Raw genomic sequence first — 113,710 nt, forward strand, 5'->3', positions numbered from 1 at the left:
GAAAACCCACCACCCCAACAACCCATGTGGAGCCGCGTCTCCGCCCCTTCTGTGTTCTTTTGGGGGGTGGTGGTTCCGGGCTTTTCCGCCCCCCGCACCCGTCACGGCGAGGCGAAGCTCGCGTGCGGCGGCTGGTTGTACGCGGTGTTCTGCCACGCCACCGCGAGCCGGTACTGCCGGTCCTGCATCAGCGACACCCGGCGGATGGTCGTCGTCTCGGTCGTCGAGTAGATCCGCAGCGCCGTGTTGTCCGACGTGCGCCAGACGACCTCCTCGCGCCAGTCGCCGAAGATGTCCGCGGACAGCGCCGGGGTGGACTTGGTGCCGTTGTTGGACGCCACGCCCGAGCCGGTGAGCAGCCGCGTGTCGCCGTCGGGGCCGTACTTGTCGATGGTGGTGCCGTTGAGCAGCTCGCGCTGGGCGTCGCCGTCCCACCAGATCACGAAGTTCGCCGAGCCCGGTTTGCGCGCGGCCACCTGCGCGCCCGTGGTGGCGCTGCGCAGTCCGCCGACCGCGCTCGACCAGACCTCGGCACCCGCGTTGCCGGCCCAGATGTCGGCGGCGACGCCACGGCCGTTGTCACAACCGCACGAGGGCGCGCTCCAGATGATCTGACCGGTGCGCGCGTCCCCCATCCAGTCCGCGGGATCGGTGCCCGACTCCGACGGCTTGAACACCTCGAGACCCTGCCGGGAGGGGATGAAATCGCCGACGTGCAGCGCGTCGCCGTGCCGGGTGCCGTTCTGCCACAGGCCGCGGCCGTTGTCGTCGATCGCCATCGAGCCGTAGATGATCTCGTCGCGGCCGTCGGCGTCCACGTCGGCGACGGACAGCTGGTGGTTCCCCTTGCCCTCCCAGGCCGAGCGGTTCGACTGGGAGGCCGAGTCGAACGTCCAGCGCTGCGTGAGCTGCCCGTTGCGGAAGTCCCATGCCACGACGACGCTGCGGGTGTAGTAGCCGCGCGCCATCACGATGCTCGGCCGTGAGCCGTCGAGGTACGCGGTGCCGGCCAGGAAGCGGTCGACCCGGTTGCCGTAGCTGTCGCCCCACGACGACACGGTTCCGCGTGGTGGCAGGTAGTTCTCCGTGTCGAGCACCGCGCCGTCCGTGCCGCGGAAGACGGACAGGAACTCCGGCCCGGACAGGACGTACCCGTCGCTGTTGCGGTAGTCGGCGTTCGCGTTGCCGATCACCTGACCCGTGCCCGACCGCGTGCCGTCGGCGGTCTTCACGGCGACCTCCGCACGGCCGTCACCGTCGTAGTCGAAGACCTGGAACTGCGTGTAATGCGCGCCCGCACGGATGTTGCGGCCCAAGTCGATGCGCCACAACCTGGTGCCGTTGAGCTTGTACGCGTCGAGATAGACGTTGCCGGTGCGGCCCGCCTGCGAGTTGTCCTTGGCGTCGGCGGGATCCCACTTGAGCACGATCTCCTGCTCGCCGTCGCCGTCCAGGTCGCCGACCGAGGTGTCGTTGGCGACGTAGCCCGACGCCGGGATCTGGATGGGCACGTCCCTGCTGGTCGCGAGCGTGCCGACCGCGGGCGTGGCCGCCTGCGCGCCCGGACCGGCCGGTCGCACCGAGTAGGACGCCGTCGGCGGCGCGCCCGCGTCCAGGTAGCTCGTCGCCGTGGTCACCGGGGCGCTGTTCACCCGCACGCCGTCGCGGTAGACGTCGAACCCCGCCGTCGCCGGGTCGGAGGCGAGCAGCCGCCACGACACGAAGTTGCCGGTGCCATGAACCGAACGAATGCTGACGAGCCCCCGGTCCACCACCGCGGACTCCGCGAGCGCCGGAACACCCGACGCGGTCAGGACCACCGCGAGCAGCGCTGACAGTCGCTTCATCTCACCCTCCCGATACGCACCGGGCGAAACAGGAATTGAAACGTTTCACCACTCGGGAACATTAGCGTCGAACAAGTCGAACAAAAGCCCATTGATTTCTTCGATGCGAATCGACAATCGAAAGAATCACTCGCTAAGGTTGCTGGTCGGCACACGCGCGGGAGGCCCGGGTTGATCACGATCAAGGACGTCGCCAGGCACGCCGGCGTGTCCGTGAGCACGGTCTCCTACGTGCTGAGCGGCAAGAGACCGATCTCGCACGCCACCTCGCACCGGGTGCGCCGCAGCATCCGCGAGCTCGGCTTCCACCCCAACGCCGGCGCGCGGGCGCTGGCGAGCAGCCGCACCAACGTCCTGGCGCTCGTCGTTCCACTGAGGACGGACCTCAACCTGCCGGTGATCATGCAGTTCGTGTCCTCGATCGTCACGACGGCGAGGGCGCACGACTACGACGTCCTGTTGCTCACCAAGGAGTCCGGCGCCGGCGAGGTGAACCGGGTGATCGCCTCGTCGCGCGCCGACGCGGTCATCGTGATGGACGTCGAGGCGCGCGACCCGCGCATCCCCGCGTTGCGCGAGCTGGACGTCCCGGTCGTGCTCATCGGCGTGCCCGCGGAGGCCGACGGGCTCGACTGCGTGGACCTCGACTTCACGGCGAGCGGCGCGCGGATCGTCACCCACCTCGCCGATCTCGGCCACCGGTCGATCGGTCTCATCGGCTCGCCACCGGCCGTCTACGACCGCGGCACCGGGTACGCCACGCGATTCCTCGGCGGGTTCAGCGAATGCGCGCGCCACCGCGAGGTCAAGATCCACGTGCATCCGTGCGCCCCCACCCACCCGGCGCTCAGCGAGTGCCTCTACGACCTGCTGCGCCCGGACCGCGCCGTCACGGGACTGGTGGTGCACAACGAGGCCGTGCTCGGCGACGTGGTGCTGGAGCTGCGCCGCCGCGGCCGCCGGGTGCCCGAGGACGTGTCGGTGATCGCGCTGTGCCCGGACGCCGTGGCCGCCGCCCAGCCGGTGCCGCTCACGTCGATCTCCGTTCCCGCCGAGGAGGTCGGCGCGATCGCGGTGGAGACGCTGATGCGCGGCCTGGCGGGCGACCAACCCCGCGAGGTCCGCCTGCTCGCCCCTCAGCTCACCGACCGCGGGAGCACCGCGGCCGTCCGCAAGCCCTGACCCGGTCAGGTGGCGGGCAGCCAGACCCGCATGGTCGACGGGCCCCGGCGGGCCCAGCGGTGGTACGGCACGAGGTCCAGCGGCTCGGTCGGTCCCAGCGCCGGCACCTGTTCGCCGTAGGGCCACGAAAGGTGTTGCGGCGCGTCGAAACGGGCGTGCACGACGGCGCCGCTGCCGGTCGGTTCCGGCTCGTGTCCGGTGTGGACTCTCACGGTGTCGAGGTCGTGCTCTCCCCGCGACTCGGCGCACAGCACGAGCGGTCCGCGTTCGACCGCGACGCAGCCGCGCACGGCGTCGATGCGCGGGTCCGGCCGGGTGAACCGGGGCCGCATCGGCAGCTCCAGCCGGATCTCCTGGCCCCGCGCCCAGTTCTCGGTGAGCACGAGGTCACCGGGCGGGACCTCGCGGCGTTCGCCGTCGAGCACCAGGGTCGCGCCGGTGGCCCAGTCCGGGACGCGCAGGCTGATCGACCACGGTCCCTCGGTCCTGGCCACCCGCACGGTCACGTCCCCGCCGTCCGGGTACGAGGTGCGGACCTGCAGCGCGACCTCGCGGCCGTCGTCGAGCCGGGTCTCGACGTCGCAGTCGGCGTACTGGTGCACGCGCAGCCCCGTGTCGTCCGCGGTGAGCAGGTACGACGAGAGGCTCGCGATGAGCCGGGCGAGGTTCGGCAGGCAGCACGACACCTCGAACCACGGCGCCCGGACGCCACCGCCCGCGTCGAGCTGCTCGCTCCGCCCCGGCGGCCGTCCCGGTGTGCGCTGGTGCAACGTGTTGGCGTAGAAGAAGCTCCGGCCGTCGTCGGCGATCGCCGCCGCGATCACGTTGTGCAGCACGCGGTCCACGACCCCGGCGTACGTCCCGTCGCCGGTGGCCAGCAGCAACCGCTGCGCGAGCATGACCGTGGCGACGCCGGCACAAGTCTCCGAGTACGCGCGGTCCGGTGGCAGCGCGAAGTCCTCGCCGAACGCCTCGTCGAGGTGCCGTGACCCGACGCCGCCGGTGAGGTACGCGCGGCGGGCCCAGGCGCGGTCGAACTGCGCCCGCACCGCCGACAGCAGGTGGTCGTCGCCGGTCTCGACGGCCACGTCCACCGCGCCGCACGCCAGGTAGAGCGACCGCACGGCGTGGCCGCGCAGCACCGTCGCCTCGCGCACCGGGACGTCGTCGTTGAAGTACGACCAGCCGAACTCGTGGGCGGGGAGGCTGCGGTGCCCGCGCCGGTTCAGGAACAGCGCCGCCTGGTCGAGGTAGCGCTGCTCCCCCGTCACCCTGGCCAGCTCGACCAGCGCGGTCTCGATCTCCGGATGCCCGCAGAACCCGGTGCTGTCCGGCCCGAACGCGGCGCACACGTGGTCGGCGGCCCTGCGCGCGACGTCGAGCAGCGGCCGCCTGCCGGCACTCCTCGTGCGGGCGACCCCTGCCTGCAGCAGATGTCCTGTGCAGTAGAGCTCGTGGCCGCCGGCGAGGTCGCTGTAGCGCGGCCGCTGCCCCGGCCCGCCGAACGCCGTGTTGAGGTAGCCGTCCTCGGCCTGGGCCGCCCTGAACGAGGCCGTGAGCCCCTCGATCCGGTCGTCCAGCTCCCACGCGGCGGTCCTGCCGTGCTCCCACGCCATCGCCTCGACGATCTTGTAGACCTCGGAGTCGGAGAACTCCCGTCCCCGCCGCTCAGGCGACCCGGAACCGTTCCAGAAGTTGCCCGTCCACCCCAGGTCGCCCAGCCAGCCCAGCGCGTGCCCGAGCGTCGCCCCGCCGTTCACCTGCTGGCGCCGCGCCCAGAAGCCACCGGTGACGCGGACCTCGTCCATCCCGAGTGGACGGAGGGCGCCGCGGGACGGGACGACCGGCCCCAGGGTGTTGCGCGAAATCGCCACACCACGCACTCTGGAGGCCGAAAACGATTTCGACAATGCGCCATTCGCCGGAGAAATCGTCGAATGCGCAGTCGAATCCCGTTCGAAAGGATTTCGATGGGCAGGCGGCGGTCGGACGCGGTGACGCTCGGCGACGTGGCGCGGCTGGCGGGCGTCTCCATAGCCACGGCGTCCAAGGCCATCAACGACCGGGGCGAGGTGGCGACGGGCACCCGCGCCCGCGTCCTGAGAGCGGCGGCGGAGCTGTCGTTCCAGCCCAACGTGCTCGCGCAGGGCCTGGTCGCCGGCCGCACCCGCGCAATCGGCCTGCTCACCGACGAGCTGGACGGCCGGTTCGCCATCCCGATCCTGCTCGGCGCCGAGAACGCCCTGTCCGACCAGGAGATGTCGGTGCTGCTCTGCGACACCCGCGGCGACGCCATCCGCCGCAACCACTACATCCGCACGCTGCTCGCCCGCCAGGTGGACGGCTTCATCGTGGTGGGCGACGACAACGACGTCCGCGCCTCGCTGACCGCCGACCTCCCGGTGCCCGCCGTGTACGTGTACTGCCGCTCCACCAACCCGGCGGACCTGAGCCTGGTCTCCGACGACGAGGGCGGCGCCAGACTGGCCGTGGAGCACCTGGTCGCGTTGCGCCGCAAGCACATCGCCCACATCACCGGCCCGCAGTCCTACCGGGCCGCCCGCGACCGCGCCACCGCCGTCGCCGCCGTCCTCGCCACGCACGGCCTGGCACCGGCCGGCCAGGTGCTGCACGGCGAGTGGTCGCAGCGCTGGGGCCGGCACGCGGCCCGCCTGCTGGTCGCCACCGCGCCGGAGACCGACGCGATCTTCTGCGGCAACGACCAGATCGCGAGCGGCGTGGTGCAGGCGCTGACCGCGCTGGGCCGCCGCGTGCCCGACGACATCGCCGTCGTGGGCTACGACAACTGGGAGATCTTCGCCGCCGACTGCGCGCCGCCGCTGACGACGGTCGACCTCAACCTGGAGCAGCTCGGCACGAACGCGGTGGCGCACCTGTTCGCGGCGCTGGACGGGGCGTCGTCGTCGGGGGTGGTGCGCCAGCCGTGCCGGTTGGTGGTGCGGGAGTCGACGGCCTGAGGGGCGTGGCCCGGAGTCAGTGCACCGACTTCCCGTCCCCCGGCTCGTGCGTGTCGAGCCGGCCGCACATGCCGAACCGCTGCGGCTTGTCCGGGTCCAGGACGAGCACGTCCGCCGACGCCAGGTGCCCGAGGTCGCCCGCACGCAACCGGTCCAGGTGCTCGCCGGTCAGCTCGGCCGCGGCCAGTGCCCCCGACCGCCACCGCTTCTCCCAGTCGTCCAACGACTCCCGCTTCAACGCCAGCGCGGCGGCGTAGAACTCGTCCAGCGCCGCACCACCGCCCTCCCGCAGCTCCAGGAACCCGGCCAGCGCGAGGTCGCGGCGGATCCTGATCGTCTCCTCACCGCCCGGTGCCGCCGCCTCCGCGTACCGCACGGGGTCGGCGAGCACGTCGGGCGGGAAGGTGAACACCGCGTCCCCCGCCTCCGGCAGGCCGCTGTTCTGCATCACGACGATGATCCGCAGGTCGCCGTCGTTCACCAGCCGGTGGATCGTGCCGGGCGTGAACCACACGACCGAACCCTCGCCCAGCGGCGTCGACGCGAACCCGCGCCGGGTCAGGGTCTGCACGCTCCCGGTGCCGCCGACCACGTAGTAGCACTCGGAACAGGTCAGGTGCGCGTGCGGCGAGCCACCGCACAGCCCGTCCACCGTCGGCCAGTCGTACACCCGCAGGCCGGAGATGCCGATCCCGCCGGGGAAGGACGTCACCACGGGTGTTCCTCCACATAGGACTCCAGTCGGTCGCGCTCCCACGCCCCGCACCCGATGACCACCCGGTACCGCAGGCTCAGCGCGTCCCCCGGTTCCAGCGACACCGTGTCGTGGAACGCGAACGACGGGTTGACCGCGGCGAACGGGCCGCTGCGGACGAACCAGTGGGTGTCCTTGTTGGACGGGTGGTCCAGGAACAGCAACGTGGACGAGCGGTCCACCTCGTCGTGGTGGCCGACGAACGCGAGCCACGGCCCGGTCTCGCCCATCATGGCCTCGCCTCCTCGCCCGTCGGCCGCGATGACCTCACCGCCGGTGAACGACCGCGGCCCGCGCCAGAAGAACCCGGTGTACCCGGCCAGCTCGCGACCGTTGGTCGTCGGACTGCCGAACACCAGCGGCGACGGGCGCACGTTCGTCAGCACCGTCGAGAACTCCAGTGTCCACGAGTCCGCCAGCACGTCGCGGACGGTGAACGATCGCGCCTCCCGCACCCAGTTCTCGCCGGCCTCGGTGAACCACGACAGCTGCTCGGCGAAGCCGTCCGAGGACAGGTCGACCGAGTCGTGGCGCATGCTCCCGACGTTCGGCAGCACCACGTACCCCTGGTCGCGGACGTACGTGACGCCGCCCCAGAAGTTCTCGCCCGACACGTCCGTCGCGGTCATCTGCAGACCCTTGTGCCACCGGTGGTCGTGCGGCCGGAACGCCGTCACCACGTCGCCGGCCAGCGTCCGCACGGGGTGCAGGTACGGCTTCGGGCCCTCGAACGCGGGGGTGTCCGGCCGGTGCACGTACTCGAAGATCTCGACGTCGCCCACCGCCATCGCGAGCACCGAGTCGTCCTGCCGCGAGATCACCGGGCGGTCGCCCACGGAGCACCACTCCCTTCCATCGACGCGTAGAACGGGCTGTCCGGGCCGATCTGCCCCGCTTTCACGACCGTGCCGGTGAACGCGGAGGCGTAGAGCGCGGCGATGAACTCCATCGTGGTTCTGGTGTCCTGGAGGGTCACCGGTGGTTTCTCGCCGCTGTCCAGCGCGTCGAGGTACGCCTTGACCTGGCACCGGTGGCCGCTGACGATCCCGGACGACTGCTCCTGCCGCCACCGCACGACGACGTCCTCGTGACCGGGCGCGGGCGTCACGGCCCAGTGCGCGTCTGTGTAGCCGTAGAGGTGCTCGACCTCGACCGTGGCGCGCTCGAAGTCGAACCTCAGCTCCGAGGTCTCCCGCGGCGACAGCAGGGAGTTCACCACCGACGCGACCGTGCCGTCGGCGAACGTCACCAGCGCCATCGAGACGTCCTCGGTCTGCACGTCCCGCGCCTGCCTGGCCGCGACCGCGCGGATCTCCTGCCACGGCCCGAGCACCGACAGCAGCAGGTCGAACTGGTGGATGCCGTGCCCCATCGTCGGGCCGCCGCCCTCGCTGGCCCACGTGCCGCGCCACGGCACCTCGAAGTACGCGTCACCGCGGTACCAGAGCGTGTCGCACTTCGCCACGAGCGACCGGCCGAGCACGCCCTCCGCCACCAGCCGCCGCAGCCGGACCGCCGCGGCGCCGAAGCGGTGCTGGAACACCGTCGCCACGGACGCCGACGACGCCCGTTCGGCCGCGACCATCACGTCGATCTCGCTCAACGACAACGCCGGTGGCTTCTCCACCAGCACGTTCACCCCGGCCGCCAGGCATTCCACCGCCAACGGCACGTGGTGGCGCGGCGGTGTGCACACGTGCACCACGTCCAGTTCCTCCGCGGCGAGCATCTCGGTGAGACCGGCGTACATCCGCGGCACGCCCTGCTCCCCGGCGAACGCGACCGCGCGACCGGCGTCCACGTCCGCCACCGCGACGAGCTCGACGCGGTCACCCGCCGCCCGCAGCGCCTCGGCGTGGGCGGAGGCGATCGCACCCGTGCCGGCGATGGCTGCCCGCCTCACCTCGCCGCCCTCATTCCGCTGCCCTCACTTGGCCGCGTCCACTTCGGACTGGACTTCCTTGATGAACGACGCCGCGGCCTGGTCCGGCGTGGTCCGGCCGAACAGCACGTCCTCGGTGTGCCGCTTGAGGATCGTGTCGAGCGTGCTGGCGCCGTTCGGGGTGATCCGCGGCGGGTCGCTCACCGGCACGGTGTCGAGGTACTCCTTGGCGGCCTTGTCGGTCTCCTTGAGCTGGCCCGCGATCGCCTCGCGGATCTTCTGGTTCGCGGGCACGCCGCGTTCGGTCAGCAGGATCTTCGCCGCCTCCTCGTCGTTGGCGAGGAAGCTCACGAACGCCGCGGCCTCGGCCGGATACTTCGACCGGGCGGACACCGACCAGAACATCGAGGGCTTGTAGTAGGCGCCGGGCGCCTTGCCCTGCGTCTCGCCGGGCAGCCGCAGCAGCTTCAGCCTGGCGCCGCTGGCCGCGGTCAGCGCGGTGAGCTGGGTGTTCCACCACAGGCCGAACGCCGCCGTGTTCGTCGCCGTGGCCGACTGGTTCAGCCCCGCGGAGGCCTTCTCGATCGTCGCGGACGGCGACATCGCGGCCCCGGACTTCGACAGGTCGAGGATGTACTGCCAGTAGTCGCGGGCGATCTCCTGCGGCAGCACGACCTCGGCGTTCGCATCGAAGATCGACTTGCCCTGCTGGCGCGCCCGGATGCTCAGGCCCGCGGCGTCGTTGATGCCCGGTGACTGCACGCCGAACACCTGCCCGCCGCCGGCCTTCGAGACCTGGTCGCCGATGGCCTTCAGGTCGTCCCACGACCACTTGGTGTCGTCGGGCACGGGGATGTCGTACTTCGCGAGCAGGTCGAGGTTGACCATGATCGAGTACATGCCGAGGCCGACCGGCAGCCCGTACTGCTTGCCGTCGATCGCACCGGTGGCGAGCGCCTTCTGGTCGAAGTTCGCGGTGTCGAGGTGCTTCTTGGCCTCGTTCAGGTCGAGCAGCGCGCCGCGTTCGGCGTAGGAGGCGATATACAGCTCGTCCATCTGGATGAGGTCCGGCGCGTCGTTGGCCGCCATCGTGGTGGCGAGGCTGTCCCAGTAGCCGTTCCACTCCTTGAACTCACCCTTGATGGTGATGTTCGGGTGCTTCTGCTGGAACAGGTCGATGACCTTCTGCGTCCGCTTGTGGCGGTCGTCCGCGCCCCACCAGGTGAACCGCAGCGTCACCTTCTCCGTCGTCAGGTCGCCACCGGCGTCCGAGGAGGAGCCGCACGCGGCGAGGAGCGAGGCCGACAACGACAGCAGGACCGCCCACGCGGCCCCGCGGCGAACACCTCTGAGCATGAGCTTTCCTTTCGGCTACTTGCCCCCGGTCGTGGCGATCCCCTTCACGAGGTACCGCTGACCGACGAGGAACGCGAGGAAGATCGGGACGAGCGACACGACGCTCATCGCGAACTGCGAGCCCCACGACGTGGCCACCGTCGAGTCGACGAACGACCGCAGGGCGACGGGCACCGTGTACATGTCCGGGTCCGTCAGGTAGATCAGCTGACCGAAGAAGTCGTTCCAGGTCCAGATGAACGTGAAGATCGTCGTGGTGGCGAGCGCCGGCTTCATCAGCGGCAGCACGATCCGCAGGAAGATCCGCGGGTGGCCGCAGCCGTCGATGCGGGCCGCCTCGTCGAGCTCACGGGGCAGGCCGCGGACGAACTGGACCATGAGGAACACGAAGAACGCGTCGGTGGCGAGGATCTTCGGCACGATCAGCGGCAGGAACGTGTTGACCCAGCCGATGTTCGAGAACAGCACGTACTGCGGCACGATGATCACGTGGATCGGCAGCATGATCGTGCCGAGCATGATCCCGAACCACCAGCGCTTGCCGGTGAACTGCAGGCGGGCGAACGCGTAGGCCGCCATCGAGCACGAGACGAGGTTGCCGGCGATGCAGCCCAGCACCAGGATCGCCGAGTTGAGCAGGTAGGTCCCGAACGACGGCGTGAGCGCGTTCCAGCCCTCGGTGTAGTTCTCCGTCCGGAACGAGTCGAGGATCAGGCCGGGGCTGCGGAAGATCTCGTCACCCGGCCGCAGCGAGCTCACGACCATCCACAGCACCGGGTACAGCATCACGAACCCGATGAGGACCAGCCCGGCGTGCTTCGCGAGTACGCGGAGGCGGCGCAGCTCAGTCGTCATAGAACACCCAGTACTTCGCCGCCCAGAAGTTGACCGCGGTGAAGGCCGCGATGATCAGCAGCAGGAACCAGGCCAGCGCCGACGCGTAGCCCATGTCGAACCGGCTGAACCCCTGCTGGTAGAGGTAGAGCGTGTAGAACATCGTCGAGTCGGACGGCCCGCCGGTGCCGCCGGAGACGACGAACGCCTGGGTGAACGACTGGAACGCGTGGATGATCTGCAGCACCAGGTTGAAGAACAGGATCGGCGACAGCAGCGGCATCGTGATGTGCCGGAACCGCGACCACCAGCTCGCCCCGTCGATCGAGGCCGCCTCGTAGTAGACCACCGGGATCTGCCGCAGGCCGGCCAGGAAGATGATCATCGGTGAGCCGAACGTCCAGACGTTCAGCACGATCAGCGTCGACAGCGCGGTGTCCGGGTCGGAGATCCAGCCCCTGCCCTCGACGCCGAAGAACCCCAGCACCCGGTTCACCAGCCCGTCCGAGCCGAAGACCTGGGTCCACAGCACCGCGATCGCGACGCTCGACCCGAGCAGTGACGGCAGGTAGAACGCCGAGCGGTAGAACGCGAGCCCGCGCAGCCCCTTGTCGAGCAGCAACGCGACGCCCAGTGCGCACGCCAGCTGGAGCGGCACCGACACGAGGACGTAGGTGAAGGTGACGCGCAGGGCGTTGTGCAGCCGTTCGTCGCTCAGGATGCGGGCGAAGTTGTCGAGCCCGATGAACCGCGGCGGCTGGATCAGGTTGTACTTGGTGAAGCCCAGCCCGAACGACGCGAGCACCGGACCGACCGTGATGAAGGCCAGTCCGGCGAACCAGGGAGCGAGGAACCAGAAGGCCGCCCTGTTGTCGCGCCTGCGCACCTGAGCGCCGCCGCGTCGCAGCTGGCGCAGTTCGTCGAGCGCGCTCATGAACTCCTGACCCCGTCGGCTGGAAAACGCTTTCCGGAGTCTGCATCCACGCTTCGCGCAGCGTCAAGCACACCGTCGAACGGCGTCGAACGCGCACTGTCGAACAGGCGGGTAACGTTTCGACTACTGTCCGGTGTGGACAGTACTCCTCCCCGGACCGTCGCCAGGACGGAACGATTCAGTCGAGCTGCCGGTAGGCGAACCCGGAGAAGTCGGCCCACCCGTCGCCCTGCGCGCCCGTCGCGTGGAGTCCGATGTGGACGCCCGTGAAGCCGCCCGCCACCGGCGTGCTGAGCACCCTGCCGTCGAACGGCTCCCCCAGCGGCCGCCAGACCGCCGAGCCCGTCGCGACCAGCGCCTGGTGGCTCTGCCCGCGCGCCTCGAACCCCAGCCGCACGACCGGGCCGCCGACGTCGGTCCGCGCGAGCACCTCGTCCCGGCCGCCCGCACGCAGCACCAGCGCGACCTCTCCCCCGGCCCCGAGCAGCAACCGGACGTGGTGGTCCTCGTTCTGCCGCAGCACCAGCCCGGCGGTGTCCTCCGGTCCGCCCGGCCGGAGCTCGAGCGAGCACGACACGTGGAAGTCTCGGTGCTGCTGGCGGCGCAGCACGATGCTCGGGCTGACCCGGTCGGTGATCGACTCCGGCCGCGCGAGCAACCGCAGGTGGCCGGGCCGGTCGGTGAGCGAGAAGAACTTCTCCTCCGGCGTCCGCAGGAAGAACCACTCCGCGCCGAGCTCCGGCGACGAGAACGGCTCGGGATCGGCGGGCCACGGGTGCGCGGGCAGGTCGGGGACGGGGTAGGTCTCCTCGACGCGGCCGGTACCGGGGCTGAACACCGGGCCGTCGGCCTCCCACGCGACCGGCACGAGGAAGGTCTCGCGCCCCAGGTTGTAGTAGTAGCCGCCGTACGGGCGGACGGCGAGCAGCACCGTGTACCACTGCCCGTGCTGGGTCCGCACGAGGTCCGCGTGCCCGACGGCGGCGATCGGATGCGCACGGCCGAGGTGGCGGTGGGTCAGGACGGGGTTCAGCTTGGAGGGGACGTACGGGCCCGCGACGTCGTCGGAGGACGCCACGACGACGGAGTGTTCGAAGTCCGTGCCGCCCTCCGCGCACACCAGCGCGTAGCGTCCGTCCACTTTGTACAGGTGCGGCGCCTCGAGCCACACCGAGCCGCGCACCACACCGGTGAACACGACCTGCTCCTCGCCGACCAGCGCCAGCTTCGCCGGGTCGAACTCACGCAGGTAGATCTCGTTGCGGAGACCGTTCTCGACCTCCCTGGCCGCGGTGAACCACGCGCGGCCGTCGTCGTCGAAGAACAACGACGGGTCGAACCCGTCGGCCTCGGGCAGCCACTGCGGCTCCGACCAGTCGCCGGCCGGATCCGTGGCCGTGACGACGAAGTTGCCGGTCTCGCGGGTGCCGTCGACGAGCGTGCAGACCACGTAGAACACGCCGTCGTGGTACCGGATCGTCGGTGCGTAGAGACCGCCGGAGGCCCGCACGCCCTGCAACGGCAGCTGCGACGGCCGGTCGAGGACGTGCCCCACCTGCCGCCAGTGCACCAGGTCGCGGCTGTGGTGCACCGGAAGTCCCGGGAAGTACTCGAACGTCGAGGTGACCAGGTAGTAGTCGTCACCGGCCCTGCACACCGAGGGATCGGGGTGCGAGCCGGCCAGGATCGGGTTCTCGAAGTGTGCCAAGGGATGCTCTTCCCACGCGTCTCCCGGGCACGGTCGGGGTGCGCAGCCGGGACCGGTGCCGCCTGCCCACGGCTGGTCCCGGCTGCGCGGGTGCTGCGGCGGTCCGCCGGATCGTCGCAGAGGTCGTCGTCCCGGAGTTTCCGTTGTCTCTGTCCGAGGTCAGAGGTTTCCTTGGCCGCCAGGTCGTGTCAATCGTTGTCGATAACGTTCCACACTACTCTTGGGCCAGCCAATTGAGACGCCGCCCTCATCTTTCGGCACCGCTTCGACGTGCGGCGGAGCAGGTTCGACGAATTCGACGGCTGCGGTGTCGAACACGATTTTTCCGCGCTGATCCACCTGCCCCACAAGGCAAATCCCGTACTCCGCAGAGTCCCGCGGAGATTTTGTTCGGTCCGGGACAAATGGCGCGGTGGTCGCTCCCGGGAACACGCTCCTACCGGGCGTGCTGGAACACCGGCGGCTCGTCCGCGGCCAGGTCGTCCGGCAGCCTCAGCCCCTGGTTGCGCGGCACGAGCTCCGACTGCAGCACGATCGCCGCCGCACCGATCGCGGGCGCCGACGCCGCCGACGGCGACAACCGCACCGAGATCGGGTGAGCGCCGCGGGCGGTGAACGCCCGGTCCAGCTCCTCGCGCAGCACCGGCAGGTACGTCGAGCCCGCGATCGCGAAGCTCGGGCCGGTCAGCACCAGCACCTCGAGGTCGAGCGCGTTCGCCAGGGTCCTGGCGGCGGCCGCCACATAGCGCGCGGACCGTTCCAGCAGGGCCGCGGCGCGGGTGTTGCCCTGGCGCGCCGCCCTGCTGATCGCCGCGAAGTCGGTGGCGACGGGGGTGGCGGGCCGGGTGCGGCCGCCGGCCAGGCCTGCCGCGCGGGCCAGCGACCGGTCCGCGCGCGCTTGCGCGACTACGGCCGCCGGACCGGCCAGCACCTCCAGGCATCCGCGACCGCCGCACGGGCAGAGCGGGCCGTCGACGTCGAGGCAGGCGTGGCCGATGCCGCCCGCCTGCCCGCTCGGGCCGCGGTGGGTCGTGCCGCCGAGCACGATGCCGGCGCCGATGCCGGATCCCATGTACAGCGCGGCGAACGTCGAGGTCGCGCCGACGCCGCCGGACCAGTGCTCGCCGATCGCCGCGGCCGTCGCGTCGTTGTCGAGCACCACCGGCAGGCCCGTGGCGCGTCCGAGGTCCCGGCCGAGCTCCGACGGGTGGGCCGACACCAGGCCCAGCCCGAGGATCCGGCCGCGGTCGACGCCGACGCTGTCGATCAGGGCGTCCACCTCGCGAGCCATCCTGGCGACGACGGCGGCGGGTTCCTCCAGCGCGGCACCGGCTCGGGAGATGCGGGCGACGACCGCGCCGCCCAGGTTCGTGAGCACGTAGGTGATGCGCGCGTCGTCGAGGTGCACCCCGACGGCGTAGCGGGCGGAGTGGTCGAGCTGCAGCATCACCCGGCGCTTGCCCCCGGTCGACTCGGCGTGCCCGGTCTCGGCGACCAGCCCCTCGTCGATCAGGCCGCGCACGACGGTGGAGATCGTCCCGCCGGTCAGCCCGGTGGCGTTGACCAGGCCGACCCTGCTGATCATGCCCGCGGCGCGGATCAGGTCCAGCACGGCCGCCCTGGTGCTCGCGTGGGTCACCCGCGCCGGTCCGCTCACGTTCCTGCCCCTCCGACCGCCGTCGAACGACGAACTTCCCCATCGACAACCGGCGTCAAGTAAAGCACCCGCGCCGTTGACTTTCTTTGTTTAGTAACTGAAGAATCTCGCCCCGCAGCATCCCAGCGACGGGGAGGATCGACGATGTTCCTGCTGAAGCGGCTCTGCGCATCAGGTCTCGCGGTGGTTCTGACGGCCGGCTGCGCCGCGTCCGGCGGCGGTCAGCCCGACGGCACCCTGGTCGTCTACACCGGTCAGGCCGGCGACTTCCAGCTCAACTTCAACCCGTACGCCCCCACCCAGATCGAGGGTCCGGGGACGATCTACGAACCGCTGTTCTTCTACAACATCGCGAAGGACCAGCCACCGAAACCCCTGCTCGGCAAGACGTTCGGGTGGAACTCCGACGGCACCGAGCTGTCGATCACCCTGCGCGACGACGCGACGTGGTCCGACGGCGAGAAGTTCACCGCGCAGGACGTGGTCTTCACCCTCGGCATGGTCGCGAAGACCCCGGCGATGAACAAGACCGGCTTCCAGGGCACGGCCACCGCCACCGACGACACCCACGTCGTCGTCAAGTTCCCCGAACCGTCCTACATGGACGGACCGCAGGTGCTGGGACAGCTGTGGATGATGCCCGAGCACATCTGGAAGGACTACGCCACGCCCGCCACCGAGGTGAACCGGAACCCGGTCGGCACCGGCCCGTTCACCCTCGGCGACTTCAAGGCGCAGTCGTTCACGCTCAAGGCGAACCCGAGGTACTGGGGTGGTGAGCCCGCGGTCAAGCAGGTCCGCTACCTGTCGCTGTCCGGCAACCAGGCAGGGGTCGACGCGCTCAAGGCCGGGTCGATCGACTGGCAGACCGGCCCGATCCCCGACATCAAGGACATCGAGAAGAACTACCCCGGTTATCAGGCGATCACGTTGCCGCTCAACCAGGTCGCGCTCTTCACGTGCTCCAACCCGCAGCTCGGCTGCCAGGGCGCGCAGACCGACCCGGCCGTGCGCAGGGCGATCTACTACGGCATGAACCGGACGCAGATCAACTCGCTGGCGTTCCAGAACGTCAACACCGAGATGTCGCCCGGCTACACGCTCCTACCGCGTGACAACGCACTCGTGTCGGGCAAGCTCACCGACCGGCTCGCGCCGATGCACCCCGACGTCGCGAAGGCCGACCAGCTGCTCACCTCCGCCGGGTACGCCAAGGGCGGCGACGGGATCTACGCCAAGGACGGGAAACCGCTGGCGCTGACCGTGAAGGTGGTCGCCGGCTGGACCGACTACATCACCGCGCTGGAGACGCTGAGCCAGCAGCTGCTCGCGATCGGCGTGAAGCTCACCCCGCAGCAGCTGTCGTGGAACGAGTGGGCCGACGCGCGCGGCCGCGGCCAGTACGAGCTGCTGATCGACTCGGTGGAGCAGGGCCCCGCGCCCGACCCGTTCTACACCTACAGCTACTTCTTCTCGACGGCGACGACGGCACCGGTCGGGCAGGCCGCCATCCCGAACTACTCCCGCTTCAGCAACGCCACCGTCGACCAGGCGATCGCCGCGCTGAAGAAGACCGACCGCGGCAACCCGTCACGGCAGCAGCACTACGACGCGATCCAGGTCGAGCTGGAGAAGTCGATGCCCTACATCCCCGTGCTGACCGGCGGCATCCCCAGCGAGTACAACGCCAAGGGGTTCACCGGCTGGCCCACGAAGGACGACCTCTACGCGTTCCCCGCCGTCTGGAAGCGGCCGGACGCCTCCCAGGTGTACGTGAAGCTCAAGCCCGCGGGACGATGACATGGGCCACCACCTGCGCAGGATCGCGTTCTACCTGACCGCGCTCTGGGCCGCGGTGACGCTCAACTTCGTCATCCCGCGCCTGCTGCCGGGCAACCCGGTGGACATCCTGATGGCCAAGCTCCAGCAGCGCGGCGGCAGCGTCGACCCCGCCGCGCGCCAGGCCTACGAGACGCTGCTCGGCACCGGCGGGCGCGAGTCGTTCGCCGAGGAGTACCTGGCGTACCTGGGCAACCTGCTGCGTGGCGAGCTCGGGGTGTCGGTCAGCGCGTTCCCGGCGGAGGTGTCCGACGTGATCGCGGGCTCGCTGCCGTGGACCGTCGTGCTGGTCGGGCTCGCGACGCTGCTGTCGTTCGCGCTCGGCGTCGGGCTCGGTGCCGTCGTCGGGTGGAGGCGCGGCACGTGGCTCGACTCGCTGGTGCCCGCGACGACGATGCTGTCGGCGGTGCCGTACTTCTGGCTCGCGCTGATCCTGGTCGCGGTGCTCGCGTCCGGGCTCGGCTGGTTCCCGCTCAACGGCGGCTACGACGTGGTGCTGGAACCGGGCTGGAGCGCGGAGTTCGTCGGATCCGCGCTCTACCACGGCATCCTGCCGGCATCGACGATCGTGCTCTCGTCGGTCGGCGGGTGGCTGCTCGGCATGCGCAACATGATGGTGTCGGCCATGTCCGAGGACTACGTGCTGACCGCGCGGGCGAAGGGCCTGCGCGGCAGCCGGGTGATGGTCCGGTACGCGGCCCGCAACGCCGTGCTGCCGTCGGTCGCCGGGTTCGCCATCTCGCTCGGGTTCGTGGTGTCCGGGTCGATCGTCACCGAGCAGGTGTTCTCCTACCCCGGCATCGGGTCGAAGCTGCTGCAGGCCGTGCAGAACAACGACTACGCGCTGATGCAGGGCATCTTCCTGGTGATCACGATCGCGGTGCTCGGCGCCAACCTGGTCGTCGACCTGCTGTACGGCCTGATCGACGCCCGCACCGGGGATCGGAGCACCGTGTCATGACCCGGTCCCCCAAGCTCGTCACGGGCCTGGTGCTCGCCGGCCTGGTCGTCCTCTTCGGGCTCCTCGGCCCGCTGCTCACCGGCGACCCCGCCCTGATCAGGGACAGCGGCCTCGCCCCGCCGGGCGGCGACCACCTGCTGGGCACCACGCTCACGGGCCAGGACGTGCTGGCGCAGCTGGCCCACGCCACCCGCGGCTCGCTGTGGATCGGCCTGCTCGTGGGGGTCATGGCCACGGTGCTGTCCGGGGTCTTCGGCATCGTCGGCGCGTACGCGGGCGGGGTCGTGGACGAGGTCTTCTCGTTGTTCTCCAACGTGGTGCTGGTGATCCCCGGCCTGCCGCTGGTGATCGTGGTCGCCGGGTTCGTGCCGGCCGAGCAGCGCGGCACGTCCACGATCGCGGTGGTCCTCGCGGTCACGGGCTGGGCCGCGGCGGCCCGCGTGCTGCGCGCGCAGACGTTGTCGTTGCGCACGAGGGACTACGTGGCCGCGGCGCGGGTGTCCGGCGAGAAGACGTGGCGGGTGATCGGCGTGGAGATCCTGCCGAACCTGCTGCCGATCCTCGCCGCGCAGTTCGTGTTCGCCGTCGTGCTGGCCATCCTCAGCGAGGCCGGGCTGTCGTTCCTCGGCCTCGGCGCCGCGAACTCGTCGACCCTCGGCACGATGCTCTACTACGCGCAGAACGGGTTCGCGCTGCAACGCGAGGCCTGGTGGTGGTTCGTGCCGCCCGGCCTGGTGATCGCGGTGTTCGGCGGCGCGTTGTCGCTGATCAACTTCAGCATCGACGAGATCGTCAACCCGGCGCTGCGCGTCCGCGAGCGCCGCCGGCGAGACGTGGTGGCGGCCGGCCACGCTCCCCCGGAGCCCGGTGCCGTGCTCACCGTCCGCGACCTCAACGTCGTCTACCAGGGCGCCACCCCGGTGCACGCGGTCAGGGACGTGTCGCTGACGTTGCGGCGCGGCGAGATCCTCGGCCTGGCGGGCGAGTCCGGCTGCGGCAAGACGACGCTGGCGTACGCGGTCAACCGCCTGCACCGGCCACCGGCCGAGGTCACGTCGGGGTCCGTCACGTTCGGCGACGTCGACGTGCTGGCACTGGACGCCGACGAGCTGCGGGCGTTCCGCTGGGCCCGGCTGTCGATGGTGTTCCAGGGTGCGATGAACTCGCTGAACCCGGTCACGCCGATCCGCGCGCAGCTGGAGGACGTCCTGCTCACGCACCGGCCCGGTATGTCCACTCAGGACCGCAGAACGCGGTGCGCGGAGGTGCTGCGGCTCGTCGGCGTCGACCCGGCCCGCCTCGGCGCGTACCCGCACGAGCTGTCCGGCGGCATGCGGCAACGGGTGATGATCGCGATGGCGCTGCTGCTCGAACCGGAGGTCATGATCATGGACGAGCCGACCACCGCGCTGGACGTGCTGGTGCAGCGGGAGATCCTCACGGAGATCAAGCGTTTGCGCGACGAGCTGGGGTTCGCGGTCGTGTTCATCACGCACGACCTGCCGCTGCTGCTGGAGCTGAGCGACCGCGTCGCGGTCATGCGCGACGGCGAGGTCGTCGAGCACGCCGAGGCCGAGGACCTCTACCTGCGCCCACAGCACCCGTACACGCGGCAGCTGCTGGCGTCGTTCCCCAGCCTGACCGGCGAGGCAGGAGCGCTGACCCGATGACCTCGCTGGAAGTGCGCGGCCTGAGCAAGTCCTTCCGCGGGGTCCGCGCGGTCGACGACGTGTCGTTCGCCCTCACCGCGGGCCGCACGGTCGCGCTGGTCGGCGAGTCGGGGTCCGGCAAGTCGACGATCGCCCGCATGATCGCGAAGCTCGTCCGGCCCACGTCCGGCGAGATCCTGCTGACCGGACCGGACGGCCCCGTGCCCGATCGCCGCTACCGCGACCACGTGCAGATGATCTTCCAGGACCCGTTCGCCTCGCTGAACCCGTTCCACACGGTCGAGCACCACCTCGCCCGGCCGCTGCGGCTGCACGGGAGGTCGCGCGCCGAGGTGCCGCACCTGCTCGAACGCGTCAGCCTCTCCCCCGATCTCGCGCCACGGCGGCCGCACGAGCTCTCCGGCGGGCAGCGCCAGCGCGTCGCGATCGCCCGCGCGCTCGCACCGGGCGCCAAGGTGATCATCGCCGACGAACCGGTGTCCATGCTCGACGTCTCGATCCGGCTGGGCGTGCTGAAGCTCCTCGCCCGCCTGCAACGGGAGGAGGACCTCGCCGTCCTCTACATCACGCACGACCTCGCCACGGCCCGGCACTTCTCCGACGAGGTCCTGGTGATGCACCGGGGCCGGATCGTCGAACGCGGGCCGGGCGACGACGTGCTCGTGCGTCCCCGGGACCCCTACACCCGGCTGCTCGCCGCCGCCACGCCCGACCCCGAAACCCGCTTCCGCCCAGGAGGTCCGTCTTGATCCGGCAGTACCTGCACGACGGCTGGCAGCTGACCGCGACTACCAACGAGGTGCCGGACAACATCCGTGGCCGGACCGTACCCGCGACCGTGCCCGGCGGCACGCACCTCGACCTGCTGGCGTCCGGGCTGATCACCGACCCGTTCCTCGACCGGGCGGAGGCCGAGCTGACGTGGGTGCACCGCGCGGACTGGCGGTACCGCACCACGTTCCTCGCCACGGCCTCGTCCGGCCGGGCGGACCTCGTGTTCGACGGCCTGGACACCGTTGCCGCTGTCTCGCTGAACGGGCACCTGCTCGGCGAGACCGCGAACATGCACCGCAGCCACCGCTTCGACGTGCGGGACCTCCTGATGGACGGCGGCAACGACCTGGAGGTGGCGTTCTCGTCCGCGCTGGTGCACGCGGAGAAGGTCGAAGCCGCGCTGGGCCGGCGCTCGCACGTCAACCCCCACCCGTTCAATATGGTCCGCAAGATGGCGTGCAGCTTCGGCTGGGATTGGGGACCGGACCTGCAGACCGCGGGCATCTGGCGGCCGGTGCGGCTGGAGCGCTGGCACACCGCGAGGTTCGCGCAGGTCCGCCCGGTCGTGACCGTCACGGGCACGACCGGCAGGGTCGAGGTGCACGCGACCGTCGAGTGGGACCGGCACGAGGACCTGACGCTGCGGGTCGCGGTGGGAGCGCAGGACTGCACCGTTCTGGTGCCCGCCGGGCAGACGACCGTGACCGCGCGCCTGGACGTTCCCGGCGTCGCCCTGTGGTGGCCGGTCGGGCACGGCGCCCAGCCGCTGCACGACCTGTCCGTGACGCTGCGGGGGTCGTCGGGGCTGCTCGACGAGGTGGCGAAGCGGATCGGGTTCCGCACGATCACCGTCGACACGGCACCGGACGAGATCGGCACTCCGTTCACCGTCGTCGTCAACGACAAGCCGCTCTTCGTCAAGGGCGCCAACTGGATCCCCGACGACCACTTCCTCACCAGGGTCACCCGCGCCCGGCTCGCCAGGCGGGTCGACCAGGCCGTCGCGGCGCACGTCAACCTGCTGCGGGTGTGGGGCGGCGGCATCTACGAGTCCGACGACTTCTACGACGTCTGCGACGAACGCGGAGTCCTGGTGTGGCAGGACTTCCCGCTCGCGTGCGCCGCGTACCCGGAGGAGGAACCGGTGCGCGGCGAACTGGAGGCCGAGGCCCGCGAGAACGTCGTACGCCTGATGTCGCACGCCTCGCTCGCGTTGTGGAACGGCGGCAACGAGAACCTGTGGGGCTTCGCGGACTGGGGCTGGCCCGCGCAGCTCGACGGCCGCACGTGGGGACTCGGCTACTACGAGGACCTGCTGCCGTCGATCGTGGCCGAGCTCGACCCGACCCGGTTCTACTGCCCGAGCAGCCCGTACGGCGGCCCGCACCCGAACTCCGAGGACCACGGCACCCGGCACGACTGGCACGTCTGGAACCAGGTCGGGCCCGAGCACTACCGCGACCACATCCCCCGCTTCTGCTCGGAGTTCGGCTACCAGGGCCCGCCCACGTGGTCGACGCTCACCCGCTGGGTCCACGACGAGCCGCTGACCCCGGCGTCGCCGAGCTTCCTGACGCACCAGAAGGCCGAGAACGGCAACGGGAAGCTCGACCGCGGCCTCGGACGCGTGCCGGAGAGGTTCGAGGACTGGCACTGGGCGACCCAGCTCGGCCAGGCACGGGCCGTGAGCCTCGGCATCGAGCACTACCGCTCGTGGTGGCCGCGCACCGCCGGTGCCGTCGTCTGGCAGCTCAACGACTGCTGGCCCGTGACGTCGTGGGCGGCGATCGACAGCGAGGAACGGCTCAAGCCCCTGTGGTACGGCCTGCGCCACGCGTTCGCGCCGCGCCTGCTCACCTTCCAGCCCCGCGGCGACCGGCTGGTGCTCATCGCCGTCAACGACCACGACGAACCGTGGGACGCGCACGTGACGCTCGACCGCCAGACGTTCCGGGGCGTCACCCTGCACCTGACTAGACTGCGCCGGACGGTGCCGCCCAGGTCGGTGCTCGCCTGGGAGCTGGAGGAGGCACTGCTGACGCCGGCGAACGAGGACGCGGAGGTGGTGGTGGCGACGACCGCCGAGGCCCGCGCGACCCACCTGTTCCGCACCGGCCTGGCCTACGACCCCGCTCCCCTCACCGCACGGGCGGAAGCGGTGCCCGGCGGCTACGACGTGGAGGTCCGCGCGTCGTCGTTCGCCCACGACGTGGTGGTCCTGGCCGACCGGGTCGCCCCGGACGCGGTCGTCGACGACATGCTCCTCTCCCTGCTGGCGGGCGAGGTCCACGTGTTCCACGTCCGCACGGACGCCTCGGTCGACCCGGCGGCGTTCACCGGCCCGCTGGTCCTGCGCAGCGCCAACGACCTCAGCGCGGTGCCCCGTGCCTGACATGGCTGTGCCTGACGTGACCGTGCCCGACCCGACCGTGCCCGACCCGACCGTGCCCGACCCGACCGGCGCGATCGGCCTGGTGCTGGCCCGCCCCGCCCGGCTGCTCGGCGTCGAGCCGTTCTTCATGGAGTTCATCGCCGGCATCGAGGAACGGCTCGCCGAACGCGACCTCTCCGTGCTGCTGCACGTGGTGGCGGACCACGACGCCGAGATCGCGGCCTACCACCGCTGGGCGAGCCGGGGCCTGGTCGACGCGGTGGTGGTCGTGAACCTCGTGGAGGACGACCCGCGTCCTGCCGTGCTGGCAGAACTGGCCCTGCCGGCGGTGGTGGTCGGCGACTCGACGCTGCCGTGCGTCCGCACCGACCACGCAGGCCCGATCGCCTCGGCGCTCGACCACCTGCTGGAACTGGGTCACCGCCGGATCGCCAGGGTCACCGGCCCGAGCGCCCTGGCGCACACGCAGGCGCGCACCGCGGCGTTGGTCGCGGGGTGTGCCGCCGCCGGGGTCGAGCCGGTGATCGTGGAGGGCGACTACTCGGAGGAGTCGGGCGAGAAGCTGACCACGTCGTTGCTGACCCTCGCCGACCCGCCCACGGCGATTCTCTACGACAACGACGTGATGGCGGTGTCCGGTCTCGCGGCCGCGGTGGGGCTCGGGGTGTCGGTGCCTTCTCAGCTCAGCCTGGTGGCTTGGGACGACTCGACGTTGTGCCGGCTCGCCTCTCCCGCTCTGACGACCATGAGCGTGGACGTGCACCAGTTCGGCGTGCTGGTGGCGGAGTCGTTGCTGGAGCTGGTGGACGGCGTCCCGGTGGCGGAGCGCTGGTCACCCGTCGCCCGTTACGTGCCGCGGGGGACGACGGCGGCTGTCTAAGATTCGGGAGTGGACGAGGGCACGAACATCGTGATGGTCAACTCCGCCGGCTCGGTGCTGCTGTACCTGCGCGACGACAAGCCGACGATCGCGTTTCCGAACACCTGGTGCCTGCCCGGCGGGTACGTCGAGGCCGGTGAGACGCCCGCGGAGTGCATCGTGCGGGAGATCGACGAGGAGATGGGCGTGGTGCTGGAGGACGTGCGTTCTCTGGTGTCCGCCACCCGGTCCTACGGGGTGGAGCACACTTTCTGGACCTCGGTGGAGCTGGATCTCGACGTCGTGGTGCTCACCGAGGGGCAGCGGTTGAGGTGGTTCACGCGGGAGGAGGTCGCCACGACCGCGCTCGGGTACGAGGACAACGCGATCCTGGCGGACTTCTTCGAGCGGCAGGACCGCGGCGACCTGCCTAGCCGACCGAGCACTGCGCCCCGTTGACCGTGAACGCCCCCGGCACCCGAGGCGCCCCGCGAGAGCTCCCGTTGAACCCGAACTGCACCGACCCGCCAGCCGCGATCCGCGAGTTGTAGCTGAGGTTCGACGCGCTGACAGCCGCCCCGGACTGCCGCGCCGACGCGTCCCAGATGTCCCGGACCGTCTCGCCGCCGGAGAACGACCACCGCACCACCCACCCGGTCACGGCGGCGGTCCCGGTGTTCCGCACGATCACGCTGACCTGGAACCCGCCCTGCCACTGCCCCGTCACCCGGTACGACACGGCACAGGGCCGAGGAGGCGCGGTGGTCGTGGGAGGAGGCGGAGTGGTGGTCGGCGGCGGAACGGTGGTCGTCGTCGTGGTGGGCGCGGGCTTCGACGTGTCGGACCCCTCGCACGGCGGCCCCCACAACCCGCGGCGAGCAGCGGTTGCCTCGTCCCGGGCGCTGATCAGCGGCCCGCCGTCCACGCTCTCCGGCCGCAGCGCGCCCTGCTGCACGGCGAGGACGGCGTAGTCGGTGCCGTCCTCCAGCTCCAGGTTCACCTCGCCCAGCGTCACGCCCGTGTAGCGGACGGACCTGGCCAGCAGGGTCGAGCGGGCGAAGGCCAGGGACGCCTCGGCGAAGCACGGTTTCGGCTCGGCCAGCAGGGCGATGCGGACGATGGTGCCGTCCACGAACTCCACGGTGCGGGCGTCCACCACCTCGCGCACCACCGTCAGCACGTCCTGGGGTGGCACGACCTCGTTGACCAGGGTCGGCGGTTTCAGCGGGACGGTCGGGGAGGAGGACGGGGCCGGTGCCGGCGTGGCCGTGCACGCGGACGCGAGCAGGACCAGCACCAGCACGTGCTTGCGCAGCACCTGTCACTCCCGACTGTAAGCGCGGGACGTCCTCACGCGACTACCCCAGCTGGAGTGTCGGTAAAGCTGATCACCGCGTTACGCCGGCGGGGCGAGGACGATGGCCGAGTTGTGGCCGCCCATCCCCAGCGACGACTTGACCGTGAAGCCGTCGGCGACCGGGGTCAGGCCGTTCAGCAGGGCCGGGTGTCCCGCGGCGACCACCGGGGGTGCCGGGATCACGCCCCGGTCGTAGCCCATCGCGGTGACCGCCGCCTCGATCGCCGACGCCGCGCCCTGGCAGTGGCCGGTCAGCGGTTTCACCGAGTAGAGGCCGGTGTCCTCGCGGAAGAGCCGCTCCAGGACGGCCGCCTCGGCGGCGTCGCACTGGGCCGTGCCGGGGCCGTGGGCGTTGAGGTAGCGCACGTCGGACGCGCTCACGCCCGCGTTGGCCAGCGCGTCGGTGAAGCAGCCGAGGACCTGGTCGAGCTGCGGGTCGATCGAGGTCACGTGGTAGGCGTCGTGCGACATCGCGCCGCCCAGGGTCAGCGCGTACGGGCGGGCGGCGCGTCGGGAGAGGACGAACGCCACGGACGCCTCGCCCATCACGAAACCCCTGCTGCCCTGCTGGAACGGGCGGCACGCGTCGAGCGGCTCGGCGTCCACGACCGCCACTCCGAGGTCGACGAAGTGGGCGATGTTCTCCGGGGTCAGGGAAAGATCCGTCGCCACGAACACGACGTCGTCGACGATTCCCGCGTCCAGCCACGCTTTTGCCGTGATCAATCCGGCATTGCCCGACGCGCACATCGCCGAGACGTTCATCGCGGGTCCGTGAAAACCGTATTCCTGCATGAACGTCGACATCGGAGTCGAAGGCATCAGCGCGAGGTAGTCGCGCACCGGTAACTTCCCGCCGCGGGTGATGTAGAAGTCGCGCCACAGGTCGACCTCGCCCAGCACCACGGCGTGCAGCAACCCGACCCTCCTGCCGGGAACCCAGCCCCTGGACCCGGCGTCCTCGATGGCCTCCCTGGCCGCGGCCCGCATGGCCTGCGCGAACCGGGAGGGACCGTCCACCGGGTCTCCGTCGTCGCCGATTCTCGCTGCCCAGACCCCCTCACCCGGCTCTCTGCCCAGCTCGGGCACGACGGCGGCGGAGGTCCTCCCGCTCGCCAGACCGTCCCACAGCGACTCGCGGTCCCAGCCGTACGCGCTGACGACGCCGACTCCGCAGATCCCCACACCTCGCGCGACCATATCCGCTCCCCCACACCGAGGGTCCACACCTCTGACACCAGGGTAACGGGCAGCAGCACCTCGCGGTGAACCCTTTCATTCGTCTACAATGGACATTCAAAACGACCCCTGGGCATGCGGACGGATTCGATTACCGATATAACGGCTCACCATGTTCACGCCAGACGGATGCGCCTCCGGTCGACTGTGCGGTAGGACTTCACGATGGCCACGCCACGGCGAATACGAGAGACTGCGGGATCTGGGAGTCACAACGTGAGCGGGCTGATCGGCGACGCCGACTTCGACCACGAGCTGCTGGCCGACCTCGGCACCTCGATCGGCGCCGCCGTGGTGTGGTGGCTCGACCTCGGTGACGAGCAGCTCGGCTGGATGCCGGGCCTCGACGCGGTGGTCGGGACCCCCGGCGCCGACCCCGACACCGTGCGCGCCCGGCTCGCCGAGCTGGTGCGGCCGCTGACCGTGGCCGCCAGGACGGCGCCGTCCTGGCAGGACTTCGAGCTGGTCCAGCCCCTCGACACGCAGGACGGGCGGCGCTGGCTGCAGTTCCGCGCCCGCCTGTCGGCCCAGGACTCCTCGCGGGCGCTGGTCGGCGTGGTCGCCGACGTGACCCGGCGGCACAACCAGCAGCAGGAGCTCGCGGACCTCGCCGACCGCTACCGGCTGCTCGTCGAGCTCGCGCCCGAGGCCATCGTGGTGCACGAGGCGGGCCGGATCGTCTACGCGAACCCGGCGACGGTCCGGTTCGTGCGGGCGAGCTCCGACGCGGACCTCATCGGGCGGCCGATCACCGACTTCGTCCACCCCGACTCGCAGGCCGAGATGCTGCGGCGCATCGCGAAGCTCACCGAGCCGGGCGCGACGAGCGACCCCGCCGACGCCGTGCTGCTCAGGACGGACGGCGGCACGACCGACGTCGAGTCGGTCTCGGTGCGCACGACCTGGGAGGGCAAGCCGGCGTACCAGGTGATCATGCGCGACGTCACCGAGCAGAAGGCGGCCGCGGCGGCGTTGCGCTACCAGGCCGCACTGGTCGCGCACGTCAGCGACGCGCTCATCGCCACCACCGCCGACGGCGTCGTGACCAGCTGGAACCCCAGCGCGGAGACCGTCTACGGCCGCAGCGCCGCCGAGGCGATCGGCGGTCCCATCAGCGAGGTCGTCGGCGCGCCGCTCGACCCCGTCGAGGTCCTGGAGGCCGGCGGCGTGACCCAGGCCGACCACCGCAGGGCCGACGGCGAGGCGCTGTCCGTGCGGGTCTCGGTCGCCAGGATGGACGGCGGGTACGTGCTGATCTGCGCGGACGAGACCGCGCGCCGGCGCGCCGAACGCCACTTCACGGCGGTGGTCGCCGCGATCGAGGAGGGCGTTCTCGTCGTCGGGTCCACCGGCCGCGTCGAGTCGGTCAACCCCGCCGCGGAACGGATCCTCGGCGTGAGCGCGCAGGAGGCGATCGGCGAGCTGGCGTCGTCGACGGAGCTGCACGACGAGGCCGGGCAGCCGATCCCGCAGTCGGCGTTCCCGTCGGCCCTCACCAGGGCCACCGGCCAGGCGCAGCACGGGCGGATCGTCCGAGCGCTGCGGCCGGACGGCACCCGCGTGTGGCTCTCGCTGAGCGCCCGCGCCCTCACCCAGAACGGTGATCTTCCGTCGGCGACCGTGGTGTCGTTCACCGACATCACCGAGCGCCGCATGATCGACAGCCAGCTGGAGCACGAGGCGACGCACGACGCGCTGACCGGCCTGTTCAACCGCACGGTGACCATCAACCGGCTCAGCCCGCGCGAACGGGCGCACCGGTCGGGGCTCACCGCGGTGCTGTTCATCGACCTCGACAAGTTCAAGGTCATCAACGACTCCCTCGGCCACAGCGCCGGCGACGAGGTGCTGCGGGTCGTCGGCACGCGGCTCAGCCTGAGCGCCCGCCGCGGCGACGTCGTGGGCAGGCTCGGCGGCGACGAGTTCACCGTCATCGCCTACGGCGTCACCGGGCCGGAGGAGGCGGGCGCCATCGCCGACCACGTCCGGGCGGAGCTCAACAAGCCGATCACCGTGGAGGGCAGGCAGCTGCACGTCGACGCCAGCGTGGGCATCGTGCTCGCCGAGCCGGGCGACCAGCGCGACGGCTCCGACCTGCTGCGCGACGCCGACCTCGCGATGTACCAGGCGAAGACCAGGGGCCGCGGCCGCATCTCGTTCTTCGACGTCGAGCTGCGCGAACGGATCCAGCGCCGCCTGCAGCTCGAGCAGGACCTGCGGATGGCGCCGCTCGGCGACGAGCTGTGGCTCGCCTACCAGCCGATCGTCGACCTGCGCACGAACCGGCGCACCGCCGTCGAGGGCCTGCTGCGCTGGACGCACCCCCGCTACGGGCTGATCATGCCCGGCGAGTTCATCTCGCTCGCCGAGGAGAGCGACCTGATCAACATCGTCGGCGCCCACATGCTCTACACCGCCTCGCGCGAGATCGCCGCGCAGGCGCCGGAGCTCCAGCTGACGGTGAACCTGTCGGCCCGCCAGCTCGACGACCCGTGGCTCGTGTCGTCGGTCCGCAACGCCACCCACAAGTCGGGGCTGCCGCCGAGCTCGCTGTGCCTGGAGATCACCGAGAGCGCGCTCATGCACGACCCGGCGCTCGCGGCCCGCACCCTGTCGGCGTTGCGGGACCTGGGCGTGCGGCTCGCGATCGACGACTTCGGCACGGGCCACAGCTCGCTCGCCCAGCTGCTCACCCTGCCGCTCGACACGCTCAAGATCGACCGCTCGTTCACGGCGGGACTCGGCCGGTCCGACGAGGCGGAGGCGATCGTCACCAGCATCATCGCGATGGCTCACGCCGTCGACCTGACGGTGATCGCGGAGGGCGTCGAGCACGTCGAGCAGCTGGAGATCCTGCGGGCGCTCGGGTGCGACCAGGCCCAGGGCTACTTCCTGGGCAGACCGGTGCCGCTGGCCGAGCTGTGAGGGCCCGGTCACATCGGCTGGACCCTGACACCGGTGTCAGCCCCTAGCGTCGGAGTCACCTCGTTCCGACCGTCGGAACGAGGGCGGTCGAGGAGATGCGCGATGGGCAAGGCGTTGGGGTACCAGGGTTTCGGCGGGCCGGAGGTCCAGGAGTTCTTCGACCGGCCCGACCCGGTGCCCGGTCCGGGTGAGGTGCTCGTCCGCGTCGCGGCGACCGGGGTCAACCCGCTCGACCACATCCTGCGGTCCGGGTCCGCCGCCTCGATGAACGGCCACGTGCCGTTCCCGCACGTGCTCGGCATGGAGGCGGCCGGCACGGTGCTCGCGCTCGGCGAGGGCGTCACCGGCCTGGCGGTCGGCGACCGCGTCACCGGTTTCGCGCTCACCTTCGCGGGCACCTACGCCGAGACGACGTTGCTGCTCGCCGAGTCGACGGCGCGCATCCCCGACGCGCTGTCGTTCACGTGGGCCGCGACGATCCCCGTCGCCGGCACGACCGCGCTGGACGTCCTGGACCAGCTCGACCTGCCCGCCGGGGCGTCGTTGCTGGTCAACGGGATCGGTGGCGGGGTGGGCATCGCGGTCGCCCAGCTCGCCCACGACCGCGGCCTGGTCGTGACCGGCACCGCGAGCAAGACCAAGCGGGACCTGGTGGAGGCGACCGGGGCGACGTTCGTCGACTACACCGAGGGCGACGTCCTCGCGCGGCTGGCCCCTCGCTACGACGCGGTGGTCGACACCGTGGGCGGCGAGTCGTTGCGCCTGCTCGCCCCGCTGGCGGCGAAGCCGGAGGCCCTCGTGTCCATCGGCGACCCGTCGGTGGCCGAGCTGGGCGGCGCCTACGTCGTGCGCCGCCTGGACCGCTCGGGCCTCGAACGCGTCGCGGAGCTGATGGTCGCCGGGGTCCTCGACCCGCGGATCACGGCGACCTACCCGCTGGCGCAAGCCCAGGAGGCGCTCGCCCTGGTCGAGTCCAGGCACGCCACGGGCAAGCTCGTGATCGACCTCGAGCTCTGACGGCTCAGGCGGCGCCGATCTGCCGCCGGAACCGGATGTTGATCTCGATCAGCTCGTCGAGGGACGCTCGTGCCTCGACGAGCCGGTCGATGTCCGCGGTCAGCCGGTCCCGCTCGCCCCGCATCGCGGTGAAGGCGTCCTCGGCGACGGCCTGGTCGTCGGTGTCCACGCACGGCAGCAGGCGGGCGATCACCTTGGTGCCGAGCCCCGCCTCGAACAGCCGGCGGATCATCTCGACCCTGGCGGCCTCCGTCGGCGCGTAGTGGCGCTGCCCGCCGACGGACCGCGTGCTGTGCACGAGTCCCTGCTGCTCGTAGTAGCGCAACGAGCGGGCGCTGACACCGGTCAGCCGGGCGAGTTCTCCGATCCGCATGCCCTCCAGGCTAGCCCTGTCGGACGGCCGCACCACCGGTCAGCGCCCGTACGCTTCCAGCAGTCGCAACCAGACCTCGCTGACGGTCGGGAACGACGGCACGGCGTGCCACAGCCGGTCGATCGGGACCTCCGCGGCGACCGCGATCGTCGCGGCGTGCAGCAGCTCGGCGACGTCCGGTCCGACCAGCGTGAAGCCGACGACCACCCGCCGGTCCTCGTCCACCACCATGCGGGCGTGCCCGCGGTAGCCCTCGGCGTGCAGGGCGGACCCGGCGACGGCGGCGAGGTCGTGGTCGACGACCCGCACGCGCAGCCCGGCGGCCTCCGCGGCGGCCGCGGTCAGACCCACCGACGCGATCTCGGGCTCGGTGAAGACCACCTGCGGCACGGCGCGTTCGTCCGCGGTGGACGCGTGCCTGCCCCACGGACCGTCGTCGACCTCGTCGCCCTTGGCGCGCGCCACGATGGCGTCGCCGACCGCACGGGCCTGGTACTTGCCCTGGTGCGTCAGCAGAACGCGGCGGTTGACGTCGCCGACCGCGTACACGCGGCCCCCGGCGACCGGAGCGCCGTCCTCCCCCAGCACGCGCAGGCCGTCGTCGACCGAGAGCCACGACCCCGGCTTGAGGCCGAGCGCGTCCAGGCCGATGTCCCCGGTGTTCGGCGTGCGGCCGATCGCGACGAGGAGCTCGTCGGCCTCGACCTGCTCGCCGTCGGTGAGGGTGATGTGCACGGTGCCGTTGTCGTCGCGGCGCACCGAGGCGGCCTCGGCGCCGACGCGCACCGTCACCCCGGCCTCCCGCAGCGCCTCGGTGACGGCTTCCCCGGCGAACGGTTCCTGCAGGTGCAGCACACCGTCGCGGGCCAGCATCTCGACCGAGGAGCCGAGGCTCGCGAACGCGGTGGCCATCTCCGACGCCACGACGCCACCGCCGATGATCGCGAGCCGGCCGGGAACCTCTTTCGCCGCAACGGTCTCGCGGCTCGTCCACGGTGCCGCGGCGCGCAGGCCGTCGATGTCCGGCACCAGTGCGCCGCTGCCGGTGGCGACGACGATGGCGTGCCGCGCGGTCAGCGTCGTGACGCCGTCCGCACCGGTGACCTCGACGGTCTCGGCGGAGGTGATCCGGCCGTGGCCGCGGTGCAGCGGGATGCCCGCCGACTCGAGCCAGGCGACCTGGCCGTCGTCCTGCCAGTGCGACGCGAAGGCGTCCCGGCGGCGGAGCACGGCCTCGACGTCGAGCTTTCCCGTCACCGCCTCCCGTGCGCCGGGAACCCGTTGTGCGGCACGGAGAACAGCGGCACCGCGCAGCAACGCCTTGGTGGGCATGCACGCCCAGTAGGAGCACTCACCGCCGACCAGCTCGCGCTCGACGACGGCGACGCTGAGCCCGCCCTGCACCACGCGGTCGGCGACGTTCTCGCCCACCGGTCCCGCACCGATCACCACGACGTCGTACGTTTCGGCACCCATGTCAGCTCTCCTTGCCGGTGCGGCGCAGGCGCAGCGCGGAGACGAGGAAGAAGACACCGCCGACGAGCGCGTACCCGGCGACGTTGGTCAGCGTGGGCTCGGCGGCGGTGGCGGCCTTGACGAAGGTCGTGCCGACCACCACGGAGAGACCACCGCTGAGGATCATCGGCCACTGCCCGCCCATCGAGCGGCGGACGACGCCCACGACCAGCTGGACGAGCCCGGCGACGATCGCCCAGGCGCCCCACACGACGAGCACGGCCGGCACCCCGGACGCGCCGGCGATCCCGAGGCCGACCGCCGCGAGCAGGCTGATCACGATGTTCACGTAGAGCCCGTAGGACGGCGTCGTGGACCGCGACGACCGGACGTCCACCACCGCCGCGGCCACGTCGAACAGCGGGTAGAGCACGAGCAGGGCGATGCCGAGCGCTCCGAGCTGCGCGCCGGTGGCGAACATCAGGCCGGCCCACACCGCGGCGAAGACGAACCTCACCAGGTAGAGCCGGCGCAGTGCGTGCGCCACCGGGACGGCGGACGGGTCGACGGTCGTGTCGACGGTGGTCATGGCGGTTCCTTCCGAAGCGAGAGAACGAACGTTCTATCTAGCAAGAGCATGTCGGCTCGGCGCCGCCATGTCAAGACAGAACGTTCTCCCTATCGGCTTCGTCACGGACCACGAGACTCAGGCGAACGCCGGCTCCAGAGCTTCGAGCCCGGGCAGCCTCATCCCGCGCCGCCGCGCCTCCGCCAGCACGTCCCGGGCGTAGAGACCCGCGAGGTAGCGGTCGAGCTGACCGGTGCGTTCCAGCTGCCGGAAGAAGAACGCGGCCAGGTTGTCGCCGCCGAGGACCTTCTGCAGGACGAACGCCAGCAGACCCACGGGCACCCTCGACACGAGCGCGGCCCCGATGCGCGGCGTGCCGCCCCTGGCCTTCATCAGCGGGATCATCTCGCGGATGAGCAGCACGGACTCGCCGATGGCCGCACGCGACCCCACGAAAGCGTCCAGCCCTCCGACGGACAGCACCTTCGCCAGCAGACCGGCGTCCATGATGAAGTGGAACCACAACCAGCTGCGGATGTCGCGAACCTGCGAAACCGAGAATCCCGCATTCTTGAACAGACCGCGCACGGCCTCGTAACGAGCGCCGCGGTTCGAATCGTCGCAAAACCCGAGAAAGACGCTCTTCACCACTCCGCCGGTGAGCCGGGAGCCGGTGAACCCGCCCCCGCCGCCGGGAAAGCCCCAGACGACCTAGTCGGCGGGCAACGGCGAGACCACGGCCGCGGGGTCCTCCCAGACGTTGCCGAACATCAGCGCGGTGGCCCCGCCGAGGCGGGTGCGCAGGAACTCGACGGCGCCGTCCAGCTGGTCGGGGTTCACGCTGACCAGGACGAGGTCGTAGTCGTGCCCGGCGGCCAGCTCCTCGATCGTGCTGATCTGCCACCGCTCCGCGACCTCGGCACCCTTCCTGCGCCCGTCCCGGATGTCCAGGTCGACCTCGGTCCCCAGCTGGGCCGTCCTGCCGGGCCGGACGTAGAAGTCGACGTGGTGACCCGCCTTCTCGAACGCCCAGCCGTAGAGGGCCGCGATCGTGCCGCGGCCGAACATGAGAATTCTCATCGAGCATTCCTCGATCTCCGCCGAAATGGGATGACTCCACCGTAGACCGGGAAGTGGAAAACATCGTCCGCTTGACCGGAAGTGAGAACGACGCCCGCGCGGCCGACTCAGTTCCCGAACTGGAAATCCTTTTCCGGTTCGGGTTGACTGGAGGAATGGCCGACCCGAGCGATCTGCCCAGCAGCGATCTGCCCAGTGGTGAGCTGCGCAGCACCGATCTGCGCAGCGACGCCGCCCGCAACCGCGCCCGCATCGTCGAGGCGGCGCGCGAGCTGTTCCGCGCGCGCGGCATCGACGTCCCGATGAGCACCATCGCCCGGCGCGCGGGGGTCGGGGTGGCGACGCTGTTCCGGCGGTTCCCCAGCCGGGAGGCGCTGATGGCCGAGGTGTTCGCCGAGCAACGGGCGCACTGCGAGGCGCTGCTGGAGGACGCCGTCGCCGACCCCGACGCGTGGAACGGGTTCCGGCGGCTGCTGGAGCTCATGTGCGCCGAGCAGCTCGAGGACCGCGGCTTCACCGAGGCGTTCCTCTCGTCGTTCGCCACCGACCACCAGCACCAGCGGGAGGCCGCCGAGTCCGCGTTCCACACGCTCGTGCGGCGCGCGCAGGACAGCGGCCGGCTCCGGCGGGACTTCGCGGTCAGCGACCTGATCATGCTCGTCCTCGCGAACAACGGTCTGCGCACCGCACCGCCGGAGCACGCCCACGACCTCTCGCGGCGGCTCGTCGACTACCTCCTCCAGGCGTTCGGCACCGACGGCGGCGCTCCGCTGCCCCCGGCCAGCACGCTCGGCCTGGTCGACCACCTCACGTCCGGGTCCGGTACTCGTCGCGCGGCAGCGGGTGCCCGACCGGGACCACGCGCGAGCTGACGGCGGTCAGGCAGCCGGGGCACAGCAGCTGCCGGAAGACGATCTCCTGGTCGACGTACTCCGCCGGGTCGTGCCAGATGTGCGGTCCGGCCTCGGTCGGCGCCGTCTCGCGGCGGGCCAGCGCGTCCACGAAGGCACCGCCCTCCACCGGTCCGATCGAGGTGCCGCACTGCACGCACACCACCTCGGTGTCGAGCACGGCCAGGTTGTCGTCGAGCCGGCGGGCACCAGTCAGGTCCGCCGGGCTGATCACCTTCAACGCCGAGCCCGTCAGTCCCGCGTCGGTCGCACGCCGGCGCCGCAGTGCCGCACGGGCGTCCTCGGTGGCGGTGGGGTCCACCTCGCCGTCCTCCACCACGACGCCGTAGACGTCCCTCGCCGCCTCAGCCGACACACGCGCCTGCCGCACGTCCTCGCCGACGCTGTCCGCCGGGCGCAGCAAAGGGTCGCCGTAGCCGCCGCCCGCCTGCCAGTGCAGGTACAGCGCGTCGCCGGGACCGAGGTCCGACTCGCCCTCGCACGGCAGCACCTCGACCTCGCCACCCAGCTCGCCGAGGTCGGTGGGCAGGGCCGTCGCCTGCGGCGAGGAGATGCCGCGGACCACCAGGTCGAGCTGCGAGTTGCCGGGGTAGCCGCCCGCCAGGCCGACGTTCTGGTTGGCCGCCTTGCCGTTGCCGGACACGACGAGCGACATCCGTCCACTTTGGTCCGGGTGCTGGACGTAGCAGACCGAGCCGCTCATGCCACCGCGCTGCCTGCCGGGGCCGCCGGAGTCGGTCTGCTCGCGCCGCCACAGCGCGACGAGCGGGTAGAGGTACTCGGTCATCTCGACGTCGGGCGCCCGCGCGGACGGGATGATCAGGCGGCCGCCGGTGTCGACGCCGTCGTGGTGCACCTGGGCGCCGTACCCGCCGGCCATCACGTCGAAGACCGGTGACACGAAGCGCTTGCTCCCGCCGCCGCGAACGTCCACACCGGACACGACGCAGAGGTCCGTGGTGCCGTTGCAGATCGACTGGACGTCCGCGCGGTGGTCGGGTTCCGCGTCGAGCATCCGCGCCAGCACCTCGGCGACCAGGTTGCCCGCTCCCCACGCCGGTCCGAACGGTCCCTTCCCCACCGCGGCGGGGAACGACGCGTTGGTGATCGTGTCCTCGTCGGTGATGATCTCGAAGCAGCGCATCAGGCCGCCGGCCGCCCACGGGATGTCGCCCGCGAGCAACGGCAGCATCGTGAAGACGATCCCGGCCCGCAGACCGGGGTACGGGCAGTTGATGATGCCGGTCTGCCCCGCTGTGCCGCGGAAGTCGAAGACGAGCCTGTCGTCCTGCTTGGTCATGGCGACGTGGATGGCGTGCAGGTTCCGGTCGCCGGTCCCGGACTGCTCCTGGTACCCGACCGCCGACCACGTGCCGTCGGGCAGCCCGGAGAGCTTGGCGCGCAACCGGTGTTCGGCGTCGTCCATCATCCGGCGCATCACGACCTTGACCTCGTCGGCGCCGTACTTGGTGATCAGCCGGAGGACCTGGTCGACCGCGTTCTTGTTGGCGGCGATCTTGGCCCGCAGGTCGAGGCCCACCAGGTGCGGCAGCCGCGACCGCCGCACCCACGCGTCGGCGACGTCGCGTTGCAGCACTCCCCCGCGCACGACCTTCATCGGCGGCGTGGGAACGGCCTCGCCGAACACGTCCTGCGCCGACGGGCTGAACGAACCGGGCCGCGGGCCGCCGAGGTCGACCTGGTGGGCGATCGCGGTGGTCCAGCCGAACAGCTCGCCGTCGTGGAAGATCGGGGCGAGGACGGCGGCGTCGTTCTGGTGCAGGCCACCGCCGATCCACGGGTCGTTGCACAGGAACATGTCGCCCTCGGCGATGCCGGGGTTGTCGCCGCGGTGGCGCAGCGTCCAGGTGATGGCGAGGTCCATCGACCCGATCAGGCCGATGTTGTAGGTGCCGACCTGGACCTGTTCGCCGAGCTCGTCGCAGATGGAGAAGTTGAAGTCGTTGGACTCCGTGACGACGTGCGAGCCGGACATCCGGCGCAGCGTCTCGCCCATCTCCTGGGTGATCGCCCAGAGCCGGTGCCGCACGACCTCGTAGGTCAGCGCGTCGACCTGCTCGTCCTCGACCTGGTGCAGTCGCAGCGAGGGCGAGATCTGCCGCAGCAGCTCCTCGCGCGGGAGGGGGCGGCTGGTGAACTCGTCCGCGCCGGGGATCCTGGATGTCATGACTGTTCTCCCTGGTAGCGCAGCACGAGGTTGCCGAGGTGGTCGACGCGGCCGGTGACGCCGTCCGGCACCACGACGACGGTGGTCGGGACCTCGACGACCGCCGGGCCCTCCAGCACGTGCCCGGCACGAAGCCGCGCGTAGTCGTAGACGGGGGTCGTGACGAACCCGAGCCGCGAGTCGAGGCACACCGGCCGCTCCCCTGCCAGAGCCGGTGCGGGGTCGGTGCTTCCGGCTTCCGGCACCTCCGGCAGGGCCACCGGGAACCCGAGCCCCGCCTTGGCCCGCACGCGGTAGGTGATCGCCTGCACGCCGGCCTCGCGGTAGCCGGCGCCGCTGCCGTTGATGCGCTCGTACTGCTGCTCGAACCGTTCGAGGATCTCGTCCCCCGTGCGCTCGGTGAACTCCGCGTCCGGCACGGCCGTCGCCAGCTCGGTGACCTGCATCGAGTACCGCAGGTCGACCTCGCGGTACAGCTTCACGTCGTGGAACTTGACCTTCTGCCGGTCGAGCGCCCGCTGCAGGTCGGCTTCGAGCCGGTCGTAGTGCGACTCCAGCACCGCGCGGTCGACGGGGAACGACGACGGGTCCGACAGCTCGGCGCTCAGCGCGACATCGGACGCGGCGAGCCCGTAGGCGGAGAACGCCGAGGCGACAGGACCCAGCGGCACCACGACCTCCCGCACGCCGAGGTCCTGGCAGTACCCCGCGCAGTGGGCGGGTCCGGCACCGCCGAACGCGTACGCGACGAAGTCCCGCGGGTCGTAGCCGGCCTGCACGACGGCGCGCCGCAGCAGGTCGCCCGCCTGGGCGTTCTGCACCTCGTGGATCGCGATCGCGGCCTCCTCGACGGTGAGCCCGAGCGGCTCGGCCACGTGCTCGCGGATCGCCTCGCGCGCCAGGTCCAGCCGCAGCGGCTTACGGCCGCCGAGCAGCCCGCGTTCGCTGAGGATGCCCAGCACCAGGTTCGCGTCGGTGTTGGTGGGCCGCGTGCCGCCGTTGCCGTAACAGGCCGGTCCGGGCACGGCTTCCGCGCTCTGCGGGCCGAGGCGGAGGTTGCCGCCCGCGTCCACCGACGCGAGGGCGCCGCCGCCGGACCCGATGGTGTGCACGCGGATCGTCGCCGCGTTGATCGGGAACTGGTTCACGATCGAGCCGGGTGCCATCACCGGTTCGCCGTCGACGATCAGCCCCGCGAGGAACGTCGTGCCGCCGACGTCGGTGGTGATCACGTTGCGGTGCCCCAGCTGTCCGGCCAGCCGCATCCCGCCGATCACCCCGCCGGACAGCACCGAGCCGATCGTGGTGATGGCGTGTTCGGGCGCCCGGTCGGCGGTGATCGTGCCGCCCTCGCTCTGCATCACGAGCAGTGGTCCCTTGAGCCCGCCCTGCTCCAGCTGCTTCTGCAACGGCAGCAGGTAGGTGCGCAGCCGCGGGCCCACCTGGGCGTTCATGATCGTGGTGGAGGTGCGGGAGAACTCGCGGATGCGCGGGCTCACCTCGGACGACAGCGTGACGTACAGGTCGGGCGCGATCTCGTGGACCAGCTCGCGGACCCGTTGCTCGTGGGCCGGGTTCTTGAACGACCACAACAGGCACACGGCGATCGCCTCGACGCCTTGGTCCACCAGGGACCGTGCGACGCGGCGGACCTCGTCCTCGTCCAGCGGAACGAGGACCCTGCCGCTGTAGTCGACCCGTTCGGTCACCTCGAGCGCCCGGTACTTGGGGATCAACGGCTTCGGCTTGCGCTGCCGCAGGGTGTCCTGGATCTCGTGCGCCGACCGGCCGAGCGTGCGGCCCTCGGCGTTCATGATGTAGATCGCGTCGCGGTGGCCCTTGGTGGCGATCAGCCCGACGTCGGCGACCTCGCCCTGGACGAGGGCGTTGATCGAGGCCGTGGTGCCGTGGGCGATGTAGTCGGTCTGCGAGAGCAGCTCGCCGACGCCGATGCCGAGCTCGGCGGCGAGGTCCTCGATCGCTTTCATGACGCCGACCTCGCGGTTCGGCGGGGTGGTCGGGGTCTTCGCGGACACGATCCGGCCGGCTCCGTCGGACGCCACGGCGTCGGTGAACGTGCCGCCCACGTCGATGCCCAGTGCGTAAGGCATGTGCGTTCTCCTGTGGTTCCTAGGCCTGGTGGGCGGGGACGCGTCCGGTGGCGGTGTGCAGGAGCTCGTCGGGACGGACGTCGGCCGCGCCCATCCAGGCGACGTGCTGGTCCGGTCGCACGAGCAGAAGTGCTGCGGGGTAACGGTCTCCGCCGGGCAGGTCGACCACGGTCAGAGGCACGCCGACGTCTCGTGCCGCCGCGACCCACTCCGCCGGGTCGACGGTGGTGTCGGTGCGCACCAGGGTGAAGTCCGGGCCGAGCACGTCGAGCGTCGACCGGCCGTCGTCGAGCCACGCGTGCGGCAACCGGAAGCCCGGCCGCGCGTGGTCCTGGTAGTCGCCCATCGTGATGGCCTGGTCCTCGCCACCGATCACGAGCGGCGAGCCCGCGTAGTGGTAGCCGAAGCTGAACCCGTCCGGCGAGTACCGGGCCGGTTCGGTGACGGCGAGCCGTTCGGCGAACTCGGCGCGGGCACTTTCTCCCTCGGCGCCGGGCAGGTGGATGTCCGGCGAGAAACCCGCGAGCGACCTGCGCGCGGCCAGGCCCACCGCCTGGGCGAACTGCTCGCCCACCGGCTTGCGTTCCAGCTCGTAGGCGGCCAGCAGCTCAGGTGGTGCCCAGCCCCGGCAGACCGCCGCGAGCATCCAGCCGAGCGTCGCCGCGTCCTGGATGCCGGCGTTCATGCCGAACCCGCCGACCGGGATCCAGATGTGGGCGGCGTCCCCGGCGAGGAACACCCGCCCCCGGCCGTACCGCTGGGCGACGAGCTGCCGCCCGGTCCAGCGGACGACCCCGATCACCTCGTGACCGACGGGCGCGCCGACGGACTCCCGCAGCAGCTGCTCGGGGTCCTCCGACTCGGTGTCGTGGTCCGGCGGGAACGCGACGTGGTTGAGCCACAACGACTTCCCGTCGATGGCGATCAGCGACGCCTGCCGGCGGCCGTGCGTCCAGTACGTCCACGCCCTGTCCCGTGCGGCGATCTCCCCCAGCTCGGGCGAGCGGACGAACGTCGACACGAACTTCTGGATGGCGTCCACGCCCTCGTACCGGATGCCGAGCTGACGGCGGACCGCGCTGTGCGCACCGTCGCAGCCCACCACGTAGGCGAACCGGGCGACGCGGCTCTCCCCCGCCGACTCCAGCACGACCTCCACGTGGTCGTCGTGCTGCGTCAGCCCGACCAGCCGCGTGCCACGTTCCAGCGTGACGCCGGGAAGTCCGCGAGCGTGCTCTTCGAGGAGGGGTTCGAGGTAGAGCTGGGAGATCCGGTGCTGCGGCTCGGGCGTGGGCCAGTTCTCCCTGCCCGCACCCGCCAGCACGTCCCCCGCCGACGGCAGGTCGAGGCGGAAGATCTCCTCGCCGAGCAGGGTCGTGCGGTACTGGATCGACGTCGGGTACTCCGCCGGCAGCCCCGCCCGCCGGATGTCGTCGGCGAGGCCGAGCCTGCGGAAGATCTCCATGGACCGGGCGGACGTCGTGTTGCAGCGCGGGTTCTCCGCCCGCCGCTCGGACGCCTCGACGACGTGGCACGGCACGCCGCGCCGGGCGAGGTCGACCGCGAGGGTCAGCCCGGTGGGACCGGCCCCCACGACCAGGACGGCACTGCTCGTCTGCGGTGTCATGCGCTGATGAACTCCTCTACCAGCCGGCAGAACTCGTCCGGGCGGTCGACGTGGATCCAGTGGCCCGCCCCGGCCACCACGGCGAGCCGGCCGTGCGGCAGGGCGGCGGCGAGGCGTTCGGACACCTCCACCGGGGAGACCCGGTCGCGTTCGCCGTGCAGGGCGAGGACCGGGGTGGTGATCGTCGTGAGGTCGAGCGGCGCGGTGTCCGCGCCGAACATCGACCGGAAGGCCTTCTCCGCGCCGGGACGCAGGGCCTGGTCGAAGCGGACGCGGGTCAGGTCGTCGAGCAGGTCGCGGTGCACGCTCTCGTCGGCGACCAGGCGGCCGAGGGTGGCCCGCATGGACTCCTTCGTCGGCTCGTCGTAGAAGGGCACCTCGGCGGGCAACGGTCCGGTGCCCGCGCCGCCCATCACGACCGCGCGCCCGACCCGTTCTGGTGCGGCGGCCAGGAGGGCCAGCGCGGCGGCACCACCGGCGGCGGAGTTGCCGACGAGGTTCACCACCTCCAAGCCCTCCCGGTCGAGCAACGCGAGCACCTGGTCCGCCCGCGCTCTCGCCCACGCCCGCGGCCCGTCCGGCCCCTCGACGATCCGGGTGCCGAAGCCGAGGAGGTCGGGCGCGACGCAGCGGAACGGCAGCCGGTTCGCCGTCGCCGCCCAGTTGCTGACGGCGTCGACCCCCGGCCCACCACCGTGCAGCAGGACGAGCGGAACGTCGGGCACCTGACTCCTCCTCGGCTTGAAGACCTGCACCTTCACCCGCGACGCCGCCGGGCGCACGTCAGGCGACGGCCTGCTCGGCGACGACCGGCCGGGACGTGCCGCGGCCGAACCGGGTCAGCAGGAACGTCGCGGCGGCACCGACCAACGCCGGGATCGTGAACACCTGGTACATCGAGCCCGGCTCCCAGCCCGCCTGCACGAGGTACCCGGCGAACAGCGGCGCGAGGACGGCACCGAGCCTGCTGACGGCGACCGCCATGCCCAGCGCCGTCGCCCGCGACTCGACCGGGTAGATCGACGGGACGATGACGTTGATGCCGGAGATCGTCCCGTTGAGGAAGAGCCCGACCAGGACGGCGACGACCAGGGCCACCGCGAGCGTGCCGAGCGACAGCGAGAACAGCACGAGGGCGACCGCGCCGAGGCAGAAGTACACCGCGGTGAGCCGGCGAGCCTCCACTCTGGACGCCAGCAGCCCGAGCAGCGCAGCGCCGGTGATGCCGCCGAGGCTGAACAGGATGCCGCCGCTGATGCCCTGCTGCGCGGACATCCCCGCCTTCAGCAACAGGGTGGGCGTCCAGGAGCTGGCGAAGTAGAACGCCGTCTGCGCCGCCGTGAACGCGAGCCAGACCAGCACGGTCCGGACGGCGTTCCCACCGCGGAACAACGACTCCAGCGCGACCTTGCGCGACGACGGGGTGCCCGCGGGCAGCTCGTCGACCGGCTCGCGTCCCATCGAGACGAGGATCCGGTTGAACCGCTCCAGCGCGTTGTGCGGCCGGCGGGCGACGAGGTAGTCCATCGACTCCGGCAGGAACCGCAGCCCGACGGTGAACAGCACCGCCGTGGCCAGGCTGCCGAAGACGAACACGGACCGCCAGCCCAGCGAGCCGACCAGCACGCTCGTGGACAGGCCCGCGATCACCGACCCGAGCCCGTAGCCGGTCGTGATCAGCGCGACCGCGAGCCCCTTGCGCCGGTTGTTCGCGTACTCGGAGGTGAGCACCGGCAGGCTCGCCGCCATCGTGCCCACCGCGACGCCCGTCACCACGCGGGCCGCGAGCAGCTGCCCGAGGTCCTGGGTGAAGGCCGCGGCGAGCATGCCGAGCGACGCCAGCGCGAGGCTCGCGAGGGTGATCCGGCGCCGCCCGATCCGGTCGGCGAACGGCGCCAGGAACAGCGCGCCGACCGCCATGCCGGCGAGACCGCCGCTGAGCAGCACGCCCACCGACGACGGGGACAGGCCCCACTCCTTCGTGACGGACGGCCCGACGAAGGACGTGACCAGGAGGTCGAACCCGTCCACCACGTTCATCACCAGGCAGAGCGCGACCGCCTGGACCTGGGCGCGGCTCATCGGTGAGTTTCTGACCTGCTCGAGAACGTTCACGCTCGGACCTCGCTTCGTTGCGACGGTTGACCAGGCCCCCGACGTTGTATGTAACGCTCACTCTACAACTGCGGGCAGACGTTGGCCACGGTCGTTTGGGCGGGACGTGCCCAGGCCGGCAGTACCAGGTCGGTCGTGCTCAGACAGGTCGTGCTCAGGCTGTCGCGGCGGCCTTCTTGGCGGCGGTGCCCAGGCGGATCGCCGAGACCAGGAAGAAGATGCCGCCGAGCGTCGCATAGCCCGCGACACTCGCGAGGGTGGCCTGCGACTGGGAGGCCATCAGGATGAACGACGTGCCGGCGCCGACCGAGATCCCGCCGCTGAGGATCATGGGCCACTGCCCGCCCATCTTGCGCCGGCTGACACCGACGGCGAGCTGCACGAGCCCCGCCACGATCGCCCAGGCGCCCCAGACCCGCAGGACGCCGGGGATGCCGCCGGCGAAGGCGATGCCACCGGCCGCGAGCAGGCTGATGACGATGTTGAGGTACAGGCCCGTCACGTTCTGGGACTGCTTGGACGCCCGTGCGTCGACGACGGCCGCGGCCACGTCGAACAGCGGGTAGAGGACGAGCAGCGCCACGCCGAGGGGCCCGTACTCCTTGACGGTCAGGGCGACCAGGGCGGCCCAGACGAGGGCGAAGGCGGCGCGGACGAAGTACAGCCGTCGCAGGGACGCGGCGGCACCGGTGGTGGTCACAGGACTTCCTTGTCGTCGAAGGGGGTTCAGAGCGCGACGGTCGCGTCGACCGTCACGGGGATGTTGCCGCGGGTGGCGTTGGAGTACGGGCAGATCGCGTGGGCGGCCTCGACCAGGTCGTCGGCGGTCGCCTGGTCCACCCCGGACAGCTCGACGTGGAGGTCGGCGCTGAGGGTGAACCCGCCCTCCGGCGTCGCGTGGACCTGCACCTCCGCGATCACCGCGGAGTCGCTGACCTGGACCTTGCGCTGCGCGGCGACGGCCTTGAGGGCCGAGTGGAAGCACGACGCCCAGCCCGCGGCGAACAGCTGCTCCGGGTTGGTGGCGCCGCCGGGGCCGCCCATCTCCTTCGGGATGGCCAGCCGGACGTCGAGCAGGCCGTCGTCGGTCCTGGCCTGGCCTCCGGCCCTGCCGTCGCCGGTGGAGGTGGCGATACCGGTGTACAGGGGTGCGCTCATGACGGGATCCTTTCGCGATACCGAACGTTCTATCGCGAGCAATCCTGTCGCACGTGCCACCCCGCCGTCAAGACCGAACGTTCTACCTCTCCAACCCCGCGGTGCGCAGCCACACCACCCGGCAGGTCTCCGACGCCTGGTCCAGAGCCTCGGGCGACTGCGCCGAAGCGTGGTAGAACGTCCGCTCCACCATCCAGCACAGAGCGCGCGCGACGGCCTGCGCCCCACCGGGACCGTCACCGGCATCCGCCCCGGCGCGCACGAGGATCGTCGCGATGGCGTCGACGAAGATGTCCGCGGTCTCCTGCCACAACGCCGCCAGCTCCGGAATCGCCGGGGACTGGTCGATCGCGGCCCGCATGACCAGGCCGTGCTCGTGCCAGCGGTCACGGGTGCGCGTCATGGCCGTCGCGATCGCGTCCTCCGGCTCCGCGGGGTCGCCCGCCGCCGCGCGGGACTTCTCGCGTAGCGCCTCGATCGTCCGCGCGAACAGGGCCACCAGCGCCTCCTGCTTCGAGCTGAAGTAGAAGTACGTGGAGGCGCGGGAGATCCCGGCGCGTTCCGCGAGGTCGTTGATCGTGAGCGCGTCGAAGCCCTTGGCGGCCAGCAGCTCCGCGAGTCCGTCGAGGATCCGCTGCTCGCGCAGGTCCCCTTTGGACGGTGCGGCCGACCGCCGCCGGCCCGCCCTGGTCTGCTCCGGCATCGTCCGCCCCCTCCGTCGTCCTCAGGATGGCACGCGGTCAGTTCGCCGCGATCTGGTGGCCGTCCGGGAAGTCCGTCGACCGCGAGAGCTCCTCCCACGCCGTGATGTCCGCGTCGACCGCGGCCCGGCCGGCGCCGACGAGCCGCAACGCGTCCGAGCCGAGGACGAGGTGCACCGGCGGGTCGTCCGCCTCGACCACCCGCAGCACTGCCTGGGCCGCCTTCGCCGGGTCGCCCAGCTGGTGACCGCTCGCGGCCTGGCGGGCGGCGCGGATCGGGTCGAACAGCTCGTCGTAGTCGGCGATCGACCGCTCACTGCGGACCATCGAGCCACCGGCCCAGGCCGTGCGGAACGAACCGGGCTCGATGATCGTCACGCGCACGCCCAAGCTCCTGACCTCCTTGGCCAGCGACTCGAGCAGGCCGACGACCGCGTACTTGCTCGCGCAGTAGTACGACAGGCCCGGCACGCTCATCAGCCCGCCCATCGAGCTGACGGCGAGGACGTGTCCCGAACGCCGTGCGCGCATGCCCGGCAGCACCGCGTGGACGGTGGCCGCGACGCCGAACACGTTCGCGTCGAACTGGGCGCGCAGGTCGGCCATCGAGGACTCCTCGAAGACTCCCTCGTGCCCGTAGCCGGCGTTGGCGATCAGCACGTCGATCGGGCCGACCGTGCGCTCGACCTCGGCCACGACGGCGAACACCGCGTCGTCGTCGGTCACGTCGAGCTGCCTCGCGTGGGCGCGCCCTGGCGCCAGTGCTTCGAATTTCCGCAGGTCATCGGACCTGCGGACAGTGCCGACCACGGTGTGACCGGCGGCCAGCGCACCCTCGGCGAAGGCCCGGCCGAGACCGCTGCTGACGCCGGTGATCAGGAAGGTTCGAGTCGTCATGCCCCCGAATCTACACTTCGTCGACAAAAATCGACACTGTGTCGATTTTCTCTTCGGCGAGGGGAACGCACTTGCCGGAACCCCGCGTCTCCGGGTAAACCTGCGTCCGTGCCCCTCTCCGTTCGCCTCGCCCGTGGCCGTCGGCCGCGTGGCTGCCGCGCGCCCGCACGGCGCGTGCTCGGGCGTCGGGTGAGGTACGTGATCGGCTCCGAGGCGGGTCAGGTCAACGGGATGCGATGGCGTCGTGCGCCGCGCATCGCGCGGGATCGCTGAATCCCCTGACCACCCACGAAAACCCGTGACGTCCTGTCGCGGGTCGGGAGCACATCGCCATGACCACCTTCTTCCCGGCTGCCCCCGGCGGCCTTCCCTCCTCCGACGGGTACTTCGGCGCGTTCGGCGGCCGGTTCGTCCCGCAGGCCCTGCTCGCCGCCATCGACCAGGTGGCGGCCGAGTACGAGCGCGCCAAGGCTGATCCCGGGTTCGTCGCCCGGCTCGAGGACCTGCTCGTGAACTACGTCGGCCGGCCGAGCGCGCTCACCGAGGTGCCGCGCTTCGCCGCCCACGCCGGGGGCGCGCGGATCTTCCTCAAGCGCGAGGACCTCAACCACACCGGCTCGCACAAGGTGAACAACGCGCTGGGCCAGGCACTTCTGGCGCAGCGGATGGGCAAGACGCGGATCATCGCCGAGACGGGCGCCGGCTCGCACGGCGTCGCGACCGCCACGGCGTGCGCGCTGACCGGCCTCTCCTGCACCGTCTACATGGGAGAGACGGACATGAGGCGGCAGGCCGTGAACGTTGCGCGCATGGAGCTTCTCGGCGCAGAGGTCGTCCCGGTGACGTCCGGGTCGCGGACGTTGAAGGACGCGATCAACGAGACGTTCCGCGACTGGGTCGCCCGCACCGAGGACACGCACTACCTGTTCGGCACGGTCGCGGGCCCGCACCCGTTCCCCGCGATGATCCGCGACTTCCAGCGCGTCATCGGCGTCGAGGCCCGCCGCCAGCTGCTCGAACGGACCGGGCGCCTGCCCGACGCGGCGGTCGCGTGCGTCGGCGGCGGGTCGAACGCGATCGGCCTGTTCCACGCGTTCCTCGACGACCCGGTCCGGTTGATCGGCTGTGAGGCCGCCGGGCGCGGCGTCGAGAGCGGGGAGCACGCGGCGTCGTTGTCGGCGGGCGAACCGGGAGTGCTGCACGGTTCGCGTTCGTACGTGCTGCAGGACGACGAGGGTCAGATCCTCGAAGCCTGGTCGATCTCCGCCGGGCTCGACTACCCCGGCGTCGGCCCGGAGCACGCGCACCTGCACTCGTCCGGCCGCGCCGAGTACCGCCCGGTCACCGACGACGAGGCGATGCACGCGTTCCGGCTGCTCGCGGCGACCGAGGGCATCGTCCCGGCGATCGAGAGCGCACACGCCCTGGCCGGCGCGCTCCAGCTCGGCACCGAGCTCGGCCCCGACGCACTGGTGCTCGTCAACCTCTCCGGCCGCGGCGACAAGGACCTCGACACCGCGTCCCTCCACTTCGGACAGGAGGCCGCGCGATGACCGGCCAGGTCCAGCTGCTCACCGACACGCTCGCCGCCGCTCGACGCGACGGCCGGGCCGCACTCGTCACCTACCACCCGGCCGGTTTTCCTTCCGTGGACGGGGGAATCGCCGCGATCCTCGCGACGCTCGACGCGGGTGCGGACGTCGTCGAGGTCGGCCTCCCGCACAGCGACCCGGTCCTCGACGGCCCGGTGATCCAGACCGCGGACGACATCGCGTTGCGCGGCGGCGTCCGGATCGCCGACGTCCTGCGCACGGTGCGCGAGGTCCACGCCGCCAGCGGCAAACCGGTGCTGGTGATGTCGTACTGGAACCCCGTGTCGCGCTACGGCGTCGAGCGGTTCGCGCGGGAACTGGCCGAGGCCGGCGGTGCGGGCTGCGTGCTGCCAGACCTGCCGGTGGCCGAGTCGGGACCGTGGCGCCGGGAGGCCGAGCGGCACGGCCTCGCCACCGTGTTCGTGGTCGCGCCGAGCAGCACCGACGCACAGCTCGCGGAGACGGCGGCGGCCGGCACCGGGTTCGTCTACGCGTCGGCGCTGATGGGCGTCACCGGCACCCGTGACTCGGTGGACGAGGCCGCCGCCGTCCTCGCCGGCAGGCTCCGCGCGGTCACGGACCTGCCGGTGTGCGTCGGCATGGGCGTGTCGAACGCCCGTCAGGCCGCGCACGTCGCCGGGTTCGCCGACGGCGTGATCGTCGGATCTGCGCTGGTGGGAACGCTCCTCGACGCGGCGGACCCGGTGGCGGGGACGGCGGCGCTGGCCCGGCTCACCGGTGAGCTGGTGGCCGGGGTGCGGGCGTAGGTCCGCGGTTCAGCCGGCGAGTGCCGCGCCGAAGTTCTCCACGGCCAGGTACGGGTTGAGGTGCGGGTGCCGGCTGCCGACGGCGACGTCCCGCCAGAAGCGCTGCAGCGGGTTCGACGTGTGGAACCCGCTGGAGCCGTGCAGGTCGAGCATCAGGTCGACGGCGGCCCGGCAGTCCCGCCCGGCGTCCGCGAGCGCCCGGTGCAGCCGCGGACCGTCCTCGGCGGACAGTTCGCGCTCATCGGCCTCGCGGGCGACCGCGAGCATCGTGGTCTCGGCGCGCTGCACGAGGTAGGTGGCCTCCGCCAGCCAGTGCCGCGCGCCGGGGGACTCCCCCATGCGCGTGTACGCGGTCATGAACGGCTTGCGGTCCGAGGCGAACATGGCGTTCACGGCGTCGAGAGCGCCCTGCGCCGCGCCGAGGACCGGGCCGAGCACGGTCATGGCGAACAGCATCCTGTCGTTGGGGGGGGAAGGGAGCCGCCGCCGCGACCCGTTCGGCCGGCACCCGCAGGTCGTCGGCGACCAGGGTGTGGCTGCCGGTGCCGCGCATGCCCGCCACGTGCCACGTGCGCTCGACGGTCAGGTCGGCGGTCCGCACCAGGACGAAGGAGAACGCGCCGTCGACCAGCACGCCGAGGATGGCCCACACCGCGTCCTCGCACCCGGAGACGTTCGGCCAGCGCCCGGTGACGCGCACGCCCGTCTCGTCGCGCTCACCGCGGCCGCCGGGCACGCCCGAGCCGCAGAAGAGCGCGTCCTGGTCGGCGAAGAGCTCGTCACCGGTGAACGCGCGGGCGGCGAGGGTCTTGGCGGTGGCGCACGTGCCGGCGACCCACGAGGTCGACGGGCAGGCACGACCGAGAGCGGTCAGGTGCCGGGCGACGGTCTCGGTGTCCGCCCAGGTGCCACCCGGCGTCCGCAGAGCGAGAGAACCGTTCTCGCGCAACGCTTCCAGTGCCTCGGCGGCGGGCCGGTCGTTCTCCTCGGTTTTCGCCGCGTGGGCGCGCAGGACCGCAACGGTGTTGGAGTGTTCGATCACCTCTCCGACTCAATCACCGCTCTCGGGGGCCGTGCCATGCGCGAGCGGCACCGGTTCATACGCGCGTCACTAGACTCGGTGGTGTGGACCTGATCAGCGAGGTGATCCGCGCGGTGCGCGTGGGCAGCGCGAACGCCCGTCTGATCAGGCAGGAGGCGCCCGGCGTCCGGTTCGGCGCGTTCGACGGCAGCGGCTTCCACATCATCACCTCCGGCCCGTGCTGGCTGCTCACCCACGACGACCCGGTGGAGCTGCGGCCCGGTGACGTCGTCCTGACCACGTCCGGCGGCGAGCACGGCCTGAGCGCGACCCCCGGCTCGTTGCGGGACCTGCCCGAGATCGAGATGGGCCCGTTCCCGCCGGCACCGGGTCCCGCCGCCTTCGAGTTCGTGTGCGGCGCCTACCGCCTGGAACACCAGCGCCCGCCCCAGTACCTCCGCGCGCTGCCCGAGCTCATCACGCTGTCCCCCGACTACGACCGCCACCCCGAGCTGCGATCCCTGGTCAGCATGCTGATCACGACCGTCACCGCGTCCCGGCCCGGCAGCGGCGCCACCCTGCGGGCGGTCCTGGACCTGGTGCTCGTCCAGGCGCTGCGGCAGTGGCACGACGAGTCCGGCGAGCCGGAGGTGGCCCACCCCGGCATCGCGGCGGCGGTGCGCGAGATCCACGAGAGGCCGCACCACCGCTGGACGGTCGGCGGGCTGAGCGAGGTGGCGGGCATGCCCAGGGCCGCCTTCTCCCGGCTCTTCACCACCGCGGTCGGCCAGCCGCCGATGGCCTACGTGACGGGCTGGCGCCTCAGCCGCGCCGCCCAGCTGCTGCGGGAGACCGACACCTCGCTGGCGCGGATCGCGCCGCAGGTCGGGTACTCGACGGAGTTCGCGCTGTCGGCGGCGTTCCGCCGGGAGTACGGGATGCCGCCCGGCCGGTACCGCGCGTCCGGTCCCGTCGAGCAGATCCCGCGCTGACCTCACGGAAGGAGCACGATGCCCGTCCCGGTCATCATCGACTGCGACCCCGGCCACGACGACGTCTTCGCGCTCTGGCTCGCCGCCGGCAACCCCGCCGTCACGCTCCTCGGCGTCACGACGGTCGGCGGGAACGGCCGCCTCGACCACACCACGACCAACGCTCGCATCGCCCTCACCGTGGCGGGCGTCGAGGGCGTGCCGGTGGCCGCCGGTGCGGACGAACCGCTGCAGCGCGAGCTCACACCGGCGACCTGGATCCACGGCGACAACGCGCTCGGCGGTCCCGTGCTGCCAGAGCCCACCGTCCCGCTCGACCCGCGCGGCGCCGTCGAGCTGATCTCCGACCTGCTCGAAGCCTCGCCGGAGCCGGTGACGCTGATCCCGACGGGCCCGCTGACCAACATCGCGACGTTCCTCCAGCGCCGCCCCGACCTGCGCGGCAGGATCGCGGAGATCATCTGGATGGGCGGCTCGACGGGCCGCGGCAACGTCGGCGCCTACCCCGAGTTCAACGCCTGGGTCGACCCCGAGGCCGCCGACCTGGTCTTCAAGTCGGGCCTGCCGCTCACCATGGTCGGGCTGAACGTGTCGCACCAGGCCCTGGTCACCGAGCAGGTGATCGAGTCGATTCAGCGGATCGGCAACGAGACCAGCGCGTTCGGCGTCGAGCTGCTGCGCTTCTTCTGCGGCGCCTACGACGTGGCCGAAGGCATGCCGGAGGCACCGCTGCACGACCCGATCACCGTGGCCATCGCGATCGACCGGGCCGTGACGACGGTCCGGCGCTGCCACGTCGACATCGAGACGAAGGGCGAGTTCACGTCCGGTGCCACGGCGGTCGACCTGCACGACATGCTCGGCAAGGAACCGAACGCGGACGTCGCGCTCACGCTGGACGTGCCGAGGTTCTGGCAGCTGGTGCGCGAGGCCGTGGCGACCCTCCGCTGATCAGGACGACCGGTAGGTGAGCAGTCCCTCGACACCGGCGACGAACGTGGCACCGACCTCAGCGGAGTCGGTCAGGCACCCCGCCGCCATCGCCCCGTCGCGCAGCATCATGAAGTGCCTGCCCGCTGACGTGGCCGACGGCTCGTCGATCTGCGCGAACAGGTCGCTGACGGTGCTCAGGAACCACTCGCGGTGCTCCAGCACGGTCTGCAGCACCGGGTGCGCCCGGTCCGGGTACTCCGCGGCGGCGTTGAGGAAGGCGCAGCCCCGGAAACCGGGCGACCCGATCCCGGCGGCGATCGACGCGGCGACGGCCCGCAGGACGTCGGACGCGGACTCACCGCTCGCCAGTGCCTGCGCGAACTGGTCGCGCTCCATCCCGGCGACCGTCTGGAGGTAGGCGACGACCAGCTCGTCCTTGCCGGCGAAGTGCCGGTACAGCGTCGCGCGGGTCACCTTCGCCTCGGCGACGATGCGGTCGATCCCGACGGAGTGCAGACCCTCCGCGTAGAAGATCTGGGACGCCGTCGTGAGCAGGCGCGTCCGCGCCTCGGAGACCTGGCCTCGACCGTTGTTCACCATCACGCCCACAGTAGCAGAAAGAACGATCAGTACACACTAGGCGACGACATCGCGGTGCCTGGCCAGGCCGCGGACCAGCGCGACGAACGAGGCGCTCTGCGACCCGTAGGAGATGCCGTCGAAGCTGTTCGCCACCGATAACCCGTCCGTGAGCGCCCGCCCGAGCACGGCCAGCTCCTGGACCAGCTTCTCGCCGGCCTCGTCCCCGTCGGGCGCGAACACCGGCGTCAACGCGTCCACCCACGACGCGTGGGCGAAGTCGCGGATCCGCCGCACGGTCCCCTGCACGGCCTCGGCGTCCTTCTGCGGCCCGACACCGATCGCGACCAGCAGCTGGAGGTAGTCCGGCCGTTCGTCGAGCGACTCGCACGCCGCCGAGAACCACGCCTCCAGCCGTTCGAGCGGCGGCAGGTGGTCGAACGCGGACGGGCTGGGGAACAGCGTGTGCAGCTCCTCGAACGTGCGCTCCAGCAGGGCCGCGAGCACGCCGAGCTTGTTGCCGAAGTGGTAGTAGATCGAGCTCGCCGGCAGCCCGGACTTCGCGCACAGGTCCGAGACGGCCATGCCGTCGTAGCCCTTCTCGCCGACCAGGGCACGTGCCGCGGTCAGGATGACGTCGCGGCTGTTCAGGCCGGCGGCGGTCGGCGCGGAGCCGGGTTGCCTCACCATGGCCCCGATTCTAGATCCGTTGCGGGGCCGAGCCGGGCGGCCGAGGCGGGTGTCGACCTGCCTGCTCGGCGCCGGGGCTGATCAAGCGGATGCCGTGACCGGTCCCGCTTCGCTTGCCGGGTCTGGCTCCTCACCCTCCCGAGTTGTAGAGTGAGCGTTACATACAACCCCTGGGACGGCACAGTGACGAGCACAGTGGATGTCGGAGACGCGGAGCTGGCCTACACCGACACCGGGTCCGGCCACCCGGTCGTCTGGCTGCACGGGTCCGGGCCGGGCGCCACCGGCCTGAGCAACTTCGGCGGGAACCTGCCCGCCTTCGCCGACCACCGGAACGTGGTGGTCGACCTGCCGGGCTGGGGGCGGTCGCCGAGGCCCGCGACCGACGAGCCGTTGATCTTCCACGCCGCGGACCGGGTCGTGCGCGCGATGGACGCTCTCGGGGTCGAGCGCGCGCACTTGGTCGGCAACTCCTACGGCGGTGCCGTGGCGATGCGGATCGCCATGAAGTACCCGGAGCGCGTGGAACGTCTTGTGCTCATGGCGCCGGGAGGTGTTCTTCCGCCCGACGCACCGCCGTGGCCTGTAGGGCTTGAACACCTCTTCGGTTACATGGCAGCGGAAAAGCCGTCACGGGACGCCATGGCGCAGTTCGTCCGTCTCATGGTCTACGACGAGAGTCTGGCGACCGAGGAGCTGATCGACGAGCGCTACGAGTCGAGCCTGCGGGCCCACCCCGAGCTGCCGATCCCCCCGAACTTCGGCGACCTGACGCCGGACCTCCGCCTCATCGGCGCGCCGACGTTGCTCGTCTGGGGGCGGGACGACCAGACCGTGCCGCTGAGCTGGGCGCCGCGGATCCTGCACGGCATCGCCGACGCGGAGCTCCGCGTGCTGCCGAACTGCCGGCACTGGGTGCAGTACGAGCGCGCGCCCGAGTTCAACCACATCGTTCGCGAGTTCCTGCGAGGCGGTCCGGCCGCCGCGGAGAGGTGACCATGGGCATCAGGAAGCTGGGGTACGTCGGGCTCAACGTGACCGACGTCGACGCGTGGGCCGACCTCCTCCTGCGCACGCTGGGAGTCGGTGTCACCCAGGCAGGCGACGCCGTGCTCGCCGAGATGGACGAGTTCCGGTACCGGCTGGCGCTGTACGCGTCCGCTGAGGACAGTCCGCGGGAGATCGGCTGGATCGTCGACTCGCCCGCCGAGCTGGACCGGCTCACCCAGCGGCTCACCGACGCCGGCCACGCGGTCAAGGACGGGACCGAGGAAGAACGGGACCTGCGCGGCGCCACCCACCTGCGCTGGTTCACCGACCCGGTCGGCTACCGCGTCGAGCTGGCGATCGGCCAGACCAAGGCGCGCGTGGCGGCCGACCGCCCGGCGGGCGGACCCGGCACCACCGGCCTCGGGCACCTCGTCCTGGCCAGCCCGAAGCTCGCCGAGCTGCGCGAGCTCTACGAGTCGGTGCTCGGGTTCGAGCTGACCGACTACCGCTCCCCCGGCCTGTTCTTCCTGCGCTGCAACTCGACCCACCACAGCATCGCGCTGGGCACCGCGGACACCCCGTCGATCCACCACCTGGAGTTCGAGCACGCCTCGATCGACGACGTCGGCCGGGCTCTCGACCGTGCGCTGGCCAACGACGTGCCGATCTCCATCAGCCTCGGCCGGCACATGAACGACAAGGCGATCTCCTTCTACGTCAGGAACCCCAGCGGGTTCCACCTGGAGATCGGTTGCGGCGGCATCGAGATCGGCGACGACTGGGTGCCGCACGACTTCGGGCAGGCCAGCGTGTGGGGCCACCACCACGCCGACGCGAACCCGTTCGCGGCACAGGCTTGAGCGTGGTTCTCAGGCCTCGGCGGCCTTCTTGATCGAGGCGCCTTCGGTCTCCACGTAGCGCCTGGTCAGCGACTTCGTCATCAGCCAGCCCAGGCCGGACAACGGGCCGGCGATCCTCAGGCCGAGGACGAGCCGGCTCCCGTCCGGGTGCGGCTCGACGACGTGCTCGCCGGTGATCGTGACGCCCGGCGACTTCGACACCCAGGTGAACGACCGGCCGTCGGTGAGTTCGGTGACCGTCCACACCGCCTCGGACAGCCTCGGCTGCTTCAGGCGGGTGCGGGAGCCGACGGCCAGCGGTCCGTCGTCGAGTCGCTCGGCCTCGTCGACCGTGGGGATGCGCTCCGGCCAGCGGGCGACGTCGGAGACCACCGCCCAGACGCGGTCGGGCGGTGCCGCGATGACGACTTCGTGCTGCAGTCCGGGCATGCCCCGATTCTAGAACCGCCGCGCGATCTCCTCGCTCGCCTCGGCCGCGATGTCCCGGGCGGCCTGCCGGGGTGAGGGCTGGTCGATGATCCGCTGCGTGAGACGGCGCATGGTCGTGCCGATCTTCTCGAACGCCGACTCCGCGGTGACATCGATGTCACCGAACAGCGTCCACCACCACCAGGAGTTCGTGGCGGAGCTCGCGACGACGTCGGGGATGACCAGCGCGCCGACCTCGGCCTCCGCCTCGTCCGTGATGGGCATGTTGGCGGCCTCGACGATCAGCTTCGCCCTGACCCGGTGCGCGTTGTCCGCGTGGATCGCGTAGCTGGTGGCCGCGGGGACGAGCACGTCCGCCTCGACGTCGAGCCAGCTCTCGCCGTCGAGCACCTGGTCCTCGGCGCGGAGCTCGGTCCTGTCGATACCACCGCGCTGATCCCGCGACAGCAGAAGGGTTTCCACGTCGAGACCGGCCGGGTTGGCGACGACACCGTGCACGTCCGCGAGCCCGACGACCGTGACGCCGTTGCGTGCGAGGTACCGCGCCGTGGCGCCGCCTATCGAGCCGAAGCCCTGCACGAACGCGGTGGGGTTCTCCAGTCCGAGGTGCTCGATGCCCGCCAGTGCCGCCTGCGCGGCACCGTAACCACCGACCAGCTCGTCGAGGCCCACACCGTCCACAACGACCTGGAACGCGTCCGCGAGTCGTTGGCGCGCCTCGTCTTCGTCGTCCAGCAGCGGGAACACGGCCTGGATGGACGACTGCAGCCCGATCTTGGAGATGACGGCGTCGATCGTGGACTGCCGCAGCCCCAGGTCCTCCCCCATCGTCCAGAACCGTTCGACGTACGGTGCCATCGCGTACAGGTAGCTGGTGAGGACTTCCTCCGCCCGCGGGTCGTACGGGTCGAAGTCGATGCCGCCCTTGGCACCCCCGAGCGGCACGTACCGCGCGCCGGGGTCGTAGTTGAGCGCTTCCTTGGCGGTCATGCCCTTCGCAAGCCCGCGAACCTCGTCGATCGTGCACCCCGCGCGCATTCTCAACCCACCACTGCTGACTCCGCGCACCAGCCGGTCGATGACGAGGTAGCCCCTGGCGTGCGTCGCCGGGTCCGTCCAGGTGACTTCGAGGTAGCTCACCTGCACCAGGCTAGCGGGCCATCTGGACCAGGAACTCGGCGTTGGACCGGGTCTTGCGCAGCCCTTCGAGCAGCACGTCGACGTCGCGGTCGGCCATCGCCCTGCGCACCGCGTCGGTGATCGCGAGCTCCTGCGGCGAGACCAGCAGCTCGGCCTTGCGGGTGCTGGACTGGTGCAGGTCGACGGCGGGGAAGATACGGCGCTGGGCGGCCTTGCGGTCGAGCTTCAGCTCGGCGTTGCCGGTGCTCTTGAGCTCCTCGAAGATCACCGTGTCGGCCGTCGACCCGGTCTCCACGAGCGCGGTGGCGAAGATCGTGAGGCTGCCACCCTCCTCGATGTTGCGGGCCGCACCGAGGAACTTCTTGGGCGGCGTCAACGCACCGGCGTCGATGCCACCGCTGAGGATGCGGCCACCGTTGGGCGCGGCGAGGTTGTACGCCCGGCCGAGCCGTGTGAGCGAGTCGAGCAGCACCACCACGTCCTGCCCGTCCTCGACGAGCCGCTTGGCCCGCTCCACGGCCAGTTCCGCGGCCGCGATGTGGTCCCTCGGGTGCTCGTCGAAGGTGGAGGCGAACATCTCGCCGGGAATGCTCGACCGCATGTCCGTGACCTCCTCCGGCCGCTCCCCCACGAGCGCGACGATGAGGTGGACGTCGGGGTCGTTCTTGGCGATCGCCTGCGCGATCTGTTGCAGCACCATGGTCTTGCCGGCCTTGGGCGGCGCGACGACGAGCGCCCGCTGCCCCTTGCCGACCGGCATGACGAGGTCGATCGTGCGGCTGGTGAGCTCGTCGGGGTCGTGCTCGAGCCGCAGCCTCTCGTTGGGGTAGAGCGGCGTGAGCTCCTCGAACCTCGGCCGCCGGTGGGGCTTGCGCCCGTTGACGGTGTCGACGCCGACGAGCTTGCCGTCGTGCGCCTCACCGCTGATCTGGTCGCCGCGGCGCAGGTCGTGCTGCCGGACGAGGTTCGACGGCACCTGCGGCCCGTCGACCAGGAATGCCTTGTTGTTGCGCACGTCGAGTACACCGATGTTCATCAGGTCTGTCCTTTCAGGAGGGTTGCTTGGGGGTGCGCTTCATCGACTCCGCGCGTTGTCGCGAAGGAGAGCGCTGGTCGATGTCCCTGGGAGGGCATCGGATCTACGGGTCCGCCGACGTGAGATGCCGGGGGTCGTCGCTGCGGAGTTCGGAATGGTCCAGCAGCTGGATCGGAACTTACGTGCGCTGGGCGCACTGCCGGTATGGGACGACTGTAACAGAGAACGTCAAGCCCCCGCTTGTTATTCCGCGCACTTCGTCCACGACAGCCGGAACGTGCTGCTCACGCCAGCGGCGTGTCCGTCACGTGCCAGTTGTCGCTCATCGGCCCCCTGCCTCCTCACGTCACCGCGGGAGAACCCACCGGCGTGGGCAAGGGGCTGGGCGCCACCTCGACCGCGGGGATGACCAGCGCGTCCACCGCGAGCACCCCGTCCGGCCCCACCCGCACCGGGTTCAGCTCCACCTCCGCGAGGTCCGGCCGCGCCGCGATCATCTCCGAGATCCGCACGATCACCTCGGCCAGCGCCGCCACGTCCGGTGCCGGTGCGCCGCGCCAGCCCGACAGCAGCGGGGCGCAGACGAGCCGGGCGAGCATGTCGTGCGCGGTGGCGGTGTCCACCGGTGCCAGCTCGACCGCCGTGTCGTTGAACAGCTCGGCGTGGATGCCGCCGGCGCCCACCAGCACCACCGGGCCGAACGAGTGGTCGTGGCGGGCGCCGATGATCAGTTCCACGGCGCCGGGGCGGGTGTCCATCTCTTCCAGCACGTAGGTGCCCGCGCCGAACGTGGCGTGCAGGTCCTCGAAGGCCGGGACGGGGTCGGACACGTTGATCCGCACGCCGCCCTGCTCGCTCTTGTGCGCCAGCCAGTCGACCTTGAGTGCGTACGGGCCGGTCAGGGGCGTCGATCTGACGTCGGCGACGCTGGTGACGGCGTGGGCTCGGGGGAAGCGGACGAAGCTCAGCACGTCGCGGGCGGCCAGGTAGCCCGGCCGGTAGGGCACGGCCGCCAGCGGAACCGTGCTGCCGACGGGTCTGGATCGTCTTTCGAGCGCGCCGAGGCGGGCCGCGTCGCCCAGCGCCGCCATCGCCCGTTCGATCGTGTGCTGCACGGGCACGCCGCCCGACCGCAACGTGCGCACGGCCGCCGAGTCCGGGCGCATGCTGTGCACCACGACGGCGACGCCGGTTTCCCTTGCCGCGGAACAGATCCGTGACGCCACGGCCACCTCGGCCGACTCCAGCGACGGGGTGTCCTCGCCGTAGCTGCCGAAGTAGCCGGACAGCACCACCGTGTCGACCTCTCCCCCGCGCGCGACCACCTCGACGGCACGCGCGTAGTTCGCGAGGTCCCGTTCCCCCGCGCCGGCCAGGTCGACGGGGTTGCGCCGCGACGCTCCTTCGGGCAGGCCGTCGAACGCGAACAGGGCCGGCACGGACAAGCCCGCCGAGAAGGCCAGATCCGCCGCGATCGCGCCCTGCCCACCGGAGTCCGAGATCACCCCGACCCGGCTCCCCCGCGGCGTCCCGCACGCCAGGACGGCGGCCACGTCCACCAGAGCAGCCGGCGTGGTGACCCGCAGCGCGCCCGCACGACGGCAGGCCGCGTCGACAACGTCCAAAGAGGACGTCAACGCGCCGGTGTGCGTCAGAGCCGCTTCCTGTGCGGCAGCGGAAGAACCGACGGTCAGCAACACCACCGGCTTGCCGGCGGCACGCAGCTCCGACATCGCCGCGACGATGCCGGGGCCGAAGCTCTCCAGGTAGACCCCGACGACCGTGGTCATGTCGTGCGACACCAGTTCCAGCAACGCTTCCGTCGCCGTCACGTCGGCCTGGTTGCCCACCGACACGAACCGCGACACGCCGAGCCCCGACGCCGCCGCGAGCCCGCCGATCTCCAGGCCCACCTGCCCGCTCTGCGACACCACGCCCAGCGAACCGGACTGGAACCGGCCCCAGGCGAGGTGCAGGGACGTCGCCGCGTCGTAGACGCCCAGGCAGTTCGGCCCGAGGATGCGCGCCCCGGCGTCGCGGATCCGGCGCACGACCGAGTCGTCGATCCCGGACGTGATGCCGACGAAGCCCCGCACGCCGACAGCCAGCGCCTCGTCCACCACCGCCGGCACGTGCGCTGCGGGCACGGCGAGCACCACCAGCTCGGGGGCTTCGGCCAGCTCCGACAGCGACCGCACCGTCGGTTCCGACAGGACCAGCCCGCCGCCGTGGTTCACGAGGTGCACCGTGCGGCGGTCACGTCCGACGAGGGCGCCGCGCGCGAGCCAGTGGCCCCACTTGGCGGGATCGTCGCTGGCGCCGACAACCGCGACGGACGCGGGATCCGAGAAGATCATCTGGCACCGAGACCACGGGAGATGACGAGCCGCTGGATGTCGGAGGTGCCTTCCTCGATCTCCTCGAGCTTGGCGTCGCGCATCCACCGCTCGACGGGGTAGTCGCGGGAGTACCCGTAGCCGCCCAGCGTCTGCACGGCGGCGTGCGTGCACCACATGGCGTTCTCCGACCCGACCAGCTTCGCCATCGCCGACTCCTGCGCCACCGCGTGCCCTTCGTCGTACAAGGTCGCCGCGCGCACCGTGAGCAGGTGCGCGGTGTCGACGCGGGTGGCCATGTCCGCGAGCCGGAACGCCACGGCCTGGTGCTGGATGATCGGCACGCCGAACTGCGTCCTGGTGCGCGCGTAGTCGTTCGCGAAGTCGAGCGCGGCGCGGGCGAGCCCGGTCGTGGCCGCGCCGATGAGGATGCGCGAGGCGTCGAACGTCCGCATGAGGCCGGTGAACCCCTGCCCCTCCGCACCGAGCCGGTTCGCGGCGGGCACGCGCACGTCGTCCAGGAACACCTCGGCGTTCACGATCGCGCGCTGCCCCATCTTGCGGAACGGCGGCCCAACGACGAGGCCCGGGGTGTCGCGCGGCACGACGAACGCCGTGACCCCCTTGGCGCGCTTGGCCGGGTCGACCGTCGCGAAGATGACGAAGTGCTCGGCATAGGGGGCGTTGGAGATCCACGTCTTCTGTCCGTTGAGGACGTACGAGTCACCGTCACGCCTCGCCGAGGTCTGGATGCCGGCGGCGTCCGACCCGGCGCCGGGCTCGGTCACGGCGACCGCGGTGATCGGCGGCACCGGGGACGTCAGCGGGCGGAGGAAGCGCTCCTGCTGTTCGGGGGTGCCGAGGTGCTCGACCGGGGCGCTGAAGAAGCCGTTGGACGTGACCAGGTTGCCGATGCCGATGTCGCCGTGGCACAGCTCCTGCTGGACGAGGACCTGGGTGAGCAGATCGGTGACGCCGCCACCGCCGAGCCTCTCGGGGAGCATGAAGCTCGTCAGCCCGAGCTTCGCGGCCTTCTCCCAGAGGTCGAGCGGCGACTCGGTGTCGGCCTCGTCGACGGCGCGCGCCCGCGGGCGGATCTCGTCGGCGGCGAACTCCCGGGCCAGCTCGACGCACTGCTGCTGCTCGGTCGTGAGCCGCAGGCCGTCGCGGACGGTCCGCCCCATCTTCCTCACTCCTAAATTGACTGATGAGTCAGTTATTCGCGGTCCACGGGGCAGCCTAGCTGCGTTTCAGCAGGCCGGAAGGTCGCGAACGGGTGATGGATCGGGGCCTGTAGGTGCGCTGTCAACGAGTCATACGGGGAGTTGCCCGGAGGTCACCCAACGGTGGGTTGACGCTCACCCCGCCAAGCGTGAGAGCGCGTCCACGGAGATCTTCGACAGGCGGCCGACAGCGTCCGGACACGAAGGATGCGCACCGTGATCGCCACCCGTGGCCACGACCACCCGCACGGAGCATCCCCCAAGATCCACCGCCCGCGAGCTCGGCCAGGATGACGCCATGAAGGACTGGCTGACCCGCTACCAAAGTGGCCAAAGAGACGTGGTGTGGCACGAGCTCCGTCTGCTCGGCCAGGCCGTCCGGGACCGCGCCGACGAAGCCCAGGCGGTGTGCGACGAGATGGCGAGGCGCGCCCGGCACAACGTCGACCTGATCGTCGAGCGGCTCACCGAGGACGGCTACCGCTTCCACGCGAACAACGACGACCAGACCCCGACGACGGCGCACACCCCGCCCACGGACCGGGCCGAGGACCACCTCGCCTGGATGTTGCGCACCTTCGGCGCCGTGCCCATGACGCTGCAGTCGTGGGTCAGGATCGTCGGCGACGTGTGGCTCGTGGGCACGCACCCGCGCTGGCCGGCGTCCGCCTCGGCCGACCCGCTGGTGATCGAGGTGGAGGGGTCGCGCTACGGCGGGGACCACCGCGGCTACCTCGAGGAGGAGTACGCGGCGTGGCAGGAGGAGCAGGAGGGCCTCTACGAGCTGCCCGTGGCCCCGGACCAGCTGCACAAGGAGAACACCAGCGGCGGTGCCCCGTACGGGATCGTCCTGCCGGACCCGTGCGCCGACGGGCTGTTCACCTGGGACGGCGGGCGGATGCCGTTCGTCTCCTACCTCAACCGGGTGTTCGGCGACGGCGGTTTTCCCTGCTTCACCGACGCGGACGGCGAGTGGGAGATCAAGCACCGGCTGGCGCAGGACCTGCTGCCGCTCTGACCCGCGACAGCGAACCGGGTCGGCCCCGTGCGCCGAGGCCGACCCTGGAGCGACGGCTCAGGACCGCAGGGCCGCGCGGACGATGTCCAGCGCCTCGTCCGAGCTCAGGCCCAGCTCCGCGGACATCGCCGCGTACTGGGCCGCCGCCGCGCGGACGCGCTCCCGGTTGTTGTCGCCATTCGCGCTCACCACGGTCCCCGCCCGGCCCCGTGTCTCGACGAGGCCGGCTTCCTCCAGCTCACGGTAGGCACGCGCCACCGTGTTGACCGCCAGGCCCAGGTCCTTCGCCAGGGCCCGCACTGTGGGCAGCTTGGCCCCCACCGGCAGGTCCCGGTTCGAGATGGCGTGCGCGTAATGCACCCGCACCTGCTCGTACGGGGGCAGGTCCCCCTGGTGGTCGATCTTCACTGCGTCCCCGTCCTCCCCGGCATGTCACTACCTCTGTGTTGACCAACGCAGGAGTGCCCGGGAGGTTGCGGTCGGAATCACCGGAGATTGGTCTGGTCCGCCCCCATCCGCACGTACAGCTTTCTCCAGCCCTGGTCGGCCTCCGACGCGGCTTTGCCGTCGCAGTACGGCTTCGTGCCGTTGGTGGTGTAGTAGCGCAGGATCGACAGCGAGACGACGGTGTCCCAGTCGCCCTCGTCGAAGTACTCCTCCCCCGGCGTCTGGTCCTGGTGCTTCATGCACGGGACGTCGGACTGCCGCTCGTCGTCGAACTGGGCGGTGGCCACGTCCCCCTGCGAGGTGCAGGCCGTCAGCGCGAGTGCCGCGAACACGAACACGATCAGCTTCTTCATCGTCGATCCCTCTCCTGAACCTTCGACTAGGCCGTGTTTTAGATGTGGCGTAGCCAGATGTTGATGGCTGCGATGTGGACGGTGGCCTGGTAGCGGACGGCGAGTTTGTCGTAGCGGGTGGCCACGGCCCGGTGCTGCTTGAGCAGACTGATGCCGCACTCGACGGCGTGACGCTGCTTGTAGATCTCCCGGTCGATCGTGGGTGGCCGTCCGCCGCGGGAGCCTTTGGCTTTGCGGTGGGCGGCCTGGTCGCGGGGCTGGTCGATGGTCGCCTTGATCCTGCGGCGTCGCAGGTAGGCGCGGTTGGCTTTCGAGCTGTATGCCTTGTCTGCCAGAACCCGATCCGGACGGGTCCTGGCGCGACCGGACCCCAGACGCGGCACCGAGATCTGCTCGATCACCGGCACGAACTGCGGGCTGTCACCCCGCTGTCCGGCGGTGATCAACAGCGACAACGGCCTGCGGCCCTGCTCGCAGGCCAGATGCAGCTTGCTGGTCCAGCCGCCGCGCGAGCGGCCCAGCCCGTGGTCGCCGGGCTCGGTCCCGCCGGCCGGAGTGTCGGGCGGTTCGACCTGCAGATCCCCCTTTTCCGTGCACCGGCGGCGTGCTGGTGCGCCCGCATGATCGTGGAATCGACCGACACGTCCCACACGATCAGCCCGGCGGCATCGGCACGGGCCTGCAAACCGGTCAGGATCGCCTGCCAGACTCCGGCCCGCTGCCAGCGGCGGAACAACCCGTACACGGTCTGCCAAGGCCCGTACTCAGGCGGGACGTCACGCCACGGAGCACCGACACGCACCCGCCACCGGATGCCGTCGATCAACTGCCTCTTGCTCCACTTCGGCGGGCGCCCCGGCTTGGCGCCGACGGGCAGCAGTGGCTGCAACACAGCCCACTGCGCGTCGGTCAGGTCGGCCCGCCCCGCTACCGCTACGCTGGCCACGAGGTCTCCGGTACTGCAGGTTTGCTTGGTCGCTAACCCACTTACCGGAGACCTCGCCACGTTCCGGCACCGACACGCCGCCGATCACCTCACCTTTGAAACACGGGCTAACCGGCCAGCGCCCGTGTGGCCAGGCCGACTCCGACGAGCATCACCAGCGCCGCGGTGCCCAGCGGCGAGAAGTCCGCGAGCCTGCGGAAACGGGCCAGGCGCGGACCGAGGCGGTCCCGCAGCGAGACCAGCAGCAGGCCGGCGGCGGTCAGCGTCGCGGCCATGCCGAGCCCGTAGGCCGCCACCAGCACGACGCCGAACCACGTGCGGCCCAGCGCGATCGCGCCCAGCAGCACGACGAGCGCGGACGGCGACGGCACCAGGCCGCCCGCGACCCCCATCCCGACGAGCCCCGCCCGGCGGTGCCCACGACCTTGACCGTGCCCATGCCCGTGGCCATGACCATGTCCGTGGCCGTGTTCCCCACGACCCCGGGACCGCACGGCCGAGCGGAGCAGCACCCCTCCGATCACCGCGACCAGCAGACCGCTCGCCACGCCGAGCCAGCGCAGCACCGACTCGCCCGCGACCGCGCTGGACGCGCTGAGCAGCAGCCCCAGCACCAGCACCCCCCGCCGTGTGGGTGAGGGTGACCGTGGCTCCCACGAGGAGTGCGTCACGGCGGGTTCCCCGCGACCCCGCCAGGTAGGCGGCCATCACGGTCTTGCCGTGGCCGGGCAGCGCGGCATGGGACGCGCCCAGCACCAGGGACAGCAGGACCGCGCCGATCCCGACCACCGGGGTGAGATCACCCACCAGGCCGACGGCCGCCTTCGTGGCCTCTCCCAGCGCACCGGGAGCGGTGACGACCGTCCCCTCACCCGGCCGCGCCACGAACCGCACCGCCCGGACGTCCAAAGGGGACGCCAGCAGGTCGTCCGGGTAGGTGCGCAGCTCGTTGCTCACGGACTCGGCCGCCGCTCCCGACACCGCGACTTCGACGCCGGCGACGGTGATCTCGCGCCAGCCGGGCTTGTCCTCCAGGTACGAGTCGCTGAAGGTGACCTCGACCTCGCCGCTCACCGCCAGCGGCGCGCTGTACTCGCAGGTCAGCCGCATCGTCGGCAGGCCTGCCTCACCGGGTGGACGCACGACGTCGGCGTCGCGCACCTCGAACCGCAGCTGCCGTTCGTCCGCCATGGCGTCCAACGACTTCGCGCGTTCGGCACACCGCTTGCGCGCGTCGACCAGCTCGCGGTCCTGCAGCGTCGGGATCTCCGCGCTGTCCACAACGGACCGCAGCTCGATCCGGTCGGGGAACATCCGCAGGCCGTCGTAGTGGTTCACGCTCAGGTTGCTCAGCGGATGCGCCTGCGCCACCCCGCCCATCAGCAGCATCCCGAACAGCACCAGCAGGAAGACTCTCATCGCAGGCTCCCCAGGATCGCCGTCCGGTGCCGCAGGACCTCCTGGTCGCGCCAGCCGAGCGCGACCGCCTGGTCCGAGTACGGCAGAGCCTCCGCCGACCGCCTGTTGACGTGCAGGGCCCACGCCAGGGCGTCCGCGCTGAAGACGCTCCGCCGCTTCGCCCACTCCTTCTCGGCGAACCGCAACGCCTCGGCGGGGTCACCGTGGTCGGCCGAGATCAACGCGGCGGTGAGGTCGTCGCCGCCCAGTGCCCGCAGCTGCCGCAGGGCGAGGTCGTACTGCGCCCGCGCCTCGGCGGGCCGGCCGGCCCGGTCCAGCGCCTCGCCGTACTTCGCGAGGTTCTCGGGTGACGGCACCTTCGACGCCCGCTCACGAGTGGTTTCCAGGAACTCGGTCCTGCCCTCGAGCTTGTCGAGGTGGAGCCGGCAGAACGCGGCCTCGTCGGGCGAGGAAGCGGACTCCAGCGCCCGTTCCAAAGCACCGCGCGCCTCGTCCAGGCGGCCGTGCAGCTCGAAGTGGTAGGCGGCGCGGGTGAACGACGCGACGCCCGGCCGCAGGTCCAGCATTCGTTGCAGCGCAACGGAAGCACCGGCGTCGTCACCGAGCTGCGTCAGCGCGTCGACGAGCACGCCCTGCGCCGCGGCGGAGTCCGGTGCCGCTGCCACCGCGCGCTGCCCCCACTCGCGGGCGGCGGCGAACTCGTGCTTGGCGTTGGCGAGCGCCCCGCGGCCGGTGAACGCCTCACCGTTGCCCTCCGGCTTGAGCCGCAACGACTCGGTCAGCGCCTTCTCGGCGCGGGAGTGGTGCTGGGCGTCGTACGTGACACGGGCGAGCTCCACGTGCGTGGCCCCGAGCTGGGCCCACGCGGCGGCGTCCCGCGGAACTCGGCGTAGCTTGGCCTGCAACGACTCCGCGGTGTGTTGCAAGGAAGAGGTCTGGTCGGCTGAGGTCTGAGGTGCTGCGGCGGGTGTTGCCGCCTGCGGGGAGGCACAGGCGGCAACGGCGAGCAAAGCTGCCAGCAGCGGAAAGGTTTTCCACATCTGAGGCACCTTCGCTTAGCGGGAGTTGACCGCCCTGTTGCCGGGCAGCCCGACGTACGGGAACCTGTCGCCGAAACGGACGTCGTTGCCGTTGACCCGGTCGCCCTTGGCGAGCGCCGGCACGAGCTTGCCGGTCTGCGCCGCGCCGACGACGGCCTGGATCTCGATGTCGACGACGTCGTCGAAGAGCCTGCGGCCGTTGGGGAAGCCCTGCGGGTCACCGCCGAGCACGCCGAGCCGGCTGGGGTTCTTCGTCACCGGCGTGGACATGTTGAGCCGCAGCATCTCCGAAGGCTGGAACTTCTTCGGGTCGACGTCGGAGTTGTTCAGCTGCGAGTTGAGATCGGCCTTGATCGGGCCGCCGGCCTTCGTCGTGATGCCGGTCAGGAAGATCTCGACCAGGTCGGCGCGCGGCGTCTTGGGCGCCGGGATGCCGTAGATCTGCTGGATCAGCCGGGCGAGCTCGGGGTCGTTCACGCGATCCAGCAACGCCTGGACCCTCGCGTCGTTGACCGGTTCGAGGCCGTTGAACGCGTCCTTGAGCGGCGCGGAGGCGACGACCTCGTTGACCAGCGGGTTGCCCAGCCTCGACACCTGCACGAAGCCACCCTGCGGCGTCGCCTTGCCGGGGTCGAGCCGCAGCGTCCGGCGCTCGGTGTCGCTCCAGACGCCGATCACCGGGTTCCTCTTGGGGTCGCCCTTGAGCGCGAGCAGCGTCTTCGGCACCTGGAGCGCGATGGTGTTGACGTTGTAGCCCATCAGCGTGTCCTGGTTGACCTCCTTCAGGTTCCCGCCGTAGAGGAGGTCGAACACGCGCAGGTCCAGGAAGAACGGGTCCTCCGCCGGTCCCACGTAGACCTGGCCGCCACCGGGGATCTTCGCCGTCGCCTGGTCCCTGATCACGCCGAAGTCCGGGAACGACGCGGGGCCGGTGTTCGAGGGCGCCGCCCGGCCGTTGCGCACGAGCGGCGTGGTCCTGCCCTGCTCGACGAGCTCCAGGGTGTAGTTCTGGCGGAACAACAGGTTGTCGTCGTTGATCGAGGTGACGGGCCCGTTGTTGTAGAGGAACGTGGGCGACTTGCCGCCGCGCCGGTCGTCGGTGGTGAACGTGAACCGGAACGTCTTGTCCGGCACCGCGTCGCCGTCGGCGTCGATGTTGACGTCGTAGCGCGCGTCGGTCGCCCACGGGTAGAAGTTGGGGCCGCCGTTGGGTTCCTGCAGCCCGAACCAGTTCGCGACCAGCGTGACGGTGTCGGGTCTGTCCGGACTCGTGAAGGCGTAGACGTCGGTGTTGTCGACCGCCGGGTCGGCCGCGATCAGGGGTGCCTCGCGGTGGCTGGAGGCCTGGGCCCCCGGTATCGCCGCCGCTCCCGCGACCACGAGCACCGCGATGGCACCGCGCCGTAATCGCTGTTTCCTGCCAGATGACATTGTCCTGCTCCCTTCCAACAGCCAGGGATTCGGAGCAGGACGTCTGCCGGTTCGGTCGAGTTTTTCCTGTTATTCCGCGGCTTTGGGAGCCGTTGTCCACTACGACGACTTGGCACCCGCCAACCTGGCGAGAACCATCTCAGCCAGACTGCGGAACTCCTTGTAGCACCGCTGGACCAGTCCCAGCGTGCTGCCGATCGCGCCGTCGGCAGAGCGTAGGTCGAACATTGGCTTACGCGCGTCGTGCGCCAACGGCATCAGGCTCTGGTAGTTCCGCACGGTCGCGATCTCGAAGCCACCAGCCTGCGACAGAAGTGGCGCGCCGCCGAGCACTTCGTCCGCGAAGACACCGGGGATGCGATCCAGCCAGCGTCGATATGCCGCGACAGGCCGATCTAGCCGCATGGTCGGTTGCATGATCACGTATCCAAGCGGGACCATGTTGCCAGCTGGAGCCTCGATAGCAGACGGCACCTTCGGAAGTACCGTCTCCTGCCACGTGGTTCGCCACTGACGAAGCGCAGGCCCCAGGTTGATCAGGCCTCGAAGCGAGAAAAGATCGGCTGCCAACGGCATCAGTACCGTGTCAGATGCCAGAAGCGCAGATCGGTTAATCGCCCCCAAGTTAGGGCCGACATCGATGAGAACAATGTCTGCACGAACCTTTTGCGCAGCCGCTGAAATGATCCGATGGAACGCAGTAGTTGCCCTGATCGCAGCCATATCTATACCAGTAAAGCTGCGTGGCCACGCGTCGGAAAGCTTCTCTTCGAATGCACTCAGCTCCAAGTCACCTGGCAACAACCATAGGGTGTCCCTTATCCTGATGGGATCGAACAGTTCGATATCACCCAGGCCTTCCATGATCGGCCCCACTGCGGCAGCCAAGGTTCCCGGGTTCGCAGCGTCCAACATAGGCAACAAGCGCGGCTGAAGTTGCCCCAGGACGGGACTGCTTGACTCGTTCCACAGCGCTGCGAGGTCATCTTCATCAAGGAAAGCAGCCGTCAAGTTCGACTGCGGATCGAGGTCGACAGCAAGCACACGTTGCCCGAGCCGTTCCAACATATGCGCAAGATGGTAGGTGAGCGTAGTTTTGCCAACCCCACCCTTGTTGTTGAAGAGAGCCAACGAGATCACAGCTGCCTCCTCACAACCACCAACCAGGATGCATCGTCCACAACATACTCAGCGGGAGGATTTCCGTTGCGCTCCAGCGATGCTCGAACTCGCCCGATACCACGCCCAAATCGGTTGACGTACCCCATGGACTTCATAGCACCGGCCAACGACGGGTTCCGATAGTCATTAACTCGCTCGAAGTTGTCAGCGTTAACCTGCCCGAACGGCCCACCAGGATTAGTCACTTCGATCCGGTCATCGAACCAGGCAATACGAACTGGCGCATACGACGACTCGTAGTTGCGATGCATGACCGCGTTCATACAAATCTCTCGAAGTGCTTCCAGTGGATAGTCAGGACGTTCCTCTTCTCTGAAGTCGCCCATCGAGACCAGTGCGGTGTGAAGGTGTCCACGCAGGACGGCCGACAGCCGAGCTGCAGTGTCGATCACGTTGCCCCGGATCTCCTGGTCATCCGCGACAGGGGCGTCAAGGTCAACCCCTTTGTAACGAACAAACTGGACGTAGGCTCCGGGAATCTGCGCACTTGGGTTGAGCCCGATCGCAAGCAAGCCAAGAACAGTAGGAACACCAACTGGATCAGTCAGCCTTAGTGATGCCAACTGAAGATCGGTCGGACGTCCATTTTCCTCCAACACGTCCAGCGAGACAACGGACGGCAGGTAGGTCGACCGGAACAGAGCAAGATCCAGGTCGTCGATCGAAGCCGAGTGAACAGCGTGACTGTCGAACGGCCCTGAGAGCTCGCGCCGCCTCTCTGTCAGCACACGTTCGTCCTCTCGGTGTGCCTTCCGAGTGGTCGGACCGGGACGTACGTAGACAGTGCCGTCGAACCGCACCGGCGGAGCCGCTGAGGCCTCGACCCTGATCCTCACCACCTCTTTGCCCTTGAAGACGGCGCGTTCGACTGTCATCGAGGGCCGATCGATGATCCGTCCGTCATCGCGGTACTCGGTCAGCGTGAGCAAGAGGCGGTCGGTGATCGACAAATCCACCGGCTCGCCTGCATCGTTCACGCCGATGAGCAGGTCCCCTCCGCCGCACTTCGGTAGATCGTTGGCGAACGCGCAGATCACCTGCCCGATCACCTTGCGGTCCGGGACGGACTCCTTGAACTCGAGGTTCGGAGCCTCGCTAGTCCCGAGCACGTCGGCAAGATCGGTGGTCATGGCAGCAATCTTCGCAGATCGCGTGATCTTTGCATTGTGGTGTTGTTATTCCGCGGCTTTCGGAGCCACGACAGTTCCGCGTGCCCGCGTTACGACGATCGGCTCAGCCAGCACATCGGCCGCCGATGGACCTCGTTCCGGCGCCGACCGCGCCACGACGCGGGCCTCGAACTCGATCTCGCGTGATCGTTTGCCGATGCGCACCAGCGTCGCCGTGGCCTCCACGACGTCGCCGGCCTGGATCGGTGCCGCGAACTCGACGGAGCTGTAGCCCGCGAAGAGCCCCTCGTCCGAGTCCGTGTGGATCAGCAGCTCCGTGGCCACGTCGCCGAACATCCCGAGCCCGTAGGCCCCGTCGACGAGGTTGCCCCCGTAGTGCGCGTGGGAGTGCGGCACGTAACGGCGGTGCGTCACCTGAAAGCCTTCTACCAAAGCCCCGCTCACGCGGCGACTCCCTTCTTCTCCTGCATCGCGTGCACCAGGTAGCTCGCGACCTCGCCCGGCGTGGTACCCCGGGAGAACACCCGGTCAACCCCCAGCTCGCCCGCCATCAACGGGTCGAACCGCGGACCGCCCGCGACCAGCAGCGGGCGCCTGTCCCCCATCGCCTCGCGGAACGCCGCGGACATCTCCTGCGTGTTCAGGATGTGCGCGTCCCGTTGCGTGACGACCTGGGAGATCAGCACGGCGTCCGCCTTCTCCGCACGAGCGCTGCGGACCAGCTCTGGAACGCTCACCTGCGCGCCGAGGTTCACGACCTTCAGCTCGCGGTAGTACTCCAGGCCCTTCTCACCGGCGAACCCCTTGATGTTGAGGATCGCGTCGATGCCGACCGTGTGCGCGTCGGTCCCGATGCACCCGCCGACGACGACCAGCTTGCGCCGCAACACCTTCTTGAGCGTCGTGTTGACCTCCGCCGGCGACAGCAGCGGGTACTCGCGCTCGACGACCTTGACCTCGTCGAGGTCCACCAGGTGCTTCACCGAGCCGTAGACGACGAAGAAAGTGAAGTCGTCGCCGATCGGGTTCGAGTGGACCACCATCGCGGGGTCCATGCCCATCTTGTTCGCGAGCTGCTGCGCCGCGCCGTCCGCCTTGGGGCCGAAGGGGATCGGCAGCGTGAACGACGTCTGGATCATGCCGTCGCCGGTGGTGTCGCCGTACGGCCGCACGTACCTCTTCGCGTCAGGCATCGCGGGCCTCCAGCATCTCGCTCGCGGGGTTGAAGTACTGCTCGGCCTTCTCGACGACGCCGTCCGCGCCCTTGCCCTTGTCCGCAGGGCGTTTCATCAACCCGAACGTGCCGTCCGCGATCGCGTTCAGCAGTCCGTCGTCGACGATCCTGCCCAGCAGGTCCACGGCCTCGCCGAGCACCTGGTGCGCCCGCTTGACGATGAGCCCGTCCGGCGCGGGCCGGAAGTCCTCCGCGAGGCTGCCCGCGGCGTTCAGCACGTACCGGACGTTCTGCAGCGCGAGGTCGCGGTCGGACAGGAACGGCGTCACGACGGCCTCGGTCATCATGCCGACGAGCAGGATGGACTGTCCTGTGAGGACGCCCGCGAGGTTGAAGAACCCGTCCAGCAGGTAGCCGTTGAAGACGTCGCCGGTCATGTGCTTGGTGGGCGGCATCCACTTGAGCGGCGCGTCCGGGAAGAGCTCTCTCGCGAGGAGGGCGTGGGCGAGCTCCAGCCGGAACGAGTCGGGCACCTTCGGGTTGATCTCGAACGCGTGCCCGAGGCCCAGCAGGTGGTCGGGCAGTCCCGCCTCGTGGGCGAAGTGCTCGTTGAGGAGCTGGGAGACCGTGACGGTGTGCGCGGCGTCGACGGCGTCCGCGGTGGTGAGGTAGTTGTCCTCGCCGGTGTTGATGATGATGCCGGCCCGCGCGTGCACCTGGCGGCTGAAGCGCTGGTCGACGAACGTGCGGATCGGGTTGATGTCGCGGAACAGGATGCCGTACATCGAGTCGTTCAACATCATGTCGAGCCGCTGCAGCCCCGCCAGCACGGCGATCTCCGGCATGCACAGCCCGGACGCGTAGTTGGTCAGCCGCACGTACCGGCCGACCTCCTTGGACACGTCGTCGAGGGCCGCGCGCATGATCCGGAAGTTCTCCTGCGTGGCGTACGTGCCCGCGAACCCGTGGTGCGTGGCGCCTTCCGGGACGTAGTCGAGCAGGCTCTGCCCGGTCGAGCGGATCACGGCGATGATGTCGGCACCGGCGCGGGCGGCGTTCTGCGCCTGGACGACGTCCTCGTCGATGTCGCCGGTCGCGACGATGAGGTAGATCCACGGCCGTTGGGCGGGGTCGCCGAGTCTGGTGACGAGCTTGTCGCGCTGGGCCCGGTTGCGGTCGACCGTCTTGAGGCCCTTGGCGACGGCGGACGTGGCGGCTTTCTTCGCCGCCGTGCGGTCTTTGCCCTCGGGGACCTTGAACTGGACCTGCCCCGCCGCCGTGGCCTCCGCCAGTTCGGTGAGGGTGGCGAGGTTGTGTTCTTTGAGCGCGTGGAAGGCGGGCAGCACCACGCCGTGCTCCAGCCCGCACTGCTCGCGAACCGTGTCGATCACCCGGTTGACCCACGGCACGTCACCGGCGCGGTGGGTGGAGTCCGCGCCGGTGATGCCGGCCAGGCGAAGCGTGGCGCGCTCGACGGCGACGGTGGTGTGCGCCTTCGCGAGGGACACCACCGGTTCGGCCGCCCGCGCCGCGAGTTCGCGCGCGGTGGCGACGACCCTGGGGTCGAGGTCGAGCAACGCCATGAGTCACTTCCTCTCGTAGATGGTCCGGCCGTTCAGCACGGTCCGCACGCACACCGGCGCCGGACCGGTCAGGTCCGGCAGCCCGGGCACGCCCGACCGCGGGTCGGTCGACCAGCGCTGCACCCGCGCGTCGGACCCGGCCACCACGAGGTCGCCGGTCTCCCACACCGCGTACGTCGCAGGCGCGCCGGGCTGGAGCGTGCCGGTCAGACCGTCGTCCACGCCTGCCGCACGCCAGCCGCCACGCGTGTGGGCGGTGAAGGCGGCGCGGGGTGAGACGCCGAAGCCTTCGGTCCGGTGGTGCACCGCGGCGCGCACGGCGGCCCACGGGTCGATGGCGGTTACCGGGGTGTCCGAGCCGAACGCGAGGACGACGCCTGCGGCAGCCAGACGTGAATAGGGGTTCAGCCCCACTCCGCGTTCGGTGCCGAGCCGCTGCACGTACATGCCGGCCGGGCCGCCCCACTCGGCGTCGAACAGCGGCTGGACGGACGCGATGACGCCCCACCCGGCGAGCTGCCGAGCCTGTTCGGCGGAGACCATCTCGACGTGTTCGAGGCGGTGGCGCGCGGAGGCGAGCGTCGGGGTGCCGAGGGCCTTCTCGGCGAGGGTGAAGCCCTCGATGATCGCGGCCATGCCGGCGTCGCCGATGACGTGGAACCCGGCCTGCACACCCAGCTCGGTGCACTTCACCAGGTGGTCGGCGATCTGCTGACCGCTCAGGTAGAGGGCGCCGGAGGTCGCGGCGTCGGCGTAGGGCTCGACCAGCGCGGCCGTGCGCGAGCCGATCGCGCCGTCGACGAAGTGGTCGCCGGCCAGGCCGCGGACGGGGACAGCAGGCAGGTCGTGGGCGCCCCAGTAGGCGACCACCTCGGGGCCCTCGTCCAGCGCCAGCAGCTCGCGCAGGTCGTCCTCGCCGGAGATGTCGGGGCCGGCGCACTCGTGCACGGACGCGATGCCCCGAGAAGCGGCGTGGCGGAGGAACGCCCGTTGCGCTGCCTCGCGCTGTTCGGGCGTGATGGCTGCCTTGGCCGTGCCGCGCACGTGGTGGTGGGCCGCGCGCGAGAGAGGACCATCCTCCGACCACCCGTCCGCCGCGCGCACGTCGTCCGTGATCAGGTCGGACGACACGAGCGCGGAGTGCACGTCGATGCGTGAGAGGTACACGGTCTTACTGCCCGCGGCCTCGTCGATCTCCGCACGCGTCGGTGGCCGGTTCTCGGGCCAACGCGTCTCGTCCCAGCCGTGTCCCCACACGAGCGGTCCTTCGGCGTCGCGCACCTGTTGCAGCAACGAGTCCACTGAGGAGGTTCGAGTCAGGTCGAGGCCCGTCAGGAGCAGGCCGGCCGACGTGGCGTGCACGTGCGCGTCGACGAACGCGGGCGCGACGAAGGCGCCGTTCAGCTCCACCACCGAGGCGTCGGGGTGCAGTGCACGGCCGACCGAGTCCTGTCCGATCCACACGACGACGCCGTCCGTGACGGCCATCGCCGTCGCATCCGGTGCGTAGATGCGGCCGCCGACCAAAAGTTGCGTACTCACGTCACGCAGTCTGCCGGTGCTCGAACAGCGCCCGCACACCCGGCTGGGTCCTGACCAGCTCCAAGGCGAACGCGGCGTGACCAGGCACATACCCGTTGCCGACGAGCATCTCGACGTCGGCGGCCAGACCCTCCGCTCCCAAAGCGGCGGCACTGAACGAGGTCGCCATGGAGAAGAAGATCACGGTCCCGCCGTCCGCGGTCGCGAGGATGGCTCCGTGCTCGCACCCCGGCACGTCCACACACACGACCGTCACGTCGACCTGCTTGCCCACGGCCTCGGCCACGGCGACAGGGTTGCGCGCATCCGCGATGACGACCTCGTCCGCGAGACCCGACGAACGCACCGATGCCGCCTCACGCTCCGTCGGCACCAACGCCACGAGACGCGACGCACCAGCCTGACGGGCGGCCGCGAGAGAGAGCGACCCCGACTTCCCGCCACCACCGAGCACCAACACGGACCCACCGGGATGCCTGCGCACCACACGGTCGGTCAGCGCCGGTGCACCGCACACGTCGAGCACGGACAACGCCAGCTCGTTGGACATGTCGTCCGGCAGCACGGCCGCGATGGACCGCCCGAACAGCACCGCGGTCCCCCGGCACGGCACCTGCTCGTCCTCGCCGTCCCAGTCGCGCAGGCCGTCGTCGATCTTCAACGGCGTGAGCGTCAGGCTGACCAGCGTCGCGATCCGGTCGCCCGCCTTCAGCCCGAGCGGCGACTCCGGGCCCGCCTCGAGCACGGTGCCGAGCAACATCCCGCCCGACCCGGTGACGGGGTTCTGCATCTTCCCGCGCTCGGCCACGATGTCGAGCACGGCCTGCCGGACCGCGGCGCCGCTGCCGTGCAGCTCCCTGAGCTGCCGGAACGACGCCGCGTCCAGGTTGAGGCGCTCGACGGCGACGACGACCTCGTCGGCGGCGGCGACCGGGGTCGCGTCCAGCCGCCACGCCTGCTGCGGCAGGACACCGACGGGCTCGAGGACGCGGTGCAGTCCGTACGCACTCACCTGAAAATCCTTCGGTCGACGACGCTGTCTCGAAGATATCTTCACGTGAAGCGCTAAGATCCCGCAAGCATCACTCAGAAATCACGCGGAACCAGCGGCAGTCGTAGGGCGCCAGGTCCACCTTCGCGCCGATCTTCGCGGGCTTCACCGTCGCCCCCGACGCCAGATCCGTGAGCAGCCCCTCGGCCGGGACCCGCACGGTGACGTCCTGGTCCGCGAAGTTGTGCACGGCGATGACCGACCCGCCGTCGCAGTCGGCGCGGTGGGCGAACACGGTCGGGTCGCCCAGGTCGAGCACCTGCACGGTCCCCCACGCCAGCTCCGGGGCCTCGCGGTAGAGCTCGACCAGCTTGCGCATCCAGGTCAGCAGCGAGTCGGGGTCGTGGCGCTGCTTGCCGGCCTCGTCCCAGTCCATCGGCACGCGCACGGCGAGCCTGCCCTCCAGCGACAGGTCCTCCTCCAGGCCGATCTCCTCGCCGTAGAAGAGCACCGGCGTGCCCGGCAGCGTGAACAGCAGGCTGTAGACCATCCGGATGCGGCGCTGGTCGCCGTCGAGCATGCCCGGCAGCCGGCGGCGCAGACCGCGGCCGTAGAGCTGCATGTCGGGATCCGGGCCGAACGCGTCGAAGACCTCCTGGCGTTCGTCGAGGGGCAGCTTGTCCAGCGTCAGCTCGTCGTGGTTGCGCACGAACGTCGCCCAGTGCCCGTCGCGCGGCGGCAGCGGGCGTTCCTGCAGCGCCTTGACCAGCGGGCCGCTCGACTGCCGGGCCAGCGCCAGGTACATCGCCTGCATGCCCACGAAGTCGAAGCACATGCTCAGCTCGTCGCCGACGCCCTGGCCGTAGTACGCCATCGCGTCCTTGTACGGCAGGTTGACCTCGCCGAGCAGCACGGCCTCGCCGTTGCGGCGGTTAAGGAACGCGCGCAGGTCGGTGAGGTAGTCGTGCGGGTCGGGCAGGTCGATCGCGTCGGTCTTCTCCTGGTGCTCGAGCAGGAACGGGACGGCGTCGACGCGGAAGCCGCTGAGGCCCAGCTCCATCCAGAAGCCCATGATCCGCGCGATCTCGTCGCGGACGGCGGGGTTGGCGACGTTGAGGTCGGGCTGGTGCTTGTAGAAGCGGTGCAGGTAGTACTTCCCCACCTCCTCGGAGTACTCCCAGAGCGAGTTCTCCTTGTCGGGGAACGTGATGCCCTGCGGTCCGTCGTCGCGCGGCTTGTCGGACCAGACGTACCAGTCGCGCTTCTCGGGGTCGTGGAACCACGGGTGCTGGTCGGACGTGTGGTTGACGACGAGGTCGGCGATGACGCGCATGCCACGGTCCCGTGCGGCGCGCACGAACTCCACGAAGTCGCCGAGCGAACCGAGCCGCGGGTCGACGTTGTAGAAGTCGGTGATGTCGTAGCCGTCGTCCTTCTCCGGCGTCGGGTAGAACGGCATCAGCCACAGACATGTGACGCCCAGGGCGTGCAAGTGGTCGATGCGTTCCGTCGCACCGCGGAACCCGCCGTCGGAGAAGGTCTCGACGTCGAGGCAGTAGAGGACGGCGTTCTTCCACCAGACGTCAGATGTGCGGATCACGCGGCCACCTCCGGCAGGACGTGCTCGCCGAACGCGTCGACGAACGCGGTCAGGTCCTGCCCCACGTGGTGCAGGTAGATCTCCTCGAAGCCGAGCTCCTCGTAGGAGTTGAGCTGCCCGGCGTGCCACTTCAGGTCCGACGACACGTTGACGACCTCGGCCACCTGCTGCGGCGTGACGTGCTCGGAGACGACGTCGAAGTGGTCGGTCATCTCCAGGTCCCAGCAGACGGGCGGCTGGAAGACGTTGCTGCGCCACTGGTCGTGCGCCGTCGCCATCGCCCTGTCCTCGTCGGGGTCCCAGCTGAGGTGCACCTGGAGGTGGAGCTTGCCGCGGCCGCCGGCGTCGCGATAGGCGTCAGCCACTGCACGCAGGCGTTCCGGTGACGCGTTGACGGTGATCAGCCCGTCCGCCCAGGAGGCGCACCACCGGGCCGTCTCCGGGCTCACGGCCGCGCCGATCAGCTGCGGCACCTCGTCCGGCACCGTCCAGAGCTTGGCGCGGTCGACCGTGACCAGGCCGTCGTGGCTGACCTCCTCGCCGGAGAGCAGCGCGCGGATGACGTCGACGCACTCGCGCAGCCGGGCGGTGCGGACGTCCTTGCGCGGCCAGACGTCGCCGGTGATGTGCTCGTTGCTGGCCTCGCCGGTGCCGAGCGCGGCCCAGAACCGGCCGGGGTACATGGCGGCGAGAGTGCCGATGGCCTGCGCGGTGATCGCCGGGTGGTAGCGCTGACCGGGTGCCGTGACCACACCGAACGGCAGATTCGTGGCCTGCAGCGCGGACCCCAGCCACGACCAGGCGAACCCCGACTGCCCCTGGCGCGAACTCCACGGGGAGAAGTGGTCGGAGCTCATGGCCGCGGTGAACCCGGCCTCCTCGGCCCTGCGCACGGCGGTGAGCAGGCCGGCGGGGTGTATCTGCTCGTGTGAGGCGTGGATGCCGTAGACCGTCATGCGGCTTCTGTACCCAATCGAGCAGTTCGAGAAAGCTTTGAACCGATCGAACCCGGTGCCCGTGTGTAGGGCAGCACCTCGCTGCGGAGGAGGAACGACGATGTTCAACGAGACTCGGGTCGGCACCGTGACCGTCGTTGAGTTCGTGCGGCCGGACGGCTCCATGGAGTCGATGAACGTCGACCTCCACTATCGCTCGGACGATCCGCATGCGGTGACAATGCGCTTCCACACACGCGACCAGGAGTCGACGTGGCTGGTGGGCCGCGAGCTGCTGGCCGACGGGCTGATGTCGCCGGCGGGGATGGGCGACGTGCGGCTACGCCCGGCGGACGGGGACGTGCTCGTGCTGGAGCTCCTCACCGAGGACTCGCACGCCGTGTTCCACCTGTCGGCGGACGAGCTGGGGCGGTTCCTCGACTCCACCTACGCCGCGGTGCCGGCGGGGGGCGAGGTCGTCGACTTCGACCTGCTGCTGAAGGACCTGCTGGCCTGACCGGTGCTGCGTTCGGGTGGTTGGCGCGCGACCGCGTAACCGCCCGGTGGTGCCCGCCGAGATCAGGGCATGCGGTTCCTGGGTGTGCTGGTGGTGGTCGCCGCGGTGAGCACCGCGGTCAGCTGGCTGCTCGCGAGCGGGCTCGACACCGCCGACAAGATCGCCAGCGTGGTGGGCGCGCTGGCCGCGGTCGCGTCGCTCGGGTTCGCGGTGTGGGCGTGGGGGAAGACGGAACAGGGACCCCGGCCGTCGCGCAGGCGGGTCGTGGCGACGAGCGCGGCCGTGCTGGTCGTGGCCGGGGTGCCGCCGTTGATCGCGGTGGTCACGGCGGACCCGCCTCCCGTGCGCGGCGCCGAGTGGGCGCAGCAGGCGTTGCTGACGGGCTCGGACGGCGGGATCGAGAGCTTGTCCTTCTCCCCCAACGGCAAGCTGGTCGCGGCCGGCAGCTTCAGCGGCGACGTGCACGTGTGGGACGTGCGGTCGGGTGACCTGGTCAAGAAGTTCACCGTCGACGACGAGGTCGTCGAGGCCGTCGCGTTCAGCCCGGACGGCGCCCGGCTCGCGGCGGGCGGCTGGGACGGCAGGGTGCGCCTGTTCGACACCGACACCTGGGCCCTGAAGACCACGTTCACGAGGATGACCGACTGGGTCGACGCGCTGGCGTACTCGCCGGACGGGGACCTGATCCTGATCCGCACCGCGGAGGCGTCGCAGGTGCGCAAGGCGAGCGGCCGGGACACCGTGGCGAAGCTCGGCGAGGTCGACGGCGCCGTGTTCGTCGACGACACGAGCCTCGCGGTCAGCGGCGACCACGAGATCCGGCTCTACGACACCGCGAGCGAGGACTACGGCCGCACGGTCCTGACCGTCGAGAACTCCCCGAGCACCCTCGTCGTGTCGCGCGACGGCACCTATCTCGCCGTGGAGGGCGGCCACATCGGCGCGAAGAAGAAGGACATCCCTGCGCGCGTGTGGGATCTCAAGCAGGACAAGGACATCGCGTTGCAGGACGCGCCGCCGAAAGGTGACGCGATGGCGTTCACCCGCGACAACAAGCACCTGTTCATGAACACGGGCAAGGGCGGGGTCGGTGTGTGGAGCCTGCCGGACGGACGACGCGTCACCGCGCTGCCCGAGGCGTCGTCGACCGTGAACGCCATCGCGACCGGTCCGGACGACCTCGTCGCGGTGGGCGGGCAGGACAACGTCGTGCGGCTGTTCCGCAAGCTACAGACGTAGTCCCAGGACGAGCTTGTCCGCGGAGTCGATCACGCGGAAGCCCATGTGTTCCCAGAAGCCGATCGCGTGTGTGTTGTGGTGCCGCACGTGCACATGCACGCCCTTCTCAAGGCGTTCGAGCACCGTCCGCACGAGCGTGCCGCCGAAACCCCTGCCCTTGGCGCGCGGGAGCAGGTTCGCGTGCATGTGCGCCGGATAGTCGCGGACCAGCATCGGGTCGACGCGGACGGGGTGGTGGATCTGCTCCACGATCCGGTTCGCGTTGGGCCTCAGCGGGTAGCGGATGCGCAGGTCGGGCCACCAGTCGCGGTCGCAGCGGTCCTCGAAGGCCTCGCTGTCGGACGTCGCCACCGCGTAGCCGCAGACGCCGTCGTCGTCCTCCGCGACGAACGCCAGGTCGGGCTCGAACGCCACGTACGGGCCGACGTAGGCGTGGCCCAGCAGCCGCGGGTCGTCGAACAGGTGACGCACGCCCTGGCCGCCGTTGCCCGTGTCGAGGCAGATGTCGTAGAGCGCGTCCAGGTCGACCGGCCGGTAGGCGCGGATCACGTCAGCTCGCGCCGATCCGTGATGATCACCGGGTCGACGTCGACGACCTCGCCCTCGACCACCTGACCGGCCCCGAAGCGCCGTTCGTGCTCGAACTTGAGCGACGCCGCCTCCGCCTTGCGCGCGATCCGCCTGCTCACGATCTTGCGCGTGGGCGGGAACAGCAGGAACAACGCGACCACGTCGCTGAGGAAGCCCGGCACCATGATCAACGCACCGGCGGCCGCGATGAGCATGCCGTCGGCCATCTCCTGGTGCGGCTGCTGACGCCGCCACACCGACTCGCGCAACGCCGCCATCGTCTGCGCGCCCTGCCTGCGCACCAGCGACAGACCGATCAGGGAGCCCACGAGGAGCAGCGCGATCATCCAGAGCCCGCCGATGGCGTTGGCCACGGCGACCATGACCGCGACCTCGGCGAAGAAAGCGACGAGCACCAGAGCGAAGACAGGCATACCGGTTGAACGCACGGGACGCCCCAAATGCTCCCGACCACCCCTCCACCAGGGCTTGAGCTGAAATATTTACGGCAGCCTAGCGGTATGACAGGATATCTTTACGCGACCTCGACGCTGAGGAGTACGGATGACCGCGCTGCACGACGCCCCCACGGCGCTGGAGCGGCTGGACCGCCAGCCGTACACGTACGTCCGCCGTGAGCTGGTCGAACCCGACTGGCGACGCTTCCCCGGCTGGGCCCACGTGACCGAGGCGCAGTGGCGAGACGCCCAGTGGCAGCGGGTGAACTGCGTCAAGAACGTGAAGCAGCTCCGCAAGGTGGCGGGCGACCTGCTGACCGACAAGTTCTACGACGACCTCGCCGCCGACCAGTCGTCGTTCGCGACGATGTCGATGCTGATCCCGCCGCAGATGGTCAACACGATGGCGGTCGACGCCCCGCTGACCCCGGACGCGTTCACCGAGGCCTTCCTGGCCGACCCGGTGCGCCGCTACATGCTGCCGGTCGCCTCCGACCGCGACCCCCGCTGGCCGTCCCACCCGCACTCGCAGCGCGACTCGCTGCACGAGGCGGAGATGTGGGTCGTCGAGGGCCTGACCCACCGCTACCCCACCAAGGTGCTGGCGGAGATGGTCTCGACCTGCCCGCAGTACTGCGGCCACTGCACCCGCATGGACCTGGTCGGCAACTCGACGCCGCTGATCGACAAGCACAAGCTCTCGCTGAAGCCGGTCGACCGCCAGGACCAGATGATCGAGTACCTGAAGAAGACGCCCGGCGTCCGCGACGTGGTGGTCTCCGGCGGCGACGTGGCGAACGTGCCGTGGCCGCAGCTCGAGTCGTTCCTGATGCGCCTGCTGGACATCGAGACCGTCCGCGACGTCCGCCTGGCCACCAAGGCCCTCGCCGGCCTGCCGCAGCACTGGCTCCAGCCGCGCGTGGTCGAGGGCCTGGAACGCGTAGCTCGCACGGCCTCCCGCCGTGGCGTGAACCTGGCGATCCACACCCACGTGAACCACGCCCAGTCCGTGACGCCGCTCGTGGCCGAGGCCGCCCGCACCGCGCTGGAAGTCGGCGTGCGGGACGTGCGCAACCAGGGCGTGCTGATGAGGGGCGTCAACGCCTCGCCGGACGACCTGCTCGACCTTTGCTTTGCGCTGCAAGGGGAAGCGAACATCCTCCCCTACTACTTCTACATGTGCGACATGATCCCCAACGCCGAGCACTGGCGGGTGTCGGTGTGGGAGGCGCAGGAGCTCCAGCACTCGATCATGGGCTACCTGCCCGGGTACGCGACGCCGCGGATCGTGTGCGACGTGCCGTACGTGGGCAAGCGGTGGGTGCACCAGCTCGAGGAGTACGACCGCGAGCTGGGCATCTCCTACTGGACCAAGAACTACCGCACCGGGATCGAACTGGAGGACCCGGAGGCGTTGAACCGCCGCTACCCCTACTACGACCCGATCTCCACGCTCGGCGAGGCCGGTCGGAAGTGGTGGGCCGACCAGAGCTGACGAGCCACGATGGGGCCGCTTGTGGGAGAAGCGGCCCCATCCTCATGTCCTGCGGTGCGGCGGGTGCTCAGCCGGTGGCGCCGGCGGCCTGGATGATCAGGGCGGCGACCTCGTCCGGGTGGGACACCGCGACCGAGTGCGAGGCACCGCTGATCTCGACGACCTCGCGGGCGCCGGCGCGTTCCGCCATGAACCGCTGGGCTTCCACGGGGATGTTCTTGTCCGCGGCCGCGTTGACGAAGAACGACGGGATGCTTCGCCAAGCGGGTTCACCGGCTCCGGCGGCCAGGGCGGCGTCGCGCACCGGGCGTTGGCCGGCGGCGGCGAGTGCGGCCACCTCCTGGGGGACGTCGGCGGCGAACTGGGCGTGGAACTCCTCCTGCCGGATGCTCAGGTCGGTGGTGCCGTCGCCGAGCGGGGTGGCGTTCAGCGTGTCGCCCAGCGTGCTGCCGGGGAACCGGGTGGACAGGTCGAGTGCGCTCTCGCCCGCTTCCGGAGCGAAGGCGGCGATGTAGACGAGTGCTGTGACGTTGTCGTGGGCGGCGCCGGAGATCACCATGCCGCCGTAGGAGTGCCCGGCCAGCACCAATGAGCCGTCGATCCCGGCGATGACCTCGTTCAGGTAGTCGGTGTCGGTGTCGAGGCTCCGCAAGGGGTTCGCCACCGCGATCACCGGATATTCCCTGTCCTGCAAGTGCTTGATGACGCCGTTCCAGCTCGAGGCGTCGGCGAAGGCGCCGTGCACCAGCACCACGGTCGGCAACGGTTCGCTCATCCGCTCACTTCCTTGTGTCGTTCGGTCGGATCGTGCGCGGCGCGCGCTTGCGTGAGCCTGCCGCGCGGTCGTGTTCGGTCGCCACTCCGGGCAGCGCCCACCGGGGTCCAGTGCTGCTCGGTCACGGGATCAGCAGCAGCTTCCCGGTTGTCGCCCGCGACTCGATGTCCGCGTGGGCCCTCGCCGCGTCGGCCAGCGGGTAGCGGCCGCCGATCCGCACCACCAGCTCGCCCTTCTCCACCAGCGCGAACAGGTCGGCGGCGTGCCTGACGAGCTCCTCGCGGGTGCGGATGTGGTCGGGCAGCGTGCCGTAGGTGAGGCGCGTGCTGCGCGGGATCTCGTTCATCGCGATGGTCGGCACGTCGCCGATCAACGGCCCGTAGAACACCATCGTGCCGTGGGTTCGCAGCACCTGGAGCGATCCGGCGAACGTGGGGCCGCCCGCGCCGTCGAACACCGCGTGCACGCCCTCGCCGCCGGTCAGCCCCAGCACCGGCTCGACGAACGCGTCACCGGTGGAGACCAGGACGTGGTCGGCGCCCGCGGCGGCGGCGATCTCGACCTTCTCCTGCCGGGACACCAGGCCGATCACGGTGCCGCCCCGAGCCTTGACCAGCTGGGTCAGCAACAACCCGACTCCACCGGCGGCGGCGTGCACGAGCGTGACGTCCCCCGGCTGCACCGGGTGGCAGACGGTGCTGTGGTGGTGCGCGGTCAGGCCCTGCAACAGCACGGCTGCGGCCGTCTCGTCGTCGATGGCGTCGGGCACCGCGACGACGTTCGCCGCCGGGAGCACGATCTGCTCCGCATAGCTGGCGTGGGTGTCGATCGTCAGCCACGCGACACGGTCCCCCACGGCGAACTCGTCGACGCCCTCGCCCACCTCCGCCACCACGCCGGCGCCCTCCATGCCCGGCACCTCGGCCATCCGGCCCCGGCGGATGCCGACGTCGAAGAAGTTCACCCCCGCCACCCGGACGTCCACCAGGACTTCTCCGGGACCCGGACGAGGTGACGGCCGTTCCTGCAACCGCAACACGTCCGGTCCCCCTGCTTCGCTGATGATCACTGCTCTCATGCGGCCGACGCTAGGCAGCGAAAAATGTACCCGCAAGTACAGTCCGGCCCGGCGGGCGCCGTCAGTCGTGGAACACCTGCTGGCCGAGGACGCGGAGGAAGTCGAAGCTCTCCGCCGTGCTGGAACCGGGCTGCGGCCGGAAGATCACCAGCCGATGCCCGGTCGTGGTGCTGAGCACGATGTCGCACTGCACCTCCAGCCGGCCCGCCCGCGGGTGCAGGAGGACCTTGGGGGTGGAGCGCAGCGGCTGGACGTGCATGTCCTGCCAGTACCGGGCGAACTCGGCGCTGGCGTCGAGGAGGTCGCCGACCAGCCGCTGCGCGGTGCGGTCGGAACCGAGCCGCGCGGTGGCGGCGCGGAGGTCGGCCGTGTAGCCGCGGCCGATCTCCTCGTGTTTCTCGGGGATGTTGAGCGCCCGCGAGGCCGGATCGGTGAACCAGCGCCACGTGACGTTGGCGGCGTGGCCCTCCAGCCCGGTCCAGGAGCCGATGAGCGCGCGGCTCAACGGGTTCTGCGCCCGCACGGTGGTGAGGTCGTCGATGACGTGGGCGGGCACGGTGGTGAGCGCGTCCAGCAGGAACATCATCGACGGGTCGACGTAGCCGCCGTGCGCGGGGCGTGCGGGCGGCGGGTGGCCGGCCAGCCGGTAGAGGTAGTCGCGTTCGTCGACGGTCAGCCGCAGGGCGCGGGCGAGGTTGGCCAGCAGCGCCTCCGAGGGGTTCGAGCCGCGGGAGCGTTCCAGCCGCTCGTAGTAGTCCACGGAGAGGTTCGCCAGCATCGCCACCTCCTCCCGGCGCAGGCCCGGGGTGCGCCTGCGGCCGCCGGGAACGAGCCCGACGTCCTCCGGGCGCAACGCCTGCCGCCGGGCGCGCAGGAAGTCGCCGAGGTCGTTGTCCGCCATGAGCCGCCTTCCGCCGTGGGTCACTCCTGGATCGACGCCATCGCCGGGGGTGCGTAGCGCTGGCCGACGACCGCGTCGGCGGGGACGGCGTCGTCGATCTTCTTCAGGGCGGCCTGGTCGAGGTCGACGGCGGCCGCCGCGACGTTCTGCTCGAGGTACGTCCTGCGCTTGGTGCCGGGGATCGCCGTCACGTGGTCACCCTGGGCCAGGACCCACGCCAGCGCCAGCTGACCCGCGGTGACGCCCAGCTCGTCCGCGACGGCCCGGACGCGGTCCACCAGCCGCAGGTTCTGCCGGAGGTTGTCGCCGGCGAACCGCGGCGCGGTGCGGCGGAAGTCGTTCTCCGGCAGGTCCTCCACCCCGCGCAGGCCGCCGGTGAGCAGGCCGCGGCCGAGCGGCGAGTAGGCGACGAAGCCGATGCCCAGCTCCTCGACGGTGTCCAGCACGCCGTTGGCCTCGGCGGTGCGGGTGAACAGCGAGTACTCGGTCTGCACCGCGGAGAGGCGCGCGGTGGCGTGCGCGGCGCGGATCGCGTCCGGCAACGCCTCGCACAGGCCCAGGTACCGCACCTTGCCCGCGGTCACGAGCTCGCCGAGCGCCCCGAACGTCTCCTCGACGGGCACGCCGGGGTCGACCCGGTGCTGGTAGTAGAGGTCGATGTGGTCGGTGCCCAGGCGGCGCAACGACCCGTCGACCGCGGCGCGCAGGTACTCCGGCCGCCCGTTGGGCCCGCCGACGATCCGCCCGGCGTCGTCGAGGGTCAGCCCGCCGAACTTGGTGGCGACGACGACCTGGTCGCGGCGGCCGGCGAGGGCGCGGCCGAGGAGCTGCTCACCGCTGAACGGGCCGTACATGTCGGCGGTGTCGAACATCGTGACGCCGAGGTCGACGGCGCGGTGGACGGTCGCGACGGACTCGGCGTCGTCGGGCGTCCCGTACATCGCGGTCATGCCCATCGTGCCGAGGCCCTCGACGGAGGCCTCCAGTCCGCTGCCGCCGATGGCGTGCTGCCTCAAAGTCATCGTCTTTTCCTCGTCCCGCTTCGTTCCCGGGCGGCGTCCGGCCGCCCTCGCGGCACTCAGTCTGCTGACAACTCGGCGCGCCACCAGTGCCCTGCCGATCCCCGGTCCGGCAGGGCGACCCTCGGCCGCTCCGGCGAGCCCCTCACGCCCGTCCGGCGCCGAGGCTTCCCGCCGCGACCGGCTCCGTCAGCTTCGCCAGGCGCGCGACCATCTCCTCGATCGCGGTGTGCAACGGCGGCAAGGGGAACACGCCCTGCGTCACGCGGAGGCCGGTGATCGCGGCCAGTGTCAGCGCGGTGTCCAGCCGCGTGTCGGTGCTGTGCGACAGGCCGGCCGCGACGCACCGGTCGAGCACCTCCACCAGGGTGTCCAGCGCGGCCATCGCGTTGGGGTCCACCGCGTTGGCCGGCGTGAGGACCAGCTTGCGCCGCGCCGGATACGCGAGCCCCAGGTCCACGTACACCCAGTAGCGGGTGATCAGCTCGGCCCGCGGGTCGGTGATGCCCGCGGCGGCCGCGTTCGTCTGCTCGACGATGTGCGCGAACGAGATCTCGCGCAGGCGGGCGTGCAGCTCGGGCAGACCGGCGAAGTGCGGGTAGATCGCCGGGCCGGTGATGCCCGCCGCCCGTGCCACGCCGCGCAGCGTCAGCGCCTCGGGCGACCCCAGCTCGTCCAGGAGCTCCATGGCCGCCCGTTCGATCTCGGCGCGCAGCAGACCGCCCTCGCCCTTGCGGTTGGGCCGGCGGCGAGGGGTTTCTCCGCGCGTCATGCCGGCGATCGTACCCAGTTCGCCGATCCGCTCATCTGACGTGGCACACATCACTATGCAGCCGCATAGTGATGTGCGGCATGCTGGGCGGCATGACGACTGTCGACCGACCCGCTTACTTCGACGGGTTCATGGCACCGGTGCCGGACGAGATCGAGGACTTCGGCCTGGAGGTGACCGGAACGCTGCCTTCCGAGCTGTCCGGGCGCTACTTCCGCAACGGCGCGAACCCGTTGCCCGGCACCGATCCCGGCCACAACTTCGCCGGTCAGGGGATGCTGCACGGCATCCGGCTGGAGAACGGGCGGGCCGGGTGGTACCGCAACCGGTGGGTGCGCACGCCGATGCTGCAGGGCGTGCGCCCGGACATGGCGAACCCCGCCGGTCCGAACGGAGTGCTGCGCAACAACACGTCGAACACGAGCGTGCTGCACCACAACGGGCGCATCCTGTCGTTGGTGGAGAACGGTTTCCCGATCGAGATGACCGCCGAGCTCGACACCGTCGGGCCGTTCGACTTCGGCGGCAGGCTGAAGACCGCGATGACCGCGCACCCGAAGGCCGACCCGAAGACCGGCGAGCTGCACTTCTTCGGCTACGGCGTGCGGCCGCCGTTCCTGACCTACCACGTCGCCACCGCGGACAGCGAGATCGTGCACACCGCCGAGATCGAGGTTCCCGCGCCGACGATGATGCACGACTTCGCGATCACCGAGCACCACGTCGTGTGGCTGGACCTGCCGGTCGTGTTCGACGTGGAGCTCACGCGCGAACCCGGCCTGCCGTACCGGTGGAGCGACCAGCACAGGCCGCGCATCGGGGTCATGCCGCGCCGTGGCCGCAACGCCGACGTGCGGTGGTTCGACGTCGAGCCCGGTTACGCCTTCCACGTGGGCAACGCCTTCGAGGACGCGCAAGGGCGCGTGGTGATCGACGCGGTGGCCTACGACGCGACCGGGTTCACCCGGATCTGGTCGGGACTCGGCGGGTACGCCGACCTGTCGACCGCGCTGGCGTCCACGCCCTCCGTCGGCGGCAACATCTACCGCTGGACCATCGACCCGCGGCTCGGCACGGTCCACGAGGGCGCGGTCGACGACCTGCCGGTGGAGTTCCCGACCGTCAACGACAACCACGCCGGGCTTGGCCACCGCTTCGTGTACGCGGTCAGCGCACCGCTGCTGCGCGACTCCGTCCGGCCCGCGATCGTCAAGTACGACACCACGACCGGCGCACGGCACGAGCACGTGCTGCCCGACGGCTGGCACGCCGGCGAGGCCGAGTTCGTCCCGGCGGCGGACGACGACGGCGAGGACAGCGGTTGGCTGCTGTCGATCACCAGCAGCGAGCACGCCGCCGAGCTGCTGGTCCTGGACGCCTCCGACGTGGCGGCCGGGCCGGTCGCGTCCGTCCGGTTGCCGCGCCGGGTGCCGATGGGGTTCCACGGCGCGTGGATCGCGGACCTCGCCTGACGCGTCAAGGCCAGACCCCTCGCTCACACCGTGATGACGACCTTCCCGCTCGCATGGCCGAGTTCGAGGTACCTGATGGCCTCGGCCGCGTCGCTCAACGGGAAGGTCCGGTCGATGACCGGCGTGATCCTCCCGGACTCGGCCAGCTCCCTCAGCGTCGCCAGCTTCTCGGCGCCCGGCGCCGCCAGCGGTGCGACCACCCGGTGCCGGACGAACCGCGCCAGCACCTGTCCCCGGACGGTCAGGCCCATCGGGCCGACGAGGCTGCCGCCCCGGGAGGAGCCACCTCCCGACAGCACAAGGGTTCCACGAGGTGTCAGCACGCGTCGGCAGTCGGTCAGCGACCGGTTGCCGACCAGGTCCAGCACGACGTCGTGGCGCCGGCCGCAACGGGAGAAGTCCTCGCGGGTGTGGTCGATGACGTGGTCGGCGCCGATCGACTCGAGCAGTTCGACGTTCGCGGTGCTGCACACGGCGGTCACGTCCGCGCCCAAGGTCTTCGCGAGCTGGACCGCGAAGGTGCCCACGCCGCCGGAGGCTCCGTTGACCAGGATCCGTTGCCCCGGCTCCACTTCGGCTGCGTCGCGCAGGCAGGTGAGGGCGGTGGTCGCGGCCAGCGGTAGCGCGGCCGCCTGCTCGAAGGTCAGGGTGGCCGGTTTCGCCTCGATCATGGTGGCGGGCAAGGACACGTACTCGGCGAACGCACCGTTGGCGGCGCCCAGGTCGCCGAACACCTCGTCGCCTCGGCGCCAGCTGGTCACCGCTGTGCCGACCGAGTCGACGCGGCCCGCGAAGTCGCGGCCGCGGATCCTCCGCCGGGGACGACCGAGGCCGAACACCAGGCGCGACAGGTACGGGTCGCCGCGCATCACGTGCCAGTCATAGGGATTGACCGAGGCCGCGTGCACTCGGACCACCACCTCGTCGTCTGCGGCAGTGGGTGTCTCGACCTCCTCGAACCGCAACGCGTCCGGGGAACCGTAGTAGTCCTGCACGATCGCTTTCACGGGGTCTCCTCGGCGTGGAAGCCGGCTTGCTGCAAGTCATGCCGGCACAGCATGTCTTCGTACGCCGGGGAACCGCGTCGGACGGACGACGACATCGGAGCTGCTCCCCCTGCGGTAGAACGGGAACGCGGCTACCCCGGCGGGAGTAGCCGCACCACCTCCGTCGGGCAGACCCGGTCCGCGGGTCGCTCGCTTACAGTGCTGACATGACCTGGTCCAGTCGGCACCACCAGGCCGGGCCAGGGCTCGCGGTGCTGACCGCGGTGCTCCAGGCGGCGGGAACCGCGATCGCCACCCGCGGACAGCCGTCCGGCGTGGGGCTCCTGGGGTACGGGCTCCTCGTGTTCAGCGCGCTGGCGTTGGCGGACCGGCACCGGTTCCCGCGGCGGAACTTCGTCATCGTGGCCGCCGCGACCCTCGCCTACCACGCGCTGGGCCATCCGCCGGGGCTGATGTTCATCGCGCCGATGATCGGTGCCTCGGCCGCCATCGCCGCCGGGTACCGCCCGCTGGTCTGGACGGTGGCGGCCGCGTCCTGCGCGCTCTGGGCGGTGGCCACCGGTGCCACCGCGAACCAGACGGTGACGGCGGCCGCGTTCGTCGCCGGCGGGTGCGCTCTCACCGAACTGGCCACCGCCGCGGCCGGTCCGGTCCGCAGGGCGTTCGCCGAGCAGCGGCGGCTGGCCGAGGAGCGGAAACTCAGGCAGGCCGGCGAGGAACGCTTGCGGATCGCCGCCGAACTGCACGACGTCCTGGGCCACCACCTCTCCCTCATCAACATCCGGGCGGGGGTGGGACTGCACCTGATGGACCGCGAACCCGAGCAGGCCAGGGCGGCGCTCACCACGATCCAGCAGGCCAGTGCCGAGGCGCTGCACGAAGTCCAGGCGGTGCTCACCACGCTCCACCCGGCCGGCGCCACGGCACCGCGTGCACCGGCGCCGGGACTGGAGCAGCTGGACGGGCTGACCGCCGACGCCGGTCTGCCGGTCCGGACCGCGGTCAGCGGTGCGCCCCGGCCGCTGCCCGCCGGGGTCGGCCGGGCGGCGTACCGGATCGTCCAGGAGGCGTTGACCAACGTCCGCCGGCACGCCGCACGGGGCGCGTCCGCCACGATCACCCTCGAGTACCGGCCGGACGAGCTGGTGGTCCGGGTCGACGACGACGGTGGAGCAGCAGGCTCGGAGGCGGCGCCCGCTCCGGCGGGCAACGGGATCACCGGCATGCGCGAACGCGCCGCGGCGCTCGGCGGCCGGGTGTCGGCCGGGCCGTCACCCGACGGCGGGTGGCGCGTCCGGGCCTGCCTGCCCCTGGGCGGCACGGAGCCCACGCCGTGATCCGCGTCCTCCTCGCCGACGACCAGGCGTTGGTGCGCGCCGGTTTCCGGGCGCTGCTGGACGCCGAACCGGACATCGAGGTCGTCGGCGAGGCGGGCGACGGCGCGCACGCGGTGCGGCTGGCCGGGCAGACCCGTCCCGACGTGGTCCTGATGGACATCCGGATGCCCGGTGTGGACGGGCTGACCGCCACCCGGCAGATCGCCGGCGACCCGGCGCTGTCCGGGGTCAGGGTCGTCGTGCTCACCACGTTCGAGCTGGACGAGTACGTCGGGGAGGCGCTGCGCGGCGGCGCCGCCGGGTTCCTCGTGAAGAACACCCTGCCCGACGAGCTCATCCGCGGTGTGCGGGTCGTGGCCGCCGGCGACGGCCTGCTGTCGCCCGGCATCACCCGCAGGGTGATCGAGCAGTTCGCGGCGCGGACCGCCGCCCCCGCGGCGCCGCGGCTGCTGGCGGAGCTCACCGCACGGGAACGGGAGGTGGTCGCGCTGGTGGGCACCGGCCTGTCCAACGACGAGATCGCCGCCCGGCTGGTGGTCAGCCCCGCCACGGCCAAGACCCACGTGTCCAGGGCGATGGTCAAGCTCGGCGCCAGGGACCGCGCCCAGCTCGTGGTGTTCGCCTACGAGGCCGGCCTGGTCCGCCCAGGCCGGCTGCCGTGACCGCGGCTGCTCAGAAGCCGGGGAACACGCGGCGCAGGTCGTCGAGCGTCACGCTGCCCTCGACGGCGACCGCCTTGTCGTGGGGCGCCTTGAGACGGCCGTTGAGCAGGCGGACGAACGCCTCCTGCGGTCCGTCGAACGTCGCGGACGGTGCCTCGAGGTGGTCCACCACGGTCACCGCGTCGTCGATCACCAGCCCGGCACCGGGGATCGCGACGGACACCGGCGCCGCGAGCTCGGCCGGCTTCGCGAGGAAGCCGAGCATGAAGCCCAGCGGCCCGCTCAGGAGGTCGACGAGCACCGCGGCCGAGTCCGCGTCCACCCCGGCGTCCTGGTCGAACGCCACCCGCACGTCCCACGAGTGGTTGGCCACCTCGTTGAGGCGCATGCCCAGTGCGGTCAGCAGCGGAACGGGCTCCGGCAGGAAGCCGAGGTCGACGGTCAGCGACGAGCGCTGCTCGGGCGTGAGCGCCTCGACCATCTCGACCCAGCGCCCGTTGGTCTCGACGAACCCCTCGGCCTGCGCACGCGGCGCGGACGCGTCCCAGCGGGCCCAGATGGTCTGGTTGTCCTCGGCCTCCACGGTGTCCCCGGCGGCACTGGCGATCGGCGCGCGGCCGATCTCCGCGCCGCTGCCGAGGTGCGACAGGGCCTGGGCGACGGTCCACTCCGAGGCGCCGCTGGTGAGGGCGAGCTGGTCGTCGGTGAGGGTGCGGACGAGGCCGGCGAGCACGTCGTGCTCGGCCCGCAGGACGGCGATCGTGCGGTCCACGAGTTGACTCATACCTCCCCCAACTCCCGGACCGCCGCGGGTGTTCCGACCGTTCGGCACCAAGTCGTCCCGGCCGCGCGCCCGCCGGGACCGGCCGAGCACGCCTCGTCGAGGGACGCGCGGACCCGACACCCTGCTCTCGCGCTCGGGCCGGGCCACGGTGTGCACGAACGCGCTCAGAGCATCGAGTTGCCGCTGACGGTCCGGTCCGCCTCGACGTAGGGCTGGACGACGTCCCAGTGCTCGACGATGCGCCCGTTCTCGAAGCGGAAGACGTCGACGATCGCCGCGTCGCCGTCCGGGTGCCAGCCGCTCACCCGGCTGTGCGCGATCACGAAGTCGCCGTCCTCGAACACCCGCACGGGGTTCCAGCTGAACCCCTCCAGCGCCGGCACGGCGGCGCGCAGCCCGTCCAGGCCGTTGGGCAGGTTGGGGCTGTGCTGGACGTACGGCTCGGCCCAGTACCGGTCGAGCGCCGTCACGTCCTTGTCGTGGAACAGCTCCCGCATGGCCGTGAGCAGGATTTCCTTGTTGGACATCGCAGATCTCCCTGAGGTCGACGCGCCGCCGGTGGTGACGACGAACGTCATGCGGGGTGTCGGTCTCGTACGTCAGCCGCGCCCGCAGCGCGGGGTGGCTGAGTGAGTTGAACTCTCAACTCACTATAGTCGGACGGGTTCGTCGTTCGGCAACCCTGGGAGTGGATGACCCCGTGGCTGATCTCGCGTCGCCGCGACCAGGCGGGAAGGGGCGGACCCGCCGGTCCGCCGAGGCTGCCACGCCACCGGTGACGCGGGAGGACTGGCAGTCGCTGGTGATCCTCGCGCACCTCGTCGAGGCGGAGCTCGAGCGCAAGACGCAGCTCGACGGCGGAATCCCGCACAGCCACTTCAAGATCCTCGCCCTGCTCGCGGGCGCCGACCGGCACACGATGGGGCTCAGCAAGCTGAGCGGGGCGTTGCGGTTCCACAAGAGCCGTCTCTCCCACGCGCTGCGCGCCCTCGAGACCGCCGGGCTGCTGCGCCGCGAGGACACCCCGGAGAAGGGCCGCGCCTACCAGGCCGTGCTCACCCCGCGCGGTCTCGACCTCGTCGACCGGGTGCTGCCGGCGCAGGACGCCTTCGCCCGCGACACGGTGCTGGCCGGCCTCACCTGGACGGAGATCCGGCAGCTGCGGACCGTCGCGGAGAAGATCATCGCCAACCTGGACGGCTGACCTGTCAGCGCCCGCGGGGTGACGAGCGACGAAGCCAGGCTTCGGGATGCCGCAGCCACCGGTTGCGCTCGGCACATCGACGGGCCGTCTCGACGACGCCCGCGATGGCGGGCGACGGGTCGTGCGCGGGCCACAACACGGAGAGCTCCGCCATGATCGGCGGTTCCACGACCTCGCGGAGGACGATGCCGGGGCTGTTCCTGGCGGCGTGCTCGGCGAACGACGCCGGAGCCAGGCTGACCTCGGGCCCGCTGGAGAGCCGGGCGAGCGTGGCGTTCACCGGTGGTTCGTCGAACGCCCAGACCGTCGGCGTGAAGCCGGCTTCCTGGCACGCGGCGACGATGCCGTCGTAGTAGGCCGGTGCGAGACGGCGGGCGAACAGCAGCAACGTCTCGTCGCGCAGCAGTGTCACCGGGATCCTCGGCGCGTCGGCAAGCCGGTGGCGAGCGCTCAGGACCGCCGTCACCCGCTCCCGCCGGAGGACCTCGCTCTTCACCCCTTCGAGAGACTGCGGGGAGAGGGCGAGACCGATGTCCAGGTCGCCGGCGCGGAGCCGTTCGGGGATCTCGGCGCTGAAGTGCTCCCGTGCGTCGATCACGAACCCGGGGTGCTCTTCTCGGAGAGCCTCCAGGAGCGCCGTGAGCGTGCCGAGGCCCGTCACAGGCGTGTATCCCAACCGGATCGTCGCCGTGATCCCCGCTCCCGCCTGACGGGTGAGCTGCACGGCCTGGTCCAACGCCGCCAACGCGTTCGGAGCTTCACGGGCCAACGTCCGGCCCGCCGCGGTGAGCTGCACGCTGCGGCTCGACCGCACGAACAGCGGGGTTCCCAGTTCCTCTTCGAGCTTGCGGATCTGGTGGCTCAAGGACGGCTGGGCGATGTAGAGCCGTGCGGCTGCGCGGCCGAAGTGCAGTTCCTCGGCCACGGCGACGAAGTAGCGGAGGACGCGAGGAGTGATATCGATAGACGAATCCTACCGCTGGGCGGCCGGACAGGTCTTGGCTGCCGGCCGCTTGATCGTCGTAGGCTCGGCGCACGGCGGAAGACCTTCCGCGTCGTTCCGCCGGAGCCGGTCCCCCGTTCGCGTGACAGGCCGCCTCCACTTTCCACCTCAGCAGGGAGAACCATGGACATCACCGTGCTCGGACGAGGCAACATCGGCGGCGGACTGGCCGACCTGTGGGAACGCTCCGGGCACCGCGTGACGCGGCTCGGGCGTGACGGCGGCGACGTCAGCGGCGCGGAGGTCGTGCTGCTCGCCGTTCCCGGGGACGCCGTGGAGAAGGCACTGTCCTCTGTGGCCGGACTCGCGGGCAAGACGGTGGTCGACGCCACGAACCTCTACGGCGGCGCCCGCCCCGCGGACGGGTTCTCCTCCAACGCCGAGTACGTGAAGTCGGTGACGGGAGGGCCGACCGCCAAGGCGTTCAACACCAACTTCGCCACCCTCTTCGGTCAGGTCGCCGGCGCCAGGGCCCGGCCGGGCAACCTGTGGTCCGGTGACGACGAGGCCGGGGACGTCGTCAGCCGGCTCAGCCTCGACGCGGGGTACGAGGCGGTGCGGCTGGGTAACCTCGGCATGGCCGCCACGCAGGAGGGCCTGGCCGGGGTGATGTTCTCGATCGCGCAGTCCGGGCTCGGCGAGTTCGTCTACCGGATGGCACCGCCCGGACAGCTCTGACCCGTCGCATGGCGCGCGCCACAGCGGCTTGACCATGCCGTTGCGGCACGGCCTTACCTGGACTCGACCACGAGACGCAGGAGGCGACATGAACCCGGCCGGTCCGGCAGGCGAAGCTCGAGCCGTTCGCACGTCCGGTTCGAGGCGGCCGGCACCGCTCGACCAGATCGGCGGCCCGGCCGGGTTCGTGTACTCCGCCATCCCCGTCGCGGTGTTCGTGGCGGCCAACGCGTTCCTGCCGCTGACGGCGACGATCGTCGTGTCCGTCGCCGTGGGACTGGCCATCGCCGGCTACCGGCTGCTGCGCGGCGAGCGGTTCGCACCGGCCGCGGGCGGGCTGCTCGGGCTCGCCGTCGCCATCGGCGTCGTCAGCCTGACCGGGTCGGCCCGGGACTTCTTCGTCATCGGCATCTGGGCCTACCTGGCGGTGTTCGTCCTCACGCTCGGCTCGGTGCTGGTGCGCAGGCCGCTGACCGGTGTCGCGTGGAACCTCGCGCACGGCGGCGAGCACGCCTGGCGGACCGAGCGCCGCGTGCTGCGCGCCCACGACGTCGCCACCCTCGCCGTCGCCGCGGTTTCCGGGGCCCGGTTCGCCGTGCAGCAGTGGCTCTACGTCAGCGACGAGACGGGCTGGCTGGGTATCGCCCGGATCGCGATGGGCTGGCCGCTGACCGTCCTGGCCGCGCTGATCGTCTTCTGGGCGTGGCGACGCGGCACCCGGCTGCTTCCCGTCACCTCCCCTGATCAGGAGTGAGCCACCGATCGGGAATGAGCCACTGATCGGCCGCGAAGGCGCCGAGCACGAGCTCCATTCGAGACGGAGACTTCGCGCCAGTGGGCCGAACAGCCCACCAGGCACCGGAAACACGGTCGCATACTGAAAAGATGATCGGCGAAGTCTCCAGCCCGTCAGACATCCTGCTCCACCGCATCCGGCGCGGGATCATCGGCGACAACGAGGTGCTCGACGGTCCCTACGGGCCGAGGAGGATCGTTTACGCCGACTACACGGCGTCGGGCAGGGCGCTGGACTTCGTCGAGGACTTCATCCGTGCGCAGGTCCTGCCCTGGTACGCCAACACCCACACCGAGAGTTCCGGCACCGGCCGGTACACGATGTGGTTGCGGGAGCAGGCGCGCAGGCTCATCCGCGACTCGGTCGGGGGCACGGAGGACGACCTGGTGATCTTCTGCGGGTCCGGTGCCACGGCCGCGGTCACCAAGCTCATCGGTATCCTGGAGATCCGGCTGCCCGCCGGGCTCGACCGGAAGCATTCCCTGGCGAAGCACATTCCCCGTGCGGAGCGGCCCGTCGTGTTCGTCGGGCCCTACGAACACCACTCCAACGAGCTGCCGTGGCGTGAGTCCATTGCGGACGTCGTGGTCATCGGGGAGGACGACTGCGGGCAGGTCGACCTCGCCGAGCTGCGCGAGCAACTGGTGCGGTACGCCGATCGGCCGCTGCGGATCGGCAGTTTCTCGGCCGCGTCCAACGTGACCGGCGTGCTGAGCGACACCGACCGCATCGCCGCGTTGTTGCACGAGCACGGCGCTTTGTCCTTGTGGGACTACGCGGCGGCCGGGCCGCACGTGCCCGTTCGCATGAAGGAGAGCGCGCCGGGGTCTGGCGACCACAAGGACGCGATTTTCTTGTCACCGCACAAGTTCGTCGGCGGTCCGCAGACGCCGGGTGTGCTGGTGGTGCGTCAGGAGCTGGTCGCCAACGAGGTTCCCACGGTGCCCGGTGGTGGCACGGTGGCGTACGTCGGCCCGGAGGGACACCGTTACCTAGACGACGTGGTGGCCAGGGAGGAAGGGGGCACGCCGGCGATCGTCGAGTCCGTTCGCGCGGGCCTGGTGTTCGCGCTCAAGGACGCCGTGGGGACCGACGTGATCCAGGCGAGCGAGGAGCGGCTGTGGCAGCACGTCCTCGCCTCGTGGCGGGAGGATCCCGGCATCGAGATCCTCGGCGACCACCGGGCCGACTGGTTGTCGATCGTGTCGTTCCGCGTCCGGAGCGGGGACCGGTTCCTGCACCACGACTTCGTGGTCGCCGTGCTCAACGACCTGTTCGGCGTCCAGTCCCGCGGCGGCTGCTCGTGCGCGGGTCCGTACGGGCACCGGTTGCTCCACATCGACGCCGAGCAGTCCGACCGCTTCCGGTGCACCATCGCGGCCGGGTGCCACGGGATCAAGCCGGGCTGGGTGCGGCTCAACTTCAGCTACTTCATCACCGACGCCGTCCGCGACTACCTCGTCGAGGCCGTGCGGCTGGTCGCGGCCCACGGCCACCGGCTGCTGCCCGACTACGCCTTCGACCCCGGCACCGGGCTGTGGCGTCATCGCGACACCGCGATGTTCTCCACGACCTTGCCCGATCTGCGCGCCGCGGTGACCACGCACGCGCGGGTGTCAGCGCGTCGGGGTGACGACACGGCCCTGGCGACGCAGCTCGAGGACGCCCGACGTCTGCTCATGGCCCGCCAGGAGGTGACCGAGGACGGGCCTACCTGCCTGCCGGACGACGTCGAGGCGCTGCGCTGGTTCGTCCTGCCGCCGGTCTGCCTGGAGCCCTGACCGGGTCACCGCACGGGGTGGTCGTCGGCGACGGCCAGCGCGAGCTCGCAGAACATCGAGTCGGCCCAGGAGAACCACGGCCGGGAGAACGCGGCCGGGTCGGAGGGGTCGAAGCTCTCGTGGACGTGGCCGGTGCCCGCGTCGGTGCCGGCGATCAGCTGGAGCAGCCGCCGCCGGTCGGCCGGGGTGCCCGTGAGGCCTTCGACGGCGAGGGCGATCGGCCACACGCGGCCGGGTTTCGTGTGCGGGCTGCCGACTCCGCTCGCGATGCTGCCGCGGAAGTAGTACGGGTTGGCGTCGCTCAGGACGAATCCACGTGTTGCCTGCCAGATCTCGGTGTCGACCACGTCGGGTGCCAGGAGTGGCAGCGAGAGCAACGACGGTGTGTTGGCGTCGTCCATGCACAGCACGCCGCCGAGACCGTCTACCTCGTAGGCGTAGATGCGCTTGCCCTCGTGTTCGACGACGCCGTGCGTCTCGACGCCGTTCACGAGTTCGCGCGACAGCCCAAGGGCTTCCGAGGCGAGCGTGGTGTCGTCGTAGACGTCGGCGATCTCTGCGATCGCCAGCAACGCTTGCGCCGCAAAGAGGTTGGCCGGGATGTTGTAGCCGTAGGTGCAGGCGTCGTCGGAGGGGCGGAAGCCGCTCCACGTCATGCCGGTGTCGGCGACGGGGGTGCCGCGGCCGCCGCGTGCGAGGGTCTCGGTCGGGATCGCCCCGGGGCGTTCGAAGCGGTACGAGGACTCGTCGTGCCGTTGTTCCAGACGTAGTTGCGCGACGACCCTGTGCAGGACTCGATGCGTGCGCGCGTCGAACACCTCGGTCGAACCCGTTGCGCGCCAGAGCTTGTGGGCGAGCGTGACCGGGTAGGAGAGGCTGTCGATCTCGTACTTCTGCTCCCACACGTGCGGGTCGTCGCACAGGTCGCCGGGTTCGTAGTGAGCACCGGTCGGGCCGTTGTTGAACGCGTTGGCGTAGGGGTCGTGAGCCAGGCAGGCGAACTGACGGCGCACGACGGCCGTCACGAGCGAGGCGAGCGGTGGGCAGTCGGCGAGGAACCTCAGGTACGGCGTGAGCTGGGTGGTGGAGTCGCGCAGCCACATGGCCGGGATGTCGCCCGTGATGACGAACGCGCTGCCGTCGTCGCCGATCGTGATGGTGTCGCGCAGCGTGCGGTGGAGTGCGGCCTCGACCATGTCGGCGATGCGGTCGCCGGCTGCGGTGCGCACGCGCGCGGCGGCGGCGCTGATCGTCTCGTCTACCGTTGCCACGGAGTGGTTCCGTTCTCGTCGGTGACACGGACTCGCACGGCGTGCGCCGGTTCGTCCGTCTCGTCGGTGCTCCAGATGCCGATCTCCACCGGCACCGCGACCGGCTGTCCGGTCGCCCACGAGCCGAGCTCGTCGAGGCCCAGCTCGAACTCGATCGTCGTCTCGTCCTGCACCCGCCGCACGGCGAGCAGCGTTCGGCGGCGGGGTCGCACGCCGAGCTCGTGCCGACAGCCGTAGAGCGGCACGGCAGCGGGCCCGGCTTCGGTGATGTCGACCTCGACCAGCACCGACCCGCCGTTGCCGAGTTCCGCGGCGGAGATGCTGTACGTCGCCTCGCGCACCTCGGCGGCAACGGAAACCCCGCTGCCGAAGGGGATTCCGGCGGGATGCCGGTGGTCGAGGTAGCCGCGCGCGGTCTCCCTGCGTTCGTCGTGGGCGACCGGGAAGACGCCGTCGGCCACGGGGAACGACGCCGGCAGGCGCCCTGACGCCGTGCCGTCGAAGAGCGCGCTCACGATGGCGGCGCCGCCACTCGGGCCGGGGAACGGGACGACGAGCAGGACGTCCACGAGTGCGGCCAGTTCGGTGAGGGCGCGTGGACGTCCGTCGACGACCACGGCCACGACCGTTTTGCCGCTCGCACGGGCCGTGCGCGCGAGTTCGAGCTGCGGTTCGGGCAGTGCGATCGACGCGAGGTCGACGCCTTCGCCGTTGGTCGTGTCCACCGCCGGGCCCTCGACCGCGCCGTTGTCGGCGAACTCGTCGCTGTAGCTGCGGCGGCTGGTCCCGCCGAGCACCAGCACGCAGACGTCCGCGCGATCGGCGGCGGACTCCACTGCCGCAAGCGCTTCCGGGCCCAGCGCGGTGCGGACGCGCGAACCGGGCGCGTGCAGCACGCAGTCGTCACCGAGCCGTGCCACGAGCGCCGACCGCACGGTCGACGCGCCGGGATCGTCGGCAGGCCGGGGCGGGGTGTAGTCGCCGAGCTGCGCGTCCAGGTCGTCGGCGTTGGGGCCGATGAGCGCCACCGTGGCGGCGGCGTCGAGCGGTAGCTTGCCGTGCACGAGGACCACGGCCTGGCGGGCGGCGCGGTCGACGAGGCTCGCGATGTCGCGAGCGACCGGGGCCGGAGCGTCCAGCAGGCCGACGCGGTGTTTGAGGGCCAGCACGCGGTCGACGGCGCGGTCGAGGTCGCTCTCGTCGACGAGCCCGCGGTCCAGCGCCTCGTCGAGGTGCGTGAACGCCTCGTCCCACAGGCTCAGGTCGACGCCCGCGCGCAGGGCCAGCGCGGCCGCGGCTGCCGGGTCGGGTGCGCTGTCGCGGAGGCGGTCGATCGCGGTGCCGTCGGCCATGACGATGCCGTCCCACCCCCACTCGTCGCGGAGCGTGCCGGTGAGGAGAGCGCGGTTGGCGCTGCACGGTACGCCGTCGATGTCGTTGTAGGCGGCCATGAACCCGGCGACACCGGCGCGTGCGGCGGCGAAGGCGGGCCGCAGGTGCACCTCGCCGAGCTCGCGAGGCCCGATCGGTGCGCCCGACCCGTTGCGGCCGCCGATCCCGGCGCCCTGGACCGCGAGGTGCTTCGCGACGACGGCGACGTGCCCCTGCATCCCGCGCACGGTCGCCGCCACGAGCATCGCGGCGAGTGCGGGGTCCTCGCTGAAGCATTCCTCGGCACGGCCCCAACGGGGGTCGCGCAGCACGTCCAGACCCGACACGAGGGCGACGTGCGTCCCTCGCGACCGCGCTTCGGCACCGACCGCGGCCGCGAGCTCCTCGGTCAGGCCGACGTCCATGCCGGCCCCGAGCGCGAGGTTGACCGGCAACGTCGTCGCGCCGAGCGCCTGAAGGCCGTGCGGCGCCTCCTCCACGAACAGCACGGGCACACCGCACCCGTTGCGCGTCACGTACTCCTGCACGGCCGCACAGGCTTCCGCACTGCGTTCGGGCGGGATCCCGTTGTGCCAGTGGACGGCGGACCACGGGTCGGCGCGCAGGACGCCGTAGATCGCGCCGATGCCGCCGAACCGGTCGACCTCGCGCCGCAGCACGTCGGTCACCCGCGGGGCGCCGTCGACCCACCGGAGCGCCTCCCAGCCCTTGAGGCGCTGGTTGACCTGCCCGACCCGGACCCGCAGGGGAAGTGACGAAGCCGCGATCATCCCTTGACAGCCCCGGAGACCAGCGCGCGCTGCATCTGCCGCTGCAACACCGTGTAGACGAGGTACACCGGCAGCAGCGTGAACAACGTGCCCGCCATCAGCACGCCGTAGTCGGTGCCCGCGTCGACCTTCAACGTCGGCAGGGCGACCTGGATCGTGCGCTGCGCGGTGTCTGGCCCGGTGAGGATCAACGGGTACAGGTAGGCGTTCCAGAACGACAGGAAGTTCAGCAGCAGCACGGTCGCGATGCCGGGCACGCAGATCGGCAGGTAGACCTGGCGCAGCACCTGGAGGGTCGACGCGCCGTCCATCGACGCCGCTTCCTCCAGCTCGCGCGGGATGGTCCGCATGAACGACGTGAGGATCACGATCGACAGCGGCAACGCCGTGGCCGGCAGCAGGAAGACGATGAACGTGCGGCTGTGGAAGAGGCCGAGTGCCGCCGCCAGCAGGAAGGTCGGGAACAGGGCGGCGAACGACGGGATGAGGAAGCCGAGCGCGAAGACGTTCTCGACGGCCTTGCCGAGCCTGCCGGTCGAGCGGGCCAGCGCGAACGAGGCGGGCAACGCCAGCAGCAGCGTCAGCACGAGCGCGCCGACGGTCGTCAGCACCGAGTTCGCGACCGCGAGGACGAGGTCGGCCTGGCGGATCGCGGTGGCGAAGTTGCCGAGGTCCCACGTCCCCGGCAACGCCAGCGGCGACTCGAAGATCTCCTCGTTCGTCTTGAACGCCGAGACGACGAAGTAGTAGAAGGGCACGACCAGCAGGGCGGCGTAGATCCACGCCAGCGTGCCGCTGGTGATCGAGCCGACGCGGTCGCGCAACGGGCGGAGGGCGGTCCGGGCCATCATGGACTCCTTGGGTCAGTGGCTGGCGCGGAGCACCCTGCGGATCGCGCCCATGCCCAGCAGGCCCAGCACGAAGAGGACCAGGCCGACGGCCTGGCTGTAGCCGAGGTCGGTCTCGACGAACGCCTTGCGGTACACGAGGTACGACAGCGTGGTCGTCGCCGTGCCGGGGCCGCCCTGGGTCAGCAGCAGCACGGTCTGGGCCGAGTTGAACAGCATCGACAGGAACTGCAGCATCGTCACGACACCGATGAAGTCGCGGGCGATCGGCCAGTACATGCGCCAGGCGATCCGCCAGTCCCCCGCGCCGTCGATGCGCGCCGCCTGCACGATCTCGGCGTCGACGCCGTCCAGTCGCGAGGCGATCAGCACCGCCGAGTACCCGATCCCGCTCCACAGCTCGACGGCGACGATCGCGCCCAGCGCGGTGGACGGGTCGGCGAGCCAGGCGGTGCCGTCGAACCCGAGCGGCCGCAGCACCCCGTTCAGGAGGCCGTCGGGGTTGAGCATCGCGTAGAAGACCATCGCGGTCGCCGGCGCGGAGATGAGCGCGGGGATGAAGAGCAGGTAGCGCAACACCTTGTGGCCACGCGGTTTCTGCACGACGTAGAACGCGAGCAGGAACGCCAGCACGATCATCACCGGGAGGCCGGCGACGATCTGGAGCGCCGAGTTGCCCGCCGCCGTCCAGAAGTTCTCGTCGGCGAACACGCGGCGGAAGTTGTCCAGGCCCGCGAACCCCGGTTCGACGAGCATGCCCGGCCAGGACAGGAAGCCGATGACGATCATCGCCACGACCGGGCCGACCATGAAGACCGCGTACCAGATCAGCGCGGGCAGGGCGAAGCCGGGAAAGCGCTCTCGCAACGACGGGCGCCGGGCGCGGCCGGGTGGCGTGGAGGGTTCGGGAGCGGCCGTGACGGCCACTTCGGTGAGAGCGGTCAAGGTGGGTCCTTCCTCACGCCGTGGCGTAGGCCCGCTCGAAGACGTCGACGACGCGTTCGGCGGAGATCGGTCCGTAGGCCGCGGCGGTGGCCTGGATCATCGGCTCGAACGCGTTCTGCGGGATGAGCAGGTCGGGCAGCAGCACCGGGGAGACCTGCTGCTCGGTGAGCCGGGACGTCTGGGCGACGAGCGGGAAGTTCTGGCTGACGGTGCTGGTGATCCGGCTCATGTCGCGGCCGGAGCCGAGGATCATCGCGTCGGTGACCTCGTCGCTGTAGAGGTACTGCACGAACGGCTTGATCAGGTCGAGCTTCTTCGAGCCGTTCTCGCTGATCCACACGCCGTGGCCGTTGAAGCTGCGGATCACGCTCGGGTGTGCCAGCACGCCCCCGCGCGACGGCTTGGGCCAGCCGCCGACGGTGACCTCCTCGGCCCGTTCCGCGGGCACCTTCGCCAGGGCCGAGGACATCGCCGGCACGATCGCGGCCTTGCCGGTGTTGAACTGCGTCAGTTCGGAGTCGGACGTGTACCCCTGAACGGCGTCGACGAAGACGCCCGCGTCCCGCAGCTCCACGAAGTGCTGGACACCGGCGATGGCACCGGGGCTCTCGGACAGCTTGCCGCTCGCGAAGACCTTCTTGGCCTCCTCGGTGGTGAGGAATCCCTGGAGGATCTGCAGGAACAGCTTCTGCCCGCTCCAGTCGGACCCGCCGACCGTCACCGGGCCGATTCCCTTGGAGCGCAACGCCTCCGCGGCGGCGATCAGCTCGTCGGACGTCGTCGGGATCCCGACCCCGGCCTGCTCCAGCAGCCGCGTGTTGAAGGAGACGGGCCAGTTGGTGCGGGTGAAGGGGAACGCGCGCAGGTTGCCGGCGGGGTCGGTCCACTCCTCCAGCGCCGCGGGGATGATCTTGTCGCGCAGCTCCCACTCGTCGAGCAGGTCGTTGAGCGGGATCGTCGCGCCGAGCGGGGTCCAGGAGAGCGTGCGGCCCTGCAGGTTCACCAGGGCGACGTCGGCCTCCTCGCCGGCCAGGGAGCTGGTCTCGAAGACGATCGGCAGGTCGGACCCGTTCTTGAGCAACGCGACCGTGCGGCCGGTGCGGCGTTCGTAGGTGGCGACGGAGTCGGCGAAGACCTGGGCGCCCGCGACCGCGCCGCTGAGCTGGGTGTGCACGGAGAGCGCGCCGGGCCGGTCCGAGGCGGGCATGAGAGCACCGCACCCCGAGAGCAACGGCACGGCGATGCCCCCTCCGACCGCGGCGCGCAGCAACGTGCGCCTGCTGATGGCGTTGGACACGGGGCCTCCGCGAGGTGGTCTTGTATAGCGGTACACATCAAGTGGCGAGCAAGGTATACCGCTTTACAAGCGGCGGTCAACGACCCTAACCTCGGGGGTGTCATGAGTGAACCCAGCACCAAGCGCGTGACAATCGCCGCCGTGGCCCGGCTCGCGGGCGTGTCCCCGTCCGCGGTGTCGCACGTCTTCAACGGACGGCCGAACGTCTCCGAAGCCACCGCCGCCCGCATCCGCGCCGCCGCCGACGAGCTCAACTGGCGCCCGAACTTCGCGAGCCGCAAGGTCTCCGGCCAGGGCGGCAGGAGCCTCGGTCTCGTCATCGCCCGGTCGCGGGGCACGTTCGGCCGCGACCCGTTCTTCATGCGCCTGCTCGCCGGGCTGACCGAACCGCTGGCCGACATCGGGTGGTCGCTGTCGCTGACGCTCGTGCGGGCCGACGAGGAGGAGCAGGTCTACCGGCAGTGGTGGGGCGAGCAGCGCGTGGACGCGTTCCTGCTCGTCGACGTGCGCGACGACGACCCGCGACTCGCGCTCGTCGAGCAGCTCGGCGCCCCGGCCGCGTTGCTCGGCGCTCCCGTCCCCGGTCCCGTCGCCGCGGTCACCGTGCGCGACGGCACGGCGTTCGCCGAGGTGCTGGACCACCTCACCGGGCTCGGCCACCGCGCCGTCACCCGCGTCACCGACGCCCCCGGACTCGCCCACACCCGCGCCAGGGACAAGAGGTTCCGTTCCGCGGCACGGGAACGCGGCGTCCAGGCCGCCGTCGCCACGTGGAACCCGCGGGCGGAGGACCCGGTCGCCGACCTGCTCGGCCGGTTGGGCGAGGCGACGGCGATCATCGTCGACAGCGAGACCATCGCGGCCGAGATCGTCGCCCACGCGCCGGAGGTCGGTGTGCGGGTACCCGAACAGCTGTCGGTGATCGCCTGGGAGGACTCCTGGGTGTCGACCATCGTGCGTCCGCGCCTCACCGCTTTCGACGCCCCCGTCGAGGAAAGCGCCCGCGCCGCCGTCGCCCTGCTCGAACGGCTCGTCCGCGGCGAGGACGTCACCGCCCAGACCGTCAGCGGCCGCCGTCTGCTCGTGCGCGAGTCCACGGCACCCGCTCCGAACAACCGCGAGGAAAGCTCTTGACCACGACCGTCCCCAGGTTCGGCGTCAACTACACCCCGTCGAAGGACTGGATGTTCCAGTGGATGGCCGTCGAGCCCGACGCCGTGCGCGCGGACTTCGCGGCGATCGCCGGGCTCGGCGCCGACCACGTGCGGGTCTTCCCGCTGTGGCCCGTGCTGCAACCGAACCGCACCCTCATCCGGCAGCGCGCCCTCGACGACATCGCGCTGGTGGCCGACCTCGCCGCCGAGTTCGGCCTCGACATCGCGGTCGACGTCATCCAGGGCCACATGTCCGGGTTCGACTTCGTCCCCGCCTGGCTGGTGAACTGGCACGACGGCAACATGTTCACCGACCCGCTCGCCGTCGAGGCGCAGGCCGCGCTCGTCGCCGCCGTGTACGACGCGGTGCGCGACAAGCCGAACTTCCTGGGACTCACGCTCGGCAACGAGCTCAACCAGTTCCAGCTGCCCAACCCCGCGGCGATGCCGGCCACGACGGCGGAGGTGAGCCACTGGCTGACCTCGTTGCTGACCGCCCCGCGCGACCGAGACCCGCGCCATCTCTTGGCGCACAGCGAGAACGACCACCTCTGGTACCGCGACGAGCACCCGTTCGTGCCCACGCACGCGAGCCGTCTCGGCGACGTGACGACCGTGCACTCGTGGATCTTCAACGGCACGGCGGCCCGCTATGGCGCGCTGTCGCCGCAGTCGGTGCGGCACGCCGAGTGGATGATCGAGCTGTCGAAGGCGTTCGCGACGGATCCCGCGCGCAAGGTCTGGCTGCAAGAAGTCGGGGCGCCGTCGATGAACCTGGCCGAGGCCGAGATGCCGGAGTTCTGCACGCGCACTGTCGAAGCCGCGTTGACGACCACCGACCTGTACGCGATCACCTGGTGGTGTTCGCACGACGTCTCGCGTTCGCTCGGGGACTACAAGGACCTCGAGTACTCGCTCGGCCTGCTCGACACCGAGAACCGGGTGAAGCCGCTCGGCCGCCGGTTCGCCGAGCTGATCTCCGAGGCGAAGCGCGGCGTGCGGCCGACTCCGCGCACGGTCGGCGTCGTCGTCGATGTCGACGGCGATCTTCCGCTGTCCCGCGCGGCTCTCGGACCGGGGGGCGCGGTTTTCGAGCGCTGGCACGAACTCCGGGAGCGGGGCGTCGACGTCGGGGTGGTCACGAGCACGACGGCTGCTTCTCCCGCGGCGCTGGAGGCCAGGGGCGTCCGGGAGGTCGACCGCGCGGCGGTGGCCTGAGCCCGCGGCGACAGGGGCCCAGGTCGAGGGGTCTCACCGCACGGTGATGTTCGAGTTGCCGCTGCTCTGGTAGCCCTCGGTCGCGAGGATCATGTAGTAGCTGAAGTTGCCGAGCCGCATGTTGGCGCGGCTCCACGCGTCGAAGTGGTTGCCGGTGGTGATGTCGCCACCGGTCCGCTTCTGCTGACGGACGCTCCAGAACTGCGGGAACGTCTTGTTGTTGCCCTCGACGGACGGCGCGTTGTAGCGCATCGTCTGGTAGATGTCGTACGTGCCGCCATCGGTGGTGACCGAGCCCCTGTAGGTGCCGGTCGGCCGCCAGGAGCCCCAGCTGTCGACGATGTAGTACTCGACGAGCGGGTTGGACGTCCAGCCGTAGAGCGTCAGGTAGGCGTTGCCGGACGGGTTGAAGCTGCCGGAGTAGTTCACGGTCCGGCGCGAGCCGTTGCTCCAGCCCTTGCCGCCGACGAAGTTGCCGACGTTGGTCCACGAGGTGCTGTAGTTGCCGCCGGAGCCGAAGTCCATGCAGACCCGGCCGCCGCCATCCGTCCAGAACGAGTAGTAGTAGCCGTTGTTGTTGCCCGTCTGGCTCGAGCAGGTGGCGGCGATGCCCACGTCGGCGCGGGCAAGGGCCGGCGTCAGTGCCATGACCAGCGCCAAGCAGAGCAGGGCGACCGGGCCGCGGCGGCGATTCGACGATGAAGAATTCGATTGTTTCATATTCGGCACTCCTCGATTTCAGTGTCCGAACCTTTCCCGACCGTAGCAGCGGACAACCGCGCCCGTAAGTGCACGAGCCCGTTTCGAAAACCTTTCGAAAAAGCACTTCGGGAAATCGGTGAATAAAATCCGGCCACGAAAAGCCGGGCAGCGAAGCCGGTAAGCGGTGCCGAAGGCCCGGCTGAGCCTCAACGTCATCGGTCAAGGACAGGCCGGTGAGGCCGGTTGACAGCGCGAATACGACCGGCCAGGATGACTCGACGGCCGGGCGGGAAAAATGCCCGATCCGATCTTTCTCAATTCACGATGCCGGCGACGCGCGACCGCGTCCGCAATCGGTTTCGACCCAGGCACCGCCCCGCCGCGCGGTGAACGGTCTCGTCCACGTCTTCGACACGGAGGTCGTTTCATGCGCAGACGCCTGGCCGCACTCGGTGCGGCCGCCGGGGTGCTGGTGGCCCTGTCCCCCGCCGTGCCCGCCGCGGCGGGGGCGCCGGACGGGTCCGGTGCCCCCGACCGGGTCACGCTCGTCACCGGCGACCGGGTGACGTTCTCCCGCTCGGGGCTCGGCATCGTGCCCGCCCCCGGTCGTGAGCACGCGATGTTCGCGATCACCACCGCCGGGCGGCACCGCTACGTCGTCCCCGCCGACGCCGAGCCGCTGCTCTCCGCCGGGCGGCTCGACAAGGCGCTGTTCGACGTCGACGCGTTGCGCGAGTTCGGGTACGCCGACGCGACACCGGTCATCCTGGAGGGCGCGGGCAAGCGGTTCACGGCCGCCGGACCGCGGCACGGCGGCGCGCTCGGGTCGCTCGTCGCCGGACACGAGAAGGTGTGGCTGGACGGCAAGAAGAAGATCGACGTGCAGCCGGGGGTCGAGCGGATCGGCGCTCCCTCGGCCTGGCAGTCCGGTCTGAAGGGGACCGGCGTCAAGGTCGCCGTGCTGGACACCGGTGTCGACGAGACCCACCCCGACCTCGCCGGCCGGATCGCGGCGAGCGCGAACTTCTCCTCGCAGCCGAGCGTCGACGACACGGTCGGGCACGGCACGCACGTCGCGTCGATCATCGCGGGCAGCGGCGCGAACCTGCAGGGCCGCTACACCGGTGTCGCGCCGGACGCGAGCCTGCTCGTCGGCAAGGTCTGCGACAGCAGCTACTGCCAGGACTCGGCGATCCTCGCCGGGATGCAGTGGGCCGTCGACCAGGGCGCCGACGTGGTCAACATGAGCCTCGGCACCCCGTCCGACACCCCCGGCGAGGACCCGATCGAGCAGGCGGTCAACGCGCTGTCGGCGTCGAGCGGCACGTTGTTCGTGGTGGCGGCGGGCAACTCCGGGCCAGGTGAGACCACGCTCGGCAGTCCCGGTTCGGCCGACGCCGCGCTCACCGTCGGAGCGGTCGACGACACCGACGCGATCGCGCGGTTCTCCAGCCGTGGGCCACGGGTCGGGGACGGCGCGGTCAAACCCGACGTCACCGCACCGGGCGTCGAGGTGGCGGCGGCGAAGGCGGCCAACGGCACGATCGGCACGCCTGCCGACGATCCCGGCTACGTGCGGCTGTCCGGCACGTCCATGGCGACCCCGCACGTGGCGGGCGCGGCGGCGCTCCTCGCCCAGCAGCATCCGGGGTGGACCGGCGCGCAGCTGAAGTCCGCGCTGGTCGGGTCCGCGACGCCGACGGCGGGGCTCAGCGTCTTCGCCCAGGGCGCCGGCCGCGTGGACGTGCCGAAAGCGTTGGCGCAGACGGTCGGCGCGGAACCGGCGAGCCTGTCTTTCGGCGTGCAGGCCTGGCCGCACGACGAAGACCAGCCGGTCGTCCGGCAGGTCACCTACCGCAACACCGGGACCGACCCGGTCGTGCTGGGTCTGAGCCTGGAAGGCACTGGCGCGCAGGGACTCGTGACCGTCGCCCCCGCCGAGCTGACCGTCCCGGCGGGCGGCCAGGCGTCCGCGACGGTCACCGCCGACACGCGCGGCACCACGAGGTACGGCAGGCACGAGAGCGCTCTCGTCGCGGCGAGCGGCGACGCACGGGTGCGCACGCCGCTGGCGCTCACCGTCGAGGACGAGAGGTACCAGCTCGACGTCACGACCACGGACTCGCAGGGCGCGCCCGACTCGTCCAGTCTCAGCGTCTACCGGCTCGACCAGCCGGGCACCGTGCTGGACCTGAGCACCGACGACGAGGGCCAGGGCTCGATCCGGCTGCCCAAGGGCACCTACGGCATCACCGGCATGATCTCGACGCGGACCGAGGTCAGTCTCATGGTCTACGCGGACATCGACCTGACCGCGGACAGGAAGGTGTCGCTCGACGCCCGCGAGGCCGGACCGGTCGACATCTCCCTTCCGGAGGACCCGTCCGCGACCGAGACCATCGGCACCATCGCGTTGCGCGCCAGGGGTTCCGCCGTCGGAGCCGGGCTGAACTACGAGTTCGTCAGCTTCGGCGGGTTCTCCGGCGGCGGCCGGGCGTTCCGCGTCGGCCGAGTGGGTGGGTCCATTCCGGACGGTCGCGTGACGGGGTACGTGAACTCGCACTGGCGCTCCGGCACCGACGGCCTCTACACGCTCGGCTGGGACTGGGCGGCACAGGTGCCGAACGGCATCCGCCAGGCGGTCAAGGCGTCCGACCTGGAACTGCGCAAGACCGCACTGCCCGCACGCCCCGCGGGTGGCCACACCTACGTCGAACCGTGGTCGGCGGGAACGCGGTCCGACAACAGGTCCACGTTCGGCCCGGCGATCGACATCACCGGCGCCACCACGTTGCGGCTCTACGCGACACCGGGTTCCAGCGGCACGCGGTGGAGCTACACCTACCTCGACTACGACAGCACCTGGCGGCAGGTCCAGGCCGCCTGGACGCCGTTCACCGCCTTCCGGGCCGGGCACACCACCACGACGAGCGCCATGACCCCGGTGCTCGGCCCGATCGCCGTGACCGTGGACGACGGGCTCGACCTGCGCCGGGCCGGCGACGTCCTGGTGCGCGGCTACCCGGTCCTCTACGGCGACGCGGCGGGCAACCGCGGCGCGGTCGCGATGGCCGAACCCGAGAAGTTCGTGCTCACCGACGTGACCACCGGCCAGCCGATCGCCGCCGACCCGAACGGCAACTACCCGCTGCCCGCCGAACGCACCCGTCTGCGGCTCGACGTCAGCGGCGCCCGTGCCGATACGACCGCGACGAGCACAAGGGTCGCGGCCACGTGGGAGTTCGAGTCGGCGCACGGCGCCACGGCGTTCCCGCTCTCGGCGGTCCGCTTCACGCCGAAGCTCGACGCCACCGGTGCGACACCCGGTGGGCGGTTCTTCGCGGTCCCGCTCCAGGTGCAGCAGTACGCCGACAGCGGTGCCGGCCGGATCCGCCGGATCACCGTGGACGTGTCCTACGACGACGGCAGGACCTGGACCGCGGCACCGGTGCTCGGTGATCGTGCGCTGCTGCGGCATCCGAAGGGTCCGGGGCACGTCTCGTTGCGGGCGTCCGCGGTGGACACCAGGGGCAACACCTCGACGGTCACCGTCATCAGGGCGTACGCGCTCAGCTGACGCGGACGGCGGCCTCCCCCGGCAGAGGGAGGCCGCCATCGGGCCGAAGACCGATAATCGCACGGCCTTGCGAACCACGGAGAAAGGCCGTCGTGCCCGACGAGAACACCAAACTGCGCCGGCAGTCCGTCCTGATCGCGACGGGATGCGTCATCGGCGACGGCGTGCCGTTCCTGCTGCACGCGGCGAACCACTCCTCGTCCCACCCGGCGGTCTGGGTGGCGGGTGCCGCGATCCTCGCCGCCGACGTGGCGCTCGCACTCCCCGCCCGCACCGCCGGTCCGGTCGCGATCGCCCACGCGGTCGTGCGGGCCGGTGTCGCCTTCCTGCTCGTCGTGGTGGCCGGCGAGCCCGACGACGGCATCGGCAACGCCACCGGTCTGGCGATCTCGGCCTACCGCGCCGGAGCGTGGATCGAGGGTCTGCGCGCCTGGGTCGCGCTCGGCGCCCTCATCGCGGGCATGGCGCTGGCCATGGGACTGCAGGGCCTCACGACGTCCACCCCGAACATCCTGGCCACGCTCACCAACACGATCCTGCCGTGGTTGCTCGGCCGACACACCACGGGCCGCAGCGGGTACATCCAGGAGATCCGCCGCCGGGCGGAGGAGCAGCAGCGGGACGTCGCCCGGCGCTGGGCCGTCGCCGCCGAGGCCGAACGGGGTGCGATCGCCCGCGACCTGCACGACACCATCTCGCACCACGTGAGCGCCGTCGGAGTCCACGCCGCCGCGGCGAGGCTGTCCCTCGAACCCGAGCAGCTCACCGAGCGTGCGACGGGGTCGCTGCGGCAGGTCGAGTCGTCGAGCCGGGCGGCGCAGGCGGATCTGCGGCGGATGCTCGACCTGTTGCACGGCAACGACTCCGACGGCATCCGCCAGCCCACTCTCGCCGCGCTGGACGGTCTCGTCGAGCACAGCCGCACCGCGGGCCTGACCGTCCACATCAGACAGGACGGCGTCCGCCCCGAGCTGCTGCCCGACTCGCTGAACCTCGCCGCCTACCGCGTCGTCCAGGAGATCCTGACCAACGCACTGCGGCACGGCGACGGCGTGCTCGACCTGACCGTCGCCCAGTCCCCGGACGAGCTCCTGCTCACCGGCACCAACGCGTTCTCCCCGTCCCCCGGCCGATCGACCGGCACGGGCAGGGGCCTGGACGGGATCCGGCACCGGGTCACGCTGTTCGGCGGGTCGCTGTCCCTCGGGCCCGACCCCGCCGACCCCGGTGTCTGGCGCACCGGCGTGACCCTTCCGATCCAGGAGGCCCCGTGACCATCCGCGTCCTGCTCGCCGACGACCACGAGTTCTTCCGCTCGGGGTTCCGCAGCGCGCTGGAGACCCAGCCCGACCTGGAGTGCGTCGCCGACGTCGGTGACGGGAGGGCCGCCGTCGCGGAGATCGAACGGCTGCGCCCGGACGTCGCCGTCCTCGACATCCGCATGCCGAGGATGGACGGTCTGGAGGCCGCCGAGACGGTGTTGTCCCGTGCCGGCAACGCGGTCAGGGTCATCCTGCTCACGACGTACGACGACGACGGCTACGTCTACCGGGTGTTGCGGGCGGGGGCGAGCGGCTTCTGCCTGAAGAGCATGCCGACGGAGGAGCTGTTCGGCGCGATCCGGGTGGCCGCGCGCGGTGACGCGTTGATCGACCCGTCGGTGACGCGCCGGCTGGTGACGCGGTTCGCGGCCGGGATGGGAACACCGCCCGCGTCGGCGGAGGGGCTGGACCGGCTGACGCCGCGCGAACGGGAGATCCTGCTGGAGCTCGCGCGGGGCTTCTCCAACGCCGAGATCGCGGCACGGCTGTTCGTGGGCGAACAGACGGTCAAGACCCACGTCTCCAACGTGCTGGCGAAGCTGTACCTGCGGGACCGGATCCAGGCCGTGATCTACGTGCACGAGAACGGTTTGCTCTGAAGGACTCTAGAAGCCGCCGGTGTGCACGTGATCCCCCGCGCGGGGGAAGCCGATTTCCCCGGCGCAGGTGAGCACTCCGACCGGTCTGCGCCCCTAACGTTCGGGCCCTTCCCGATCAGTGCGACGAAGGGTCTGAACGATGACGCACACCCGCTCGGCGATGTCCAGGCGAAGCCTGTTCCGCAGCGCGCTCCTCGGTGCCGTGGTGCTCACGCCGCTGCTCGCCGGCTGCGACGACGAGGTGCCGTCCGACCCGGTGCGCGCCGGTCTGCTGGACGGCCTGCCGGAGATCCACTCGTTCCCGACGGTCGACGAGATGAAGGACTTCGGTGCCCGCATGGCGCGCGAGCACCCGGACCGGGCCTCCCTCACCGAGATCGGCCGTTCCCGGTCCGGCGACCCGATGCAGATGCTGCGCGTGCGGGCCGAACGCCCGCGGGGCCGCGTCCTGGTCGTCGGCCAGCCCCACCCCAACGAGCCGATCGGGATGGCCACGGTCGTCGCGCTCGCCGAAGGTCTGCTGGCCGATCCCGCCGCCCTCGACGCGACCGGGGCCGACTGGTACTTCGTGCTGTGCGCGGACCCTGACGCGACGCGCCTGAACGAGGGCTGGTTCCGCGGGCCGTGGACGCGGGAGCACTACGCGCGCCACTTCTTCCGGCCCGGCGGCGAGCAGCAGGTCGAGTGGACCTTCCCGTTCCGCGCCGACGGTTTCGCCGTGGACGCCCCGCTGCCCGAGACCAAGGCGCTCATGACCGCCATCGACCAGGTGAAGCCGACGGTCATGGCCTCTCTGCACAACAGCGAGGTGGGCGGCGCCTACTACTACGCGAGTGCGGGCGCGGCGCCGTTGTACCCGTTGCTCACCGGACTGTGCGACGCGCACGGCATCCCGTTGCATCGCGGCGAACCCGAGATCCCGGTCGCGGCCGAACTGAGCCCGGCGGTGTACACGCTGCCGACCGCCCGCATGATCTACGACTACGTGACCCAGGCCGGTGGTGACCCGGCCGGGGTCGTGACGGGTGGGAACACCGCGGACTACGCGAGCAAGCACGGCACCGTGCTCGGACTCGCGATCGAACTGCCCTACTGGCGTGACAAACGCGCCGCGGACACCACACAGGTCAGCCTCAGCCGGCGCGACGCCGCCCTGCGCGGCCTCGACGTCCAGGTGGACATGGCGCAGCGGCTGATCTCGTTGCGCGCCAAGGCGGAACCGTTGCCGCCCTCACCGTTCCGCGACGCCCTCGACTCGTTCCTCACCCCGATGTCACCGGAGGCGCTCCAAACGGCGCGCCTGCAGATCGAGGAGGGTCCCGAGTACCAGCGGCCGGCGACGGCGGCCGAGGAGTTCAGCTCCGTCGCCGACGCGCACTCCCTGCGGCTCCGGCTGGGTGGCATGCTGCTGCGCGCACTGCCCGACGGGGCCGCGAGCTGGAGCGAGGTCGAGGCACTGCTCCAGCGGTGGTGCGCCGAGGCGGACCAGTACTGCCCCGCGGACCCGGTGCCGATCCGGGATCTGGTGACCGTGCAGGGCAAGGCCGTGCTCGCCGCCGTGGCGCACTCCGTCAGGTAGTCAGGGTCAGGTAGTCAGGCCCACTCGGTCAGGTCCGTCCGGTTCGAGGTCAGGTCGGACGTCAGCACCCGCAGCGTGCCGGGAACCTCCTGCCGGGCGGGCACCAGGTGCAGGCGTTCGACCTCGCCGCCGGACGGGATCCCGGCCGTGCAGACGCAGCCGGCCGTGCCGAAGCCCGCGAACCGGTAGGCGATCTCCATCATGCGGTTGCGGTCCGTGCGCTTGAAGTCGGCCACCAGGTGCACGCCGGCGCGCGCGGCCTGGTCGGTCAGCCAGCGCAAAAGGGTGGCACCGACGCCGAACGCCACGACCCGGCACGAGGTGGCCAGGAGCTTCAGGTGCCAGGCCGACGGGAGCTTCTCCAGCAGCATCACGCCCACCGCGCCGTGCGGGCCGAAGCGGTCGGTCAGGCTGATGACGAGGACCTCGTGCGCCGGGTCGTCCACATAGGACCTCAGGGTGCCCTCGGAGTAGTGGACACCGGTGGCGTTCATCTGGTTGGTGCGCAGAGTCAGCTCCTCGACCCGGCTGATCTCCTCCTCGCGGGCGCGGGCGATGCGCAGCTCCATGGCCAGCGAGCGGAGGAACTCCTCGTCGCTGCCCTCGTGCGCGTCGCGTTCGGCGGTGCGGCGGAAGCCGGCCTGGTACATCTCCCGGCGGCGCTTGGCGTCCACGGTGACGAGGGCCGGGCTGAACTCCGGCAGGGCGGTGAGGTCGAGCACCTGCGTGGCCTCGTAGACCCGGACCTCGGGGAGGTGGT

General features: G+C 70.9%; 103 protein-coding genes and 2 pseudogenes (1 of these 105 running past the window's edge). 38 read left to right on the forward strand and 67 right to left on the reverse strand.

From position 1 onward, the window contains the following. Positions 1-101 precede the first annotated feature (101 nt). Positions 102-1,847, reverse strand: coding sequence for a rhamnogalacturonan lyase (locus tag ACFWV3_RS14820; RefSeq protein WP_382411676.1), 1,746 nt, complete (start codon positions 1,845-1,847; stop codon positions 102-104). Positions 1,848-2,018: 171 nt separating this feature from the next. Here ACFWV3_RS14820 and ACFWV3_RS14825 point away from each other — a divergent pair, with 171 nt between their 5' ends. Further along, complete coding sequence (locus ACFWV3_RS14825) at positions 2,019-3,029, forward strand: LacI family DNA-binding transcriptional regulator (RefSeq protein ID WP_382411677.1); 1,011 nt, start codon at positions 2,019-2,021, stop codon at positions 3,027-3,029. Positions 3,030-3,034: 5 nt separating this feature from the next. On the opposite strand, the gene ACFWV3_RS14830 is transcribed toward ACFWV3_RS14825, so the two are convergent. Continuing rightward, complete coding sequence (locus ACFWV3_RS14830) at positions 3,035-4,903, reverse strand: glycoside hydrolase family 127 protein (protein WP_382411678.1); 1,869 nt, start codon at positions 4,901-4,903, stop codon at positions 3,035-3,037. A 96-nt stretch (positions 4,904-4,999) separates the two neighbouring features. Here ACFWV3_RS14830 and ACFWV3_RS14835 point away from each other — a divergent pair, with 96 nt between their 5' ends. Then, positions 5,000-6,007: a LacI family DNA-binding transcriptional regulator gene (locus ACFWV3_RS14835; RefSeq protein ID WP_382411680.1), complete on the forward strand. Its 1,008-nt coding sequence runs from the start codon at positions 5,000-5,002 to the stop codon at positions 6,005-6,007. Between the two features lie 16 nt (positions 6,008-6,023). Here ACFWV3_RS14835 and ACFWV3_RS14840 read toward each other — a convergent pair whose 3' ends face one another. The 8 genes from ACFWV3_RS14840 to ACFWV3_RS14875 all read right to left on the reverse strand — a co-directional run bounded on the left by ACFWV3_RS14840 (position 6,024) and on the right by ACFWV3_RS14875 (position 15,132). After that, on the reverse strand, positions 6,024-6,722 hold the full coding sequence (locus ACFWV3_RS14840) for a cupin domain-containing protein (protein ID WP_382411681.1): 699 nt from the start codon (positions 6,720-6,722) through the stop codon (positions 6,024-6,026). Beyond that, positions 6,716-7,597, reverse strand: coding sequence for a PmoA family protein (locus ACFWV3_RS14845; RefSeq protein WP_382411683.1), 882 nt, complete (start codon positions 7,595-7,597; stop codon positions 6,716-6,718). The genes ACFWV3_RS14840 and ACFWV3_RS14845 overlap by 7 nt, the downstream gene beginning before the upstream one ends. Then, positions 7,579-8,664: a Gfo/Idh/MocA family protein gene (locus tag ACFWV3_RS14850; protein WP_382411684.1), complete on the reverse strand. Its 1,086-nt coding sequence runs from the start codon at positions 8,662-8,664 to the stop codon at positions 7,579-7,581. The genes ACFWV3_RS14845 and ACFWV3_RS14850 overlap by 19 nt, the downstream gene beginning before the upstream one ends. 24 nt (positions 8,665-8,688) lie before the next feature. Then, positions 8,689-9,999: an ABC transporter substrate-binding protein gene (locus ACFWV3_RS14855; protein WP_382411685.1), complete on the reverse strand. Its 1,311-nt coding sequence runs from the start codon at positions 9,997-9,999 to the stop codon at positions 8,689-8,691. 15 nt (positions 10,000-10,014) lie between these two features. Continuing rightward, positions 10,015-10,854: a carbohydrate ABC transporter permease gene (locus tag ACFWV3_RS14860; protein WP_382411686.1), complete on the reverse strand. Its 840-nt coding sequence runs from the start codon at positions 10,852-10,854 to the stop codon at positions 10,015-10,017. Further along, on the reverse strand, positions 10,844-11,767 hold the full coding sequence (locus tag ACFWV3_RS14865; protein WP_382411687.1) for a carbohydrate ABC transporter permease: 924 nt from the start codon (positions 11,765-11,767) through the stop codon (positions 10,844-10,846). The genes ACFWV3_RS14860 and ACFWV3_RS14865 overlap by 11 nt, the downstream gene beginning before the upstream one ends. Before the next feature lie 178 nt (positions 11,768-11,945). Beyond that, positions 11,946-13,475: a glycoside hydrolase family 43 protein gene (locus ACFWV3_RS14870; protein ID WP_382411688.1), complete on the reverse strand. Its 1,530-nt coding sequence runs from the start codon at positions 13,473-13,475 to the stop codon at positions 11,946-11,948. 436 nt (positions 13,476-13,911) lie between these two features. Next, positions 13,912-15,132: an ROK family protein gene (locus ACFWV3_RS14875; RefSeq protein ID WP_382411689.1), complete on the reverse strand. Its 1,221-nt coding sequence runs from the start codon at positions 15,130-15,132 to the stop codon at positions 13,912-13,914. Between the two features lie 144 nt (positions 15,133-15,276). Here ACFWV3_RS14875 and ACFWV3_RS14880 point away from each other — a divergent pair, with 144 nt between their 5' ends. Genes ACFWV3_RS14880 through ACFWV3_RS14910 form a run of 7 tightly spaced genes read left to right on the forward strand, consistent with a single transcriptional unit; the run spans position 15,277 to position 24,086 of the window. Next, complete coding sequence (locus ACFWV3_RS14880; protein WP_382411690.1) at positions 15,277-16,932, forward strand: ABC transporter substrate-binding protein; 1,656 nt, start codon at positions 15,277-15,279, stop codon at positions 16,930-16,932. A 1-nt stretch (position 16,933) separates the two neighbouring features. Then, the gene (locus ACFWV3_RS14885) at positions 16,934-17,932 is read left to right on the forward strand and encodes an ABC transporter permease (RefSeq protein ID WP_382411691.1); all 999 of its coding nucleotides are present in this window, start codon (positions 16,934-16,936) and stop codon (positions 17,930-17,932) included. Continuing rightward, positions 17,929-19,602, forward strand: coding sequence for a dipeptide/oligopeptide/nickel ABC transporter permease/ATP-binding protein (locus ACFWV3_RS14890; protein WP_382411692.1), 1,674 nt, complete (start codon positions 17,929-17,931; stop codon positions 19,600-19,602). The genes ACFWV3_RS14885 and ACFWV3_RS14890 overlap by 4 nt, the downstream gene beginning before the upstream one ends. Continuing rightward, complete coding sequence (locus ACFWV3_RS14895; protein WP_382411693.1) at positions 19,599-20,351, forward strand: ABC transporter ATP-binding protein; 753 nt, start codon at positions 19,599-19,601, stop codon at positions 20,349-20,351. The genes ACFWV3_RS14890 and ACFWV3_RS14895 overlap by 4 nt, the downstream gene beginning before the upstream one ends. Further along, positions 20,348-22,768: a glycoside hydrolase family 2 protein gene (locus ACFWV3_RS14900; protein WP_382411694.1), complete on the forward strand. Its 2,421-nt coding sequence runs from the start codon at positions 20,348-20,350 to the stop codon at positions 22,766-22,768. The genes ACFWV3_RS14895 and ACFWV3_RS14900 overlap by 4 nt, the downstream gene beginning before the upstream one ends. A 1-nt stretch (position 22,769) precedes the next feature. After that, entirely contained in the window at positions 22,770-23,648 is an 879-nt protein-coding gene (locus ACFWV3_RS14905; protein WP_382411695.1) for a LacI family DNA-binding transcriptional regulator, read from the forward strand. A 9-nt stretch (positions 23,649-23,657) separates the two neighbouring features. Continuing rightward, entirely contained in the window at positions 23,658-24,086 is a 429-nt protein-coding gene (locus ACFWV3_RS14910) for an NUDIX domain-containing protein (protein ID WP_382411696.1), read from the forward strand. Here the strand turns inward: ACFWV3_RS14910 and ACFWV3_RS14915 are convergent. Together ACFWV3_RS14915 and ACFWV3_RS14920 are read right to left on the reverse strand one after the other, a co-directional pair. Beyond that, entirely contained in the window at positions 24,058-24,945 is an 888-nt protein-coding gene (locus ACFWV3_RS14915; protein WP_382411698.1) for a cellulose binding domain-containing protein, read from the reverse strand. The genes ACFWV3_RS14910 and ACFWV3_RS14915 overlap by 29 nt on opposite strands. Before the next feature lie 78 nt (positions 24,946-25,023). Then, complete coding sequence (locus tag ACFWV3_RS14920) at positions 25,024-26,184, reverse strand: beta-ketoacyl synthase N-terminal-like domain-containing protein (RefSeq protein ID WP_382411699.1); 1,161 nt, start codon at positions 26,182-26,184, stop codon at positions 25,024-25,026. A 204-nt stretch (positions 26,185-26,388) separates the two neighbouring features. On the opposite strand from ACFWV3_RS14920, the gene ACFWV3_RS14925 reads away from it, so the two are divergent. Together ACFWV3_RS14925 and ACFWV3_RS14930 are read left to right on the forward strand one after the other, a co-directional pair. Continuing rightward, on the forward strand, positions 26,389-29,148 hold the full coding sequence (locus ACFWV3_RS14925) for an EAL domain-containing protein (RefSeq protein WP_382411700.1): 2,760 nt from the start codon (positions 26,389-26,391) through the stop codon (positions 29,146-29,148). Positions 29,149-29,250: 102 nt separating this feature from the next. After that, positions 29,251-30,165: an NADP-dependent oxidoreductase gene (locus ACFWV3_RS14930; protein ID WP_382411701.1), complete on the forward strand. Its 915-nt coding sequence runs from the start codon at positions 29,251-29,253 to the stop codon at positions 30,163-30,165. 4 nt (positions 30,166-30,169) lie between these two features. Here ACFWV3_RS14930 and ACFWV3_RS14935 read toward each other — a convergent pair whose 3' ends face one another. The 5 genes from ACFWV3_RS14935 to ACFWV3_RS14955 all read right to left on the reverse strand — a co-directional run bounded on the left by ACFWV3_RS14935 (position 30,170) and on the right by ACFWV3_RS14955 (position 33,641). Further along, positions 30,170-30,538: a MerR family transcriptional regulator gene (locus ACFWV3_RS14935; RefSeq protein ID WP_382411702.1), complete on the reverse strand. Its 369-nt coding sequence runs from the start codon at positions 30,536-30,538 to the stop codon at positions 30,170-30,172. A gap of 39 nt (positions 30,539-30,577) precedes the next feature. Then, entirely contained in the window at positions 30,578-32,014 is a 1,437-nt protein-coding gene (locus tag ACFWV3_RS14940) for a dihydrolipoyl dehydrogenase family protein (RefSeq protein WP_382411703.1), read from the reverse strand. A 1-nt stretch (position 32,015) separates the two neighbouring features. After that, positions 32,016-32,582 carry a hypothetical protein gene (locus ACFWV3_RS14945; RefSeq protein WP_382411704.1) on the reverse strand — a complete coding sequence of 189 codons (567 nt, stop codon included), beginning with the start codon at positions 32,580-32,582 and terminating at the stop codon, positions 32,016-32,018. 117 nt (positions 32,583-32,699) lie between these two features. Beyond that, complete coding sequence (locus ACFWV3_RS14950) at positions 32,700-33,068, reverse strand: hypothetical protein (protein ID WP_382411705.1); 369 nt, start codon at positions 33,066-33,068, stop codon at positions 32,700-32,702. A gap of 204 nt (positions 33,069-33,272) precedes the next feature. After that, positions 33,273-33,641: a ketopantoate reductase family protein gene (locus ACFWV3_RS14955; protein ID WP_382411706.1), complete on the reverse strand. Its 369-nt coding sequence runs from the start codon at positions 33,639-33,641 to the stop codon at positions 33,273-33,275. 155 nt (positions 33,642-33,796) lie between these two features. Between ACFWV3_RS14955 and ACFWV3_RS14960 the strand changes: the two genes are divergently transcribed. After that, positions 33,797-34,513, forward strand: coding sequence for a TetR/AcrR family transcriptional regulator (locus tag ACFWV3_RS14960; RefSeq protein WP_382411707.1), 717 nt, complete (start codon positions 33,797-33,799; stop codon positions 34,511-34,513). Here the strand turns inward: ACFWV3_RS14960 and ACFWV3_RS14965 are convergent. The 9 genes from ACFWV3_RS14965 to ACFWV3_RS15005 all read right to left on the reverse strand — a co-directional run bounded on the left by ACFWV3_RS14965 (position 34,449) and on the right by ACFWV3_RS15005 (position 45,349). After that, positions 34,449-36,740, reverse strand: coding sequence for a hydantoinase B/oxoprolinase family protein (locus tag ACFWV3_RS14965; RefSeq protein WP_382411708.1), 2,292 nt, complete (start codon positions 36,738-36,740; stop codon positions 34,449-34,451). The genes ACFWV3_RS14960 and ACFWV3_RS14965 overlap by 65 nt on opposite strands. Further along, positions 36,737-38,851 carry a hydantoinase/oxoprolinase family protein gene (locus tag ACFWV3_RS14970; RefSeq protein WP_382411709.1) on the reverse strand — a complete coding sequence of 705 codons (2,115 nt, stop codon included), beginning with the start codon at positions 38,849-38,851 and terminating at the stop codon, positions 36,737-36,739. The genes ACFWV3_RS14965 and ACFWV3_RS14970 overlap by 4 nt, the downstream gene beginning before the upstream one ends. Positions 38,852-38,870: 19 nt before the next feature. Then, positions 38,871-40,478: an FAD-dependent monooxygenase gene (locus ACFWV3_RS14975; RefSeq protein ID WP_382411710.1), complete on the reverse strand. Its 1,608-nt coding sequence runs from the start codon at positions 40,476-40,478 to the stop codon at positions 38,871-38,873. Then, positions 40,475-41,203 carry an alpha/beta fold hydrolase gene (locus ACFWV3_RS14980; protein WP_382411711.1) on the reverse strand — a complete coding sequence of 243 codons (729 nt, stop codon included), beginning with the start codon at positions 41,201-41,203 and terminating at the stop codon, positions 40,475-40,477. Before ACFWV3_RS14980 ends, ACFWV3_RS14975 begins: the two co-directional genes overlap by 4 nt. A 58-nt stretch (positions 41,204-41,261) precedes the next feature. Beyond that, positions 41,262-42,593, reverse strand: coding sequence for an MFS transporter (locus ACFWV3_RS14985; protein ID WP_382411712.1), 1,332 nt, complete (start codon positions 42,591-42,593; stop codon positions 41,262-41,264). Positions 42,594-42,747: 154 nt separating this feature from the next. Then, positions 42,748-43,293 (reverse strand): hypothetical protein, encoded by a 546-nt coding sequence (locus ACFWV3_RS14990; protein WP_382411714.1) that lies wholly within the window; start codon positions 43,291-43,293, stop codon positions 42,748-42,750. 26 nt (positions 43,294-43,319) lie between these two features. Continuing rightward, positions 43,320-43,751 carry an organic hydroperoxide resistance protein gene (locus tag ACFWV3_RS14995; protein ID WP_382411715.1) on the reverse strand — a complete coding sequence of 144 codons (432 nt, stop codon included), beginning with the start codon at positions 43,749-43,751 and terminating at the stop codon, positions 43,320-43,322. Between the two features lie 82 nt (positions 43,752-43,833). Then, on the reverse strand, positions 43,834-44,454 hold the full coding sequence (locus ACFWV3_RS15000; protein WP_382411716.1) for a TetR/AcrR family transcriptional regulator: 621 nt from the start codon (positions 44,452-44,454) through the stop codon (positions 43,834-43,836). Between the two features lie 37 nt (positions 44,455-44,491). Next, positions 44,492-45,349 carry an oxidoreductase gene (locus ACFWV3_RS15005; protein ID WP_382411717.1) on the reverse strand — a complete coding sequence of 286 codons (858 nt, stop codon included), beginning with the start codon at positions 45,347-45,349 and terminating at the stop codon, positions 44,492-44,494. Positions 45,350-45,457: 108 nt separating this feature from the next. On the opposite strand from ACFWV3_RS15005, the gene trpM reads away from it, so the two are divergent. From trpM to trpA, 3 genes are read left to right on the forward strand one after another with little or no spacing between them, the layout of a single operon-like run. Beyond that, positions 45,458-45,622 carry a tryptophan biosynthesis modulator TrpM gene (trpM, locus tag ACFWV3_RS15010; protein WP_382411718.1) on the forward strand — a complete coding sequence of 55 codons (165 nt, stop codon included), beginning with the start codon at positions 45,458-45,460 and terminating at the stop codon, positions 45,620-45,622. Positions 45,623-45,681: 59 nt separating this feature from the next. After that, on the forward strand, positions 45,682-46,902 hold the full coding sequence (trpB, locus tag ACFWV3_RS15015; protein ID WP_382411719.1) for a tryptophan synthase subunit beta: 1,221 nt from the start codon (positions 45,682-45,684) through the stop codon (positions 46,900-46,902). Further along, positions 46,899-47,708 (forward strand): tryptophan synthase subunit alpha, encoded by an 810-nt coding sequence (trpA, locus tag ACFWV3_RS15020; protein WP_382411720.1) that lies wholly within the window; start codon positions 46,899-46,901, stop codon positions 47,706-47,708. Before trpB ends, trpA begins: the two co-directional genes overlap by 4 nt. Before the next feature lie 9 nt (positions 47,709-47,717). Here the strand turns inward: trpA and ACFWV3_RS15025 are convergent, their stop codons facing one another. Beyond that, positions 47,718-48,152 carry an acyl-CoA dehydrogenase family protein gene (locus ACFWV3_RS15025; RefSeq protein ID WP_382411721.1) on the reverse strand — a complete coding sequence of 145 codons (435 nt, stop codon included), beginning with the start codon at positions 48,150-48,152 and terminating at the stop codon, positions 47,718-47,720. Between ACFWV3_RS15025 and ACFWV3_RS15030 the strand changes: the two genes are divergently transcribed. Genes ACFWV3_RS15030 through ACFWV3_RS15040 form a run of 3 tightly spaced genes read left to right on the forward strand, consistent with a single transcriptional unit; the run spans position 48,151 to position 50,672 of the window. Next, positions 48,151-48,843 carry a hypothetical protein gene (locus tag ACFWV3_RS15030; protein WP_382411722.1) on the forward strand — a complete coding sequence of 231 codons (693 nt, stop codon included), beginning with the start codon at positions 48,151-48,153 and terminating at the stop codon, positions 48,841-48,843. The genes ACFWV3_RS15025 and ACFWV3_RS15030 overlap by 2 nt on opposite strands. Next, entirely contained in the window at positions 48,834-49,721 is an 888-nt protein-coding gene (locus tag ACFWV3_RS15035; RefSeq protein WP_382411723.1) for an AraC family transcriptional regulator, read from the forward strand. The genes ACFWV3_RS15030 and ACFWV3_RS15035 overlap by 10 nt, the downstream gene beginning before the upstream one ends. A gap of 18 nt (positions 49,722-49,739) precedes the next feature. After that, a complete protein-coding gene (locus ACFWV3_RS15040; protein WP_382411724.1) occupies positions 49,740-50,672 on the forward strand; it encodes a nucleoside hydrolase in 933 nt (310 codons plus the stop codon). Here the strand turns inward: ACFWV3_RS15040 and ACFWV3_RS15045 are convergent, their stop codons facing one another. Beyond that, positions 50,673-51,254, reverse strand: coding sequence for a TetR/AcrR family transcriptional regulator (locus ACFWV3_RS15045; RefSeq protein WP_382411725.1), 582 nt, complete (start codon positions 51,252-51,254; stop codon positions 50,673-50,675). A 36-nt stretch (positions 51,255-51,290) separates the two neighbouring features. Then, complete coding sequence (locus ACFWV3_RS15050; RefSeq protein ID WP_382411727.1) at positions 51,291-51,923, reverse strand: TetR/AcrR family transcriptional regulator; 633 nt, start codon at positions 51,921-51,923, stop codon at positions 51,291-51,293. Between the two features lie 183 nt (positions 51,924-52,106). On the opposite strand from ACFWV3_RS15050, the gene ACFWV3_RS15055 reads away from it, so the two are divergent. Further along, positions 52,107-52,919 carry an alpha/beta fold hydrolase gene (locus tag ACFWV3_RS15055; protein WP_382411728.1) on the forward strand — a complete coding sequence of 271 codons (813 nt, stop codon included), beginning with the start codon at positions 52,107-52,109 and terminating at the stop codon, positions 52,917-52,919. 2 nt (positions 52,920-52,921) lie between these two features. Next, positions 52,922-53,773 carry a VOC family protein gene (locus ACFWV3_RS15060; protein ID WP_382411729.1) on the forward strand — a complete coding sequence of 284 codons (852 nt, stop codon included), beginning with the start codon at positions 52,922-52,924 and terminating at the stop codon, positions 53,771-53,773. A 9-nt stretch (positions 53,774-53,782) separates the two neighbouring features. On the opposite strand, the gene ACFWV3_RS15065 is transcribed toward ACFWV3_RS15060, so the two are convergent. The 5 genes and pseudogenes from ACFWV3_RS15065 to ACFWV3_RS15085 all read right to left on the reverse strand — a co-directional run bounded on the left by ACFWV3_RS15065 (position 53,783) and on the right by ACFWV3_RS15085 (position 59,898). Then, positions 53,783-54,202 (reverse strand): SRPBCC family protein, encoded by a 420-nt coding sequence (locus tag ACFWV3_RS15065; RefSeq protein ID WP_382411730.1) that lies wholly within the window; start codon positions 54,200-54,202, stop codon positions 53,783-53,785. Positions 54,203-54,211: 9 nt separating this feature from the next. Further along, positions 54,212-55,342 carry a Glu/Leu/Phe/Val dehydrogenase dimerization domain-containing protein gene (locus ACFWV3_RS15070; protein ID WP_382411731.1) on the reverse strand — a complete coding sequence of 377 codons (1,131 nt, stop codon included), beginning with the start codon at positions 55,340-55,342 and terminating at the stop codon, positions 54,212-54,214. Between the two features lie 10 nt (positions 55,343-55,352). Then, a pseudogene (gene rho, locus ACFWV3_RS15075) lies at positions 55,353-56,369 on the reverse strand (transcription termination factor Rho); the annotation flags it as partial. Positions 56,370-56,719: 350 nt separating this feature from the next. Further along, entirely contained in the window at positions 56,720-58,735 is a 2,016-nt protein-coding gene (locus ACFWV3_RS15080; protein ID WP_382411732.1) for an acetate--CoA ligase family protein, read from the reverse strand. After that, positions 58,732-59,898 (reverse strand): acyl-CoA dehydrogenase family protein, encoded by a 1,167-nt coding sequence (locus ACFWV3_RS15085; RefSeq protein WP_382411733.1) that lies wholly within the window; start codon positions 59,896-59,898, stop codon positions 58,732-58,734. Before ACFWV3_RS15085 ends, ACFWV3_RS15080 begins: the two co-directional genes overlap by 4 nt. 337 nt (positions 59,899-60,235) lie before the next feature. Here ACFWV3_RS15085 and ACFWV3_RS15090 point away from each other — a divergent pair, with 337 nt between their 5' ends. Further along, a complete protein-coding gene (locus ACFWV3_RS15090; protein ID WP_382411734.1) occupies positions 60,236-60,955 on the forward strand; it encodes a hypothetical protein in 720 nt (239 codons plus the stop codon). Positions 60,956-61,012: 57 nt separating this feature from the next. Here ACFWV3_RS15090 and ACFWV3_RS15095 read toward each other — a convergent pair whose 3' ends face one another. The 4 genes and pseudogenes from ACFWV3_RS15095 to ACFWV3_RS15110 all read right to left on the reverse strand — a co-directional run bounded on the left by ACFWV3_RS15095 (position 61,013) and on the right by ACFWV3_RS15110 (position 63,321). Then, positions 61,013-61,363: a GntR family transcriptional regulator gene (locus tag ACFWV3_RS15095; RefSeq protein ID WP_382411735.1), complete on the reverse strand. Its 351-nt coding sequence runs from the start codon at positions 61,361-61,363 to the stop codon at positions 61,013-61,015. A gap of 77 nt (positions 61,364-61,440) precedes the next feature. Then, on the reverse strand, positions 61,441-61,755 hold the full coding sequence (locus ACFWV3_RS15100) for a membrane lipoprotein lipid attachment site-containing protein (protein ID WP_382411736.1): 315 nt from the start codon (positions 61,753-61,755) through the stop codon (positions 61,441-61,443). A gap of 38 nt (positions 61,756-61,793) precedes the next feature. Further along, positions 61,794-62,701, reverse strand: a pseudogene (locus tag ACFWV3_RS15105) (IS5 family transposase). 107 nt (positions 62,702-62,808) lie between these two features. Further along, complete coding sequence (locus ACFWV3_RS15110) at positions 62,809-63,321, reverse strand: sulfite exporter TauE/SafE family protein (RefSeq protein WP_382411737.1); 513 nt, start codon at positions 63,319-63,321, stop codon at positions 62,809-62,811. A 317-nt stretch (positions 63,322-63,638) separates the two neighbouring features. Here ACFWV3_RS15110 and ACFWV3_RS15115 point away from each other — a divergent pair, with 317 nt between their 5' ends. Then, on the forward strand, positions 63,639-64,031 hold the full coding sequence (locus ACFWV3_RS15115; RefSeq protein ID WP_382411738.1) for a hypothetical protein: 393 nt from the start codon (positions 63,639-63,641) through the stop codon (positions 64,029-64,031). An 85-nt stretch (positions 64,032-64,116) separates the two neighbouring features. Here the strand turns inward: ACFWV3_RS15115 and ACFWV3_RS15120 are convergent, their stop codons facing one another. The 11 genes from ACFWV3_RS15120 to ACFWV3_RS15170 all read right to left on the reverse strand — a co-directional run bounded on the left by ACFWV3_RS15120 (position 64,117) and on the right by ACFWV3_RS15170 (position 76,749). Next, positions 64,117-65,046: a tetratricopeptide repeat protein gene (locus tag ACFWV3_RS15120; RefSeq protein ID WP_382411739.1), complete on the reverse strand. Its 930-nt coding sequence runs from the start codon at positions 65,044-65,046 to the stop codon at positions 64,117-64,119. Positions 65,047-65,175: 129 nt separating this feature from the next. Next, positions 65,176-66,591, reverse strand: a complete 1,416-nt coding sequence (locus tag ACFWV3_RS15125; RefSeq protein ID WP_382411741.1) for a DUF4331 domain-containing protein — start codon at positions 66,589-66,591, stop codon at positions 65,176-65,178. Between the two features lie 99 nt (positions 66,592-66,690). Beyond that, positions 66,691-67,731 (reverse strand): ParA family protein, encoded by a 1,041-nt coding sequence (locus tag ACFWV3_RS15130; protein WP_382411742.1) that lies wholly within the window; start codon positions 67,729-67,731, stop codon positions 66,691-66,693. After that, positions 67,728-68,903: an ATP-binding protein gene (locus ACFWV3_RS15135; RefSeq protein WP_382411743.1), complete on the reverse strand. Its 1,176-nt coding sequence runs from the start codon at positions 68,901-68,903 to the stop codon at positions 67,728-67,730. Before ACFWV3_RS15135 ends, ACFWV3_RS15130 begins: the two co-directional genes overlap by 4 nt. A gap of 45 nt (positions 68,904-68,948) precedes the next feature. Further along, entirely contained in the window at positions 68,949-69,317 is a 369-nt protein-coding gene (locus ACFWV3_RS15140; protein WP_382411744.1) for a hotdog domain-containing protein, read from the reverse strand. Positions 69,318-69,343: 26 nt separating this feature from the next. Continuing rightward, on the reverse strand, positions 69,344-70,096 hold the full coding sequence (locus ACFWV3_RS15145; RefSeq protein ID WP_382411745.1) for an OAM dimerization domain-containing protein: 753 nt from the start codon (positions 70,094-70,096) through the stop codon (positions 69,344-69,346). Next, positions 70,089-71,660: a lysine 5,6-aminomutase subunit alpha gene (locus ACFWV3_RS15150; RefSeq protein WP_382411747.1), complete on the reverse strand. Its 1,572-nt coding sequence runs from the start codon at positions 71,658-71,660 to the stop codon at positions 70,089-70,091. Before ACFWV3_RS15150 ends, ACFWV3_RS15145 begins: the two co-directional genes overlap by 8 nt. A gap of 3 nt (positions 71,661-71,663) precedes the next feature. Next, positions 71,664-73,211, reverse strand: a complete 1,548-nt coding sequence (locus tag ACFWV3_RS15155) for an amidohydrolase (protein WP_382411820.1) — start codon at positions 73,209-73,211, stop codon at positions 71,664-71,666. After that, a complete protein-coding gene (locus ACFWV3_RS15160; protein WP_382411749.1) occupies positions 73,204-74,214 on the reverse strand; it encodes an L-erythro-3,5-diaminohexanoate dehydrogenase in 1,011 nt (336 codons plus the stop codon). Before ACFWV3_RS15160 ends, ACFWV3_RS15155 begins: the two co-directional genes overlap by 8 nt. A gap of 70 nt (positions 74,215-74,284) precedes the next feature. After that, a complete protein-coding gene (locus ACFWV3_RS15165) occupies positions 74,285-75,793 on the reverse strand; it encodes an alpha-amylase family protein (protein WP_382411750.1) in 1,509 nt (502 codons plus the stop codon). Beyond that, a complete protein-coding gene (locus ACFWV3_RS15170; RefSeq protein ID WP_382411752.1) occupies positions 75,790-76,749 on the reverse strand; it encodes a TIGR03885 family FMN-dependent LLM class oxidoreductase in 960 nt (319 codons plus the stop codon). The genes ACFWV3_RS15165 and ACFWV3_RS15170 overlap by 4 nt, the downstream gene beginning before the upstream one ends. 100 nt (positions 76,750-76,849) lie before the next feature. Between ACFWV3_RS15170 and ACFWV3_RS15175 the strand changes: the two genes are divergently transcribed. Then, the gene (locus ACFWV3_RS15175) at positions 76,850-77,245 is read left to right on the forward strand and encodes an SsgA family sporulation/cell division regulator (RefSeq protein ID WP_382411753.1); all 396 of its coding nucleotides are present in this window, start codon (positions 76,850-76,852) and stop codon (positions 77,243-77,245) included. Positions 77,246-77,314: 69 nt separating this feature from the next. Continuing rightward, positions 77,315-78,484 carry a WD40 repeat domain-containing protein gene (locus ACFWV3_RS15180; protein WP_382411754.1) on the forward strand — a complete coding sequence of 390 codons (1,170 nt, stop codon included), beginning with the start codon at positions 77,315-77,317 and terminating at the stop codon, positions 78,482-78,484. Here ACFWV3_RS15180 and ACFWV3_RS15185 read toward each other — a convergent pair. Both ACFWV3_RS15185 and ACFWV3_RS15190 read right to left on the reverse strand, forming a co-directional pair. Next, a complete protein-coding gene (locus ACFWV3_RS15185) occupies positions 78,473-79,033 on the reverse strand; it encodes a GNAT family N-acetyltransferase (RefSeq protein WP_382411756.1) in 561 nt (186 codons plus the stop codon). The two genes, ACFWV3_RS15180 and ACFWV3_RS15185, sit on opposite strands and share 12 nt — an antisense overlap. Continuing rightward, positions 79,030-79,488 (reverse strand): FxsA family protein, encoded by a 459-nt coding sequence (locus ACFWV3_RS15190; RefSeq protein WP_382411757.1) that lies wholly within the window; start codon positions 79,486-79,488, stop codon positions 79,030-79,032. The genes ACFWV3_RS15185 and ACFWV3_RS15190 overlap by 4 nt, the downstream gene beginning before the upstream one ends. Positions 79,489-79,618: 130 nt before the next feature. Between ACFWV3_RS15190 and ACFWV3_RS15195 the strand changes: the two genes are divergently transcribed. Beyond that, positions 79,619-81,007, forward strand: coding sequence for a KamA family radical SAM protein (locus ACFWV3_RS15195; protein WP_382411759.1), 1,389 nt, complete (start codon positions 79,619-79,621; stop codon positions 81,005-81,007). 67 nt (positions 81,008-81,074) lie between these two features. Here the strand turns inward: ACFWV3_RS15195 and ACFWV3_RS15200 are convergent, their stop codons facing one another. The 5 genes from ACFWV3_RS15200 to ACFWV3_RS15220 form a co-directional block, all read right to left on the reverse strand. Then, complete coding sequence (locus ACFWV3_RS15200) at positions 81,075-81,782, reverse strand: alpha/beta fold hydrolase (RefSeq protein ID WP_382411761.1); 708 nt, start codon at positions 81,780-81,782, stop codon at positions 81,075-81,077. A 121-nt stretch (positions 81,783-81,903) separates the two neighbouring features. Further along, on the reverse strand, positions 81,904-82,860 hold the full coding sequence (locus ACFWV3_RS15205; protein WP_382411763.1) for a quinone oxidoreductase family protein: 957 nt from the start codon (positions 82,858-82,860) through the stop codon (positions 81,904-81,906). A gap of 61 nt (positions 82,861-82,921) precedes the next feature. Then, positions 82,922-83,761, reverse strand: a complete 840-nt coding sequence (locus ACFWV3_RS15210; RefSeq protein ID WP_382411765.1) for a helix-turn-helix transcriptional regulator — start codon at positions 83,759-83,761, stop codon at positions 82,922-82,924. 20 nt (positions 83,762-83,781) lie between these two features. Next, a complete protein-coding gene (locus ACFWV3_RS15215) occupies positions 83,782-84,783 on the reverse strand; it encodes an aldo/keto reductase (protein ID WP_382411766.1) in 1,002 nt (333 codons plus the stop codon). 142 nt (positions 84,784-84,925) lie between these two features. After that, positions 84,926-85,552: a TetR/AcrR family transcriptional regulator gene (locus tag ACFWV3_RS15220; RefSeq protein WP_382411767.1), complete on the reverse strand. Its 627-nt coding sequence runs from the start codon at positions 85,550-85,552 to the stop codon at positions 84,926-84,928. A 92-nt stretch (positions 85,553-85,644) separates the two neighbouring features. Between ACFWV3_RS15220 and ACFWV3_RS15225 the strand changes: the two genes are divergently transcribed. After that, complete coding sequence (locus ACFWV3_RS15225) at positions 85,645-87,024, forward strand: carotenoid oxygenase family protein (RefSeq protein ID WP_382411769.1); 1,380 nt, start codon at positions 85,645-85,647, stop codon at positions 87,022-87,024. Positions 87,025-87,047: 23 nt separating this feature from the next. Here ACFWV3_RS15225 and ACFWV3_RS15230 read toward each other — a convergent pair whose 3' ends face one another. Further along, positions 87,048-88,031, reverse strand: coding sequence for an NAD(P)-dependent alcohol dehydrogenase (locus ACFWV3_RS15230; RefSeq protein WP_382411770.1), 984 nt, complete (start codon positions 88,029-88,031; stop codon positions 87,048-87,050). A 206-nt stretch (positions 88,032-88,237) separates the two neighbouring features. Between ACFWV3_RS15230 and ACFWV3_RS15235 the strand changes: the two genes are divergently transcribed. Both ACFWV3_RS15235 and ACFWV3_RS15240 read left to right on the forward strand, forming a co-directional pair. Further along, the gene (locus ACFWV3_RS15235; RefSeq protein WP_382411771.1) at positions 88,238-89,368 is read left to right on the forward strand and encodes a sensor histidine kinase; all 1,131 of its coding nucleotides are present in this window, start codon (positions 88,238-88,240) and stop codon (positions 89,366-89,368) included. Further along, on the forward strand, positions 89,365-90,030 hold the full coding sequence (locus ACFWV3_RS15240) for a response regulator (RefSeq protein ID WP_382411773.1): 666 nt from the start codon (positions 89,365-89,367) through the stop codon (positions 90,028-90,030). Before ACFWV3_RS15235 ends, ACFWV3_RS15240 begins: the two co-directional genes overlap by 4 nt. A gap of 10 nt (positions 90,031-90,040) precedes the next feature. Here ACFWV3_RS15240 and ACFWV3_RS15245 read toward each other — a convergent pair whose 3' ends face one another. Continuing rightward, positions 90,041-90,814: a maleylpyruvate isomerase family mycothiol-dependent enzyme gene (locus ACFWV3_RS15245; protein ID WP_382411775.1), complete on the reverse strand. Its 774-nt coding sequence runs from the start codon at positions 90,812-90,814 to the stop codon at positions 90,041-90,043. Positions 90,815-90,978: 164 nt separating this feature from the next. Next, complete coding sequence (locus ACFWV3_RS15250) at positions 90,979-91,341, reverse strand: nuclear transport factor 2 family protein (RefSeq protein WP_382411776.1); 363 nt, start codon at positions 91,339-91,341, stop codon at positions 90,979-90,981. A 173-nt stretch (positions 91,342-91,514) separates the two neighbouring features. Here ACFWV3_RS15250 and ACFWV3_RS15255 point away from each other — a divergent pair, with 173 nt between their 5' ends. Beyond that, entirely contained in the window at positions 91,515-92,018 is a 504-nt protein-coding gene (locus ACFWV3_RS15255) for a MarR family winged helix-turn-helix transcriptional regulator (RefSeq protein WP_382411778.1), read from the forward strand. A 4-nt stretch (positions 92,019-92,022) separates the two neighbouring features. On the opposite strand, the gene ACFWV3_RS15260 is transcribed toward ACFWV3_RS15255, so the two are convergent. Further along, positions 92,023-92,982, reverse strand: coding sequence for a LysR substrate-binding domain-containing protein (locus ACFWV3_RS15260; protein WP_382411821.1), 960 nt, complete (start codon positions 92,980-92,982; stop codon positions 92,023-92,025). 162 nt (positions 92,983-93,144) lie between these two features. Between ACFWV3_RS15260 and ACFWV3_RS15265 the strand changes: the two genes are divergently transcribed. The 3 genes from ACFWV3_RS15265 to ACFWV3_RS15275 all read left to right on the forward strand — a co-directional run bounded on the left by ACFWV3_RS15265 (position 93,145) and on the right by ACFWV3_RS15275 (position 96,276). Further along, on the forward strand, positions 93,145-93,699 hold the full coding sequence (locus ACFWV3_RS15265; RefSeq protein ID WP_382411780.1) for an NADPH-dependent F420 reductase: 555 nt from the start codon (positions 93,145-93,147) through the stop codon (positions 93,697-93,699). Between the two features lie 88 nt (positions 93,700-93,787). Further along, the gene (locus ACFWV3_RS15270) at positions 93,788-94,453 is read left to right on the forward strand and encodes a DUF3159 domain-containing protein (protein ID WP_382411781.1); all 666 of its coding nucleotides are present in this window, start codon (positions 93,788-93,790) and stop codon (positions 94,451-94,453) included. A gap of 131 nt (positions 94,454-94,584) precedes the next feature. Continuing rightward, positions 94,585-96,276 (forward strand): aminotransferase class V-fold PLP-dependent enzyme, encoded by a 1,692-nt coding sequence (locus tag ACFWV3_RS15275; protein ID WP_382411782.1) that lies wholly within the window; start codon positions 94,585-94,587, stop codon positions 96,274-96,276. Between the two features lie 5 nt (positions 96,277-96,281). On the opposite strand, the gene ACFWV3_RS15280 is transcribed toward ACFWV3_RS15275, so the two are convergent. The 5 genes from ACFWV3_RS15280 to ACFWV3_RS15300 are packed head-to-tail and all read right to left on the reverse strand — an operon-like array spanning position 96,282 to position 102,799. Beyond that, positions 96,282-97,547, reverse strand: coding sequence for a glycoside hydrolase family 125 protein (locus ACFWV3_RS15280; RefSeq protein ID WP_382411783.1), 1,266 nt, complete (start codon positions 97,545-97,547; stop codon positions 96,282-96,284). Beyond that, positions 97,535-99,709, reverse strand: a complete 2,175-nt coding sequence (locus ACFWV3_RS15285; RefSeq protein ID WP_382411784.1) for a glycoside hydrolase family 3 protein — start codon at positions 99,707-99,709, stop codon at positions 97,535-97,537. The genes ACFWV3_RS15280 and ACFWV3_RS15285 overlap by 13 nt, the downstream gene beginning before the upstream one ends. Then, on the reverse strand, positions 99,706-100,560 hold the full coding sequence (locus tag ACFWV3_RS15290; protein WP_382411785.1) for a carbohydrate ABC transporter permease: 855 nt from the start codon (positions 100,558-100,560) through the stop codon (positions 99,706-99,708). The genes ACFWV3_RS15285 and ACFWV3_RS15290 overlap by 4 nt, the downstream gene beginning before the upstream one ends. 12 nt (positions 100,561-100,572) lie before the next feature. Beyond that, the gene (locus ACFWV3_RS15295; RefSeq protein WP_382411786.1) at positions 100,573-101,502 is read right to left on the reverse strand and encodes a carbohydrate ABC transporter permease; all 930 of its coding nucleotides are present in this window, start codon (positions 101,500-101,502) and stop codon (positions 100,573-100,575) included. A 13-nt stretch (positions 101,503-101,515) separates the two neighbouring features. Continuing rightward, a complete protein-coding gene (locus ACFWV3_RS15300) occupies positions 101,516-102,799 on the reverse strand; it encodes an ABC transporter substrate-binding protein (RefSeq protein WP_382411787.1) in 1,284 nt (427 codons plus the stop codon). Positions 102,800-102,901: 102 nt separating this feature from the next. Here ACFWV3_RS15300 and ACFWV3_RS15305 point away from each other — a divergent pair, with 102 nt between their 5' ends. Both ACFWV3_RS15305 and ACFWV3_RS15310 read left to right on the forward strand, forming a co-directional pair. After that, on the forward strand, positions 102,902-103,933 hold the full coding sequence (locus ACFWV3_RS15305; protein ID WP_382411789.1) for a LacI family DNA-binding transcriptional regulator: 1,032 nt from the start codon (positions 102,902-102,904) through the stop codon (positions 103,931-103,933). Then, positions 103,930-105,171 carry a glycosyl hydrolase gene (locus ACFWV3_RS15310; RefSeq protein WP_382411790.1) on the forward strand — a complete coding sequence of 414 codons (1,242 nt, stop codon included), beginning with the start codon at positions 103,930-103,932 and terminating at the stop codon, positions 105,169-105,171. Before ACFWV3_RS15305 ends, ACFWV3_RS15310 begins: the two co-directional genes overlap by 4 nt. 33 nt (positions 105,172-105,204) lie before the next feature. Here ACFWV3_RS15310 and ACFWV3_RS15315 read toward each other — a convergent pair whose 3' ends face one another. Continuing rightward, entirely contained in the window at positions 105,205-105,819 is a 615-nt protein-coding gene (locus ACFWV3_RS15315) for a glycoside hydrolase family 11 protein (protein WP_382411791.1), read from the reverse strand. Positions 105,820-106,300: 481 nt separating this feature from the next. Between ACFWV3_RS15315 and ACFWV3_RS15320 the strand changes: the two genes are divergently transcribed. The 4 genes from ACFWV3_RS15320 to ACFWV3_RS15335 all read left to right on the forward strand — a co-directional run bounded on the left by ACFWV3_RS15320 (position 106,301) and on the right by ACFWV3_RS15335 (position 112,950). Next, the gene (locus tag ACFWV3_RS15320) at positions 106,301-109,450 is read left to right on the forward strand and encodes a S8 family serine peptidase (RefSeq protein WP_382411792.1); all 3,150 of its coding nucleotides are present in this window, start codon (positions 106,301-106,303) and stop codon (positions 109,448-109,450) included. Positions 109,451-109,542: 92 nt separating this feature from the next. Continuing rightward, the gene (locus ACFWV3_RS15325) at positions 109,543-110,724 is read left to right on the forward strand and encodes a sensor histidine kinase (RefSeq protein WP_382411794.1); all 1,182 of its coding nucleotides are present in this window, start codon (positions 109,543-109,545) and stop codon (positions 110,722-110,724) included. Next, positions 110,721-111,371, forward strand: coding sequence for a response regulator (locus ACFWV3_RS15330; RefSeq protein ID WP_382411796.1), 651 nt, complete (start codon positions 110,721-110,723; stop codon positions 111,369-111,371). Before ACFWV3_RS15325 ends, ACFWV3_RS15330 begins: the two co-directional genes overlap by 4 nt. 139 nt (positions 111,372-111,510) lie before the next feature. Further along, entirely contained in the window at positions 111,511-112,950 is a 1,440-nt protein-coding gene (locus tag ACFWV3_RS15335) for a M14 family zinc carboxypeptidase (RefSeq protein WP_382411797.1), read from the forward strand. 14 nt (positions 112,951-112,964) lie between these two features. On the opposite strand, the gene ACFWV3_RS15340 is transcribed toward ACFWV3_RS15335, so the two are convergent. Further along, a protein-coding gene (locus ACFWV3_RS15340; RefSeq protein ID WP_382411798.1) for an HAD-IIIC family phosphatase crosses the window boundary here: on the reverse strand, positions 112,965-113,710 show its 3' portion. 346 nt of this gene lie beyond the right edge of the window; 746 of the gene's 1,092 nt are visible here — the last part of the coding sequence; its start codon lies off the right edge, out of view; the stop codon is at positions 112,965-112,967.

Origin of the sequence: Lentzea sp. NPDC059081 (assembly GCF_042738015.1) — a bacterium.
Lineage (GTDB): Bacteria > Actinomycetota > Actinomycetes > Mycobacteriales > Pseudonocardiaceae > Lentzea.

What these genes read in the sequence shown, in the direction of transcription:
- ACFWV3_RS15320 (WP_382411792.1), top strand. Translation starts at nt 106,301, where the DNA reads ATGCGCAGACGCCTGGCCGCACTCGGTGCGGCCGCCGGGGTGCTGGTG.
- ACFWV3_RS15125 (WP_382411741.1), bottom strand. Translation starts at nt 66,591, where the DNA reads ATGTCATCTGGCAGGAAACAGCGATTACGGCGCGGTGCCATCGCGGTG.
- ACFWV3_RS14945 (WP_382411704.1), bottom strand. Translation starts at nt 32,582, where the DNA reads ATGACCACCGTCGACACGACCGTCGACCCGTCCGCCGTCCCGGTGGCG.
- ACFWV3_RS15265 (WP_382411780.1), top strand. Translation starts at nt 93,145, where the DNA reads ATGGACATCACCGTGCTCGGACGAGGCAACATCGGCGGCGGACTGGCC.
- ACFWV3_RS14820 (WP_382411676.1), bottom strand. Translation starts at nt 1,847, where the DNA reads ATGAAGCGACTGTCAGCGCTGCTCGCGGTGGTCCTGACCGCGTCGGGT.
- ACFWV3_RS15235 (WP_382411771.1), top strand. Translation starts at nt 88,238, where the DNA reads ATGACCTGGTCCAGTCGGCACCACCAGGCCGGGCCAGGGCTCGCGGTG.
- ACFWV3_RS14880 (WP_382411690.1), top strand. Translation starts at nt 15,277, where the DNA reads ATGTTCCTGCTGAAGCGGCTCTGCGCATCAGGTCTCGCGGTGGTTCTG.
- ACFWV3_RS15190 (WP_382411757.1), bottom strand. Translation starts at nt 79,488, where the DNA reads ATGCCTGTCTTCGCTCTGGTGCTCGTCGCTTTCTTCGCCGAGGTCGCG.
- ACFWV3_RS15060 (WP_382411729.1), top strand. Translation starts at nt 52,922, where the DNA reads ATGGGCATCAGGAAGCTGGGGTACGTCGGGCTCAACGTGACCGACGTC.
- ACFWV3_RS15275 (WP_382411782.1), top strand. Translation starts at nt 94,585, where the DNA reads ATGATCGGCGAAGTCTCCAGCCCGTCAGACATCCTGCTCCACCGCATC.
- ACFWV3_RS14955 (WP_382411706.1), bottom strand. Translation starts at nt 33,641, where the DNA reads ATGAGAATTCTCATGTTCGGCCGCGGCACGATCGCGGCCCTCTACGGC.
- ACFWV3_RS15250 (WP_382411776.1), bottom strand. Translation starts at nt 91,341, where the DNA reads ATGTCCAACAAGGAAATCCTGCTCACGGCCATGCGGGAGCTGTTCCAC.
- ACFWV3_RS15220 (WP_382411767.1), bottom strand. Translation starts at nt 85,552, where the DNA reads ATGACGCGCGGAGAAACCCCTCGCCGCCGGCCCAACCGCAAGGGCGAG.
- ACFWV3_RS14860 (WP_382411686.1), bottom strand. Translation starts at nt 10,854, where the DNA reads ATGACGACTGAGCTGCGCCGCCTCCGCGTACTCGCGAAGCACGCCGGG.
- ACFWV3_RS14965 (WP_382411708.1), bottom strand. Translation starts at nt 36,740, where the DNA reads ATGACATCCAGGATCCCCGGCGCGGACGAGTTCACCAGCCGCCCCCTC.
- ACFWV3_RS15025 (WP_382411721.1), bottom strand. Translation starts at nt 48,152, where the DNA reads ATGACCGTGCTCGGCCCGGTCCTCGGCGCGGCGCAGGGCGCTCTCGAC.
- trpA (WP_382411720.1), top strand. Translation starts at nt 46,899, where the DNA reads ATGACCGGCCAGGTCCAGCTGCTCACCGACACGCTCGCCGCCGCTCGA.
- ACFWV3_RS15085 (WP_382411733.1), bottom strand. Translation starts at nt 59,898, where the DNA reads ATGGGGCGGACCGTCCGCGACGGCCTGCGGCTCACGACCGAGCAGCAG.
- ACFWV3_RS14895 (WP_382411693.1), top strand. Translation starts at nt 19,599, where the DNA reads ATGACCTCGCTGGAAGTGCGCGGCCTGAGCAAGTCCTTCCGCGGGGTC.
- ACFWV3_RS14960 (WP_382411707.1), top strand. Translation starts at nt 33,797, where the DNA reads ATGGCCGACCCGAGCGATCTGCCCAGCAGCGATCTGCCCAGTGGTGAG.
- ACFWV3_RS15205 (WP_382411763.1), bottom strand. Translation starts at nt 82,860, where the DNA reads ATGAGAGCAGTGATCATCAGCGAAGCAGGGGGACCGGACGTGTTGCGG.
- ACFWV3_RS14940 (WP_382411703.1), bottom strand. Translation starts at nt 32,014, where the DNA reads ATGGGTGCCGAAACGTACGACGTCGTGGTGATCGGTGCGGGACCGGTG.
- ACFWV3_RS15195 (WP_382411759.1), top strand. Translation starts at nt 79,619, where the DNA reads ATGACCGCGCTGCACGACGCCCCCACGGCGCTGGAGCGGCTGGACCGC.
- trpB (WP_382411719.1), top strand. Translation starts at nt 45,682, where the DNA reads ATGACCACCTTCTTCCCGGCTGCCCCCGGCGGCCTTCCCTCCTCCGAC.
- ACFWV3_RS14890 (WP_382411692.1), top strand. Translation starts at nt 17,929, where the DNA reads ATGACCCGGTCCCCCAAGCTCGTCACGGGCCTGGTGCTCGCCGGCCTG.
- ACFWV3_RS14835 (WP_382411680.1), top strand. Translation starts at nt 5,000, where the DNA reads ATGGGCAGGCGGCGGTCGGACGCGGTGACGCTCGGCGACGTGGCGCGG.
- ACFWV3_RS15045 (WP_382411725.1), bottom strand. Translation starts at nt 51,254, where the DNA reads ATGGTGAACAACGGTCGAGGCCAGGTCTCCGAGGCGCGGACGCGCCTG.
- ACFWV3_RS14925 (WP_382411700.1), top strand. Translation starts at nt 26,389, where the DNA reads ATGGCCACGCCACGGCGAATACGAGAGACTGCGGGATCTGGGAGTCAC.
- ACFWV3_RS15030 (WP_382411722.1), top strand. Translation starts at nt 48,151, where the DNA reads ATGGCGAACAGCATCCTGTCGTTGGGGGGGGAAGGGAGCCGCCGCCGC.
- ACFWV3_RS15245 (WP_382411775.1), bottom strand. Translation starts at nt 90,814, where the DNA reads ATGAGTCAACTCGTGGACCGCACGATCGCCGTCCTGCGGGCCGAGCAC.
- ACFWV3_RS15215 (WP_382411766.1), bottom strand. Translation starts at nt 84,783, where the DNA reads ATGACTTTGAGGCAGCACGCCATCGGCGGCAGCGGACTGGAGGCCTCC.
- ACFWV3_RS15285 (WP_382411784.1), bottom strand. Translation starts at nt 99,709, where the DNA reads ATGATCGCGGCTTCGTCACTTCCCCTGCGGGTCCGGGTCGGGCAGGTC.
- ACFWV3_RS15180 (WP_382411754.1), top strand. Translation starts at nt 77,315, where the DNA reads ATGCGGTTCCTGGGTGTGCTGGTGGTGGTCGCCGCGGTGAGCACCGCG.
- ACFWV3_RS14930 (WP_382411701.1), top strand. Translation starts at nt 29,251, where the DNA reads ATGGGCAAGGCGTTGGGGTACCAGGGTTTCGGCGGGCCGGAGGTCCAG.
- ACFWV3_RS14885 (WP_382411691.1), top strand. Translation starts at nt 16,934, where the DNA reads ATGGGCCACCACCTGCGCAGGATCGCGTTCTACCTGACCGCGCTCTGG.
- ACFWV3_RS15305 (WP_382411789.1), top strand. Translation starts at nt 102,902, where the DNA reads ATGAGTGAACCCAGCACCAAGCGCGTGACAATCGCCGCCGTGGCCCGG.
- ACFWV3_RS15000 (WP_382411716.1), bottom strand. Translation starts at nt 44,454, where the DNA reads ATGCCGGAGCAGACCAGGGCGGGCCGGCGGCGGTCGGCCGCACCGTCC.
- ACFWV3_RS15175 (WP_382411753.1), top strand. Translation starts at nt 76,850, where the DNA reads ATGTTCAACGAGACTCGGGTCGGCACCGTGACCGTCGTTGAGTTCGTG.
- ACFWV3_RS15170 (WP_382411752.1), bottom strand. Translation starts at nt 76,749, where the DNA reads ATGACGGTCTACGGCATCCACGCCTCACACGAGCAGATACACCCCGCC.
- ACFWV3_RS15090 (WP_382411734.1), top strand. Translation starts at nt 60,236, where the DNA reads ATGAAGGACTGGCTGACCCGCTACCAAAGTGGCCAAAGAGACGTGGTG.
- ACFWV3_RS15065 (WP_382411730.1), bottom strand. Translation starts at nt 54,202, where the DNA reads ATGCCCGGACTGCAGCACGAAGTCGTCATCGCGGCACCGCCCGACCGC.
- ACFWV3_RS15040 (WP_382411724.1), top strand. Translation starts at nt 49,740, where the DNA reads ATGCCCGTCCCGGTCATCATCGACTGCGACCCCGGCCACGACGACGTC.
- ACFWV3_RS14995 (WP_382411715.1), bottom strand. Translation starts at nt 43,751, where the DNA reads ATGAGCGCACCCCTGTACACCGGTATCGCCACCTCCACCGGCGACGGC.
- ACFWV3_RS15145 (WP_382411745.1), bottom strand. Translation starts at nt 70,096, where the DNA reads ATGCCTGACGCGAAGAGGTACGTGCGGCCGTACGGCGACACCACCGGC.
- ACFWV3_RS15200 (WP_382411761.1), bottom strand. Translation starts at nt 81,782, where the DNA reads ATGAGCGAACCGTTGCCGACCGTGGTGCTGGTGCACGGCGCCTTCGCC.
- ACFWV3_RS15050 (WP_382411727.1), bottom strand. Translation starts at nt 51,923, where the DNA reads ATGGTGAGGCAACCCGGCTCCGCGCCGACCGCCGCCGGCCTGAACAGC.
- ACFWV3_RS15135 (WP_382411743.1), bottom strand. Translation starts at nt 68,903, where the DNA reads ATGACCACCGATCTTGCCGACGTGCTCGGGACTAGCGAGGCTCCGAAC.
- ACFWV3_RS15335 (WP_382411797.1), top strand. Translation starts at nt 111,511, where the DNA reads ATGACGCACACCCGCTCGGCGATGTCCAGGCGAAGCCTGTTCCGCAGC.
- ACFWV3_RS14975 (WP_382411710.1), bottom strand. Translation starts at nt 40,478, where the DNA reads ATGACACCGCAGACGAGCAGTGCCGTCCTGGTCGTGGGGGCCGGTCCC.
- ACFWV3_RS15150 (WP_382411747.1), bottom strand. Translation starts at nt 71,660, where the DNA reads ATGGCGTTGCTCGACCTCGACCCCAGGGTCGTCGCCACCGCGCGCGAA.
- ACFWV3_RS14920 (WP_382411699.1), bottom strand. Translation starts at nt 26,184, where the DNA reads ATGGTCGCGCGAGGTGTGGGGATCTGCGGAGTCGGCGTCGTCAGCGCG.
- ACFWV3_RS14905 (WP_382411695.1), top strand. Translation starts at nt 22,770, where the DNA reads ATGGCTGTGCCTGACGTGACCGTGCCCGACCCGACCGTGCCCGACCCG.
- ACFWV3_RS15080 (WP_382411732.1), bottom strand. Translation starts at nt 58,735, where the DNA reads ATGATCTTCTCGGATCCCGCGTCCGTCGCGGTTGTCGGCGCCAGCGAC.
- ACFWV3_RS14855 (WP_382411685.1), bottom strand. Translation starts at nt 9,999, where the DNA reads ATGCTCAGAGGTGTTCGCCGCGGGGCCGCGTGGGCGGTCCTGCTGTCG.
- ACFWV3_RS14935 (WP_382411702.1), bottom strand. Translation starts at nt 30,538, where the DNA reads ATGCGGATCGGAGAACTCGCCCGGCTGACCGGTGTCAGCGCCCGCTCG.
- ACFWV3_RS15225 (WP_382411769.1), top strand. Translation starts at nt 85,645, where the DNA reads ATGACGACTGTCGACCGACCCGCTTACTTCGACGGGTTCATGGCACCG.
- ACFWV3_RS15005 (WP_382411717.1), bottom strand. Translation starts at nt 45,349, where the DNA reads ATGACGACTCGAACCTTCCTGATCACCGGCGTCAGCAGCGGTCTCGGC.
- ACFWV3_RS15100 (WP_382411736.1), bottom strand. Translation starts at nt 61,755, where the DNA reads ATGAAGAAGCTGATCGTGTTCGTGTTCGCGGCACTCGCGCTGACGGCC.
- ACFWV3_RS15315 (WP_382411791.1), bottom strand. Translation starts at nt 105,819, where the DNA reads ATGGCACTGACGCCGGCCCTTGCCCGCGCCGACGTGGGCATCGCCGCC.
- ACFWV3_RS14865 (WP_382411687.1), bottom strand. Translation starts at nt 11,767, where the DNA reads ATGAGCGCGCTCGACGAACTGCGCCAGCTGCGACGCGGCGGCGCTCAG.
- ACFWV3_RS15290 (WP_382411785.1), bottom strand. Translation starts at nt 100,560, where the DNA reads ATGATGGCCCGGACCGCCCTCCGCCCGTTGCGCGACCGCGTCGGCTCG.
- ACFWV3_RS14970 (WP_382411709.1), bottom strand. Translation starts at nt 38,851, where the DNA reads ATGCCTTACGCACTGGGCATCGACGTGGGCGGCACGTTCACCGACGCC.
- ACFWV3_RS15270 (WP_382411781.1), top strand. Translation starts at nt 93,788, where the DNA reads ATGAACCCGGCCGGTCCGGCAGGCGAAGCTCGAGCCGTTCGCACGTCC.
- ACFWV3_RS14950 (WP_382411705.1), bottom strand. Translation starts at nt 33,068, where the DNA reads ATGGACGCCGGTCTGCTGGCGAAGGTGCTGTCCGTCGGAGGGCTGGAC.
- ACFWV3_RS15210 (WP_382411765.1), bottom strand. Translation starts at nt 83,761, where the DNA reads ATGGCGGACAACGACCTCGGCGACTTCCTGCGCGCCCGGCGGCAGGCG.